Origin of the sequence: Streptomyces violaceoruber, from assembly GCF_033406955.1 — a bacterium.
Taxonomy (GTDB): domain Bacteria; phylum Actinomycetota; class Actinomycetes; order Streptomycetales; family Streptomycetaceae; genus Streptomyces; species Streptomyces violaceoruber.
In genome coordinates this window covers 7,559,760-7,675,102 of the sequence record NZ_CP137734.1, presented here as the reverse complement: position 1 = coordinate 7,675,102, position 115,343 = coordinate 7,559,760, and the positions used below count along the sequence as shown (strand labels likewise).

Annotated in this window: 100 protein-coding genes and 2 pseudogenes (1 of these 102 only partly in view); 49 read left to right on the top strand and 53 right to left on the bottom strand. The window is 70.9% G+C overall.

Annotation, left to right across the window (positions count from 1 at the left end):
* The first annotated feature begins 222 nt into the window (after positions 1–222).
* Both R2E43_RS34475 and R2E43_RS34470 read left to right on the top strand, forming a co-directional pair.
* The gene (locus R2E43_RS34475) at positions 223–1,242 is read left to right on the top strand and encodes an LLM class flavin-dependent oxidoreductase (RefSeq protein WP_030869131.1); all 1,020 of its coding nucleotides are present in this window, start codon (positions 223–225) and stop codon (positions 1,240–1,242) included.
* 42 nt (positions 1,243–1,284) lie between these two features.
* Positions 1,285–3,630: an ATP-binding cassette domain-containing protein gene (locus tag R2E43_RS34470; protein ID WP_030869127.1), complete on the top strand. Its 2,346-nt coding sequence runs from the start codon at positions 1,285–1,287 to the stop codon at positions 3,628–3,630.
* A 42-nt stretch (positions 3,631–3,672) separates the two neighbouring features.
* On the opposite strand, the gene R2E43_RS34465 is transcribed toward R2E43_RS34470, so the two are convergent.
* The 6 genes from R2E43_RS34465 to R2E43_RS34440 form a co-directional block, all read right to left on the bottom strand.
* Positions 3,673–4,668, bottom strand: coding sequence for a DUF2382 domain-containing protein (locus R2E43_RS34465; RefSeq protein WP_030869124.1), 996 nt, complete (start codon positions 4,666–4,668; stop codon positions 3,673–3,675).
* A gap of 72 nt (positions 4,669–4,740) precedes the next feature.
* On the bottom strand, positions 4,741–5,568 hold the full coding sequence (locus R2E43_RS34460; protein ID WP_189282783.1) for a lysophospholipid acyltransferase family protein: 828 nt from the start codon (positions 5,566–5,568) through the stop codon (positions 4,741–4,743).
* The gene (locus R2E43_RS34455; protein WP_003977938.1) at positions 5,568–6,338 is read right to left on the bottom strand and encodes a GNAT family N-acetyltransferase; all 771 of its coding nucleotides are present in this window, start codon (positions 6,336–6,338) and stop codon (positions 5,568–5,570) included. Before R2E43_RS34455 ends, R2E43_RS34460 begins: the two co-directional genes overlap by 1 nt.
* A 281-nt stretch (positions 6,339–6,619) precedes the next feature.
* Complete coding sequence (locus R2E43_RS34450) at positions 6,620–7,366, bottom strand: succinate dehydrogenase/fumarate reductase iron-sulfur subunit (protein ID WP_011027448.1); 747 nt, start codon at positions 7,364–7,366, stop codon at positions 6,620–6,622.
* Entirely contained in the window at positions 7,363–9,312 is a 1,950-nt protein-coding gene (locus R2E43_RS34445; protein WP_003977936.1) for a fumarate reductase/succinate dehydrogenase flavoprotein subunit, read from the bottom strand. Before R2E43_RS34445 ends, R2E43_RS34450 begins: the two co-directional genes overlap by 4 nt.
* Before the next feature lies 1 nt (position 9,313).
* Positions 9,314–9,985: a succinate dehydrogenase cytochrome b subunit gene (locus R2E43_RS34440; RefSeq protein ID WP_016325539.1), complete on the bottom strand. Its 672-nt coding sequence runs from the start codon at positions 9,983–9,985 to the stop codon at positions 9,314–9,316.
* Positions 9,986–10,116: 131 nt separating this feature from the next.
* Between R2E43_RS34440 and R2E43_RS34435 the strand changes: the two genes are divergently transcribed.
* Positions 10,117–11,001, top strand: coding sequence for a LysR family transcriptional regulator (locus R2E43_RS34435; protein ID WP_003977934.1), 885 nt, complete (start codon positions 10,117–10,119; stop codon positions 10,999–11,001).
* A 34-nt stretch (positions 11,002–11,035) separates the two neighbouring features.
* Here the strand turns inward: R2E43_RS34435 and R2E43_RS34430 are convergent, their stop codons facing one another.
* On the bottom strand, positions 11,036–11,935 hold the full coding sequence (locus R2E43_RS34430) for an NAD(P)H-binding protein (RefSeq protein ID WP_011027450.1): 900 nt from the start codon (positions 11,933–11,935) through the stop codon (positions 11,036–11,038).
* A 177-nt stretch (positions 11,936–12,112) separates the two neighbouring features.
* On the opposite strand from R2E43_RS34430, the gene R2E43_RS34425 reads away from it, so the two are divergent.
* On the top strand, positions 12,113–12,949 hold the full coding sequence (locus tag R2E43_RS34425; RefSeq protein WP_003977932.1) for a LysR family transcriptional regulator: 837 nt from the start codon (positions 12,113–12,115) through the stop codon (positions 12,947–12,949).
* A gap of 87 nt (positions 12,950–13,036) precedes the next feature.
* Here R2E43_RS34425 and rmdA read toward each other — a convergent pair whose 3' ends face one another.
* The 3 genes from rmdA to R2E43_RS34410 form a co-directional block, all read right to left on the bottom strand.
* Positions 13,037–15,181 carry a cyclic Di-GMP phosphodiesterase RmdA gene (gene rmdA / locus R2E43_RS34420; protein ID WP_332056940.1) on the bottom strand — a complete coding sequence of 715 codons (2,145 nt, stop codon included), beginning with the start codon at positions 15,179–15,181 and terminating at the stop codon, positions 13,037–13,039.
* Positions 15,178–15,990, bottom strand: coding sequence for an SAM-dependent methyltransferase (locus tag R2E43_RS34415; RefSeq protein WP_011027452.1), 813 nt, complete (start codon positions 15,988–15,990; stop codon positions 15,178–15,180). The genes rmdA and R2E43_RS34415 overlap by 4 nt, the downstream gene beginning before the upstream one ends.
* Before the next feature lie 225 nt (positions 15,991–16,215).
* Positions 16,216–17,169 carry an SCO0930 family lipoprotein gene (locus R2E43_RS34410; protein WP_011027453.1) on the bottom strand — a complete coding sequence of 318 codons (954 nt, stop codon included), beginning with the start codon at positions 17,167–17,169 and terminating at the stop codon, positions 16,216–16,218.
* A 766-nt stretch (positions 17,170–17,935) separates the two neighbouring features.
* Between R2E43_RS34410 and R2E43_RS34405 the strand changes: the two genes are divergently transcribed.
* From R2E43_RS34405 to R2E43_RS34395, 3 genes are all read left to right on the top strand, one after another.
* Positions 17,936–18,067 carry a hypothetical protein gene (locus R2E43_RS34405; protein ID WP_332056939.1) on the top strand — a complete coding sequence of 44 codons (132 nt, stop codon included), beginning with the start codon at positions 17,936–17,938 and terminating at the stop codon, positions 18,065–18,067.
* A gap of 15 nt (positions 18,068–18,082) precedes the next feature.
* On the top strand, positions 18,083–18,847 hold the full coding sequence (locus tag R2E43_RS34400) for a bestrophin-like domain (RefSeq protein ID WP_332056938.1): 765 nt from the start codon (positions 18,083–18,085) through the stop codon (positions 18,845–18,847).
* A gap of 211 nt (positions 18,848–19,058) precedes the next feature.
* Positions 19,059–19,577 carry a lipoprotein gene (locus R2E43_RS34395; RefSeq protein ID WP_003977927.1) on the top strand — a complete coding sequence of 173 codons (519 nt, stop codon included), beginning with the start codon at positions 19,059–19,061 and terminating at the stop codon, positions 19,575–19,577.
* Between the two features lie 82 nt (positions 19,578–19,659).
* On the opposite strand, the gene R2E43_RS34390 is transcribed toward R2E43_RS34395, so the two are convergent.
* Positions 19,660–20,154, bottom strand: a complete 495-nt coding sequence (locus tag R2E43_RS34390) for a hypothetical protein (RefSeq protein ID WP_016325544.1) — start codon at positions 20,152–20,154, stop codon at positions 19,660–19,662.
* A gap of 330 nt (positions 20,155–20,484) precedes the next feature.
* Here R2E43_RS34390 and R2E43_RS34385 point away from each other — a divergent pair, with 330 nt between their 5' ends.
* A complete protein-coding gene (locus R2E43_RS34385) occupies positions 20,485–21,150 on the top strand; it encodes a class F sortase (RefSeq protein ID WP_011027455.1) in 666 nt (221 codons plus the stop codon).
* A 31-nt stretch (positions 21,151–21,181) separates the two neighbouring features.
* Here R2E43_RS34385 and R2E43_RS34380 read toward each other — a convergent pair whose 3' ends face one another.
* A complete protein-coding gene (locus tag R2E43_RS34380) occupies positions 21,182–22,021 on the bottom strand; it encodes a polysaccharide deacetylase family protein (protein ID WP_332056937.1) in 840 nt (279 codons plus the stop codon).
* Between the two features lie 110 nt (positions 22,022–22,131).
* Here R2E43_RS34380 and R2E43_RS34375 point away from each other — a divergent pair, with 110 nt between their 5' ends.
* Positions 22,132–22,593, top strand: a complete 462-nt coding sequence (locus tag R2E43_RS34375) for a universal stress protein (RefSeq protein WP_003977923.1) — start codon at positions 22,132–22,134, stop codon at positions 22,591–22,593.
* A gap of 120 nt (positions 22,594–22,713) precedes the next feature.
* A complete protein-coding gene (locus R2E43_RS34370; protein ID WP_332056936.1) occupies positions 22,714–24,120 on the top strand; it encodes an amino acid permease in 1,407 nt (468 codons plus the stop codon).
* Here the strand turns inward: R2E43_RS34370 and R2E43_RS34365 are convergent.
* Positions 24,117–24,932, bottom strand: coding sequence for an alpha/beta fold hydrolase (locus tag R2E43_RS34365; protein ID WP_332056935.1), 816 nt, complete (start codon positions 24,930–24,932; stop codon positions 24,117–24,119). The genes R2E43_RS34370 and R2E43_RS34365 overlap by 4 nt on opposite strands.
* A gap of 57 nt (positions 24,933–24,989) precedes the next feature.
* Here R2E43_RS34365 and R2E43_RS34360 point away from each other — a divergent pair, with 57 nt between their 5' ends.
* Complete coding sequence (locus tag R2E43_RS34360; RefSeq protein ID WP_003977920.1) at positions 24,990–25,463, top strand: MarR family winged helix-turn-helix transcriptional regulator; 474 nt, start codon at positions 24,990–24,992, stop codon at positions 25,461–25,463.
* A gap of 1 nt (position 25,464) precedes the next feature.
* Here the strand turns inward: R2E43_RS34360 and R2E43_RS34355 are convergent, their stop codons facing one another.
* Positions 25,465–26,619, bottom strand: a complete 1,155-nt coding sequence (locus R2E43_RS34355; RefSeq protein WP_332056934.1) for a CapA family protein — start codon at positions 26,617–26,619, stop codon at positions 25,465–25,467.
* Positions 26,620–26,872: 253 nt separating this feature from the next.
* Here R2E43_RS34355 and R2E43_RS34350 point away from each other — a divergent pair, with 253 nt between their 5' ends.
* The 3 genes from R2E43_RS34350 (at position 26,873) to R2E43_RS34340 (ending at position 28,930) form a co-directional block, all read left to right on the top strand.
* The gene (locus tag R2E43_RS34350) at positions 26,873–27,427 is read left to right on the top strand and encodes a sigma-70 family RNA polymerase sigma factor (RefSeq protein WP_003977918.1); all 555 of its coding nucleotides are present in this window, start codon (positions 26,873–26,875) and stop codon (positions 27,425–27,427) included.
* A 141-nt stretch (positions 27,428–27,568) separates the two neighbouring features.
* Complete coding sequence (locus R2E43_RS34345; RefSeq protein WP_003977917.1) at positions 27,569–28,084, top strand: hypothetical protein; 516 nt, start codon at positions 27,569–27,571, stop codon at positions 28,082–28,084.
* Between the two features lie 195 nt (positions 28,085–28,279).
* Positions 28,280–28,930 carry a zf-HC2 domain-containing protein gene (locus R2E43_RS34340; RefSeq protein WP_332056933.1) on the top strand — a complete coding sequence of 217 codons (651 nt, stop codon included), beginning with the start codon at positions 28,280–28,282 and terminating at the stop codon, positions 28,928–28,930.
* A gap of 38 nt (positions 28,931–28,968) precedes the next feature.
* Here R2E43_RS34340 and R2E43_RS34335 read toward each other — a convergent pair whose 3' ends face one another.
* Positions 28,969–29,832 (bottom strand): Fpg/Nei family DNA glycosylase, encoded by an 864-nt coding sequence (locus R2E43_RS34335; RefSeq protein WP_332056932.1) that lies wholly within the window; start codon positions 29,830–29,832, stop codon positions 28,969–28,971.
* Positions 29,833–29,872: 40 nt separating this feature from the next.
* A complete protein-coding gene (locus R2E43_RS34330; RefSeq protein WP_332056931.1) occupies positions 29,873–31,963 on the bottom strand; it encodes a SpoIIE family protein phosphatase in 2,091 nt (696 codons plus the stop codon).
* A gap of 121 nt (positions 31,964–32,084) precedes the next feature.
* On the opposite strand from R2E43_RS34330, the gene R2E43_RS34325 reads away from it, so the two are divergent.
* The gene (locus tag R2E43_RS34325; RefSeq protein WP_332056930.1) at positions 32,085–33,497 is read left to right on the top strand and encodes a lipase maturation factor family protein; all 1,413 of its coding nucleotides are present in this window, start codon (positions 32,085–32,087) and stop codon (positions 33,495–33,497) included.
* 19 nt (positions 33,498–33,516) lie between these two features.
* Here the strand turns inward: R2E43_RS34325 and R2E43_RS34320 are convergent, their stop codons facing one another.
* From R2E43_RS34320 to R2E43_RS34300, 5 genes are all read right to left on the bottom strand, one after another.
* A complete protein-coding gene (locus tag R2E43_RS34320; protein ID WP_106518300.1) occupies positions 33,517–36,540 on the bottom strand; it encodes an alpha-mannosidase in 3,024 nt (1,007 codons plus the stop codon).
* Between the two features lie 141 nt (positions 36,541–36,681).
* Entirely contained in the window at positions 36,682–37,929 is a 1,248-nt protein-coding gene (locus R2E43_RS34315) for a glycoside hydrolase 5 family protein (RefSeq protein WP_332056929.1), read from the bottom strand.
* Positions 37,930–37,960: 31 nt separating this feature from the next.
* Complete coding sequence (locus R2E43_RS34310; protein WP_003977910.1) at positions 37,961–38,881, bottom strand: carbohydrate ABC transporter permease; 921 nt, start codon at positions 38,879–38,881, stop codon at positions 37,961–37,963.
* Positions 38,878–39,810: a carbohydrate ABC transporter permease gene (locus tag R2E43_RS34305; protein WP_329432996.1), complete on the bottom strand. Its 933-nt coding sequence runs from the start codon at positions 39,808–39,810 to the stop codon at positions 38,878–38,880. The genes R2E43_RS34310 and R2E43_RS34305 overlap by 4 nt, the downstream gene beginning before the upstream one ends.
* 6 nt (positions 39,811–39,816) lie before the next feature.
* Entirely contained in the window at positions 39,817–41,109 is a 1,293-nt protein-coding gene (locus tag R2E43_RS34300) for an ABC transporter substrate-binding protein (protein ID WP_003977908.1), read from the bottom strand.
* A 233-nt stretch (positions 41,110–41,342) separates the two neighbouring features.
* Between R2E43_RS34300 and R2E43_RS34295 the strand changes: the two genes are divergently transcribed.
* Both R2E43_RS34295 and R2E43_RS34290 read left to right on the top strand, forming a co-directional pair.
* Positions 41,343–42,392, top strand: coding sequence for a LacI family DNA-binding transcriptional regulator (locus tag R2E43_RS34295; RefSeq protein WP_191848841.1), 1,050 nt, complete (start codon positions 41,343–41,345; stop codon positions 42,390–42,392).
* Positions 42,393–42,452: 60 nt separating this feature from the next.
* Positions 42,453–42,664 (top strand): annotated as a pseudogene (locus R2E43_RS34290) (amidase); the annotation flags it as partial.
* Between the two features lie 8 nt (positions 42,665–42,672).
* On the opposite strand, the gene R2E43_RS34285 reads toward R2E43_RS34290, so the two are convergent.
* Complete coding sequence (locus tag R2E43_RS34285) at positions 42,673–43,155, bottom strand: GNAT family N-acetyltransferase (protein WP_121714146.1); 483 nt, start codon at positions 43,153–43,155, stop codon at positions 42,673–42,675.
* Positions 43,156–43,210: 55 nt separating this feature from the next.
* A complete protein-coding gene (locus tag R2E43_RS34280; RefSeq protein WP_011027467.1) occupies positions 43,211–43,387 on the bottom strand; it encodes a hypothetical protein in 177 nt (58 codons plus the stop codon).
* Positions 43,388–43,862: 475 nt separating this feature from the next.
* Between R2E43_RS34280 and R2E43_RS34275 the strand changes: the two genes are divergently transcribed.
* Entirely contained in the window at positions 43,863–44,318 is a 456-nt protein-coding gene (locus tag R2E43_RS34275) for a hypothetical protein (RefSeq protein WP_332056928.1), read from the top strand.
* Positions 44,319–44,402: 84 nt separating this feature from the next.
* Here the strand turns inward: R2E43_RS34275 and R2E43_RS34270 are convergent, their stop codons facing one another.
* The 14 genes from R2E43_RS34270 to R2E43_RS34205 all read right to left on the bottom strand — a co-directional run bounded on the left by R2E43_RS34270 (position 44,403) and on the right by R2E43_RS34205 (position 61,509).
* On the bottom strand, positions 44,403–45,905 hold the full coding sequence (locus tag R2E43_RS34270; RefSeq protein ID WP_003977903.1) for an SDR family NAD(P)-dependent oxidoreductase: 1,503 nt from the start codon (positions 45,903–45,905) through the stop codon (positions 44,403–44,405).
* A gap of 103 nt (positions 45,906–46,008) precedes the next feature.
* The gene (locus R2E43_RS34265; protein ID WP_332056927.1) at positions 46,009–47,349 is read right to left on the bottom strand and encodes a wax ester/triacylglycerol synthase family O-acyltransferase; all 1,341 of its coding nucleotides are present in this window, start codon (positions 47,347–47,349) and stop codon (positions 46,009–46,011) included.
* A gap of 187 nt (positions 47,350–47,536) precedes the next feature.
* The gene (locus R2E43_RS34260) at positions 47,537–49,855 is read right to left on the bottom strand and encodes a GH92 family glycosyl hydrolase (RefSeq protein ID WP_332056926.1); all 2,319 of its coding nucleotides are present in this window, start codon (positions 49,853–49,855) and stop codon (positions 47,537–47,539) included.
* A 58-nt stretch (positions 49,856–49,913) separates the two neighbouring features.
* On the bottom strand, positions 49,914–52,532 hold the full coding sequence (locus R2E43_RS34255) for a PA14 domain-containing protein (RefSeq protein ID WP_136208840.1): 2,619 nt from the start codon (positions 52,530–52,532) through the stop codon (positions 49,914–49,916).
* Between the two features lie 199 nt (positions 52,533–52,731).
* Complete coding sequence (glgC, locus tag R2E43_RS34250) at positions 52,732–53,952, bottom strand: glucose-1-phosphate adenylyltransferase (protein WP_003977899.1); 1,221 nt, start codon at positions 53,950–53,952, stop codon at positions 52,732–52,734.
* Between the two features lie 49 nt (positions 53,953–54,001).
* Positions 54,002–55,165, bottom strand: a complete 1,164-nt coding sequence (gene glgA, locus R2E43_RS34245) for a glycogen synthase (protein ID WP_332056925.1) — start codon at positions 55,163–55,165, stop codon at positions 54,002–54,004.
* A 37-nt stretch (positions 55,166–55,202) separates the two neighbouring features.
* Complete coding sequence (locus tag R2E43_RS34240; RefSeq protein ID WP_191848838.1) at positions 55,203–56,123, bottom strand: (2Fe-2S)-binding protein; 921 nt, start codon at positions 56,121–56,123, stop codon at positions 55,203–55,205.
* Between the two features lie 324 nt (positions 56,124–56,447).
* A complete protein-coding gene (locus tag R2E43_RS34235; RefSeq protein ID WP_332056924.1) occupies positions 56,448–56,903 on the bottom strand; it encodes a hypothetical protein in 456 nt (151 codons plus the stop codon).
* A gap of 40 nt (positions 56,904–56,943) precedes the next feature.
* Positions 56,944–57,603 carry an NADPH-dependent F420 reductase gene (locus R2E43_RS34230; protein ID WP_332057144.1) on the bottom strand — a complete coding sequence of 220 codons (660 nt, stop codon included), beginning with the start codon at positions 57,601–57,603 and terminating at the stop codon, positions 56,944–56,946.
* 105 nt (positions 57,604–57,708) lie between these two features.
* Positions 57,709–58,668: an SDR family oxidoreductase gene (locus R2E43_RS34225; RefSeq protein ID WP_332056923.1), complete on the bottom strand. Its 960-nt coding sequence runs from the start codon at positions 58,666–58,668 to the stop codon at positions 57,709–57,711.
* A gap of 67 nt (positions 58,669–58,735) precedes the next feature.
* A complete protein-coding gene (locus R2E43_RS34220; RefSeq protein WP_332056922.1) occupies positions 58,736–59,359 on the bottom strand; it encodes an NADPH-dependent F420 reductase in 624 nt (207 codons plus the stop codon).
* 100 nt (positions 59,360–59,459) lie between these two features.
* Complete coding sequence (locus R2E43_RS34215; RefSeq protein ID WP_408649131.1) at positions 59,460–59,933, bottom strand: LLM class flavin-dependent oxidoreductase; 474 nt, start codon at positions 59,931–59,933, stop codon at positions 59,460–59,462.
* 148 nt (positions 59,934–60,081) lie between these two features.
* The gene (locus tag R2E43_RS34210; protein ID WP_003977891.1) at positions 60,082–60,705 is read right to left on the bottom strand and encodes an NADPH-dependent F420 reductase; all 624 of its coding nucleotides are present in this window, start codon (positions 60,703–60,705) and stop codon (positions 60,082–60,084) included.
* 69 nt (positions 60,706–60,774) lie between these two features.
* The gene (locus tag R2E43_RS34205) at positions 60,775–61,509 is read right to left on the bottom strand and encodes an SDR family NAD(P)-dependent oxidoreductase (protein ID WP_003977890.1); all 735 of its coding nucleotides are present in this window, start codon (positions 61,507–61,509) and stop codon (positions 60,775–60,777) included.
* A 239-nt stretch (positions 61,510–61,748) separates the two neighbouring features.
* On the opposite strand from R2E43_RS34205, the gene R2E43_RS34200 reads away from it, so the two are divergent.
* Positions 61,749–62,660 (top strand): LysR family transcriptional regulator, encoded by a 912-nt coding sequence (locus R2E43_RS34200; RefSeq protein ID WP_011027480.1) that lies wholly within the window; start codon positions 61,749–61,751, stop codon positions 62,658–62,660.
* A gap of 543 nt (positions 62,661–63,203) precedes the next feature.
* Positions 63,204–64,496 carry a DMT family transporter gene (locus R2E43_RS34190; protein ID WP_332056920.1) on the top strand — a complete coding sequence of 431 codons (1,293 nt, stop codon included), beginning with the start codon at positions 63,204–63,206 and terminating at the stop codon, positions 64,494–64,496.
* On the opposite strand, the gene rpfD is transcribed toward R2E43_RS34190, so the two are convergent.
* Positions 64,486–65,805 (bottom strand): resuscitation-promoting factor protein RpfD, encoded by a 1,320-nt coding sequence (gene rpfD, locus R2E43_RS34185; protein WP_106518288.1) that lies wholly within the window; start codon positions 65,803–65,805, stop codon positions 64,486–64,488. The genes R2E43_RS34190 and rpfD overlap by 11 nt on opposite strands.
* A 316-nt stretch (positions 65,806–66,121) precedes the next feature.
* Between rpfD and gndA the strand changes: the two genes are divergently transcribed.
* The gene (gene gndA / locus R2E43_RS34180) at positions 66,122–67,561 is read left to right on the top strand and encodes an NADP-dependent phosphogluconate dehydrogenase (protein ID WP_003977885.1); all 1,440 of its coding nucleotides are present in this window, start codon (positions 66,122–66,124) and stop codon (positions 67,559–67,561) included.
* A 440-nt stretch (positions 67,562–68,001) separates the two neighbouring features.
* On the opposite strand, the gene R2E43_RS34175 is transcribed toward gndA, so the two are convergent.
* The 4 genes from R2E43_RS34175 to R2E43_RS34160 all read right to left on the bottom strand — a co-directional run bounded on the left by R2E43_RS34175 (position 68,002) and on the right by R2E43_RS34160 (position 70,618).
* Positions 68,002–68,688: an aspartate/glutamate racemase family protein gene (locus R2E43_RS34175; RefSeq protein WP_332056919.1), complete on the bottom strand. Its 687-nt coding sequence runs from the start codon at positions 68,686–68,688 to the stop codon at positions 68,002–68,004.
* A 35-nt stretch (positions 68,689–68,723) separates the two neighbouring features.
* Complete coding sequence (locus R2E43_RS34170; RefSeq protein WP_198652981.1) at positions 68,724–69,068, bottom strand: GNAT family N-acetyltransferase; 345 nt, start codon at positions 69,066–69,068, stop codon at positions 68,724–68,726.
* Between the two features lie 51 nt (positions 69,069–69,119).
* Entirely contained in the window at positions 69,120–69,539 is a 420-nt protein-coding gene (gene panD / locus R2E43_RS34165; protein ID WP_030869050.1) for an aspartate 1-decarboxylase, read from the bottom strand.
* Between the two features lie 692 nt (positions 69,540–70,231).
* Entirely contained in the window at positions 70,232–70,618 is a 387-nt protein-coding gene (locus tag R2E43_RS34160; RefSeq protein ID WP_003977879.1) for a nuclear transport factor 2 family protein, read from the bottom strand.
* A 98-nt stretch (positions 70,619–70,716) separates the two neighbouring features.
* Here R2E43_RS34160 and R2E43_RS34155 point away from each other — a divergent pair, with 98 nt between their 5' ends.
* Complete coding sequence (locus R2E43_RS34155) at positions 70,717–71,301, top strand: TetR/AcrR family transcriptional regulator (protein ID WP_003977878.1); 585 nt, start codon at positions 70,717–70,719, stop codon at positions 71,299–71,301.
* 113 nt (positions 71,302–71,414) lie between these two features.
* Here the strand turns inward: R2E43_RS34155 and R2E43_RS34150 are convergent, their stop codons facing one another.
* The 4 genes from R2E43_RS34150 to istA all read right to left on the bottom strand — a co-directional run bounded on the left by R2E43_RS34150 (position 71,415) and on the right by istA (position 76,001).
* On the bottom strand, positions 71,415–71,879 hold the full coding sequence (locus R2E43_RS34150; RefSeq protein ID WP_332056918.1) for a hypothetical protein: 465 nt from the start codon (positions 71,877–71,879) through the stop codon (positions 71,415–71,417).
* A 440-nt stretch (positions 71,880–72,319) separates the two neighbouring features.
* Entirely contained in the window at positions 72,320–72,703 is a 384-nt protein-coding gene (locus R2E43_RS34145) for a Rossmann-fold NAD(P)-binding domain-containing protein (protein ID WP_332056917.1), read from the bottom strand.
* Between the two features lie 1,241 nt (positions 72,704–73,944).
* Positions 73,945–74,751, bottom strand: coding sequence for an IS21-like element helper ATPase IstB (istB, locus tag R2E43_RS34140; protein WP_193460402.1), 807 nt, complete (start codon positions 74,749–74,751; stop codon positions 73,945–73,947).
* Positions 74,751–76,001, bottom strand: a complete 1,251-nt coding sequence (gene istA / locus R2E43_RS34135; RefSeq protein ID WP_210984991.1) for an IS21 family transposase — start codon at positions 75,999–76,001, stop codon at positions 74,751–74,753. Before istA ends, istB begins: the two co-directional genes overlap by 1 nt.
* Positions 76,002–76,281: 280 nt before the next feature.
* Between istA and R2E43_RS34130 the strand changes: the two genes are divergently transcribed.
* The 5 genes from R2E43_RS34130 (at position 76,282) to R2E43_RS34105 (ending at position 84,616) form a co-directional block, all read left to right on the top strand.
* On the top strand, positions 76,282–77,337 hold the full coding sequence (locus R2E43_RS34130; RefSeq protein ID WP_332056916.1) for a hypothetical protein: 1,056 nt from the start codon (positions 76,282–76,284) through the stop codon (positions 77,335–77,337).
* Positions 77,338–77,756: 419 nt separating this feature from the next.
* Positions 77,757–80,081 carry an ATP-dependent nuclease gene (locus R2E43_RS34125; protein ID WP_264335163.1) on the top strand — a complete coding sequence of 775 codons (2,325 nt, stop codon included), beginning with the start codon at positions 77,757–77,759 and terminating at the stop codon, positions 80,079–80,081.
* Positions 80,082–80,245: 164 nt separating this feature from the next.
* Positions 80,246–81,556: a UvrD-helicase domain-containing protein gene (locus R2E43_RS38930; protein WP_332845886.1), complete on the top strand. Its 1,311-nt coding sequence runs from the start codon at positions 80,246–80,248 to the stop codon at positions 81,554–81,556.
* A gap of 252 nt (positions 81,557–81,808) precedes the next feature.
* Positions 81,809–84,079, top strand: a complete 2,271-nt coding sequence (locus R2E43_RS34110) for a hypothetical protein (RefSeq protein WP_332056915.1) — start codon at positions 81,809–81,811, stop codon at positions 84,077–84,079.
* 282 nt (positions 84,080–84,361) lie between these two features.
* Positions 84,362–84,616, top strand: a complete 255-nt coding sequence (locus R2E43_RS34105) for a hypothetical protein (RefSeq protein ID WP_264335135.1) — start codon at positions 84,362–84,364, stop codon at positions 84,614–84,616.
* 21 nt (positions 84,617–84,637) lie between these two features.
* Here R2E43_RS34105 and R2E43_RS34100 read toward each other — a convergent pair whose 3' ends face one another.
* From R2E43_RS34100 to R2E43_RS34090, 3 genes are all read right to left on the bottom strand, one after another.
* Positions 84,638–85,732 (bottom strand): 3'-5' exonuclease, encoded by a 1,095-nt coding sequence (locus R2E43_RS34100; RefSeq protein ID WP_264335134.1) that lies wholly within the window; start codon positions 85,730–85,732, stop codon positions 84,638–84,640.
* Between the two features lie 410 nt (positions 85,733–86,142).
* Positions 86,143–87,339 (bottom strand): tyrosine-type recombinase/integrase, encoded by a 1,197-nt coding sequence (locus R2E43_RS34095; protein ID WP_114872959.1) that lies wholly within the window; start codon positions 87,337–87,339, stop codon positions 86,143–86,145.
* A gap of 134 nt (positions 87,340–87,473) precedes the next feature.
* A complete protein-coding gene (locus R2E43_RS34090; RefSeq protein ID WP_114872960.1) occupies positions 87,474–87,671 on the bottom strand; it encodes a helix-turn-helix domain-containing protein in 198 nt (65 codons plus the stop codon).
* Between the two features lie 387 nt (positions 87,672–88,058).
* Between R2E43_RS34090 and R2E43_RS34085 the strand changes: the two are divergent.
* A pseudogene (locus R2E43_RS34085) lies at positions 88,059–88,351 on the top strand (hypothetical protein); the annotation flags it as partial.
* Between the two features lie 115 nt (positions 88,352–88,466).
* Here the strand turns inward: R2E43_RS34085 and R2E43_RS34080 are convergent.
* A complete protein-coding gene (locus tag R2E43_RS34080; protein WP_264335133.1) occupies positions 88,467–89,372 on the bottom strand; it encodes a phosphotransferase in 906 nt (301 codons plus the stop codon).
* Positions 89,373–89,404: 32 nt separating this feature from the next.
* Positions 89,405–90,820, bottom strand: a complete 1,416-nt coding sequence (locus tag R2E43_RS34075; RefSeq protein ID WP_264335132.1) for an XRE family transcriptional regulator — start codon at positions 90,818–90,820, stop codon at positions 89,405–89,407.
* 318 nt (positions 90,821–91,138) lie between these two features.
* Here R2E43_RS34075 and R2E43_RS34070 point away from each other — a divergent pair, with 318 nt between their 5' ends.
* On the top strand, positions 91,139–91,645 hold the full coding sequence (locus tag R2E43_RS34070; protein ID WP_332056913.1) for an ATP-binding protein: 507 nt from the start codon (positions 91,139–91,141) through the stop codon (positions 91,643–91,645).
* A gap of 123 nt (positions 91,646–91,768) precedes the next feature.
* On the opposite strand, the gene R2E43_RS34065 is transcribed toward R2E43_RS34070, so the two are convergent.
* The gene (locus R2E43_RS34065) at positions 91,769–92,254 is read right to left on the bottom strand and encodes an SAM-dependent methyltransferase (protein WP_264335130.1); all 486 of its coding nucleotides are present in this window, start codon (positions 92,252–92,254) and stop codon (positions 91,769–91,771) included.
* A 75-nt stretch (positions 92,255–92,329) separates the two neighbouring features.
* Positions 92,330–93,715 (bottom strand): tetratricopeptide repeat protein, encoded by a 1,386-nt coding sequence (locus R2E43_RS34060; protein WP_264335129.1) that lies wholly within the window; start codon positions 93,713–93,715, stop codon positions 92,330–92,332.
* A gap of 189 nt (positions 93,716–93,904) precedes the next feature.
* On the opposite strand from R2E43_RS34060, the gene R2E43_RS34055 reads away from it, so the two are divergent.
* The 20 genes from R2E43_RS34055 to R2E43_RS33960 form a co-directional block, all read left to right on the top strand.
* Positions 93,905–94,399 (top strand): DUF6415 family natural product biosynthesis protein, encoded by a 495-nt coding sequence (locus tag R2E43_RS34055; protein ID WP_264335128.1) that lies wholly within the window; start codon positions 93,905–93,907, stop codon positions 94,397–94,399.
* A 221-nt stretch (positions 94,400–94,620) separates the two neighbouring features.
* A complete protein-coding gene (locus R2E43_RS34050; RefSeq protein ID WP_264335127.1) occupies positions 94,621–96,522 on the top strand; it encodes a glycoside hydrolase family 15 protein in 1,902 nt (633 codons plus the stop codon).
* A 27-nt stretch (positions 96,523–96,549) separates the two neighbouring features.
* Entirely contained in the window at positions 96,550–98,067 is a 1,518-nt protein-coding gene (locus R2E43_RS34045) for a sensor histidine kinase (protein WP_264335126.1), read from the top strand.
* Between the two features lie 66 nt (positions 98,068–98,133).
* A complete protein-coding gene (locus R2E43_RS34040) occupies positions 98,134–98,649 on the top strand; it encodes a roadblock/LC7 domain-containing protein (RefSeq protein ID WP_264335125.1) in 516 nt (171 codons plus the stop codon).
* Positions 98,646–99,053 (top strand): DUF742 domain-containing protein, encoded by a 408-nt coding sequence (locus R2E43_RS34035; protein ID WP_264335124.1) that lies wholly within the window; start codon positions 98,646–98,648, stop codon positions 99,051–99,053. The genes R2E43_RS34040 and R2E43_RS34035 overlap by 4 nt, the downstream gene beginning before the upstream one ends.
* Positions 99,054–99,105: 52 nt before the next feature.
* Positions 99,106–99,696, top strand: coding sequence for a GTP-binding protein (locus R2E43_RS34030; RefSeq protein WP_264335123.1), 591 nt, complete (start codon positions 99,106–99,108; stop codon positions 99,694–99,696).
* Entirely contained in the window at positions 99,696–100,337 is a 642-nt protein-coding gene (locus R2E43_RS34025; protein ID WP_264335122.1) for a GAF domain-containing protein, read from the top strand. The genes R2E43_RS34030 and R2E43_RS34025 overlap by 1 nt, the downstream gene beginning before the upstream one ends.
* 84 nt (positions 100,338–100,421) lie before the next feature.
* Positions 100,422–101,675, top strand: coding sequence for an acyl-CoA dehydrogenase family protein (locus R2E43_RS34020; RefSeq protein WP_332056912.1), 1,254 nt, complete (start codon positions 100,422–100,424; stop codon positions 101,673–101,675).
* Positions 101,676–101,812: 137 nt separating this feature from the next.
* The gene (locus R2E43_RS34015) at positions 101,813–102,286 is read left to right on the top strand and encodes a LuxR C-terminal-related transcriptional regulator (protein ID WP_264335120.1); all 474 of its coding nucleotides are present in this window, start codon (positions 101,813–101,815) and stop codon (positions 102,284–102,286) included.
* A gap of 173 nt (positions 102,287–102,459) precedes the next feature.
* Positions 102,460–102,933: a hypothetical protein gene (locus R2E43_RS34010; protein WP_264335119.1), complete on the top strand. Its 474-nt coding sequence runs from the start codon at positions 102,460–102,462 to the stop codon at positions 102,931–102,933.
* On the top strand, positions 102,930–103,505 hold the full coding sequence (locus R2E43_RS34005) for a DUF6624 domain-containing protein (protein WP_264335118.1): 576 nt from the start codon (positions 102,930–102,932) through the stop codon (positions 103,503–103,505). Before R2E43_RS34010 ends, R2E43_RS34005 begins: the two co-directional genes overlap by 4 nt.
* A gap of 74 nt (positions 103,506–103,579) precedes the next feature.
* Complete coding sequence (locus tag R2E43_RS34000; protein ID WP_264335117.1) at positions 103,580–104,047, top strand: DUF6082 family protein; 468 nt, start codon at positions 103,580–103,582, stop codon at positions 104,045–104,047.
* 127 nt (positions 104,048–104,174) lie between these two features.
* Entirely contained in the window at positions 104,175–104,360 is a 186-nt protein-coding gene (locus R2E43_RS33995; RefSeq protein WP_264335116.1) for an FxLD family lanthipeptide, read from the top strand.
* Between the two features lie 97 nt (positions 104,361–104,457).
* Positions 104,458–106,497, top strand: a complete 2,040-nt coding sequence (locus R2E43_RS33990; RefSeq protein ID WP_264335115.1) for a lantibiotic dehydratase family protein — start codon at positions 104,458–104,460, stop codon at positions 106,495–106,497.
* Complete coding sequence (locus R2E43_RS33985; RefSeq protein ID WP_264335114.1) at positions 106,494–107,564, top strand: lanthionine synthetase C family protein; 1,071 nt, start codon at positions 106,494–106,496, stop codon at positions 107,562–107,564. The genes R2E43_RS33990 and R2E43_RS33985 overlap by 4 nt, the downstream gene beginning before the upstream one ends.
* Positions 107,565–107,600: 36 nt before the next feature.
* On the top strand, positions 107,601–109,646 hold the full coding sequence (gene fxlM / locus R2E43_RS33980) for a methyltransferase, FxLD system (protein ID WP_332056911.1): 2,046 nt from the start codon (positions 107,601–107,603) through the stop codon (positions 109,644–109,646).
* A gap of 4 nt (positions 109,647–109,650) precedes the next feature.
* A complete protein-coding gene (locus tag R2E43_RS33975; RefSeq protein ID WP_332056910.1) occupies positions 109,651–110,763 on the top strand; it encodes a hypothetical protein in 1,113 nt (370 codons plus the stop codon).
* Between the two features lie 234 nt (positions 110,764–110,997).
* Positions 110,998–112,938 (top strand): ATP-binding cassette domain-containing protein, encoded by a 1,941-nt coding sequence (locus R2E43_RS33970; RefSeq protein WP_264335111.1) that lies wholly within the window; start codon positions 110,998–111,000, stop codon positions 112,936–112,938.
* A 94-nt stretch (positions 112,939–113,032) separates the two neighbouring features.
* Complete coding sequence (locus tag R2E43_RS33965; RefSeq protein WP_264335110.1) at positions 113,033–114,511, top strand: NUDIX domain-containing protein; 1,479 nt, start codon at positions 113,033–113,035, stop codon at positions 114,509–114,511.
* A 17-nt stretch (positions 114,512–114,528) separates the two neighbouring features.
* Positions 114,529–115,343, top strand: the 5' portion of a protein-coding gene (locus tag R2E43_RS33960; protein ID WP_332056909.1) for a M15 family metallopeptidase. The gene runs 421 nt beyond the window's last position; 815 of the gene's 1,236 nt are visible here — the first part of the coding sequence; the start codon lies at positions 114,529–114,531; its stop codon lies off the right edge, out of view.

Genomic DNA, 115,343 nt, shown 5'->3' with positions numbered 1-115,343 from the left:
TCAGGCCGGCCGCGGCCGACGGTGCCTTGTGGCCGGCCCGAGCCGGGTCTGGTGCGTGCAGCTGCAAGGCGGAGGAGGGCGACAGGGCGAAGCCCCGGCAACCGACGACAACGCCGCAGATGCGCGTGCCGGACCCCGCTACCCCCGGCAAGATCCAAACGACACCCCCTAGCCAGGGCGCGCCGCCGGGAATCTGTGCGGCGTGCGGGCGTTGAAGACGGTGTGACCTCTGCACTCGCCGACACCCGCTTCTCCGTCCTCGACCGCTCCCGCATCCGGGCGGGCCGCAGTGCCGGGGAGGCACTGCGGGACACCGTGCGGCTGGCCCGGGAGGCGGAGCGGCTCGGGTTCCACCGGTTCTGGGTGGCGGAGCACCACGGCGTGCCCGGAGTGGCCGGCTCGGCGCCGACCGTGCTCGCGGCCGCCGTGGCCGGGGCCACGAGCCGTATCCGCGTCGGCACCGGGGGCGTGATGCTGCCCAACCACCGGCCGCTGGTGGTCGCCGAGCAGTTCGGCGTGCTGGAGTCGCTCTTCCCCGGCCGGATCGACATGGGGCTCGGCCGCTCGGTGGGTTTCACCGACGGCGTCCGCAGGGCGCTGGGCCGGGAGAAGGACGACGCCGAGGACTTCGACGCGCAACTGGCCGAGCTGCTCGGCTGGTTCCGGGGCACCTCGCCCACCGGCGTGCACGCGCGCCCCGCGGAGGGGCTGACCGTACCGCCGTTCGTGCTGGCCATGGGCGAGGGCGCGGCCGTCGCCGCCCGGGCCGGCCTGCCCATGGTCATCGGGGACCTGCGGGACCGGGACCGGATGCGCCGCGGCATCGACCGCTACCGAGCCGCGTTCCGCCCCTCCGGGTGGAGCCCGGAGCCGTACGTCGTCGTCTCCGGCACCGTCGCGGTGGCCGCCACGCCCGAGGCGGCCCGGCGGCTCCTGGTCCCGGAGGCGTGGTCCATGGCCGAGGCCCGCACGCGGGGCTCCTTCCCGCCGCTGCCGACGGCCGAGGAGGTCGAGGCCCGGACCATGACCGGCAAGGAGCGCGACCTGTACGAGGCCGGTCTCGCCGGCCACGTCACCGGCACCGAGGAGCAGGTCGCCGACGAGCTGGAGACGCTCGTGAAGGAGACGGGCGCGCAGGAGGTGCTGGTCACCACCAGCACGTACGACCGTGCCGCGCTGCTCGACTCCTACCGGCGGCTCGCCCGTGTCACCGGTACGGGGCCGCTCGACGCCCCGGCGTAGAATCGCGGGGTTTGTCCCACCCACCGTACGGAGCCCCCCGCGATGCACAGCCCCCACGACCCGTACGTCCGCGTGCGCGACGCCCGCGAGCACAATCTCAAGTGCGTCGACGTGGACGTCCCCCGGGACGTGCTGGCGGTGTTCACGGGCGTCTCCGGATCGGGGAAGTCGTCGCTGGCCTTCGGGACGGTCTACGCGGAGGCGCAGCGGCGCTACTTCGAGTCGGTCGCGCCCTACGCCCGGCGGCTGATCCACCAGGTCGGCGCACCCAAGGTCGGCGGGATCACCGGGCTGCCACCCGCCGTCTCGCTCCAGCAGCGGCGGGCCACGCCGACGTCCCGCTCCTCGGTGGGGACGGTCACCAACCTCTCCAACTCCCTGCGGATGCTCTTCTCCCGCGCCGGCACGTACCCGCCGGGCGCCGAGCGGCTGGACTCCGACGCGTTCTCGCCGAACACGGCGGCGGGGGCCTGCCCGGAGTGTCACGGGCTCGGCCGGGTGCACCGCACCACCGAGGAGTTGCTGGTCCCGGATCCCTCGCTGTCGATCCGGGACGGTGCGATCGCCGCGTGGCCGGGCGCCTGGCAGGGCAAGAACCTGCGGGACGTCCTGGACGCGCTCGGGTACGACGTGGACCGGCCCTGGCGCGAGCTGCCCGCCGAAGCGCGGGAGTGGATCCTGTTCACCGACGAGCAGCCGGTGGTCACGGTCCACCCGGTGCGGGAGGCGGGCCGCATCCAGCGGCCGTACCAGGGCACGTACATGAGCGCCCGGCGCTACGTGCTGAAGACGTTCGCGGACTCGAAGAGCGCCACGCTGCGGGCGAAGGCGGAGCGCTTCCTGACCAGCGCGCCCTGTCCGGTGTGCGGCGGCGGCAGGCTGCGGGCCGAGGCGCTCGCGGTGACCGTCGGCGGCCGCACCGTCGCCGAGCTGGCCGCGCTGCCGCTCGCCGAGCTGCCCCGTCTGCTGCCGACCGAGGGCGAGGCGGCCAAGGTGCTGGCCGAGGACCTCATCTCCCGGATCGCGCCCGTCGTGGAGCTGGGGCTCGGTTATCTGAGCCTGGACCGGCCCACCCCCACCCTGTCGGCGGGCGAGTTGCAGCGGCTGCGGCTGGCGACCCAGCTGCGCTCCGGCCTGTTCGGCGTCGTGTACGTCCTCGACGAGCCCTCGGCGGGACTGCACCCGGCGGACACGGAGGCGCTCCTGACGGTGCTCGAACGGCTGAAGGCGGCCGGCAACTCGGTGTTCGTGGTGGAGCACCACCTCGGTGTGATGCGCGGCGCCGACTGGATCGTGGACGTCGGTCCGCTGGCCGGGGAGCACGGCGGGCGGGTGCTGTACAGCGGCCCGGTCGACGGACTGGCCCGCGTCGCGGAGTCCGCCACCGCCCGTCATCTCTTCGACCGCTCCCCCGCGCCCGTGCGCGAGGTACGCACCCCGCGGGGCGCGGTGACGGTCGGTCCGGTCACCCGGCACAACCTGCGCGGGGTGACCGTGCGGGTCCCCCTCGGGGTGCTCACCGCGGTGACGGGCGTGTCCGGCTCCGGCAAGTCGACGCTGGTCGGCGAGATCACCGAGGACCTGCCGGGGGTGGACCGGCTGGTCTCCGTCGACCAGCGCCCCATCGGCCGCACCCCGCGTTCCAACCTGGCCACCTACACCGGCCTGTTCGACGTCGTACGCAAGGTCTTCGCCGCCACCGACCGGGCGCGGGAGCGCGGTTTCGGCGTGGGCCGGTTCTCCTTCAACGTCCCGGGAGGTCGCTGCGAGACCTGCCAGGGCGAGGGTTTCGTCAGCGTCGAGCTGCTGTTCCTGCCGAGCACGTACGCGCCGTGCCCCGACTGCGGCGGAGCGCGCTACAACCCCGAGACGCTGGAAGTCGCGTACCGGGGGCGGAACATCGCCGAGGTGCTGGACCTGACGGTGGAGGGCGCGGCGCAGTTCTTCACGGACACTCCGGCGGTGGCCCGCAGCCTGGCCGCGCTGCTGGACGTCGGTCTCGGCTATCTGCGGCTCGGCCAGCCGGCGACGGAGCTGTCCGGCGGGGAGGCGCAGCGCATCAAGCTCGCGAGCGAGCTTCAGCGGGGGCGCCGCGGGCACACCCTGTACCTCCTCGACGAGCCGACCACCGGTCTGCACCCGGCCGATGTCGAGGTGCTGATGCGCCAGTTGCACGGTCTCGTCGACGCCGGGCACACGGTCGTCGTGGTCGAGCACGACATGAGTGTGGTCGCGGGCGCCGACCACGTGATCGACCTGGGTCCGGGCGGCGGCGACGCGGGCGGCCGGATCGTCGCCGAGGGGACGCCCGCCCGGGTGGCGGGCGCAGCCGGGAGTGCCACGGCGCCCTATCTGGCCCGGGCCCTGGACGGCGGGGAGCGCCGGTGAAGTCGCTTCACCGGCGCCCGGTCCCGCGACCGCGGGGAACGGTCACTTGCCGCCCCGCCGCTTGTCGTCCCGGGCATTCTTCGTCTCACCCTCGGTGAACGACTCGGTCTCGGCCTCGATGCGCTCCTTGCGCACCTGGCCGCGCACCGTCTCGTTCTCCGTGAGCTCCTCCGTGGTCATCCGGACGCGCTCCACCGGTACCGTCTCCGTCTCCACGACGGGACGTTCCGCGTGCAGCGTGACCTCGTGCTCGGCCTCGCTGATCTCCGGTCCGGCCAGGGCCTCGTCACGGTTGGCGTCCGTGATGGGCTCGCGCACCACCCGCACTTCCTCGTGGGTGACCGGGACGGTCTGCTGGACCTCTTCCGTGACCACGTACTTGCGGAGCCTGGCCCGGCCGGACTCGTGGCGTTCGACGCCGATGTGCATCTGCTCCTCGGAGCGGGTCATGGCCTCGTCGCCGCGCATGCCCTCGCGCCGCATGGCGCCCTCGTCGCCGCGCATGCCCTCACGCCGCATGGCGCCCTCGTCGCCGCGCATGCCCTCACGCCGCATGGCGTCCTCGCGTCCGGTCCTGCCGCCCGCCGTTCCGGCGGCACCCGCCGCACCGGCCGTACCGGCCAGTCCCGCGGCACCAGCCGTCCCGGCGGCTCCGGCGGTGCCCGGTCCCGCGGCGAATCGGTCGTCGTCGGTGCGCTCGGCCTCGGACAGCACGCTGTCCCAGTTGATGCCGTAGTAGTCGTAGAGCCGGTGCTCCTCGGTCTCCGACAGATGGCCGCCCGCGTCGACGTCGACAGAGGGCGCGCCCTTGACCTGGTCCTTGCCGTAGGGAACCTCGAGGTGGTCCTGCACCAGTGCGGCGTCCCGGATGGGCACGAAGGACTCGGTGGAGCCGAACATGCCCGTCTTGACGCTCACCCACTCGGGGCGCCCGGTCATGTCGTCGAAGAAGACATGCTTCGCGTCGCCGATCTTGTTGCCGTCACCGTCGTAGACCGGTTGGTCCAGGACGTTGGCGATCTCTTCACGGGTGATCATCTGCCATCACCCTCCTTTCGAGTGCCTGCCTTCCGGTTGTCCGCATCCAGCGGTATGGAAACGGCACAAACCTCACAAAGCACACATACTTTTCGAAGGTGCTTTCCCCTGGTCACCGTGGACCGCGTACTCGGTGGCCCGGGCCAGGGCACGGCGGTCACGGTGGCGGCCGGGCGGTACGACGGGCCGCACCTCCACCTCGGCGGTCAGTCCGCGCGCCGACGCCACCCGCCACAGGGAGGCGAGCAGCGTGTCCACGCCCACGAACGCGGGCGTCGTGCTCACCGCCCGCTCCCCGGCCCGGTAGCGGATGCGGACCGGCTGGACCGGCACCCCGGCGTCCAGGGCGGCCTGGAACACCGCCCGGCGGAAGGGTCCGTGGGCCCGTCCGCACCACGTGCTGCCCTCGGGGAAGGCGGCCACGGCGGCGCCCGCGCGCAGGGCCCGCGCGATCGCGTCGACCGTGTCCGGCAGGGCCCGCGGCCGGTCCCGTTCGATGAACAGCACCCCGGCGCGCGCCGTAGGACCGCCCGCCACCGGCCAGCGCCCGATCTCGCTCTTGGCCAGCATCCTCGCGGGACGTACGGCGGCCAGCAGCGGGATGTCGAGCCAGGAGACGTGGTTGGCGACGAGGAGCAGCCCGCCCCGGGGGACGGCTGCCCCCGTGACGCGGACCCGGACGCCCGCGGCCCGCACCACCCACCGGCACCAGCGCCGCACCAGGACCGCGGGCAGCCTGCGCCGCAGGCCGCAGGGGGCCAGCACGACGGCGATCCCGGCGAGGAGCAGCACGGCGACCGCGGTGAGGCGCAGCACGGCGCGCGGTACGGCCGCCGCCGCCCGGGTCCGGTCCACGCACGCGGCGGGCGTGCAGGGCGCGAGGGGCAGCCAGCCGCCCATCAGGCCGGTGCCAGCGAGAGGAAGTGCCGCAGGTAGCGCGGGTCGACCCGGTTCATCGGCAGCAGCACATACAGGTCCGCGACGCCGAAGTCCACGTCGTGCGCGGGCTCGCCGCAGACCCAGGCGCCCAGCCGGAGGTAGCCGCGCAGCAGCGCCGGCAGCTCGGTGCGGGCGGCGGGCGCCGCCGGGCGGGGGACCCACGGCAGCAGCGGCCGTACCCGGTACTCCTCGGGCGCCAGGTGCTTGGTCCGCACCCGGTCCCAGGCTCCGGCGGCGAGGGCGCCGCCGTCGGCGAGCGGGAGGGAGCAGCAACCCGCCAGCCAGGCGTGGCCGCGGTCGGTCATGTAGCGGGCTATGCCGGCCCAGACGAGTCCGATGACGGCGCCGTCGCGGTGGTCGGGGTGCACACAGGACCGGCCGACCTCGACCAGGGAGGACCGGATCGGGTCCAGTGCGGCGAGGTCGAACTCGCTCTCCGCGTACAGGCGTCCGGCGACCGCGGCGCGCTCCGGCGGCAGCAGCCGGTAGGTCCCGACGACCTGCCCGGTCGTCTCCTCGCGCACGAGCAGGTGGTCGCAGTACGCGTCGAAGGCGTCGACGTCGTGGCCGGGCTGCGGGCTCGCCAGCAGCGCGCCCATCTCCCCGGCGAACACGTCGTGCCGCAGCCGCTGGGCGGCCCGCACGTCGTCCTCGTCGCGGGCGAGGGCGACGGTGTAGCGGCGGGGAGCGGCGGGCTTCGGGGGACGGTCAGCGGTCAGTACGCCGGTCATGGGTGCTCTCCTGGTCGTGAGAACGGTGGTCGTGGGGACGGCTCCGCCCCAGTTCTTCCCACGCCGGCTGTACTGCACATGACGACCGCCGGGAGCGCGGATGTGCGCTTCCTGAATGCCGGGAGCGAAAGCGAGACGGGGCCGGGGGGAGCACCTCCCCCGACCCCGCCCGTCCGCACTGTGCCGGCGAACGTTCACTGAACGCGCCCTGAAGGGGCGCGGGAAACTGCGCGACCAACCACGACGGACCCGCGGCCACCCGCAACAGCACTCCTACGGCGCTACCGCTGCGCCTTGCGCGTGGCCCGCAGCCACTCCTTGTTCATGCTGGTGATGGACACCAGGGGGATGCCCTTCGGGCACGCCGTCGCGCACTCGCCGGTGAGCGTGCAGCCGCCGAAGCCCTCCGCGTCCATCTGCCCGACCATGTCCAGCACCCGCGTCTCCCGCTCGGGCGCGCCCTGCGGCAGGACGTTCAGGTGGTTCACCTTCGCGGACGTGAACAGCATCGCCGCCCCGTTCGGGCACGCGGCGACGCACGCGCCGCAGCCGATGCACTCCGCGTGCTCGAAGGCGAGGTCGGCGTCCGGCTTCGGCACCGGCGTGGCGTGCGCCTCCGGTGCGGCCCCGGTGGGCGCGGTGATGTAGCCGCCGGCCTGGATGATCCGGTCGAAGGCCGAGCGGTCGACGACGAGGTCCTTGACGACCGGGAAGGCGGAGGCCCGCCAGGGCTCGATGTCGATGGTGTCGCCGTCCTGGAAGGACCGCATGTGCAGTTGGCAGGTGGTGGTCCGCTCGGGGCCGTGGGCGTCGCCGTTGATGACCAGCGAGCAGGCGCCGCAGATGCCCTCGCGGCAGTCGTGGTCGAAGGCGACCGGGTCCTCGCCCTTGAGGATGAGCTCCTCGTTGAGGGTGTCGAGCATCTCCAGGAAGGACATGTCGCTGGAGATTCCGTCCACCTGGTACGTGGACATGGCGCCGTCGGCGTCGGCGTTCTTCTGCCGCCAGACGCGCAGGGTGAGCTTCATGCGTAGCTCCGCTGGGTGGGGTGGACGTACTCGAAGACCAGGTCTTCCTTGTGCAGGGTGGGGGCGTCGCCGGTGCCGGTGAACTCCCAGGCCGCGGCGTAGCCGAACTCCTCGTCCCTGCGGGCCGCCTCGCCGTCCGGGGTCTGGGACTCCTCGCGGAAGTGGCCGCCGCAGGACTCGGCGCGGTGCAGCGCGTCGAGGCACATCAGCTCGGCGAGTTCCAGGTAGTCGACGATGCGGTTGGCCTTCTCCAGCGACTGGTTGAACTCCTCGCCGGTGCCGGGGACCTTGATGCGCCGCCAGAACTCCTCGCGGATCTGCGGGATGCGCTCCAGGGCCTTGCGCAGGCCGGAGTCGGTGCGGGCCATGCCGCAGAACTCCCACATCAGCTCGCCCAGTTCCCGGTGGAAGGAGTCCGGGGTGCGGTCGCCGTCCACGGACAGCAGCAGGTTCAGCCGGTCCTCGGTCTCGGCCAGCACCTCCTGGACCACCGGGTGGTCGTCGTCGACGTCGTCCCCCAGCGGGTTGCGGGCGAGGTAGTCGTTGATGGTGGCCGGCAGTACGAAGTAGCCGTCGGCCAGGCCCTGCATCAGCGCGGAGGCGCCGAGCCGGTTGGCGCCGTGGTCGGAGAAGTTGGCCTCGCCGATCGCGAACAGGCCGGGGACGGTGGTCTGGAGGTCGTAGTCGACCCACAGTCCGCCCATCGTGTAGTGCACCGCCGGGTAGATCCGCATGGGCACCCGGTACGGGTCCTCGTCGGTGATCCGCTGGTACATGTCGAAGAGGTTGCCGTACTTGGCCTCGACCGCCTTGCGGCCCATGCGCTTGATCGCGTCGGCGAAGTCCAGGTACACGCCCTGGCCGCCGGGACCCACTCCCCTGCCCTCGTCGCAGACGTTCTTCGCGGCGCGGGAGGCGATGTCGCGCGGGACCAGGTTGCCGAAGGACGGGTAGATGCGCTCCAGGTAGTAGTCGCGCTCGTCCTCGGGGATCTTGTTCGCGGGCCGGTCGTCGCCCTTGGCCTTGGGCACCCAGATCCGGCCGTCGTTGCGCAGCGACTCGCTCATCAGCGTCAGCTTGGACTGGTGGTCGCCGGTGCGCGGAATGCAGGTCGGGTGGATCTGCGTGAAGCAGGGGTTGGCGAAGTAGGCACCGCGCCGGTGCGCCCGCCAGACGGCGGTCGCGTTGGAGTTCATGGCGTTGGTGGAGAGGTAGAAGACGTTGCCGTAGCCGCCGCTGGCCAGGACGACGGCGTCCGCGTAGTAGGTGTCGATCTTCCCGGTGACCAGGTCCCGGGCGACGATGCCGCGGGCCCGGCCGTCGACGACGATCAGGTCGAGCATCTCGGTGCGGGCGTGCATCTCGATGGTGCCGGCCGCGATCTGCCGGCTGAGCGCCTGGTAGGCGCCGAGCAGCAGCTGCTGCCCTGTCTGGCCGCGGGCGTAGAAGGTGCGGGAGACCTGCACGCCGCCGAAGGAGCGGGTGTCGAGCAGACCGCCGTACTCACGGGCGAACGGCACGCCCTGCGCCACGCACTGGTCGATGATCTCGACCGAGATCTGCGCCAGCCGGTGGACGTTGGACTCGCGGGAGCGGAAGTCGCCGCCCTTGACGGTGTCGTAGAACAGGCGGTGGATCGAGTCGCCGTCGTTGCGGTAGTTCTTCGCGGCGTTGATGCCGCCCTGCGCGGCGATGGAGTGGGCCCGGCGCGGGGAGTCCTGATAGCAGAACTGGACGACGTGGTAGCCCTGTTCGGCCAGGGTCGCGCCCGCGGAGCCGCCCGCGAGGCCGGTGCCGACGACGATGACGGTCTTGCCGCGCCGGTTGGCGGGGTTGACCAGCTTCGCCTCGAAACGGCGCGTGTCCCAGCGCTCGTTGACGGGTCCGGCGGGGGCCTTGGTGTCGGCGACCGGCTCCCCGGTCGTGTAGTCGGCGTAGGTTGTCATGTCAGCTCACCACTCCGGTCATGACGCCCACGGGTACGGCGATGAAGCCGATCGTGAGCAGCAGCGCGAGGACGTTCGCGGTCGTCTTCAGGGCCCGGTCGCGCGTCCGGCTGCCGGCGCCGAGGGTCTGGGCGGCGCTCCAGAAGCCGTGCTGGATGTGCAGGCCGAGGGCGAGCATCGCGACGATGTAGATGACGTTGCCGTACCAGGTGGAGAAGGTGTCCACGACGTTCTGGTAGGGCTTGCCCGTCTCGAAGCCGCCGGAGTGCACGGTGCCGGTGGTCAGGTCGAGGATGTGCCAGACGATGAACAGACCGAGGATGATCCCGCCCCAGCGCATGGTGCGCGTCGCGTAGCTGGAACGGGCCTTCTTGTGCACGTACTTGCTGGGCCGCGCCTTGATGTCGCGGCGGCTGAGCTGGTACGCGGAGACGGCGTGGGCGACGACGGCGACCACCAGCACGACGCGGATCAGCCAGAGCGTCCACTCGTAGTGCATGAACGGCTCGCCGACCGTGCGCAGCCAGTGGGCGTAGTGGTTGAACTCCTCGACCCCGAAGTAGATCTTCAGGTTCCCGATCATGTGGGCGACCAGGTAGAGCAGCATGACGAGACCGCTGACCGCCATCACTGTCTTCTTGCCGACGGTCGAGTCCCACACGGTGCGCGCCATGGACGGCCGTCGGTCCGTCCGCGTTGCCAGAGCCATGTCACAGGACGTTACGGGGACCATGCCTCATCGGTCCAAGACATGGAACGCCTGGATTCCATAGGGAATGCCTATCGACCACGTATGCTCGCGATATGCAGTTGCAACAGCTCCAGTACTTCGTGGCGGTCGCCGAGACCCGGCACTTCACCCGGGCCGCCGAGGTGGTCCACGTGGCGCAGCCCTCGCTGTCGCAGCAGATCAAGGCGCTGGAGCGGGAGCTGGGCGCCGACCTGTTCCTGCGGGCGCGCGGGAACATCACCCTCACCGACGCCGGGGAGGCGCTGCTGCCGCTGGCCCGGCGCATCCTGGCGGACGCGGACACCGCCCGGCACGAGGTGCTGGAGCTGGCCCAGCTGCGCCGCGGCCGGGTCCGGCTGGGCGCCACCCCGAGCCTGTGCACCGGCCTGCTCCCGGACGTGCTGCGCGCCTTCCACGACCGCTATCCCGGCATCCAGCTGCTGATCGAGGAGGGCGGCTCGCACGACCTGGTGCGGGAGCTGGCGCGCGGTGCGCTGGACCTCGCCCTGGTCGTGCTGCCGCTGCCCACCGCGTCACCGGCGCTGACCACGGTGGAGCTGCTGCGGGAGGACCTGGTGGTGGTGTCCTCCCCGGAGTCGCCCCGGCCGGGCGGCGGGCGCCGTGCCGTGCGCATCACCGACCTGGAGGGGGAGCGCCTGGTGATGTTCCGGCACGGCTACGACCTGCGGGAGCTGACCGTGGCCGCGTGCCGCTCGGCCGGGTTCGAACCGGACTTCGCCGTGGAGGGCGGGGAGATGGACGCGGTGCTGGGTTTCGTCAGGGCCGGGCTCGGCATGGCGGTCGTCCCGCGGATGGTGGCCGCCCGCTCCGGACGCGGACTGCGGGTGACCCCGCTGGCCCGGCCCGGCCTGTACCGGACGATCGCCCTGGCCCACCGCAGCGACGTGGCTCCGCCGCGGGCGGCGCGGGAGTTGCAGCGGATGCTGCTGGAGCGGTGAGGGACCGCCCCGGTTCAGTGGCCCGGAGCCGCCGTCAGGCGAGCGTGGCCGGCCTGAGGACCTCCTCGCACCAGCGGCCAAAGCTCGTGGACGCGGTGTCCGGGGTGCTGGGCTCGGCCGCGCCGTAGAAGCCCTGGGCGTCCATCGCCGAGGCCATGTCGGCCAGGCCCTGGGCCCCGCTCTCGCTCGCCCCGAACCGCAGGGCGGACGCCTTGTAGGCCTCCGGGGTGGTCTCCCGTACCCGTACCGGACGGCCCAGTACGTCGGCCAGCACCTCGGCCATGCCCTCCGGGGTGAGGTCGTCGGGGCCGACGAGCGGGACGTCGGCGCGGCCGGTCCAGGAGTCGTCGAGGAGCAGACGGGCGGCGGTGGCGGCGATGTCGGCGGTCGCGCAGGTCCGCAGGACGCGGTCGGCGGCGTACGCCATGCGGAACTCGCCGGTGTCGCGCAGCGCGGCCGCCTGCCCGAGCAGGTTCTCCATCAGGAAGGGCGGGCACAGCGCCCGGTAGTGGACGCCGGTGGCCGCGATCCGGTCGTCCATGGCGAGCGAGGCGGAGATCGGTCCGGCGTCCTTCGCCACGCCGCGTCCCAGGCTGGAGACGGCGACTACGCGTGCCACGTCCCGTCGCGCGATCACCTCGCACAGCGGCAGCGTGAAGTCCCGGAAGTGGCCCTCGACGCTGTCGGCGCCGGGCGCGGGCGGCACCAGCCAGAACACCTGGTCGGCACCCTCACAGGCCGCGCCCAGGACCTCGGGGTCGGCGTGCGAGCCCTGGAACACCTCGGCCCGCTCCCGGGTCCGGGCGGTGAGACGGCCGGGATCGCGGGCGATGACGCGCAGGGCGGGCCCGTCGTCCCGGGCGCCGAGGGCGTCCAGGACGTTGTCGAGGACCTGCCGGCCGATTCCGCCGGTCGGGGTGGTGATGACGATCACGAGCACAACTCCGGTTCAGGGAAGGAGAAGAGAGGATGCGCGCCGGGCGGGGAGCCTGTTGCCGTTCGCTCTCCGGCGCTCTCCCATCCTGTGCGCCGGGCGGCCGGAACTGAAGGACCGATCGGGTCCCGCTTGTTACCCTGAGGGCAATACCGGGCGCACTGGAGGAGGCGGGACATGGAGTCGCGTTCCCTGCGCTACTTCGTGGCGGTCGCCGAGGAGCTGAACTTCGCGCGGGCCGCCGAGCGGCTGGGCATCTCCCCGCCGCCGCTGTCCAGGGCGATCCGCCGGCTGGAGGCCGAGCTGGGTGTCACCCTGTTCGAGCGGACCACCCACAGGGTCGCCCGGACCCCGGCCGGGGACGTGCTGCTCGCCGAGGCGCGCGTCGCGCTGGACGCGCTGGAAGCGGCCGGGCGGCGGGCCCGGCGCGCGGCCGAGGGACCGAAGCTGGTGCTGGCCGTGAAGGCCGACGGGGACGCGGGGCTGCTGGAGCCGATCCTCGCCCGCTACGCGTCGGAACCCGATGCCGTGCCGGTCGCCGTCCGGCTGTGCGGGTGGCAGGAGCAGCCGCGGCTGCTGCGTGCCGGCGAGGCGGACGTCGCCCTGGTCCACGCGCCGTTCGACGGCACCGGCCTCGACACCGAGACACTGGCCGCCGAACCGCGCGTCGCCGTCCTCGCCGCGGACCACCCGCTCGCCGCCCGCGACCGGCTGGAGCTGGCCGACCTCGGCCTCGACGCGGGCAGCGTGGAGCGGCACATCGACGAGGCCCGGCGCGGCCACGACGACCTGGCCCAGGTGCTCACGGCGGTCTCCCTCGGCAAGGTCGTCACCCTGCTGCCCGCGTCGGTGACCGCCCGCTACCCGAGGCCGGGCGTCGTCTATCGCCCGGTCCCGGAGGCGCCGCCGGTCGTCCTGGCCCTCGCCTGGCCCGAACGGTCCCGCTCGACGGCGACCGCGGCCCTGGTCCGGGTGGCCGCGGAGGTCGCCGAAGCGGCCCGTAACGGTGCTTGAGCGGCGGGGCTTGAGCCGGGCGGCGGCCCGCACGACCCCGTCGTCCGAGCCGCCCGTCACAGGCCGTGAGCCGGGCGGTGGCCCCGCTCAGCCCGTCGCGTCCACCAGGGCCAGTTCGTGCAGCCGATCCGGCGGGCCCGGGCGGGCGTAGTACCAGCCCTGGGCCGTGTCGCAGCCCAGTATGCGCAGTTGCTCCGCCTGGGCGCCGGTCTCCACGCCCTCCACGGTGACCGCGAGGTCCAGGCTGTGGGCCAGGGCGACGATCCCTTCTACGATCTTCAGGTCGACGGGGTCGGCCGGGAACTGCTGCATGCTCTGCGTGAACGAGCGGTCCAGCTTGAGGACGCTCACCGGCAGCCGGCGCAGGTTGGCGAGGTTGGAGTAGCCGGTGCCGAAGTCGTCCAGGGCGATGTCGACGCCCATCTCGGCCAGCCGGCGCAGCGGCTTCAGCAGGTCGTCGTCGGCGCCGATCAGCGCCGACTCGGTCACCTCCAGGCACAGCGCGTCGGGCGCGACGCCGGTCCGCTCCAGGATCTCCACGGTGTCCTGGACCAGGCCGGGGTGGGTGAGCTGGCAGGGCGAGAGGTTGACGTTGATGCGCAGCGGGCCCGCGGCGCCGCTCTCGCCGTACCGCTCCCGCCAGACGCGGGCCTGCCGCACGGACTGCTCCAGGACCCAGCGGCCCAGCGGCACGATCAGCCCCGTGTGCTCGGCGAGCGGGATGAAGCGGTCGGGGCCGAGCACCCCGTGCTGCGGGTGCAACCAGCGCACCAGCGCCTCGGCGCCGCGCACACTGCCGTCGCCGAGGTGGACCAGCGGCTGGTACTCGATGAAGAACTCGCCGCGCTCCAGGGCGGCGGGCAGCGCGGTGGTCAGCCCGTGCCGGGTGATGACACGGGCGTCGGCCTCCGGGTCGGCCAGCTCGAAGCGGTTGCCGCCCGCCGACTTGGCCCGGTACATGGTGATGTCGGCGCTGCGCAGCACCTCGGCCGGGCTGCGCTCGCCCGCCGGGCCCTCGACGATGCCGATGCTGCCGCGCACGGTCAGTTCCCGGCCGTCGACGCTGACCGGGGCGAGCAGCGCGTTCATGATGCGTCCGGCCAGCTCGTCGACCTCGTGCCGGGTGTCCGGTCCGGTGGTGAGCGCCACGAACTCGTCGCCGCCCAGCCGGGCCACCATCTCGCCGGGCGCGGTGGCGCAGGCCTGGAGGCGGTCGGCGACCTCCACCAGCAGCCGGTCGCCGGCCGCGTGGCCGAGGCTGTCGTTGACGGTCTTGAAACCGTCGAGGTCGAGGTAGCACAGGCCGAAGCGTTGGCCCGGGCCCGCGTTCAGGGCCTTCTCCAGGCGTTCGAAGAAGAAGCTGCGGTTGGGCAGGCCGGTCAGCGCGTCGTGCGTGGCCTCGTAGCGCAGTCGCAGGTTGAGCAGCCGCCGTTCGGTGGTGTCCTCCATCAGCGCGAGCTGGTACTGCGGGGTGCCGTCGGCGTCGCGCAGCAGGGAGACGGTGAGGTTGGTCCACAGGACGGTGCCGTCGGGCCGGTAGAAGGCCTTCTCCACGTGGTAGTGCTCGCGCTCGCCGCGCACCAGCTCCTCGTAGAGCCGCCAGGTCTGCGGGGCGTCGTCGGGGTGCGTCCACTCGGTGGCCCGGCGCCCGCCCAGCGTGGGGTCGGCGATGCCGAACATGCGCATCAACGCCTCGTTGACCTGGAGGACGTTGCCGTCCAGGTCGGCGATGCCGATGCCTATGGCGGCGCCCTCGAAGACCGCGCGGAAGCGGGCCTCGCTGGCGTGCAGGGCCTCGGCCACCACTCCCTGCGCCTTCAGGGCGGCCTGCGCGATGGCCTCCTGCTCGGCGAGGGTACGGGCGCGCAGTGCCCCGGCGAACCCGGCCGCCATCGCGTGCTGGAGCCGCGCCGAACGAGCCCGCAGGTCCTCCGGGTCGCCGTCCCCGCCGCAGTAGAGCACCAGGTAGGCGTCGACGCAGTCCAGCGTCCGGGAGAGCGCGTCGGGGTCGGTGCAGTGCACGTCGACGAGGGCGGCGCCGACGGCCCTGGCCTCCTCCGCGTCGAAGGCGCGGGCGCGCAGCACGCCGCTCAGCCGGCGGGCCAGCGGCAGCAGTTCCGCCTCGAACTCGGGCCGGGTGGACGACGTCGAGGTCACCGGGAACACGGCCCGGCTCCAGATCGTCGCGAACCGCCGCAGTCTGTCCTCCGGCCCGTCCGGCTCGGCGCTCACGCCGTACGCCCCACTCCGGCGAACCCGGAGAACGCGTACGGGTCCTCTTCCTCCGGCTCCCCCTCCGGCCTCCAGCGCGGCATCGGAACCAGTCCGGGTTCCACCATGTCGTACCCCTTGAAGAACCGCGCGATGTCCTCGCGCGAACGCATGATCAGCGGATTGCGGATGTCCTTGTACACGTCCACCGCGCCCCCGGCCCGCTCGGCGGGCAGCGGGATGCCCTCGTACGAGGCGTGCGTGAGGACGAGCAGGCTGCCGGGCGCGAGCGCGTCGCTCAGCTCGGCCACCGCAGCGTACGGGTCGTCCTCGTCTTCCACGAAGTGCAGTATGGCAACCAGCAGCAGGGCGACCGGCCGATTCAGGTCGAGCAGCCGCTCCACCTGGGGACTGGCCAGGATCTCCCGCGGCTTGAGCAGGTCGCCGGCCACGACGTCCGCGTCGTCGTGGCCGGCCAGGACGGCCTCGCTGTGCGCGACCGCCACCGGGTCGTGGTCCACGTACACCACGCGGGCGCCGGGGCGGCTGCGTCCGGCCACCTCGTGGACGTTGCCGAAGGTCGGGATGCCGGAGCCGATGTCGAGGAACTGGTCGATGCCCTCGCCGGCCGCGAAGCGCACGGCCCGGCGCATGAACGCCCGGTTCGCCTGCATGATCTTGGGGAGCCCCGGCATGAACTCCATGGCCCTGCGGGCCGCTTCGCGGTCCACCTCGAAGTTGTGCGAACCGCCCAGGTAGAAGTCGTAGATCCGGGACACGCTGGGCACCGAGATGTCGATGCTGCGAGGGGCCCAGGCGGGACGCTCCATCTAGCTCTCCAAGGCATAGGCGATCCGGTGTTCGAGCTGAGGCTACTGATCGCCCGCCAAAGGGGCGAGCCCAAACGGAAATTGACCGTCCGTTCCCGGTCACTGCCCGGGGCACGTGCCGTGGGCGAAGGCATGCCAAAGCGCACGAACGGGACCGTCCCCTCCGCTGGGCACGGAGGGGACGGTCCACTGGCCGGACGCCGAAGGGCGGCGGGCGGGAGGTCGCTACTTCTTCGGCGCGCCGACCGGCTTTCCGTCGGGCTTGACGGCGTACCAGGTGCCGCCGACGCCCTGACCGTTGGTGTCCCCGGCCTTCTTGTCGCCGGCGAAGGTGTAGATGGGCCAGCAGTCGATCGTCTGCTGGGCGGCGCCGTCGGGCCGGGTGAAGCTCATCAGCCCCTTCTTCACGACGCCCTCGGTGTCGTTCGCCTCGACGGGCGCCACGACCGGCCACTTCGCCAGGCAGGCGCCGGTGCAGGCCGACACCGGCTTCGGCCAGGCCTCGTCCTTCATGAAGCGGTAGACGGTCATGCCGTTCTTGTCGACGACGATCTCGCCGAGCTTCGGGTCCTCGCGGGTGGACAGCCCGGCGGCCGGCTCGGCCTTGGCCTTCTTGCCGTCGGCGGCCAGCGCGTACCACTTCTTGCCGACGCCCTGGCCCTTGACGTCCCCGGCGGCGGTGTCCTTGGCGTAGCGGTACGCGGGCCAGCCGCCGATCGTGAGCTGCTTGGTGCCGTCGGGGCGGGTGACCTCGCCGAGCAGCTCCTTGTCGATGCCCTCGCCGGCGAGGGCGTCGTCCGCGGCGACCGGCGGCCACTTGGTGGCGCAGTCGTTCTCGCAGGTCGTCTTGGGCGGCTGGGCGGTGTCGGCGTCGAAGCGGTAAAGGGTGCGGCCCGCTCCGTCGGTCACCAGATCGCCGATCTCGGCGTTCGCCGAGACGGACAGCTTGCCCGCCGGCTCCGGCGCGTTCGCCGAGGCCTGTCCGGCACCGGCACCGGCGCCGGTGCCCACTCCGTCACCGGCGCCGGTGCCCAGGTCGCCGACGTCGCCGGGGGCGGCCGTGGCGCCCACGTTCTGGCTGCCGGTGGGGCCGCCGCCGTCCTGGCCGCACGCCGTCGTCAGCGCCAGCAGCGCCGCGGCGCCCGCCACGAGTGAGGCGCTCCGCCAGGAGGTCTTCATCGTCAATCCCCGATCGTCACGAAGGTGTTGGGGCGCCCTGCTGGGCCGCCGCACGACACTGGGTACGCACGGGGCAGCCCGTTGTGTTCAACCGGTCGCGGGTTTTCTTCCGGTCCGCCACCGGCGCGCGGCGCCTCGTACAGGTTTACGGGCCCCGGCGCGGGCCGGTCCGCCGTCGTCAAACCCCTGGTGAGGCCGTGTCCCTCCTTCGGGGCAATCACCGGGTACTCGGGCGTGGGACGGTGCGCCAGGCTTCATGATCTGCGTCGTGCATGGACCCGAACCGACCCGATCCGCCGCTGCCGGACGGGTGTTGGCCCTGGTGACGTTGACGTTCACCCTCGTCGGCATACCGGTCGGCGCGGCCCGGGCCGACGCGTGTGCGTACGCGTCGACCGGACCGGACGGCACCGACGCGGTGGCGGTCGCCGGGAGCGCCTCCTGGCCCACCTTTCCGCCCTGCCCCAAGCCGACACCGACACCGACGCCCCCACCGACGCCCCCACCGGACCCCGAACCGACGCCTCCCCCGCCCGAGCCCACTCCTCCGCCCGCCCCGAAGCCGCCCCCGCCGAAGCCACCGGCGCCGGAGCCCGAACCGCCGCCGCCTCCCGCCCCGCGGCCGGCGCCGCCGCGGCCCGCTCCTGAGCCGAGCCCGACGCCGACGCCCGCTCCCACCCCGCCGCCGGTCCGCCCCGCGGCGCCCGCCCCCGCACCCTCGGTCACGCCCACGCCCACGCCCACGCCCCGTCCGTCGCTCAGCCCGGTGCACTATCCGCGCCACCGCGCCGCCCGGGCGCCGCGGCGTTCCTCGCGCGGGACCACGTCACCGCTCGTCTTCGTCCTGCTCATCACGGTGCCCGCGGTGGTCGCCGTGGCCGCGCTCCGTGCGCGCTGATCCTGGAGGCCTCTCTTGCCGGAATGGCTTGTTCTCACCCTCGCGATGCTGGCCGCCTGCGTCGTGGTGGTCATCATCACCCTCCTACGGCACCGCACCGCGTCCGACGACGAGGACATCACCGAGACCCCGGACGTCATCGAGTACATGACGATGTGGATCGGCGTGGTGTACGCCATCGTCCTGGGCCTGGCCATCGCCGGCGTCTGGGAGGCACGCAGCGCAGCCGAGGCCGACGTGCAGACGGAGGCCGTGGCGCTGCACGAGGTCTCGGAACGTGCCCGGGTCTACCCGGCCGACGTCCGTGACCGCATCCGGGCGGATGTCAACGCCTATGTCGGACACGTCGTCACCACCGAGTGGAAGGCCATGGCCGACCACGGCGAGGTGACCGACCGCGGCACCGAGCTGCTCGACCGGGTACGCGCGGACGTCACCGACTACGAACCGAGGTCGGACTTCGAGGCGCAGGCCTACCAGCCCCTCGTGGACCAGGTGGCCCTCGCGGACCAGGCCCGCAACGCCCGTGCGCAGTCGACCGGGGCGACCATGCCGGGGGTGGTGTGGTTCGGGCTGATCGCCGGCGCCGTCATCACCATCGGGATGGTCTTCGCCCTGCAGATCCGGCGCACCACCCGCGAACTGGTCCTCGCGGGGCTGTTCTCCGCGCTGATCGCCTTCCTGCTCTTCCTGATCTGGGACTTCGACGCCCCCTTCAGCAGGGGCGTCGCGGCCTCGACCGACCCGTTCCTGAGCCTGTTCCCCGGCGCCGGGGACTGACCCGGCACCGACACGGCACCGACACGGCAGCGGGGACGGTGACGGCCGACACGCCGTCACCGTCCCCTGAGCGGCCCACACTCTTGCCCCATTCGCGCGACTGCGATCGCGGCGACGTGCACGGCTTCCTAGCGTTTCGGACATCGAGGTGCATTCCTGGCGCGAGCGGAACAGGTCCGCCGCCGCTCCTCGGGGATCCGGAGGATTCACCATGCGCGCGATACCCGTCGCCTCGGTCGCACTGCTGGGCGCCGCCGCCCTCTCCGCCTGCGTACCGGCCGGGGCCGTGGGCTCGAACACGTTCGGCTTCACCGTCAGCCCCGCCACCGTGGCACCCGGCGGCCAGGTCACGCTGGGGGTGGGCCGTACCGAGGCGGGCTGCCGGGGGCGGGTCACGGTGACCTCGCCGGTGTTCGACACGGTCACCATCCCCCGGCACGAGTCGTCCGCCACGGCGCGGGTCGACCGGGACGCCCGGCGCGGGGCGGTGTACCGGGTGACGTTCGCCTGCCGGGACAAGACCGGCACGGTGGACCTGACGATCGCGGGCGGCGGCTCGCACCACCCGACCGACGAGCCCTGGCGCGACAAGGGCGTGCACGCCGGGCAGGGCGGCAGCGTCGCGGGGTTCGACCTGAAGCAGATCGGGTTCGGCGCGGCGCTCATCGCGGGCGCGGTGGGCACCGCCTACCACCTCTCGCGCCGCCGCTCCGGCGAGGACCGGGCCTGAACCGTCCGCATCGCGCGCGGCACTTCGCCCCGGATCCCACCGGATCCGGGGCGAAGTGCCGCTGCCGTCCTGCGCCGTGCGTTCAGATCCTCCGCTCGGACCGTCGGCGCATCCAGAACAGTCCGCCGCCGGCCACGGCCGCGGCGACGAGCCCGCCGCCGATCGCGATGTCGGTCGGGGTCGCCCCGCTGGAGCTGCTGCCGCCGAGACCGCCTCGGACACCGCCGATGACGGTGAACGCGGCCGGCCGGGTCAGCCGGCGGCCCGAGCAGTTGACGGTGATGTCGTACGAGCCCGGCCTGGCGTCCTGCTTGATGGTGGCGGTGCCCTTGGACGTCTCGTTGGCTCCCCTGACCGGCGTCAGGTGGGTGGTCCGGAAGGCGTCCGAGGTCATGGTGCCGCCCTGGGGGCAGCCGTCGACCGTGACGGTCATCTGGCCGCCGCGGGCGATCACGCTGGGCAGCGCGACGATGTTGCTCGGCTGGTTGTGGTCGCCGCCCGCGGTGGCCGTGGGGGCGGCCAGTCCGAGGACAGCGACGGCGGCGCCGGCTGCCGCGAGGGCACGAGTGTTGCGCATGTGATCCTCCGCGGAAGACGCCCCGGGTCCCGTCCCCGGTCGATCGGCGAGAAAGCGCCTCCCAGAAAGACCCTCAGTTGCGCTGCCCGCAGCCGCATTTCGGGAATGGTCCGTCCTGGTGAGCGGCTTGCCGGACCGAAACCGCACGAGTGGATATCGCCGCAGGTCACGCCCCGTCAGAAAATCTTGCCGGTCGCCTCCCGGATGGCGCACGGAAGGACGCGCGCACCACCCGTTCGCCGCCGCCCCGTCGCCGGTCCCCCGCACGGCGCTTAGCGTGCTCGTATGCGCGGATGATCCGGCGACGGCCGGGTCGAGAGGGGATGGCGAATGTACGACTCCGAGTTGGCCGAAGAGGAGGAGCGGCGGCGGAAGCGCGCTCCCTGGGGCGTGATAGCGCTTGTTCTGCTGACCGGTCTCGCGCTCATCCGCAACGGCTCCGGGGAATTCGACGTGGGCCCCCCGCAGCCCGCGTCGGCCGCGGCGTCGGACACCCGCTCGGCGGTCGGCGACGGCGCCGCAGCCGGAGTGACCCCGCTGCCCTACTCGGTGCCCGACCAGGTCTCCATCCCCGCCATCCAGGTCGACGCGCCGGTCATGGGGGTCGGTCTCGACGCGGACGGCTGGGTCGACGCGCCGCCGCCCGAGGACCCGAACCTGGCCGGCTGGTTCACCGGCGCGGTCTCCCCGGGGGAGAAGGGCACCGCGGTCGTGGTCGGCCATGTCGACAACCAGCAGGGCCCCGCCGTCTTCTACGGACTCGGGGCCCTGAAAAAGGGAAACAAGGTGGAAGTGCACCGCCAGGACGGAAAGACGGCGGTTTTCGAGATCTACGGCATCGAAGTTTTCGAGAAGAACAATTTCCCCGGCGACCGGGTCTACGGCTCGAAAGGCAGTCCCGAATTGCGGGTCATCACCTGTGGCGGCGGTTTCACCAAGCAGAACGGCTACGACGGGAACGTGGTCGCCTTCGCCCGCCTGGTCGAGGTCCGCTGAGCGTGCCCCGGCCGGGCGGGCCCGGCGGCGGTCAGACCAGGCGCCGCCGGGGGACGGTGAGGTGGTAGCCGGAGTCGAGCAGTTCGGGCAGATAGCGCCGCAGGGCGCGGACACTCTGCGAACGGTCGCCCCCGGCGTCGTGCGAGAGCACCACGACACCGGGGGCCGCGCCTTCCGCGACCCGGTCGACGATGGTGCCGGTGCCCGGTGTCGTCCAGTCCAGGGTGTCCACGGTCCAGGCGAGCGGCTCCATGCCGAGTTCCGAGCCGAGCTGGAAGGCGGCCCGGTTCCACGCGCCGTACGGGGCCCGGAACCAGCGGGGCGCCTCCCCGTAGGCCTGCTCGACGACCTCGCTGGTGCGTTCCATCTCGGAGCGGATGCGCCGCCGGGTGAGTTTGGTCAGCAGCGGGTGGGACCAGGTGTGGTTGCCGACCACGTGTCCCTCGTCGGCCATCCGGCTCAGCAGGTCCCGGTTGTAGTCCGCCATCTCCCCGCACACGAAGAACGTCGCCCGCACCTCGTACTTCGCCAGGGTGTCCAGGATCTTCGGGGTGTACTCGGGGTGGGGTCCGTCGTCGAAGGTGAGCAGCATGGTGCGGCCCCGGCCCGTCATGCGCAGGATCGGCTCGCTGCGCACCGGGGGCCGGCCGGGCGCGGCCCGCGGTGCGCCGTATCCGGTCAGGGGCTGGAGCCGGTAGGCGGAGGGTTTGAGCGGGCTGCGCTGTACAGGGCCCGGGGCGGGTACGGGGGCGGGCGGCCGGGACGGTCCGTGTCCCAGGCCCGCCACGAGTGCGCCGCCGGCGCCGGCCGCGCCCAGGGCCGCGACGCCGGTGAGCAGGGTGCGGCGGGTGAGCAACTGGTCCTTCTTCATGACTCATCAGTCGCCCGGTCACGGCGCGCCGCACCTGAGCAACACCGGTGCGGCGGCATGAAACCACCCGCCCGGCTCAAGATCGCCGGAGTCTCCGATAGCCTCGCCGCGTGACGGAACAGCACTCCCATCAGTTCGAACGCGGCACCGACGGGCCGAAGGTCATCGTCGTCGGTGTGGACGGCTCCGACTCCTCGCTGCGGGCCGCGGCCTACGCCGGTGGGATGGCCCGGCGGCAGGGCGCCCTGCTCGCCGTGGTGTACGTGCAGCCGGTGCTGGCCGGTGGTGCGGCGCTCGGGGCGTCGGTGGCGGAGACGACCGACGAGATCGCCGAGGAGCTGGTGGCCCAGATCCGGGAGGCGACCGAGCGGGTGAAGGGGATATTCGACATCCGCTGGGAGTTCCACACGTTCCGCGGCGACCCGTACAGCGGTCTGCGGCAGACGGCCGACGAGCTGAAGGCGGACGCGGTGGTGGTCGGCGCCTCCGAGCAGGCCGGTCACCGGTTCGTCGGCTCGGTCGCGGTGCGGCTGGTGAAGGCGGGGCGCTGGCCGGTGACGGTGGTTCCATAGCACCGGTCGGGCCGGTGTGCGCGTCGTGGGACCTTTGTGCGTCGTGACTTCCGTCACGGACGTGTGTGCGTCATCATGATCCACCGTCAGCCGTTTGCCGTTCACGAAGAGGTGAGGCGCATGGCCCGGTTCCGCATGGGTGAGGGTGTTCTCCGCCGCAAACCCATCGAACACATCGAGGAGACGGAGAGCGGCGGGGGCCTGGTGCGCTCGCTGGGACTGTGGCAGCTGACCGCGATCGGCGTCGGCGGCATCATCGGGGCGGGGATCTTCACGCTGGCCGGCACGGTCGCCAACGGCACGGCCGGTCCGGCGGTCCTGATCTCCTTCCTCATCGCCGGTGTGGCGAGCGCCGCGGCCGCCCTGTCCTACGCCGAGTTCGCCGGGCTGATCCCGAAGGCGGGCTCCGCCTACACCTACGGCTACGCGGTCCTGGGCGAGCTGGTGGGCTGGTTCATCGGGTGGGACCTGCTCCTGGAGTACACGGCGATCGTGGCGGTGGTCGCGATCGGCATCTCGGGCTACTTCAGCTTCCTGGTCGGCGAGATGGGCGCCGACCTGCCGAACTGGATGCTGGGGGCGCCGGGCACCGGGAACGGACACAAGGTCGACCTGTTCGCTGCCGCGCTGTGCCTGCTGATCGCGTACCTGCTGACGCTGGGGATCAGGAACGCCGCCCGCTTCGAGATGGTCGTGGTGGTGCTGAAGGTGCTGGTGGTGCTGCTGGTGATCGGGGTCGGCGTCTTCCACATCAACAGCTCGAACTACCACCCGTTCTTCCCGTTCGGCGTCGGCGGGGCGTTCACCGGTGCGGCGACGGTGTTCTTCGCGGTCTTCGGCTACGACGCCATGTCGACGGCGGCCGAGGAGTCGAAGGACGCCCAGCGGCACATGCCGAAGGCGATCATCTACTCGCTGATCATCTCGATGGTGCTGTACGTGGCGGCCTGTCTGGTGCTGACGGGCATGCAGAACTACAAGGACATCGACCCGGAGAGCGGCTTCTCGACGGCGTTCAAGTCGGTGGGGCTCAGCTCGCTGGCCGACATCATCGCGGTGGGCGCCATCATCGGCATCCTCACGGTGATGTTCACCTTCATGCTGGGCGTGACCCGGGTGTGGTTCTCCATGTCGCGCGACGGGCTGCTGCCCAAGTGGTTCGCCAAGACGCACCCGACGCGGCACGTGCCGACGCGGGTCACCTGGATCGTCGGGGTCGCGTCCGCGGTGATCGCCGGGTTCCTGCCGATCGGCGAGGCGGCGGAGCTGACCAACATCGGCATTCTGCTGGCGTTCGTGGTGGTGTGCGCGGCGGTGATCGTGCTGCGCTACCGGCAGCCGGACCTGCCGCGCACCTTCCGTACCCCGTGGATGCCGTTCGTGCCGGCGCTGGGCATCGTCTTCTCGATCTGGCTGATCACGTTCCTGCAGTGGCAGACCTGGGTGCGGTTCGCCGTGTGGTTCGTGATCGGCCTGGTGATCTACTTCGCGTACTCGTACCGGAAGTCGGAGCTGGCGCGCCGTTAGAGGGTGCGCAGGAACCCGGCGACGATGTCCGTGAAGACCTCGGGCCGCTCCATGTTCGGGTAGTGCGCGACTCCTTCGACGAGAGCGGAACGGCCGTCCGGGACCGTACGGGCGAGCCGTTCCGCGTCCGCGATCAGGTCGGGCGCGTCCAGTGCGCCGTTCACGGCGAGGACCGGGACGTCGATCTTGGGGACGCGGGCCCAGGTGCCGGTCAGGGGCACGTGGTGGTTGACCTCGTCCGGCGTGTGCTTGGTGAGGGTGCCGAGCGCCATCTCGCGCACCCGGCGCAGCACGTCCGGGTCGACGTCGTCGAGGGTGCGGTGCTCCCCCGGCACGAAGCGCAGGAACGCCGTGAGCCAGCCCTCGACGTCGCCCGCGCCCAGGGCGCGCGCCTGGTCGGCCTGCACCTGGCGCACCCACGGGTCGGTGTACTCGAACTCGCTGGTGGACGCCCCGCAGGCGACCACCGCACGGACCAGCTCCGGGTACTCGATGACGGTGTCGGTGGCGATGGCCCCGCCCATGGACACGCCGACGAGTACCGCGGGGCCGGTGTCGAGGTGGCGCAGCAGCGCGGCGAGGTCGTCCGCCCAGCGGAACGGCCTGCTCGCGTTGGCCGAGGCGCCGTGTCCGCGCACGTCGGGGGCGATCACCCGGTACTCGCGGGCCAGGGCCGGGATCTGGGCGTCGAACACGCGGTGATCGGTGAACCCGGAGTGCAGCAGGACGACCGGGTCTCCCGCGCCGGTGTCGCGGTAGGCGAGGCCGCCGTCGGCGGACGTGAAGAAGCGGAGGTCCGAAGCAGCAGTCATGACAACCAAGGTGTCATGTGAGGTCGACTTTGGCAACCTGGGTGTCATGATGGCGGGGTGAACGACATCGACGCACCCCTCCCCCCGGACGCGCTCGCCCGGCGCCTCACCGAGGTGTACGACCTGGTCGGCCCCCTCTACCGGCGCGCGCAGCGCGGTGTCGAGCAGGGCCTGGACGGCGACGGCCTGTCCGTGGGCGTCCGCGCCGTGCTGACGATGCTGCGGCGCGGCGGGCCGATGACCGTGCCGCAGATGGGCCGGGCCCAGGCGATCAGCCGTCAGTTCGTCCAGCGGATGGTCAACGACGCCGCGGCCCAGGACCTGGTGGAGAGCATCCCGAACCCGGCGCACCGCCGGTCCTCTCTGATCCGGCTGACCGCCCGGGGCCGGGACACGATCGACGCGGTCCTCGACCGGGAACACCGACTGCTGCGCGAGGTCGGCTCGGACCTCACGGACGCCGACGTCACCACCTGCCTGCGGGTGCTCGACGCCATGCTGACGGCCCTGGACCACGTGGCGGACGCCTGACCTACCTCCCCATCACGAGCCCGTCCTCGGCGGCGCCCCGGCTGAGCACCACGTCGCGGATGCGGTCGCGCACGGCGCGCAGGTCGGCGCCCCCGTCGATCGCCCGGTTGAGGTTCACCACCCGGCCGGCGTCCACGTCGAACAGCTGCGGGACGAACTCGGCCTTCGTCACCTTCCAGCGTTCGCCGGCCCGGCCGGGCGGGGCGAAGGTGAAGCGGCCGATGGCCGACTGGTTGCCGCGCGGATCACGGACGCCCTCGTTGTTGACCATCTCGCCCGCGATCTGGTCCCCCATGCCGTACACCACCCAGGTGCCGTTGACCTTCTCGTAGGCCTGCGGGACGTGGGCGTGGGTGCCGAGCACGAGGTCGATGTCGGGGCGGTCGCCGGTGCGGGCCGCGGTCAGGCTCCGGGCGAGGGCCAACTGGTCCTGGTCGGGCTCGTCCTGCCATTCGGTGCCCCAGTGCATCGACACGACCACGACGTCGGCGCCGCCCTTCCGGGCGGCCCGCGCGTCCTCGACGATGCGCGCCTCGTCGATCAGACCGACCGCCCAGGGCTGGTCCGCGGGCAGCGGGTGGCCGTTGGTGTGGAGGGTGTAGGCGAGGTGGGCCACCTGGGCCCGGCCCGCGCGCAGCACCGTCGCCATGTCCGCCTCGGCCTTGGTGCGCGCCGTCCCGGCGTGCCGTACGCCCGCCCGGTCGAGGGCGTCCAGGGTGCGGCGGATGCCGTCGGCGCCGTCGTCGGCGCTGTGGTTGGAGGCCGTGGAACAGCCGTCGTAGCCGGTGGCGGCCAGCGCCTCGGCCACCTCGGGCGGGGACTTGAAGAGCGGGTAGCCGCTGTAGTCGCCGTTCGCGCCGTAGACGGTCTCCATGTGGCAGAGGGCGAGGTCGGCCCGCGCGACGACGGGCCGGGCACCGGCGAGCATGGGGCGGAAGTCGTAGCCGGTGCCGGCGGCGTCGTAGCGGGCCCGCTCGATGATCGAGTCGTGCGGGAGCACGTCTCCGGAGGCGACCAGGGTGAAGGCACCGGTGTCCGCGGCGGACGGGGCCGGGGCCGGCGGCTTCGGCGGTTCGTGGTCGCGGGCCTGGCAGGCCGCGCCCGCGGTGAGGAGGGCGGTCAGGGCCAGGGCCACCTGCCGGCTGCGTGTGATCATCCGTTCACTCCGCTGGGTCGCACACACCAATGAAAAGTCACATTTACTTACAAACAGGTAAAGAGGCTCGGTTCGCCACACGCGGCTCCGACACGCCCATTAGCCCGTCCGGCGTGCGCGAACGGGGTGCCCGGACCACACACCCACCGCACGCCGACCGTTCGTCGAACCGTTCGTCGACGCGATCGACCGTCCGCCGCACGCCCGTGCGTACGCCCTGTCCCCGCACGGTCCACTGCGGTGCCATACGGCCATGACGGCCGGAATCACCCTCACGGACACAGCGAACGGGACGACCGCCGAGCACGAGCTCGCCGCACTGCAACGCGAGCACGGCCGGCCGCTCTTCGCGCTGCTGCTGCGGCTCAGCGACGGCGACCGGCAACGCGCCGAGGACCTGGTGCAGGAGACCCTGGTCCGCGCCTGGCAGCATCCCGAGGCCCTGCGCGCCGACGACTTCGACTCCGTACGGCCGTGGCTGCTCACCGTGGCCCGGCGGCTGGCGATCGACGCGCGCCGCGCCCGCCAGGCCCGCCCCCCGGAGGTCGGCGACGCCGTGCTGGAGAACGCGCGCGTCTGCGCGGATCACGCCGAACGGGCCGCCGCCGCCCTCGATGTGCGGGAGGCTGTGAAGACACTCACTCCGGAGCACCGTGAAGTCCTGGTGCTGGTGTACTTCCAGGGGGCGAGTGTGGCGGAAGCCGCGGCCGCCCTCGGCATCCCACCCGGTACCGTGAAGTCCCGCGCGTACTACGCGCTGCGCGCCATGCGCAGGGTGCTACCGGGATACGCCGCCGACCTGCGGTGAAACCGACCCTTTGGTCAAGCCTCCGTAAAGCGCCTTGCCCAGGACCCCGGTTGAGCAGTCGGCTGTCCTCATCCGTGTTCCGGACGGGGGTCCATGACCCGGGTCGGGCGACGCGCACGCACCGGAGGAAGGCAGGAAGGGATGCTGCACAGAGGTCAAGAGAGCACGGACGGCACCGGTGGGGGCGAACTGAGCGTTCCCATGGCGTGGTTGTACGCCGAGTACATCGCCGACGAGCTGCTGCGGACCGGCGACCTGATGCCGCCGACGTCCTTCGAGTTCCGCGCCGGACGCGACGCGCTGGCACTCACCGTCTTCCTGTCCGACACGGAGAACGAACTGAGCGGCATCCGGGTCGTCACCCACCTGGAGACCTGGTTGTCCCTGACGGCCTACGACCAGCCCTGGCACGAGTGGGTGCACGGGCGGCTGGCCGAGGTCACGGCCGACGCCGTCGCGGCCGGACGCCACTCGCCGGACCTGGAGCTGGCCCGGGCGGCCTGGCGCTGGCTCCAGGACACCGAACTGCTCGCCCCGGACCTGAACGCGGTGCCCGGGGGTGCGCCGGTGACCGGAGAGGACGAGGGACCGAAGGTGTGGACACCCGCCTGGCAGCTCGGGCTGCCGCTGGGACACCTCGCCATCCACCTTTTCTAGCCTCCCCGGCCGGCCTCTTCCGGCCTCCCCGGCCGACCTCACGAACTTTCCCGCGGGACGGACCAATCCACGCCCCTGGCCGCTCCGAACACCTTGGTTGCGATTCCGGGGCGGCTTGAGTGATTCGGCTGTCGGGTGCGTACGGGTGGGAGCAAGGAGTAGCCCCACCCGCACCCAACGGTACGAGGATTCGGCATGAGGTCCCTGGAAAGGCATCGTGACGTCGGCGCCTACGCGCTCGGCGTGCTGGACGAAGCGGAAGCCTTCCGTTTCGAGGACCACCTCATGGAATGCCCCCGGTGCGCGGCCCAGGTGACCGAATTCGGTCCCGCCACCCGCCAGTTGATGCTGTTCCGGCAGGCGACACCCCGTATCGTCCACCCCCTGGCCAGGCCGGGACCCCGGCTGCTCGACCGGCTGCTGTCCGAGGTGACCACGCGCCGGCGGGCCGGCCGGCGGCGGGGGCTGTACGCCGTGGCCGCCGCCGTCGTGTGCGCCGTGGCCGGGCCCGGCGCCGTGCTGTACGCGAGCCAGGGCGACGCGGCGGCGCCGGTCACCGCGACCGACGCCCGGTCGGGGGTGTGGGCGCGGATCACCGCCGAGGACGAGACCTGGGGCACGGACGTGCGGCTCGAGGTCAGGGACGGGGGCGGCCCGCGCTCCTGCCGGCTCGTCGCCGTGGGGCGCGACGGGTCCGAACAGACGATCACCAGCTGGATGGTCCCCGGGCACGGCACCCGGCCGCACACCATGCGCGGCGGGGCCGCCCTGCATCCCGGCCAGATCGACCGCTACGAGGTGCGGACGGCGGACGGCGAGCACCTGGTGACGCTGCCGGCCGGATGACCGCCGCCCCGGGAACGGACGTCACCGGGTGGGCACCGCTACTTCAGCAGCCGGGACATCCTGCGGTCCGCGAGCGGTTTGCCGCCGGTCTGGCAGGTCGGGCAGTACTGGAGCGAGGAGTCGCTGAAGGAGACCTCGCGGATGGTGTCCCCGCACACCGGGCAGGGCTCTCCGGTGCGGCCGTGGACCCGCAGCCCGCTCTTCTTCTCGGCCTTCAGGCGTCCGGCGGCGATGCCCCGGGAGCGCTCCACGGCCTCGGTGAGCGTGTCGCGCAGCGCCGCGTACAGCCGGGCGGTCTCCTCGTCGGTGAGGGAGGCGGCCAGCTTGAACGGCGACATCTTCGCGGCGTGCAGGATCTCGTCGCTGTACGCGTTCCCCACGCCCGCGATCAGGCTCTGGTCGCGCAGGGCGCCCTTGAGCTGCCGCCGCTCCCCGTCGAGGAGGGCGGCGAAGCGTGCCTCGTCGAAGTCGGCGGCGAGCGGGTCGGGCCCGAGCCGGGCCAAGCCCGGCACCTGCCGCGGGTCGGCCACGACGTAGACCGCGAGCCGCTTCTGCGTGCCCGCCTCCGTCAGGTCGAAGCCGGCGCCGGTCTCCAGGGCGACCCGCAGCGCGAGCGGGCCCTTTCCGGGCTTGGGCAGGCCGCTGGGGAGGCTGTCCTTCCAGTGCAGCCAGCCGGCCCGGGCCAGGTGGGTCACCAGGTGCGGGCCGCCGGCGGTCTCCACGTCGAGGAACTTGCCGTGGCGGTGCACGGCCGCCACGCGGTGCCCCTCCAGCGCCGTGAGCGGGGGGTCGTACGTCTTCAGGACGCTGATCGCCACGGGCAGGACCCGGACGATCTCGCGGCCGGTGAGGTGTTCGGTCAGGAAGGCGCGGAGCGCCTCGACCTCGGGCAGTTCTGGCATACGTCCAGAGTGCCACCGGCCACCGGCGGCGCCAGCGGGTTCAACCCGCCCCGTGCGCCACCACGAACTCCGCCCAGACGACCTTGCCTCCGCCGCGCGCCTCCACGCCCCACGCGTCGGCGAGCGTGTCGACCAGGAGCAGCCCCCGTCCGGACACCCCGTCGTCCCCGGCCTCCCGGCGGCGCGGCAGGGCGCTGGAGGAGTCCTCGACCTCGACCCGCAGCCGCCGGTCGGTTCCGGTGAGCAGCCGCAGGGTGACGACGGCGGAGCCCTCGGTGTGCATGAGGGCGTTGGTCATCAGCTCGTCGGCGACCAGTTCGATCTCGTCGCTCTGCCCCTTGGCTCCCCAGGAGCGGACGGCGGCGCGGATCATGTGCCGGGCCTCGGTGAGGCCTTCCGGGTCGCCCGGGGAGACGTGCTGCTGGACCCGGCCGAAGGTCCGCGGGGCGCCCAGGCCGTGCCGGCGCAGCACCAGCAGCGCGACGTCGTCGTCGCCGCGCCGCTCGTCGACCACGTCGATCAGCCGGTCGGCCAGGTCCCGCACGTCCTGCGGCCCGGAGGTGATCAGCGCGGTGAGGACGTCCATGCCCTCGTCGAGGTCGGCGCCGGGCTGCTCGACCAGACCGTCGGTGCACAGCAGCAGGGTGTTGCCCGGGTCCAGCTCCAGGGTGGCGACCGGGTAGGCGAGGCGCCCGAACTCGGCGGACAGGCCGAGCGGCAGCCCGCCCTCGACGCGCACCAGGCGGCAGGTGCCGTCCCCGAAGCGCAGCAGCGGGTCGATGTGTCCGGCGCGGACCACCTGGACCACTCCGGTGCCCAGGTCGGCCTCCGCGTACAGGCAGGTCGCGAAGCGGTCGGTGTCCAGCTCGTGCAGGAAGACGGAGGCCCGCGCCATGACCGTGGCCGGCGGGTGGCCCTCGGCGGCGTAGGCGCGCAGCACGATGCGCAGCTGGCCCATGACGGCGGCGGCATGCGTGTCGTGGCCCTGGACGTCGCCGATCACGGCGCCGACGCGGCCGCCGGGCAGCGGGATCAGGTCGTACCAGTCGCCGCCGATGTCCCGGCCGAGCGCGCCGCCGATGGAGGCCGCGCGGTAGCGGACGGCGACGTCGCAGCCGGGCACGCTGGGGATGGTGCGCGGCAGCATGGCCTGCTGGAGGCCCTCGGCGAGGTCCATCTCCTGCTCGTAGAGCATGGCCCGCTGGAGGCTCTGCGCGATACCGCTGCCGAGCGCGACCAGGACGTTGCGGTCCTCCGGGGAGAAGCCGTGCCGGTCGCTGTAGAGCAGCCCGATGGCGCCGATGGGCCGGGCCTGGGCGATCAGCGGCAGGTAGGCGGCCGCGGTGATGTCGAGGTGGGTGATGTCCTTCCACAGCCCGGGGTAGCGCTCGGCGAACTCCTCCGGCGACTCGATGAAGCGGGGGCTGAGGGTCCGTACGGCCTCGCTCATCGGGTACGGCTCGTCGATCCGGGTGACCCGGGTCCCGGGGATGAAGCTGTTCTCGGGGCCGTCGGCGACCAGCCGGATGCGGCCGGCCTCGACCAGGCCCATCACCAGGCTGGTGGCGCCCAGCCGGGTGAGTCCGTGGGTGTCGCGCAGCACGTCGATGACGTCGTCCACGGTGCGGGCGTGCGCGAGGGCGGCCGTGGCGAGCTGGACGACGTTGGTGAGCCGCCGGCGGGCCTCGTCCAGCGCGGCCTGCTCGCGGCTGGCCGCGATGTCGGCCATCTCCTGGGTGGCGTCGCGGACGATGCCGATGATCCGGCGGGGGCGGCCGGTCTCGTCCCGGCGGATGTAGCCCTGGGTGTGGGTCCAGCGCAGGGTGCCGTCGCGGCGGCGCAGCCGGAAGTAGGTGCCGTAGTTCTCGCTGCCGTCCTTCATGGCCCGCGCGACGATCGTGTCCATCCGGCGGCTCTCCGCCGTGGGCACGCGCTGCGCCAGCGACTCGGGGCGCCCGTCGTACTCCTCCGGGCGCAGGTCGAACACCTCGTGGGCCTGGGCGTCCATGTGGAACAGTCCGGCGTCCAGGTCCCAGTCGAAGCTGCCCATGCGGTTGAGCGCCAGGATCGGGTCCGGGTGGGCGGGCCAGTCGTCCGGGAGTGACGGGGCGCTCGCTCCCCGATCAGACATGGACCCCACCTTGCCAGGATTTGTCGGAATCTTCGAGTCCTGGTCGCCGGACAGGGGAAAACGTCCCGGGGGCGGCGGCCGGGGCGGGGGTACACGGAGCGGGTACGAGAGGAGCCCGGCCGTGGAGTGGTTCACCGCACCCGACTACTGGCTGGCCCGGCTGGTCTTCCAGCGGGCGCTGGCCGTCGTGTACCTGGTCGCGTTCCTGACGGCCGCCCTGCAGTTCCGGGCACTGCTCGGCGAGCGCGGTCTGACACCGGTGCCCCGCTTCGTCGAGCGGGTGCCGTTCCGGCGGGCGCCGAGCCTGTTCCAGTGGCGCTACTCGGACCGGCTCTTCGCGGGCTGCGCCTGGACGGGCTGCGCGGTGTCGGCGGCGCTGGCGGCCGGGCTGGACGCGCTGCTGCCGCTGTGGGGGGCGATGCTGCTGTGGCTGGTGCCGTGGGCGCTGTACCTGTCGATCGTCAACGTCGGACAGACCTGGTACTCCTTCGGCTGGGAGTCGCTGCTGCTGGAGACCGGCTTCGTCGCCGTGTTCCTGGGCAACGAGGAGGTGGCGCCGCCGGTCGTGGTGCTGTTCCTGCTGCGCTGGCTGCTGTTCCGGGTGGAGTTCGGGGCGGGGCTGATCAAGATGCGCGGCGACGAGTGCTGGCGGAAGCTGACCTGCCTGGACCACCACCACGAGACCCAGCCGATGCCGGGCCCGCTGAGCTGGTTCTTCCACCACCTCCCTAAGTCCCTGCACCGCGTCGAGGTCGCCGCGAACCACGTCACGCAGCTCGTGGTGCCCTTCCTCCTGTTCGCCCCGCACCCCGTGTCGACGGCCGCCGCGGCGCTGATGATCGCCACCCAGCTGTGGCTGGTGCTCTCGGGCAACTTCTCCTGGCTCAACTGGGTCACCATCGTGCTGGCCCTGTCGGTGGTCCGCTTCCCGGCCGACGCCCCGTCCGTGGCCGCCGCGCCGCTCTGGTACGAGGTGGTGGTCCTGGCGGTGGCGGCGCTGCTGGTGTTCCTGAGCCACCGGCCGGTGCGCAACATGATCTCCCGCCGGCAGGTGATGAACCGCTCCTTCGACTCGCTCCACCTGGTCAACACCTACGGCGCCTTCGGTTCCGTCAGCCGGGTCCGCTACGAGGTGGTGATCGAGGGCACCGCCGACGAGGTCGCCAGGAAGGACGGCGACTGGCGGGAGTACGAGTTCAAGGGCAAACCCGGTGATCCGCGCCGCTGGCCGCGCCAGTTCGCGCCGTACCACCTGCGGCTGGACTGGCTGATGTGGTTCGCCGCGCTGTCGCCCTCGTACACCGGGTCGTGGTTCGGCACCTTCGTGGAACGGCTGCTGGAGAACGACCGCGCCACGCTGAAGCTGCTGCGCAGCTCCCCGTTCCCGCCGGACGCGCCGCCCCGCTTCGTGCGCGCCCGGCTGTTCCGCTACCGGTACACGACCTGGCGGGAGCTGCGGGAGACGGGCGCGTGCTGGGAGCGGACCTACGTGCGGGAGTACCTGCCGCCGACCCGGCTCACCGCTCCCCGGTGAGCCGGGCCCGTCGAGGACGCTAGGCGCGCTTCAGCCGCAGGGTCGTCAGCTGGAACGGGCGCAGGCTCACGGCGATCCGGTCGCCGTCCGGCCGGGGGGCTTCCGTGTCCGCGAGCGGGCGTTCGAGCAGGTCGGTCACCTGCACGTCCGCGACCGCGAACCCGGCCGTCAGCGTGGCCCGGGTCCGGCCGCCGTGGGCCTCGTGGAAGCGGACCACGACGTCGCCGCTGCCGTCGTCGGCGAGCTTGACGGCGGTGACGACGACCGCGTCCCGGTCGACCGTGACGAGTGGGGCGACCTCCGGGGCGCCGCCCGTGAGGTGCCGCTCGGGCAGGTTGATCCGCCAGCCCTCGCGCACGGCGTCGCCGATGCCCGCGCCGGGCACCAGCGCGTGCCGGAAGCGGTGCACGCCCTGGTCGGTCTCGGGGTCGGGGAAGCGCGGGGCGCGCAGCAGGGAGAGCCGGACCGTGGTGGTCGTACCCGCGTCGGCGTCGGTGCGGACGGTGCGGGTGACGTCGTGGCCGTACGTCGAGTCGTTGACGAGTGCGACGCCCCAGCCGGGCTCCTCCAGGTGCACGAAGCGGTGGTTGCAGGCCTCGAACTTGGCCGCCTCCCAGCTGGTGTTGGTGTGGGTGGGCCGGTGGAAGTGCCCAAACTGGGTCTCCGACGCGTACCGTTCGGCGTGCACGTCGAGCGGGAAGGCCAGCTTGAGGAACTTCTCCGTCTCGTGCCAGTCCACCTCGGTGTCCACCTCAAGACGCCGCTCCCCCGGCGCCAGGGTCAGCACCTGGGTGACGCGGGAGGAGCCGAAGGAGCGCACGATCCGCACCGAGGCGCCGTCGTCGCCGGGGACGACCTCGTCGGCGTCGGTGAGATCGGTGACCGTGTTGCGGTAGAACTCGTCGACGTCCCAGGCGTCCCACATGTTCGGGAAGTCGGGGTGGAGCTGGAGCAGGTTGCCCGCCCCGCCCGGCGCGATCGTCTCGCGGTCGGCGGCGAGGTCGTACGCCGACACCACCAGGCCCCGCTCGTCGATCTCGACCCGCAGCAGGCCGTTGTCCAGGACGTGGCCGCCGCCGGGGCGCGGGCTGAGGCCGGTGCGTCCGTCGGTCGCGGGGGACGCGGCGGCGCCCGCCGGGACCCCGGCCCGCGCGTGCGGGGCGGAGTTGAAGACCAGTGGGGTGTCGCCCTCGCCGGCCAGGGCGCGCTGGGCGGCGTCGATGATGCCGTTCAGCTCGGCGGCGACCCGGTCGTAGGTCGCGCGGGCCTCGCGGTGCACCCAGGCGATGGAGGAGCCGGGCAGGATGTCGTGGAACTGGTGCAGCAGGACCGTCTTCCAGATCCGGTCCAGGTCGTCGTACGGGTAGGGGAACCCGGCACGCACGGCCGCCGTCGCCGCCCACAGCTCCGCCTCGCGCAGCAGGTGTTCGCTGCGCCGGTTGCCCTGCTTGGTCTTGGCCTGGCTGGTGAGGGTGGCGCGGTGCAGTTCGAGGTACAGCTCGCCGACCCAGACCGGCGGGGCGGGGTTCTCGGCCTCGGCCTTCTCGAAGAAGGCGTGCGGGGTCTCCCACTCGACCGTCGCCGAGCCTTCGAGGTTCCGCAGCCGGGCCGCCTTGGCGACCATCTCGCGGGTGGTACCGCCGCCCCCGTCGCCCCAGCCGGTGGGGGCCAGGGAGTGCCGGGCCACGCCCTTGTCCTTGAAATTCGTCGCCGCGTGGGCGATCTCGCTGCCCTTCATGGAGCAGTTGTAGGTGTCGACGGGCGGGAAGTGGGTGAAGATCCGGGTGCCGTCGATGCCCTCCCAGCGGAAGGTGTGGTGCGGGAACTTGTTCGTCTGGGACCAGGAGATCTTCTGCGTCAGCAGGTACTTGGCGCCGGCCGCCTTGATGATCTGCGGGAGGCCCGCCGCGAAGCCGAAGGTGTCCGGCAGCCACGCCTCGTCGTTCTCGACGCCGAACTCGTCGAGGAAGAACCGCTTGCCGTGCACGAACTGCCGGGCCATCGCCTCCGAGCCGGGCATGTTGGTGTCCGACTCCACCCACATGCCGCCGGCCGGCACGAACCGGCCGTCGGCCACCGCCTTCTTGACCCGCGCCCACACCTCGGGCCGGTGGTCGCGCACCCACGCCCACTGCTGGGCCTGGGACATGGCGAAGACGAAGTCCGGCTCGTCCTCCAGGAGGGCGGTCATGTTGGAGGTGGTGCGGGCCACCTTGCGTACGGTCTCGCGCAGCGGCCACAGCCAGGCCGAGTCGATGTGCGCGTGCCCGACGGCGCTGATGCGGTGCGCGGAGGGGACGGCGGGAGCGGCCAGCACCTCGGTGAGGCGGGAACGGGCCTGCTCGGCGGTGCCGTTGACGTCCTGGAGGTCGATGGCGTCCAGCGCCTTGTCGACGGCGCGCAGGATCTCCCAGCGGCGCGGCGAGTCCACCGGCAGCTCGGCCATCAGCTCGCCGAGCACCTCCAGGTCGAGCACCAGGTTCCACACGGTCTCGTCGAGGACGGCGAGGTCCATGCGGGTGAGGGTGTACTGCGGTTCGCTGCCCGCGGTGTCCTTGTCGCCGAGCGGGGTCGGCACGAAGGGGTGGTAGTCGAGGATGACGGGGTTGGAGGCCGCCTCGACGTGCAGGCGCACCTGCTCGCCGCCCTCGACGGGGGCGCCGATCCGCACCCACTGGTTGCGCGGGTTGAGGCCCTTCACCGGGGTGCCGTCGGGGCGGTAGACCAAGCCCTCGCACTGGAAGCCGGGCATGTTCTCGTCGAAGCCGAGGTCGAGGATCGCCTCGACGGTCTTCCCGGCCCACTCCGTCGGCACGGTGCCGGTGACGCGGAACCAGCTGGTGCCCCAGGGCGCGCCCCAGCGGGCGCCGACCTCGATGGGCCGCGGTTCGGCCGCGAGCCCCTCCTCGACGGGGACGGGCTCGCCGGGCGCGTTCCACACCGCCACGTCCAGCGGTACGGACTCGGGGTAGAGGGCGGGGCGGACACGCTCGTCGAGGACGCGCTTGAGGCGGGCTTCGACCAGGCTGCGGTCGTCATGCATACGGGTGCTCCGGGGTCGGGGGCGGGTGATTGCCTGGGGGTTGGGCGGGCGGTGGCGGGGGCCGACGTCAGGTACAGCTCCCCACCGGGACGCGCTTCGAATCGTGCGGCGCCCTCGTTCCGCCGCGCGGGGCGAGGGTCGTCATGGGACGGGGACCTGGTCGGGGGTGACGACCCCGGTGATGCCGCGGACCGCGAGGTGTCCGGTGTCGGCGGCGCGGGTGTCGAGGACGGTGGTGGGACGGGCGCCGTCGGCGACCAGCCGGAAGAAGGCGTCGAAGACGGCACCGCCGGGGGCGCAGGCCGAGCGGGCGGCGGGGTCGGCCGGTACGGCGAGGGCCGTGGTGCGCGGGGCGGGGGCGGGACGGGCTCCGTCCCGGGCCGCGCGTGCCGCGCTCGCCAGCACCCGGGCCGTGTCCTTGGGACGCCGGTCGTTGGTGAGGAGCCCGAGCCCGTACTCCAGCTCCGGGAAGTCGGCCAGCGCCCGGGACACGTCGTGGGAGCACCACCAGGTGACGCCCCACAGGTCGGGGCAGTCCAGGGCGTTCTCGACGGTCGCCTCGGTGAACGCGGCGGCGTGCTCGGCGGGGACCAGGGGCGCCGGGGCGCCGACCTCCTGGAGCCACACCGGGCGGTGCGGGTCGTCGGCCCAGGCCTTGCTCAGCTCGATCAGGTAGGCGGCGTGGTGCTCGCTGGGCACGGAGGTGCGGCCGTGGCGCTGGGCGGTGCCGTTGAAGACCCAGGAGTGCACCGCCGTGACGGCGCCCTGCCGGGCGGCCTGGGCCGGGGTGAAGGGCTGGTCGTCCTGGTACCAGGTGGCGTCGTACTCGGCGTGCAGGTGCATGCGTCCCGGGGCGCCCTCCTCGCAGGCGGCCAGCATCCGCTCCAGCCAGGCGTCGATCTGGGCGCTGGTGGCGCGGTCCGGGTCGGGGTGGGGTCCGGCGGAGAACTGGTTGACCTCGTTGCCGAGGGTCATGCCGAGGAAGTTGGTCCGTCCGGCCAGGGCGGCGGCGAGGGTGCGCAGGTAGGCGGCCTGGCCCTCGACGACGTGGGGGTCGGTGAACAGGTTGCGCCGGTGCCAGGTGCGGGTCCAGGCCGGAACGTAGTCGAAGCTGCTCAGATGGCCCTGGAGGCCGTCCACGTTGACGTCGAGGCCGCGTTCACCGGCCGCGTCGACCAGTGCCACCAGGTGCTCCACCGCCCGCTCGCGGATCAGGGTGCGGTTGGGCTGGAAGTACGGCCACAGCGGGAAGACGCGGACGTGGTCCACGTCCAGCGCGGCGATGGAGTCCAGGTCGGCGCGTACGGAGTCGAGGTCGAAGTCGAGCCAGTGGTGGAACCACCCCACGCTCGGGGTGTAGTTGACGCCGAAGCGCACGGCAGAAGGCATGCGGTGTCCTTGAGAGGGGGAAGCGGGTGGTTCAGCCCTTGACGGCGCCCTCGCCGACGCCGCGGAAGAAGTACCGCTGGAGGCAGGCGAAGAGGACGATGAGCGGCGCCACGGCGATGATCGTGCCGGCGGCGACCAGGCGTTCGTCGTTGGCGAAGGTGCCGTGCAGGTAGTTCAGGCCGATGGTCAGGGTGAACCTGGACGGGTCGCTCAGCACGATCAGGGGCCACAGGAAGTCGTCCCAGGCGCCCATGAAGGCGAAGATCGCGACGACGGCCAGGGTGCCCTTCACCGCGGGCAGCGCGATCCGGAGGAACCGCTGCCAGACGTTGGCGCCGTCGACGAAGGCGGCCTCCTCGATCTCGTAGGGGAGGTTGAGGAAGGCGTTGCGCATCAGCAGCACGTTCAGGGCGCTGACGCAGCCCGGCAGCACCACGCCGACCAGGGTGTTGTTGAGACCCAGCTCCCGCATGGTGGTGAACTGGGCGATGATGATGCCCTCCACCGGCACGAGCATGGCGAGGATGAACACCAGGGTGGCGACGCGTCGGCCGCGGTAGCGCAGCCGGGCCAGGGCGTAGCCGGCGAGGGCGGCGCCGACGCAGTTGGTGACGACGTTGGCCGCGGCGACCTTCAGCGAGTTCAGGGCGTAGTCCCACACCGGGATGGTGTCGGCGACCCGCTCGTAGTTGTGCAGGGTGGGGTCGGAGGGCAGGAACTTGGGCGGGGAGCTGAAGATGTCCTCGGTGGGGCCCTTGAGCGAGGTCGACAGCTGCCACAGGAACGGCCCGATGGTCAGGGCGAGGACCCCGAGCAGCAGCAGGTAGCGCAGGGCCAGTTCCCAGCCGCGTACGCGGCGGCCGTGCTCGTCGGCGATGCGCGGTTCGCGCTTGCGTTCCCGGTCGGCGGCCCGGGTCCGCTCGGCGGGCCGGGTCTTCTCGGCGGTGCTCACGCGTCCTCCTTCCGGTCGGCGCGCAGGACGAGCAGCATCAGGACGACGGTGACGGCGAAGACGACGACGGAGATGGCGGAGGCGTAGCCGACCCGGCCGGTGAGGCCGGTGCCGGTGCGCTGGACCAGCATCACGAGGGTGGTGTCCTCGCCGGCCGGTCCGCCGCTGGGGCCCGCCATCAGGTACACCTCGGAGAAGACCTTGAAGGCGGCGACCGAGGAGAGCGCCGCGACCAGGACCATGGTGGAGCGGACCGCGGGCACCGTGACGGTGAGGAAGCGGCGGACCGCGCCCGCGCCGTCCACGGCGGCGGCCTCGTGCAGCTCGCGGGGCACGTTGGCGAGCGCCGCCAGGTAAATGATCATGTAGTAGCCGAGGCCCTTCCAGACCGTGACGCCCATCGCGCTGAGCAGGATCAGCCACTGGTCGCTGAGGAAGCCGACCGGACTGCCGCCGAGCGTCTCCAGCAGGGAGTTGACCAGGCCGCGCTCGTCGAGGAGCCAGACCCAGATCAGGCCGACGACGACGATCGAGGCGACGACCGGGGTGTAGAAGGCCGAGCGGAAGAAGGTGATGCCGGGGATGTTCTTCTGCACGAGCAGCGCGAGCAGCAGCGGCAGCAGGACCAGCGCGGGGACGACCCCGAGGACGTAGAGGGAGCTGTTGCGCAGTCCGATCCAGAACATGTCGTCGTGGAGCAGCTCGCGGAAGTTGGCGAGGCCCACGAACTCGCCCGGGACCAGCGTGCGGCGGTCGGTGAAGGAGTTGACGAGCGTGGAGACGAACGGGTACAGGATGAACGCGCCGGTGATCAGCAGACCGGGCGCGGCGAACAGCCAGGGGCTGGCGGGCAGCTGCCGTCGCACACGCCGGGCGCCGCCGCCCTTGCGGGCGTCCGGTGTGCCGGTGGTGAGGGTGGGACTCGCCATGATGTCTCAGCCCTGCTGCTGGAGGAGCCGGTCGCACGCCTTGACAGCGTTGTCGAGTGCTTCCTTCGGGCTCTGCTTGCCCTGGAGCGCCTTGGCGACCTCGTTGCGCAGCTCGGTCTTCATCTGCTCGCTGAACAGCACGGGCGTGTAGTTGACGGCCGTCTTCAGCGACTTGGCGGCGGCGACCCGGACACGGGTCTCGTCGGTGCCGTCCTCCTTGGTGAAGTACGGGTCGTCCAGCGAACCGGCGGTGCTCGGGAAGATGGCGACCTGCTTGGCGAACGACATCTGGTGCGCGGCGTCGGTGACGTAGTGCGCGAAGGCGACCGCCGCGGGCTTGCGCTGGCTCTGCGCGTTCACCATCAGGCCCATCACGTACATGTTGACGTGGCCGGTGCTGGTGATCTGGTCGGTGATGCCGATGTTCTCGTACAGGTTCGGCGCCTGCTTCTTGAAGTTGGCGAGGTCCAGCGCGCTGCCCGGGTTCATGGCGACGGCGCCGGTGAGGAACTTCTTCCCGGACGACTCGGGGGTGGCGGTCAGCGCCTGCGGGTCGAGGGCCTTGGCGTCGTACAGCTCCTTGTAGCGGGCGAGGAGCTGGACACCCTTGGCGTCGTTGAACGCGAAGGCGGTGCCCTCCTTGTTCATGAGCGGGACGCCGTAGCGGCCGAAGTCCTCGATGGTGGGCACGTTGGCGAGGGTGGCGACCTCGCCGTCGGTCTTGTCAGCGATCTTCAGGGCGGCGTCGAAGACCTCGTCGTACGTCCTCGGCGGCTGCTCGGGGTCGAGTCCGGCCTTCTCGAAGAGGGACTTGTTGTAGAAGAGGGGGCCGGTGTTGAGGTACCAGGGGAAGGCGTACGTGCCGTCCATGCCCGGTATCCGGTGGCTGGCCCAGGCGCCTTCCAGGTACTCCTTCTCGTACTGTCCGGCGGCCTTGTCCAGGTCGAGGGCGAGGCCCGCCTTGGCGAGCGGCGCGACGAGGTCCGGGGAGACGTTGACGACGTCCGGCAGGGTGCCGCCGGCGGCGTCGGCGCTGATCTTGTCGGCGTAGCCCTCGCCGGGCTGGTCCACCCACTTGACGTGGGTGTCGGGGTACTTCTTCTCGAAGTCGGCGATCAGACCCTCGAAGTAGTCCTTGAAGTTGGCCCGCAGGTTCCAGGTCTGGAAGGTGATGTCGCCCTCGACCTTGCCCGAGGCGTCGGTCGAGGAACCGCCGTCGCCCCCGGAACCGCAGGCGCTGAGCGGCAGGACGAGGGCGGCGACGGCGGCGACGGCGAATGTTCTGCGCGAGGTGGGCACGGTGACACGTCTCCCTGAAGGACGTCGGCGGTGGGATGCCAGCGACCATGCACGGCGATTCCGCGGAAAGTCAATGGATTCACGCCAACTAAAGCAGACGGCATAGCATTAGCCCAGGTCAGAGCGGTGTGGGGTGGCTCTTGCCAGGAACTACTAATGCGCTTTAGGATCTTCGCACTCAAGCGCTTTAGCTGAGACGGCTCTCACCGCTCGCACCGAGGAAAGGAGCGCGCATGCCCGCCAAGCGGCCCGCCGCGCGCCGGCCGACGATGAAGGACATCGCGCGCCGGGCCGGAGTCTCCGAGAGCGCGGTGTCGTTCGCGCTGAACGACCGGCCGGGGGTCTCCGAGATCACCCGGGACCGGGTGCGCCGGGTGGCCGAGCAGCTCGGCTGGCGGCCCAGTACGGCGGCCCGCGCGCTGTCCGGGGAGGGTGCGGCGACGGTCGGCTTCGTGCTGGCGCGGCCCGCGCACACCCTCGGCGTGGACTCCTTCTTCCTGCAACTGGTCTCGGGCATCCAGGAGGTGCTGGCGGAGCGGCACCTGGGGCTGTTGTTCCAGGTGGCGCAGGACGTCGCGGACGAGTGCGCGGTGTACCGGCGCTGGTGGGCCGAACACCGGGTGGACGGCGTCCTCGTGGTGGACCCGCGCACCGACGATCCGCGCCCGGACCTGCTCGACGAACTCGGCCTGCCCGCCGTGGTCATCGGCGGGGCCCCGGACGAGCGTCATCCGGGGCTGTCGACGGTGTGGGCGGACGACGCGGGTGCGATGGCCGCGCTGGTGGACGGGCTGTACGCGCTCGGGCACCGGCGGATCGTGCACATCGCCGGGCTGCCGGACCTCGCCCACACCGAACGCCGTATCCGCGCCCTGCGCGCGGAGGCCGGGCGGCGCGGTCTGGGCGAGGTCGAGTCGGTGACCACCGACTACTCGGACGCCGAGGGCGCGGCCGTCACCCGCCGTGTCCTGGAGGCGCCCACTCCCCCGACCGCCCTCATCTACGACAACGACGTGATGGCCGTCGCCGGGGTCGCCGCCGCGGCCGAACTCGGCTTCTCGGTGCCGGCGGACGTGTCCGTGGTGGCCTGGGAGGACTCGGCACTGTGCCGCATGGTCAAGCCGTGGCTGTCCGCGCTGTCCCGGGACAGCGTGGAGTTCGGCCGCACGGCGGCCACGGAGCTGACCGCCCTCCTCGACGGCGGTCCGGCCCGGACGGTGCGGGTGCCGGTGCCGCGGCTGATCGAGCGGGACAGCACAGGAACGGCCCGGCCGCAGGCCTGAGGGCCGGGCACGCGCTCTCGACGTGCGCGCTCCGTGACCGACCGGGCCGGCCGGAGCGCCTCCCCCGCGGCGGGGCCCTGGCACGAGCGGGGCCGGCTGCGCAACGTGGTGGCGGACTCGGCGTACTCGCCGTTCACTCCGCCGTGGAAGCCGACCGGCCGGCCCGCGATGTACAGCTGGTGGGGCGTCCGGGTGCGGAGGCGGCCCTGCTGGAGCCGGCGGAGCTGATCGAGGCGCTGCGGCGCTCACGGCGGGCGGCGCCGCCGGACTGAGCCGGGACCTACAGGGCGCGGTGCATGATGTGCAGGCCGACCCGCCCGTGCCGCGGGTGGTCGAAGGCGTCCGGGACCGTGCCGAGGATCGTGAAGCCCAGGGAGGTCCACAGCCGGACGGCCGGGTTGGTCTCGACGACGGCGTTGAAGACCATGGCCCGGTATCCGTCGGCCCTGGCGGCATCCAGGACGTACTCGGCGAGGACCCGGCCGGTGCCGCGTCCGGCCCGGTCGGGGTCGACCATGAAGCCGGCGTTGGCGATGCGGGCGGCGGGGCCGCCGTAGTTGGGGGTGAGGTAGGCGGAGGCGACGACGGCACCGGTGTCGTCCTCGGCGACGTAGACGCGTTTGGCGGGGCTCGTCCACAGGGCCCGGGCGTCCTCCTCGGAGGTGTCCGGGTCCCAGGCGTAGGTCTCACCGGCGGCGACGATGCGGTGCCAGAAGGGCCAGATGTGCGGCCAGTCATCGGCGGTGGCTTCCCTGATCAGCATGGGCGTGAGTCTGGCACGCCCATGCGTGCGTCGGCCTCGGTGGGTGGCGGGCGGGTCAGTCCACGCTCGGCAGGATGTGCGGCTCGGCGAGGTCCTCCTCGTAGCCCGCGAGGCGGATGGGAGCGGAGCGCGCCCACACGTCGAGGCTGCCGAGCTCGCCGGGCCGGCGGCCGGCCCGCCCGGTGCGTTCCTCTGTGCGTTGCTCTGGGGTCGTCGTCGTTTCCGGTGTCACCGCGCACTCCTTATGTGTCGGGTCACCCTCGGGGCCTGCCGACGCCAGTCTCCTGTCCGGCACCCGGCGCCCGCTCGAGTGTGGGTCGAAATGCAGTTCGGACGCGGTGGCGCCGGAAGCTCGTGCGGAAGCAGGCCGTTGTGAACCGGCTTGTCCCATGACGGACCTGGGTGTGGGTAGTGCCCTGTGCTGCCGTCCGTCCGGACCAGGTTAACCAAATGAGCGGGGGTGCGCTCTATGGGGCTCAAAAGATGGGAGAACCATTGCCCTTCGCTCCGCGCGCAGTTGACCCGAGTCTGCCCCGGTTTCCCCGCTTCCGCACGGTGCGCAACTCACCCGTTCGGCCTACATCGGCGTCCGCACCTTCGAATGTCGGCGGCACCGGGTCGGGCAGTTAAGTTGCCGTTGGCTGCGGCGCAAGCTCGCCATGGTCTGCTGCTCGTCGGCAACGGCTGTCTCGTGGGAGGACCGAGGCATGGAACTGCGCAGTGTCGAGGAGCTGATGGACCTGCTGTACGCCTGCCGGGGCGAACGGCCCGCCAACGGGGTCACCGACGGGCCCGTCGGCGGGCCCGGGGATCCGCACGGGCACGCGCTGCGCACGGCCGCGCTGCTGCGTCGGCGCCGCCCGGCGGACAAGGAGCTCCAGGTCGCGGGGCTGGTCTCGCCGGTGGGACGGCTGCTGTGGCCCGGCAGCCCGGCCGCCAGGACGGCCGCCACGGTAGGGCCGCTGCTCGGCGCCCGCGTCGCCCGCCTGGTGCGCCGCCAGGCCCACCCGGAGGCCTGGGACCACGACGACGACCTGGTCAGCCTGCGTCAGGCCGAGGAGGAGGCGCGCACCGCCGTCTTCGACGCCGGGGTCCTGGAGGACTGGCGCACGGTGCTGGAGCTGACGGCGGCACGGAACTCGCGGCTGGGAGCGGTCGACTGAGGCACCGTCCGGTGCGCACCGACCGCCCCGGCCACCCGGAGCACCCGGAGCGCCCGGCGCACCCGGAGTACCCGGAGCGCTCGGTCACCACTTGCCGGGCGCGTAGTCCTTGAGGAAGACGCCGTACAGGTCCTCGCCCGCCTCGCCGCGCACGATGGGGTCGTAGACGCGGGCGGCGCCGTCGATCAGGTCGAGCGGGGCGTGGAAGCCCTCGTCGGCCAGGCGCAGCTTGTCGTAGTGAGGACGCTCGTCGGTGATCCAGCCGGTGTCGACGGAGGTCATCAGGATCCGGTCGGTGTCGAACATCTCCTGGGCGCTGGTCCGGGTCACCATGTTCATGGCGGCCTTGGCCGCGTTGGTGTTCGGGTGACCGGCACCCTTGTAGCCGCGGGCGAACACGCCCTCCATCGCCGAGACGTTGACGACGTAGGCACGCCCGGCGGGCGCCTTGCGCGCGGCCTCGGCCATGGCCGCGCGCAGCGCGCTGATGAGGATGAACGGCGACGTGTAGTTGCACAGCTGGGTCTCCAGCAGTTCCACCGGGGAGATCTGCTCGATGGTCTGGACCCAGGTGTTGGAGTCGACGACGTCGGGCACCAGGCCGCCCGCGTCGATCGCGGTGCCCTCGCGGTGCCGGACCACGCTGGCGTTGCCGGCCACCAGGGCGAGGTCGGCCACCTGCTGCGCGTCGAGCCCCGAGGTGCCCAGCGGCAGCGCGGCCAGGCCGTCCACCGCACCGGAGTTGAAGGCCCCGATGACCTGGTGCGCGGGCAGTTCACCGGCGGGCAGCGGGGCGCTCTCGCCCTCGACCAGCGCGGCGTACGCGGAGGGCAGGCGGCGCACGGTCTGGGTGGCGTTGTTGATCAGGATGTCGAGCGGGCCCTGCTCCGTGATCCGCTCGGCGAGGGCCACGGTCTGGGCGGGGTCGCGCAGGTCGATGCCGACGACCTCCAGGCGGTGCAGCCAGTCCGCGGAGTCGTCCATCGCCTTGAAGCGGCGGATGGCGTCCTTGGGGAAACGGGTGGTGATCGTGGTGTGCGCGCCGTCGCGCAGCAGCCTGAGCGCGATGTACATGCCGATCTTGGCGCGGCCGCCGGTGAGCAGCGCGCGCTTGCCGGTGAGGTCGGCGCGGGCGTCGCGGCGGGCCCGGTTCTCGGCGGCGCAGTCCTGGCAGAGCTGGTGGTAGAAGTAGTCGACCTCGGTGTAGCGCTGCTTGCAGACGTAGCAGGAGCGGGGCCGCTGGAGTATCCCGGCGATGGCGCCCTGCTCGGTGCGCGAGGAGGGCAGCAGGCCCTCGGTCTCGTCGTCGATGCGCTCGGCGGACCCGGTGGCGGTGGCCTCGGTGACCGCCTTGTCGTGGGCGGTCTTGGCGGCGCGGCGCTCCTGGCGGCGGCGCTGCTTGACCGTGCGGTAGATGTGCGAGGTGGCCCGGCGGACCGCGATCGCGTCGGGGTGGTCGACGTCCAGCTCGTCGAGTTCCTTCAGTACGTCGAGGCAGAGCGCCAGCCGTTCGGGGTCGATACCGGGGCCGTACGCGGACGCCGCCACCTCGTCCGTGGTCGCCGCACCGTCCTGTGTCACCGTCATCGCCGCTGCCGTTCCCTGGTCACCGTCGCGGCGCTCCGGGAGGCGACCGCTGTCGAACAGCGGATTTTATTCAGCGCGCGGCGTGGATCCAAACCCGCCGGGGTCAGGGACGGCACGCCGTGAGCAACGTCTCCACCTCCTCGGCCACCGCCACGGCGAGCCGGTCGAGGTCCGGCACCGCCTTCGCGTCGGCGAGCAGGCCGTAGTGGACCCGTCCGCGGTACGTCGAGACGGCCACCGCCAGGGAGTGGCCGCGGGCCAGCGGGGCCAGTGGATAGACCTCGGTGAGCGGGTGCCCGCCCAGCCGCAGCCCGAGGCTGGGCAGGGGGACGCTGGTGACCAGGAGGTCGAACCAGAGCCGGGCGGCCCCGGAGACCAGTGGCCCGCCGAGCCGGTGGCCGAGCGCCGGGACGTGGTCGGCGAGCAGGGCGACGGCTCCGGCGCCGCGTCCGGGCCCGGCGTCCTTGTTGCGGTCCATGGCGGCGCGGACCGTGCCGAGGCGGGCGAGCGGGTCGGGGTCGCCGACCGGAAGCCTCATCAGGTACCCGGAGAGCCGGTTTCCCTGGGGGTGCGCGCTGCGCGGGCGGCGCCTGGAGACGGGGATCAGGGCCCGGGGCGCGACGCCCTCGCTGCCGTCGCCGCGTTCGTCCAGCCAGCGGCGCAGAGCGCCCGCTACGACCGCGATCAGTACGTCGTTGACGGTGCCGCCGGTGGTCTTGCGGACGTGGTGCACGTCGTCGAGGTCGACGGACACCCCCGCGGTCCGGCGGGTCCCGGAGGACGCGGCGGTGAGCGCGGGCGAGGAACGCACGTCGAGGGTGGACAACGCCGCGGCGGCACCGATGTCCAGGGCGCGCCCGGCGTCGGACAGGGCGCCGCGCAGCCGGTCGGGCAGGGCGCGCACGTCCGGCAGGAGTCCGCGCGGCGGCTGCTCGGGGCGGGGCCGGGGTGCCGGCAGGTCCATCGGGTCCAGGACACCCGCGGCCAGCGTCAGGGCGCGCAGACCGTCGGCCAGGGCGTGGTGGAACTTGAACAGCACGGCGAAGGACCCGCCGTCCGCGCCCGGCAGCACGTGCGCCTCCCACGGCGGCCGTCCGCGTTCCAGGGGGCGTTCCATCAGGCGCCCGGCCCGGGCGTGGTAGTCCCTGGCCGGGGCGTGCAGCCGCACGTGGTCGAGCGGGTCGAAGCGGGGGTCGGGCTCGCGGGTCGCGCCGCCGAACGCGAACGGCCGGCGCAGGGCCATCGGCGGCTGCCAGGTGTCCCGGATCCTCATCCGCAGTCCGGGCACCGCGGGGGCGCGGGCCGCGAGCAGGTCCGCCGCGAGCGCGCCCGCGGTGGGCGAGTCGGCCTCGAAGACGCCGAGCGCGCCCAGGTGCATGGGGTGCTCGGCGGACTCGATGTTCCAGAACGCCAGGTCGAGGGGAGCGAGCGGATCGGGAGTCAAGGGCTTGCCTCGCAAGGACGACGCATGGGCGGTGGATGGACAACGGGTGGACAAGCAGTCAATCGCTCTCCGACGATTACGGTCAAGTACGATCAAGCTACGCACAGTTAACAAGAGATTAAAGTCCCGCCCCTTTCGACAGGGGCGGGACTGCTGTGACTCATGGGGCGCCTGTGCTCGCGTCGGCTCAGGTCAGCGGCGGCGGCACCGCCTCTGCCCCGGTACCCCACCCGGACGGCTGCGGGCCGACCGTGAACGCGAGCGACCGCACGGAGCGCAGGGCGTCCGTCGTCAGCCAGGTGCGGGCGTAGGCCGAGCCGTCGGTGCGGGCCGACTGGACGTACCGGTCGGTGTCCGAGGTGCCGGGCGCGGTGATCGTCAGGGCGCCGCGCGGGTAGTAGCGGCGGTCGAGGGTGAGGTCGACGCGGTCGAAGACCGGGGTGGACAGGCCCCAGGTGTCGTAGCCGGGCTGGATCGGGAAGATCCCGATCGAGGACAGCACGTTCCAGGCGGACATGGTCCCGAGGTCGTCGTTTCCGGTCATGCCGGTCGGCGTGTCCGTGAACAGGGTGAGCGCCGCGTGCACCACGTCGGTCGTCTTCCAGGGCTGCCCGGTCGACAGGTAGGTGTACGGGGCGATCAGATCGGGCTCGTTCTGCGGGTTGTACTTGTCGGCGTTGTAGTAGTCGTACGGCCCGTTCACCCACACCTCGCGGGCGGTCTTCGCCGGGTCCGCGAGGAGCTGGTCGTAGGCGAAGAAGGAGTCGAGCCGCGCGTTCGCCGCGTCGGTCCCGCCGATGAGGTCGATCATGCCGGGCAGGTCCTGCGGCACCAGCCACTGGTACTGCCAGGACGTGCCCTCGTGGAAGCCCTCGCTCTGCGCCGGGTCGGCCGGTCCGGTGAAGGCGCCCCCGGCGTCGCGGGCGCGGAAGAAGCCGGTCGAGGGGTCGAAGACGTTGCGGTAGCTCTGGGCGCGCTCGGCGTACCGCTTCGCGTCCGCTTCGTGGCCGAGGTCGCGGGCCATGCGGGAGAGCATGGCGTCGGACAGGGCGTACTCCAGGGTCGCGGAGGCGCCGTGGTCGTAGTCGGAGTCGCCCGGCTTGGCGTGCGGGCGGCCCTTGACGTACGGCGCGAAGCCGTCGGCGAGGTATTCGCGGTTGGCCTCCCGGCCGACGGCCGGCGAGTCGGTGGGCGGGACGCCGTCGGCGTTCTTCCTCAGCGCCCGGTAGGCCTTCTCCTCCCAGCCGTGCAGCAGGCCCTGCTGGTAGGCGTTGGTGAGGAAGGGGGTCACCGGGTCGCCGGTCATGATGTTGGTCTCGACGGTGCCGTAGCCCCACTTGGGCAGCCAGCCGCTCTCCTCGTCGATCTTGATGACGGAGATCGCCATGTCCCGGGCCTCGCGGGGTGCGAGCAGGGCGAGGAGCTGGGACTGGGTGCGGTAGGTGTCCCACAGGGACCAGTTCTGGTAGTACGTGAAGCCCTTGGCGCGGTGGACCTCCTGGTCCCAGCCGGTGTAGCGGCCGTCGACGTCGCTGCCGACGTTCGGCGCCAGGAAGGACCGGTACAGGGACGAGTAGAAGGTGCGCCGCAGGGTGTCGTCGCCGCCCCGGACCCGGACGTCCTCCAGCCGCTTCTCCCAGGTGCGGTCGGCACCGCGGCGCACGGAGTCGAAGGAGTGCCCGCCCTCGGCGCGCAGGTTGAGCGCGGCGCCGCGCGCGTCCACGTAGGACAGCGCGGTGGTGGCCTCGACGGTGCGGTCCTTCGTGGTGTCGAAGCGGACGTAGGCGCCGTCGCCGCCGGTCTTCGCGCCCGCGGTCACGGTGCCGTCGTCCCAGGTGCCGTAGGAGGCGAAGGGGCGGTCGAAGCGGGTGATCGTGTAGACGGTGTACGGCTTGGTGTCCTGGCAGAAGCCACTGCCGGTGATCGCGGTGCGCACGGTGCGGCTGTCGAGCACCTCGACCTCGGTGCTGATGTTCTTGTGCAGTGACTGGCCGGCGTTCAGCAGGACGTTGGCCTTGCCGGTGGCCGGGAAGGTGTAGCGCTGCACCCCGGTGCGTTCGGTGGCGGTCAGCTCCGCCTCGACGCCGGAGTCGAGGCCGACGCGGTAGTAGCCGGGGCTCGCCTCCTCGTCGTCGTGGCTGAAGGAGGCGGCGTACTTCGCGTAGTCCGTCTCGGTGACGTCCCCGATGGTCGGCAGCACCGGCAGGTCGCCGCCGAGCCCGCAGCCGACGCCGGAGAGGTGGACCAGGGAGAAGCCGCGGATGCGGGTGTCGGAGTGGTCGTAGCCGGTGTTGTGGCCGGTGTCCGGCGAGAACTGCACCATGCCGAAGGGCACGGCGGCGCCGGGATAGGTGTTGCCCTCGTTCTCCGTTCCGATGAAGGGGTTCACGAGGTCGGTCAGGTTCTGGTCGGTCGTCGGGACGGCCTGCGCCGCCGGGGCGGTGAGCAGCGCGGACGCTGCCACCACCCCGGCCACGCACAGCCGCAGACGCCGGGTGCCTCTCATGTGCGGTGACCTCCGGAAGGTCTGCTGTGTCGTGCGGTCGTTCCTTGGGTGAGGGTGATCAGGCGGTGCAGCCCGCCGGGGTGGGCTGGGACGCGTCGTGGATGAGGGCCTCCTGGGCGGCCTTCACCCGTTCGACGTCCGGCTTGAGCACCTTGCGGTCGTACGTCGTCAGGCCGTTCAGCTCGCCTTCGACGTCCGAGATCTGGGTGTAGACGGCGCCGTTGCTGCCCCGGCAGACCAGGGCGCGCACCTCGTCGAGCTTGGTGAGGTAGTCGTCCGTGTACGTCTGCGGGTCGACGTCGACGTACGACTGCTGCACGGACCAGGCGTGTCCGGGCACCGCGAGGCCGAGACCGCCGTACTCGCCGGTGACCAGGGCGCGTTCGCCGTCCGGGGAGGGCGGCAGGGCGGGGCTCGGGTAGCCGTGCTCGTCCATGATGTCGCCGGCGCCGCCGTCGGCCCCGAGGTTCAGGCCCGACTGGTTGTTGACGAGCCGGGTCGGGTCCCAGGCCTTGGCCTGCGCGGCGACGCGGCCGATGTCGTACTGGCCCCAGCCCTCGTTGAAGGTGACCCACATGATGATCGACGGGTGGCTGACGTGTTCGTCGATCATCTCCTTCATCTCCCGCTCGTACTCGGCGCGGGCGGCGGTGGACGGGTTCTTCCCGGCGGTCATCGCGGGCATGTCCTGCCACACCATCAGGCCCAGCCTGTCGGCCCAGTAGAACCAGCGGTCGGGCTCGACCTTGATGTGCTTGCGCACCGAGTTGAAGCCGAGCTGCTTGTGCAGCCTGAGGTCGTACGCGAGGGCCTCGTCGGTGGGCGCGGTGTGCAGTCCGTCCGGCCAGAAGCCCTGGTCGAGGGTGGCCATCAGGAAGGTCGGTTTCCCGTTGAGCATGGTGCGCGGGACGCCGTCGACCTTCTCGACGGCGATGGAGCGCATCCCGAAGTAGCTCTCGACCCGGTCGTGTCCCACGGTGACCTTCAGGTCGTACAGGAACGGGTCGTCGGGCGACCACAGGCGCGGGTCGCGGATCTTCAGGGTCAGCGGCTCACCGGTGCGGCCGCTGACCGTGGCGACCTTGCGGTGCCCGGCGTACGCCGTGGCCCTGACGCGCACGCCGTCGCGCACGCCCTTCGGCTCGACGGTGAGGGTGCTCGCCGCCCCGTCGACGTGCGGGGTGAGCTTCAGGGAGTCCACGTGGTCCCGGGCGACCGGCTCCATCCAGACGGTCTGCCAGATGCCGGAACTGGGCGTGTACCAGATGCCGCTCGGATCCAGGCGCTGCTTGCCGAGCGGCGGGTTCTCGCCGTTCGCCGCGTCGGTCGGGTCGTAGACGCCGACGATCAGCTCCTGGGTGCGGCCGGGCTTGAGGGCGTCGGTGACGTCGGCGCTGAACTTGTCGTAACCGCCCTTGTGGTCGGCGACCTTGGTGCCGTTGACGTACACCTCGGACTGCCAGTCGACGGCGCCGAAGTTCAGCTTCAGCCGCTGGGCGGAGCCGATGTGCCAGTCGCGGGGCACGGTGAAGGTGCGGCGGTACCACATACGGTCCTCGTGCCGCTGGACGCCGGAGAGCTGGGACTCCACCGGGTACGGGACGAGGATGCGCTCCTTCAGGTTCTTGCCGACCGGCGGCTGCTCGCCCGCCTCGGCGGCGGCGAACTGCCAGCGGCCGTTGAGGTTCTGCCAGTCGTCGCGGGTCAGCTGCGGGCGCGGGTACTCCGGGAGGGCGTTGTCCGGCCCGACCTCGTCGGCCCAGTCGGTGCGCAGCTCGTAGGTGGACTCGTTGCCGCCGCTGCTCCAGAAGGCGTTGACAACGTTGCCTTCGGTGTCGGTGAGGCCGCCTTCGCCGTCGTAGCGGACGTCGGCGGTGCCGGGCGCGTCGCCGTCCTTGTTGCCGACGACGGGCTGGTCGAGGGTGACGAGCAGGGCACTCGGGTCGGCGGGGTCCGGCTTGGTCTCGCCGAGCGGCCACGTGGCGCCGCCGATCACCGCTTCGAGGTGGTCGGTGAGACCGGCCGGGGGTGCGGCCAGCGGGCTCGCGAAGTCGAGCTTGAGGGTGCGGCCGGTGGACTGGACGGTGGTCGCCGTCGCACCGTTGTAGTCGAAGCCGTCGGGCAGGCGGAACGCCGACTGCGGGATCGCCTCCTTGCTGCCGCCGGGCTCGGTCCAGCGCAGGTGGAGGTTGGAGCCGCCGTAGTGCTCGAAGTACTCCAGCTTGATGTCGTAGGACTGGCCGGCCGTCAGCTCGATGGGCTGGGCGGTCTGTTCGCGGTCCCAGTCGTCGACCCAGTGGTCGATGGCGAGCTGCCCGCCGACCCAGAGGCGGAAGCCGTTGTCGCCGATGATCGAGAAGGTGTGGGCGCCGGTCTCCTCCGGGACGAGCTTGCCGGTCCAGCGGACGCTCACGTCGTCCGACTGCCCGGTGGCGAAGGCGAGTCGCGGTTCGAGGCTGTTGAAGTCGACCTGCGGGTCGAATCCGGTGGCCTTGAGCTCGTGGAAGTCGAAGGCGCCGGGGGCGGACTGGGTGTAGTACTCGCCCTTCAGGCCGTGGATCTCCGCGGCGTCGTCGGTATCGGCCGCATTGGCGGCCGGCACGGCGGCGAGTCCCGCGACGCCGAGCGCGGCGGCCAGCAACAGGGCGAGTCTGTCTCTGAGTCGTTTGGTGCGCACTGACCCTCTCCTCGAGAACGGGTGGTGGCTGATGGCTCAGGACATCGATGTCATACATCGATGTAACGGCAGCGGTGCAGAGGCATGACAACACGGATTCCGCTTGGCGTCCAGGGACATGACAACGGCCCCGGGCTCAACGCGCGTATCACGGGTGTCGCACGCTCCCGGGGCCGCCGTCCGCGCGGTCGTCCGCGCCTCACGGCACCCGCTGTCCCTTGCCCAGCGCGATCACGCCGCCCTTGGAGACGGTGTACAACTCGCCGTCCCGCTGCGGGTTGACGCCGATCGTCGCGCCCGGCGGCACCTGCACGTTCTTGTCCAGCACCGCCCCGCGCACCACCGCACCCCGGCCGATGTGCACGTTGTCGTGCAGCACCGAGCCCTGCACGACCGCGCCGGGGTCGACCACCACCCCCGGGGAGAGCACGGACCGGGTGACCTGTCCGCGGATCAGGCAGCCGGCGCTGATGATCGACTCGCTGGCGATGCCCCCGGCGTTGAAGCGGGCCGGCGAGAGCTGGGTGGAGTGGGTGTAGACCGGCCAGTCCCGGTTGTAGAGGTTGAACGCGGGCCGCTCGGCGATCAGGTCCATGTGGGCGTCGTAGTAGGCGTCCAGCGTGCCCACGTCCCGCCAGTACCCCTGGTCGCGGGTGGTCTCCCCGGGGACGTGGTTGGCGCTGAAGTCGTACAGCGCGGCCTCGCCCCGGTCGGTGAGCTGGGGCAGGATCGAACCGCCCATGTCGTGCACGGAGTCCGGGTCCTCGGCGTCCCGGTGCAGGGCCTCGACGAGTGCCTTGGTGGTGAAGACGTAGTTGCCCATCGAGGCGAAGACGCACCCGGGGTCGTCGGCGAGGCCGGGAGGGTCGGCGGGCTTCTCCAGGAAGCCGGTGACGGTCTGCCCGTCCGAGCCCGGCGTGATCACGCCGAAGGACGGCGACTCGGCGCGCGGGACCCGTATCCCGGCGACGGTGACGCCCGCGCCGGAGTCGATGTGCTGGGCGAGCATCTGGCGCGGGTCCATCCGGTACACGTGGTCGGCGCCGAACACTGCCACGTACTCGGGCTGTTCGTCGTGCACCAGGTTCAGGGACTGCAGGATGGCGTCGGCGCTGCCGAGGAACCAGCGGGGGCCGAGGCGCTGCTGGGCGGGGACCGGAGTGACGTAGTTGCCGAGCAGGCTGGACATCCGCCAGGTGGTGGTGATGTGCCGGTCCAGGGAGTGCGACTTGTACTGGGTGAGCACGCAGATCCGCAGGATGTCGCCGTTGACCAGGTTGGACAGGACGAAGTCGACGAGCCGGTAGGTGCCGCCGAAGGTGACCGCGGGTTTGGCGCGGTCCGCGGTCAGGGGCATCAGGCGTTTGCCCTCTCCGCCCGCCAGCACGATGCCGAGCACCGAAGGACCTCCACGACGCATGGCCGCTCCCCTCACCCTCGTTCACCCCGGCTGCCCCGGGCGGGGCGGCCTAAGCCTGCTTGAGGATCTCCTCGTACAGCCGGACCGTGCGGCGCGCGACCGCGTCCCAGCCGAACTCCTCCACCGCGCGCGCCCGTCCGGCCTCGCCCATCCGGCGGGCGCCCGCCGGATCGCCGAGGACGGAGTCCAGGGCGCGCGCGAGGCCCGCTTCGAAGGCGTCGTCCGCACCGTCCTCCCTCGGGACGAGTACCCCCGTCACGCCGTCGGTCACGACCTCGGGGATGCCGCCCACCCGGGAGGCCACCACCGGGGTGCCGCAGGCCATCGCCTCCAGGTTGACGATGCCGAGGGGCTCGTAGACGGAGGGGCAGACGAAGACGGCGGCGTGCGTCAGGAGCTGGATCACTTCCGTGCGCGGCAGCATGCGCGGGATCCAGTGCACGCCCTCGCGGGCGCGGCTCAGCCCGGCGAAGAGGTCCCGGAACTCCTGGTCGATCTCGGGGGTGTCCGGGGCACCCGCGCACAGCACGACCTGCGCGGCGGGGTCGATGTCCCGGACCGCGCGCAGCAGCTGCGGCACGCCCTTCTGACGGGTGATGCGGCCGACGAACAGGACGTACGGGCGGGAGCGGTCCAGGCCGACGCTGTCCAGCACGTCGGTGCCGTGATCGGGCCGGTAGAGCCGGGTGTCGATGCCGTTGTGCACGACGTGGACCCGGGAGGCGTCGAGGTCCGGGTAGCAGCCGAGGATGTCCTCGCGCATGGCTCCGGAGACGGCGATCACCGCGTCGGCCGCCTCGAACGCGGTGCGCTCGGCCCAGCCGGACAGCGCGTAGCCCCCGCCGAGCTGCTCCGCCTTCCAGGGGCGCGGGGGCTCCAGGGAGTGGGCGGTCACCACGTGCGGGACGCCGTGCAGGAGCTTGGCGAGGTGGCCGCCGAGGTTGGCGTACCAGGTGTGGGAGTGCACCAGTTCGCGCCCTTCGAGGGCGGCGGTCATGGCGAGGTCCACGGAGAAGGTGCGCAGCGCGTCGTTGGCGCCGTCGAGCGCGGACCAGGGGCGGTGGCGCAGCACGCCGTCGGTGCGGCCCTCGCCCCAGCTGTGCACGTCCAGGTCGACGAGGCGGGCGAGCTCCCGGGCGAGGAACTCGACATGGACCCCCGCGCCGCCGTAGACGTCCGGCGGGAACTCTCGGCTCAGCAGTCCCACGCGCACCCGGAACCTCCCGTCTCGGCGGCTGGTTCCCTCATGGTCACCCAGAGCGGGCGCCTGGGGAAGACCGCGGAGGACGCGGAGGGGGCGGGGAGCCGCCGGGCTCCGGCGGGCGCGGGAGGCTGCCCGGCTCCGGCGGGCCCGGGAGGCTGCCCGGCTCCGGCGGGCGCGGGAGGCTGCCCGGCTCCGGCGGGCGCGGCGAACGGGTGGGCTCCGGCGGAGTCGGGAAGCAGCAGTCGCCGCAGACGCCCCCGCCCGGCACTCGGTAGTACAGGCAACAGCTGCGGCGCCGGAAGGACGTGCCGGTGAGGGTCCCGGTGCCGGCGAGCAGGGGGTGGGCCAGCAGGCCGGCGGTGAGCGACCGGGCGCGGGCAGCGGTGTCGGTACGGCCGTGTCGGCGGGCCCAGCGGTCCAGTTCCCGGCCGGCGCCGGCCAGGGCGGAGGCCGCGTTGCCGCGCAGCAGTCCCCTCGCGACGCCGTAGCGGGTGTGCACTGCCTCGGCGAGGGGAGCCAGGTGGGTGGTGAGGACGACGTCCGCGACGGTGCCGCCGTCCCCCGGCCGGGCCCGCACCTCGGTGAGCCACAGGTCGTCTGGGGCGGTGGCCTCGGGATCCCAGTGCAGCAGGCGGGGGTCGAGGTCCGGGACACGTCCGTACAGGACGGCGCAGGCCAGGGTCACCGACCACAGGCGGGCCGCGAGTCCCTGCTGGGCCACGGAGGCGGCGACCCGGGTCTCGGCGGCGCCGAGCGCGCCGGCGACCTTGCGGACCCGGTGGCCCAGCGGATCGGCGCGGTGACCCGGAACGTCGACGTCCGCCGTCGCGTTCACGTGTCCGGGCGCGTAGGCGTGTGCGAGGGGCGCGGCCGCGGCGGTCCGCCCCGACGGCAACGGACGCGAGGCGTGCACGACGAAGAAGCCGCCGAGCGGGCGGAGGGCGGAGAGGGCGGGGTCGAGGTCCACGGAGAGCAGTAGTATCAGTGCCCCCAAAAGTTCCAGGCCAGGCCGTCGGACGTGGCGGCGTCTGCCGACCTGGCATGCGACGTCGGGACACGGCGAGTGGGATGCCCTGTCCGTCGACGACGAGGTGGTGCTTGCCGCTCGGCCGGGCGGTCGCCCCTGGTTGGCCGCGCTTTCGGGCCCCGTCGGGCGGCCCGCACGAGCGAGGAGTCGATCACCGCCCGTTCCCAGTCCGGCTGGTTCTTCGACCGCGGCCCGTTCAGCAGCCCCGGACCGTCTTCGGCTTCGGCTTCGGCTTCGGCTTCGGCTTCGGCAGCAACGGCACGGTCAGTCGGCGAGCAGTCCGGACTGTCCGGACTCTTCGTGGGCGGCGAAGTGCCCGCCGCGAGGCATCGACGCGTACCGGGTGATGTTGTAGGTGCGTCCGGCCCAGGAACGCGGGGGCTGGGTGAGATCGCCGGGGAAGACGGCGACGGCGGTGGGTACTTCGACCCTTTCGACGCGCCGGGTCAGGGCCGGGCGTGGTGGCGAGAACGCGTAGCGGGGCAGCGAGGGGACGACGACCGTGAACGCGTCGGACGCGTCGCCGCCGTGCTTCGACGGCTCCGCGAGACGCCGGGCGAGGTCGATGAGCTTCAGGAAGGTGCTGGGCCGGCCGTGGGTCGGGACGATCGGCAGGGCGCCCGCCTCCCAGCCACCGACGGGCCACCTGGTGGGCCACCTGGTGGGCCACCTGGTGGGCCACCTGGTGGCGCGTAGCCGCGCGCGGGTCCGGCGCAGCATGATCGCGACTGGCCGTACTGCGGCCCGCGCCGAGTTGCGACTATCGCGTTGCGGTGGCCAGTGCCGCGCGGATGGCGCCCGGGCCGGTCGGCCGGCCCATCTCGTTCGAGGGCGGCCCGTACGGCGTTCCCCACACCGGTGTGCCCGTCGCCTGCCGCCAGCTGTCGGCCAGGAGCCCCGCGTCCACCACGCCGTACCCGATGGAATCGATGAACTCGGTGGCTGCCGCCTTCGCCGGCGCCAGGTCCCCGGCGATCGGCAGGTAGGAGCGGTCGGTCGCCCCCGCCGGGCGGGCGAGCGACAGCAGGTGCTTGAAGTAGATGTTGTTGAAAGCTTTCACGAGCATGGCGTCCGGGAGGTATCGCAGCAGCAGCTCGCTCGAGGTGAGCGACGTGCCGTCGAGCTCGGGGATGGGCCCGTCACGCTCGGGGCCGTAGTTGCACGTGTCGATGACCGTCTTCCCGGCGAGCGGTGCGGCGGGCAGGTCGGGGAAGGCCGTGACCGGCACCGTGACCACGACGATGTCACCAGCCGCCGCGGCCTCCTCGCTCGTCGCCGCCGACGCCCGCGGTCCCAGTTCCGCGACCGTGTCCGCGAGCGACCCGGGACCGCGCGAGTTGCTGAGCACGACCTGGTGTCCGGCCGCGACAGCGAGCCGCGCGATCGTGCCGCCGATGGACCCGCTTCCGATGAATCCCACAGTTGTCATGTTCTCGAACGTCCCTCCATAGGAGCCTTGTCCTCACGCTTGTCCTCACGACGAGCGGGACTCGTTGCATCGAGGTCCCTGCCCCTGGACGTGCCCTCAGATTGCGGGGACGTCGGTTGACGGGAAGTAGTGGCCGTTGTCCAGGTCGGCGAGGAGGCCGGGCCGGGCGGGTTCCCACCCGAGGGTCTTGCGGGTGATGAGGTTGGACGTCGGGTAGCTCCGCGTGACGATGTTGGTGAGGAACCCGAAGTGTCCCGGCAGCATCAGTTCGTCCAGCGGCACGCTCACTGCGGGCAGGCCCAGGCGGTTGCCGATGGCCTCGGTGATCTCGCGGACCGGGACACCCCCGTCCTCGACCGCGTGCCAGTAGCTGCCGGCCGGGCCCTTCTCCAGCGCCAGGCGGAACAGGGAAGCGGCGTCGCGGATGTGTACGGCGTTCCACAGGTTCGAGCCGTCCCCGGGGTACCCGGCGAAGCCTCTCTCCTTCGCCAGGGCGATCAGGGTGGGGAGGAAGCCGGCACGATCGGCCGTGCTGTGCGCGATGTTGGCGATCCGAACGACGGAAGAGCGGACTCCCCGCTCGGCGAGGCCGATGACCGTGGCCTCCACGACGTTACGGGCCCGGAGGGTGCCCTTGTGCTCATCGCCGACGGGGAGGGCAGGGTCCTCCTCGGTGGAGGGCCGGCCCAGATCCCGCGCGGTCCCGGGCGAGCCGATGCTCCCTGCCGCGACCAGCGGCTTTCCGGTTCCCGCAAGTGCCTCGCCGTAGGCGCGCACGATCGGGAGCTCGGCGGCGGCCGCGGCGTCGATCCCGCCGGACGGAAGCAGGTCCTGCCTGTGCGCGACGTGGATGACGCCGTCGGAGTCCGCGGCGGCCTCCTTGAGCCCGTCGAGGTCCTGGAGGTCGCCGCGGTGGACCTTCGCACCGAGCGCGGACAGGGTCGCCTCGGCCGCGTCCGACCGGGCCAGACCGGTGACCTCGTGCCCTGCGGCGACGAGTTCGGAAATGATGTGCGAACCGGAGTGGCCGGTCCCGCCGGCGACGAAGACGTGCACGTTGCTCCTCCTGGTGAGTGATGTGGCGTGAGTGGTACGGCGGAAGAAATGGTGGTGTGGGGTGCGCTCAGCCGGGAAAGTCGACGCCGAGGGCGACGTCGAAGGTGCCCGCGCCGTTGCGGGCCAGGCCCATCAGCAGCGGCCCGACCCCTTCCAGCCAGCGAGCCATCTCCAGGCCGCCGACATCGAGCGGGCGCAGCCCGAGGCTCTCGATGAACACCGACACGTTCGCCTTGGCGCCCGCGTCGTCTCCGGCGAACAACACGTCCAACCGTCGCTCCTGGATCAGGACGTGGCCGAAGACGGTGTTGAACGCCTTCACGACGTGCGCACTCGCCGGGGCCGCCTTGGCGATCTCCTGCGCACCGGATGTGCCGTCGGGGGTGACGAGCCCGGTGGCGTCGGCGTTGAAGGTGTTGGAGATGTCGATGATGACCTTGCCGGCCAGGGCGTCTCCGTACCGGGCGACGACGGGCACAGCGCTGGTGTACGGCACGGCGAGGACGACGATGTCGCCCGCGGGGACCGTGCCGAACGTCCCCGCCGTGGCACCGCCGCCGAGTTCGGCGGCCAGGCTCTTCGCCTTGGCCGGGTCGCGGCCGATGAGCTCGACGGAGTGGCCGCCCGAGACCGCGCGTGCGGCGATGGCGTGGGCCATGTCCCCGAGGCCGATGAAGCTGATGCTACTCATGGTGAGCGCTCTCTTTCTTGGGTGATCGTTTCTTGGGTGGTCGCGTCTTGGGTGATCGCTTCTTGAGTGATCGCTTCTTGTGTGATCGTTCCTCGGGTGGTCACAACCGGCCGGTGCGCTCGATCACCCGGGCGGCGAAGTCGAGCAGTTGGTCCGCGACCGAATCGACGGACGTGCCCGGCTCGAGGTTGATCCGCATGGCCGTCCTGAGCGCGTCGGGATCACGGCCGGCGTCTTCCGCCGCTCGACGCGCGGTCGACCACAGGCGGCTTGCGCCCTCGTCCTGACTGCATCGCGTCCTCGCCGGCCCGGTGGCATGGTGAAGAACTGTCGAGCGTCTTGCCGCGCCGCCGCCAGTCCGCGTCGCGGACGACGTCGTACTCCTGCTTCGTCCACCCCAGCCCACACCGGCGCCGAGGCGGCCGTCGCTGAGCACGTCGAGCGTGGTCGGCTGCCGGGCCAGCTGCGGCGGCTCGTAGTGGAACGTGCTGAGCGTGCTGGTGTTCAGGCGCACCCGGCCGGTCGCCGCCGCGGCGACGGTCAACAGCAGCACGGGGTCGAAGGGGCGGGCCATCTGAGGGGCCGACCAGGGGGATCATGACACCGAACTGCATTGCGACGAGCCTCCTCGGGCGGCACTTCTTCGCCACTGTCCCTTTCCGACATCTGCGAGTCGTGGTCCGTCAACCCGTCAGAGGGCACCCGCTCCGTCCGCTGGCTGCTCAGCCGTTGACTTCGTTGACGCCGAGGGCGAAGTTTCCGTGGCCAACTCCGTTGCCCGCGAGGCCTACCGTGAGCACGCCCGCGCCTTCCAGCCAGTGCGCCATCTTCAGGCCGCCGACATGCATCGGGCGCAGTCCGAGGCTCTCGATGAATGCCGCCACGTCTGCTTGGGCCCGCGGGTCGTCGCCGGCGAAGAAGACGTCGGGCCGGCCGTTCTCCAGGACGCCGCGGAAGATGGTGTTGAAGGCCTTGAAGACCTTGGCGTCGGCCGGGGCGACCTTGGCGACCTCCTGCGCGATCGACGTCGGCTCGCTGTGGGCCAGGCCGTCGAACGCGGCGTTGAAGGGGTTGCTGATGTCGACGATGGTCTTGCCCGCGAGTGCGTCTCCGTACGCGGCGACGGTGGAGACGACACCGGCGTACAACACGGCCGTGATGACGATGTCCCCGGCCGGGACAGCCCCCCACGTGCCTGTCGTGGTACCGCTGCCCAGGGCCTTGGCCAGGGCGTCGGCCTTGGACTGATCGCGTGCCATGATCTCGACGGTGTTGCCGCCCGCTATCGCGCGCGTGCCGATCGTGCGGGCCATGTTCCCCGCACCGATGAAGGTGATGCTGCTCATGACCTGTGCCTCCTTCTGTTCTTGAGGCGCCTGTCGCTGAGACGCCGCTACGACTCGTTCGTGTGTGGTTCAGATGGCGGTCGTGCCACCGTCGGCGACCAGTTCCAGGCCGTTGACGTAGCTGGAGTCGTCGGAGGCGAGGAACAGGGCGATGCTGGCGATCTCTTCGGGACGGCCCATCGTTCCGCGGGGAATGAGGGACTCGAACGAAGCCCTGGTCGCCTCGTCGAACAGCTCTTCCTGCTTGGCGGTGGCGACCTGTCCGGGGGTCAGGACGTTGACCCGGATCTTGCGGTCGCGCAGCTCGTTGAGCCACACGCGGGCCCATGCCTGTTGGACGGCTTTGCTGCCCGCGTAGAGGCTCCAGCCGGGGAAGGCCCCGAGTGAGGCGTTGGAACCGGTCATGAGGATCGAGCCGTGGTCGTTGATCAGCGGCAGGGCCTTCTGCACGGTGAACAGGGTGCCGCGGGCGTTGAGCGAGAAGGAGCGTTCGAACTGTTCCTCGGTGATCTCGCCGAGGACGCCGGGTTCGCCGAAACCGGCGCTGGCCCACAGCACGTCGATGGAGCCCTTCTCCTGCTTGACGGTGTCGTACAGGCGCTCCAGGTCGTCCAGATCGGACGCGTCACCCTGGACGGCGGTGACGTTGCGGCCGATCAGCTTGACGGCCTCGTCCAGGGCTTCCTGCCGCCGGGCCTGGATGAAGACGTACGCTCCTTCCGCGACGAACAGCTTGGCCCCGGCCAGTGCCAGGCCGGTGGATCCACCGGTGATCACCGCTACCTTGCCATCGAGCTTTCCCACGGCCACTCCTTTGAATTAATAGATTTCCGAATGAGTTAATAGATTTCCGAAACGGGAACGAAAAGGGCCCAACTCCTGATGCGCTCATCCTGGTTCGAACCCTGCGGTCACATGCCGATCCGGAATTCCTGTACCGAGTTCTCCCGGCTCAATTGACGATGTCACCGGCCTGATCGTGTGTCCAAGACCTGTTTCAACCGTGGTGATACCTTTGAGGCATTGCCGGACCGGGAGGCCCCATGGATCTGGACCTGCGCAAGCTGCGCTACTTCGTCGCCGTCGCCGACCGGTTGCACTTCGGCCGCGCCGCCGATGCGCTGCATATCGCGCAACCGGCGCTCAGCCGACAGATCCGAGCGCTGGAACAGGATCTCGGCGCCTCGCTGTTCACCAGGGACAGTCACGGCGTCACGCTGACCGACGCGGGCCGGCAGTTGCTGGACGACGCGGGTCCGCTGCTCGCCTCCGCGCACGCGGTCCGGCGCCGAGTCTCGGTGGCAGAACGCGGCGGCCGGCGGCTGGTGGTCGGCTTCCGGGCAGGTATCCCGGTCATCCCGGCGACGCGGGTGTTCGAGGCGCAGCATCCGGACGTGGTCGTGGACGTGCAGCGCATGGAATGGGACGACCAGGCCTCGATGCTGCTCGACGGCCGCGTCGACGTCGCCTATGTACGGCTGCCCCTCGCGGAGACGGGCCTGCGCCTGGCTCCGCTCTACACCGAGCCACTCATGGTGGCGCTGCCCGCCGGTCACCGGCTGGCCGGGAAGGACGAGGTCACCGAGGCCGACCTGGCCGGTGAGCCGCTGATCTGGCATGCCGACGCGAGCAGGCAGCCCACCCGGCGCCCGCACCCGGACTCCGGACTCCGGGTGCGCGGCGTGGAGGAGAAGCTCGAGCACGTCGCGGCCGGCCGCGGCATCTCGTTCGTGGGGCGTTCGGAGGCCGTGTTCTTCTCACGTCCGGACATCAGCTACGTGCCCGTCCCGGACCTGGCGCCCGACCAGGTGTGTGTCGCCATGGCGGCATCGCGCACCTCGCCACTGGCCGACAGTTTCTTCGCCGCGGCTCAGACGACGGCTGAGATCACGGCCGAATGCGGGAACTACGAAATGTGGCGGCTTGCGAGCGACGCCGCTTCAAAGCGCGATTGAGCAGCCGGGCCGACAACAGCCGGGCCCACCTCCCGTACCCGCGTTGGTAATGCCGGACCACGTCCTCGTCGAAGATGGCCGACCGCGGCTACGACCACGACACGTACCGCCGCGTGCTCTGGCAGCGAGCCGTCCGCCCCGACATCGCGCGACGGCACGAGCCCCACGGCACCGGGCCGGGCCTCTTCCGCTACGTCGTCGAGCGCACCATCGCCTGGCTCCACGGCCTCCGCCGCCCGCGCATCCGCCGGAACGACGCGACGACATCCACGAAGCCTCCCTCCGACTCGCCGTCTGCGCGATCACTCACCGCCACGTCCAACGGCGTTGCCGGGAACTCCAAGAGGCCGGGCCAGGGGTCGGGGACCCAAGTCGCCCACCCTGGGGAGGACGGCGGCGCCGTCGTACTCCATCGGTAGTAGGACCCAAAGAATGCTCAGGGACGACGACGGGAAGACCCTGAGACGGCATCGTGTTGTCCATGGATGACGACCCTTCGCCGCGCCGGGCCCAGCGCCCCCGCCTCACGCAGAGGAGCAGCCGATGAGCGCCCTCGCGTTGTCCGTGCTGCTGTCACTCGTGTCCGCCGTGGCCTACGCGGGCGGCGCGATCGTGCAGGAGCAGGTCGCGTCGTCGTCCCCAGATGCCCAGTACGCTCCCTTGCGCCGGCCCGCCTGGTGGGCGGCGGTCTCGCTCAACGGCCTGGGCGGTCTGCTGCACGTGGTCGCCCTCGCGCTCGGTCCGCTGAGTCTGGTGCAGCCGCTGGGAGCGCTCACCATCGTCTTCGCGCTGCCCATGGCGGCGCTCTTCGTGGGCCGCAGGGCCGGGGCGACGGCCTGGCGGGGCGCGCTGATGGCCACGGTGGGTCTCGCCGGTCTGCTGTCCCTGGTCGGTGCCTCCGACGCGCAGTCACTGGGCACGGCGCAGCGGGTCGGGGCGGCGCTGGTCACCGGTGGCGCGATCGTCGCGCTGATGATCGCCGGCCGGGCCGCGCACCGGCACCCGGCGGTCCGCAGCATCCTGCTGGCGACCGCGTCCGGCATAGCGTTCGGAATGTCCTCGGTCTTCACCAAGACGGTCGCGGTCGACTGGAACGGCGGGGTGTCGGCCGGTGATCTGCCGTCGCTGGCCGTGATCGGCGTACTCGCCACGGCCGGCATGGTGCTGTCACAGGCCTCCTACCGGGGCGCCGGTCTCGCCGCCCCACTGGCCACGCTGACGGTCGTGAACCCGGTGGTGGCCGCCGTCGTCGGCATCACGATGTTCGGCGAGACGTTCCGTTACGGCACGACCGGCACCGTGCTCGCCCTGAGCTGCGGTGTGGTGGCCGCCGGTGGACTGATCATGCTGACGACGGAGCGCATCGCGCGGGAGGGCGCCGGTACCGAGGAGTCCACGGCCCTGGCCGAGGAGACGGTGGCCCTTGTGGGGGCCGGGGCGGCAGCGCTCGGGACCTCGGCACCCGGGCCGGCGCAGGCACCGACGACGGCGCCCGCGGCCGAGCTGGTGGCCGCAGGGCCGGTCGAGGGCGTCCCCGTCCGGGAGCAGGTGGTACCGGCGAGTGCGGTGGTACCGGCGAGTGCGGTGGCACCGGCCAGTGCGGTGGCACCGACGAGTGCGGTGGCACCGGTACCGCAGGTGGCCCGGCTGTCCGACAAGGTCTTCGTGCCGTCACCGGTGGCACCGCCGGTCCCGGACGCCGCCCCCGCCGAGGAGGCGTACGAAGCCCGGACGCCGGAGGAGGCCGACGACACGACGCTCTTCTACGGCCCCTTCTACGGCGGCCCGTTCGTCCCGTCCGTGCTCGGCCCCCAACGGGTCCGGATCAGATCCTGACGCCGCCGGCCCGCAGGTACGCCACCGGGTCGACGTCCGAACCGAAGCCGGGCCCCGTCCGCACCTCGAAGTGCAGATGCGGGCCCGTGACATTGCCCGTGGAGCCGGAGCGGCCGAGGCGCTGACCGACGCCCACCGACTGTCCGCTCTTCACGGAGATCGCCGAGAGGTGCGCGTACTGGGAGTAGCGGCCGTCCCCGTGCCGGACCACCACCTGGTAGCCGTACGAACCGCCCCACCCCGCGCTGACCACCCGGCCGTCCGCGACCGACTTGACGGAGGTGCCGGTGGGGACGGGGAAGTCGACGCCGGTGTGGTAGCCCTTGGACCAGGAGGAGCCCGCCTGGTGGTAGGGCGTACCGGTGGCGGCGTCGACGGGGGCCACGACGGCTCGGTGGGCGGTGGCCTTGCCGGCCGCCTTGGCCTTGCCGCTGTCGGAGGACGACTCCTTCGGCGCCTTCCGCTGCTCCTGTTGCTTCTGCTCCTGCCGCTTCTGTTCTTTCGGCTCTTGCTTCGGTTCTTGCTTCTGCTCTTGCTTCTGCTCTTTCCGGTGCTGCTTCTGCTGCTTGTCCTGCTGTTTCTGCCGCTGCTTGTCCCGTTGGGGCTGCTGCTCGTCCTGCCGTCTTCCCGCCTCGGCTCCGGGCGCCCGGGTGGTCCCCTGCCCGCGCAGCGACAGGCGCTGTCCGGGCAGGATCAGGTCGGGGTCGGAACCGATCGCGCTGCGGTTGGCCTCGTACAGCCGCTGCCAGCCGCCGCGTACCTCATGGGTGTCGGCGATGCCGGAGAGGGTGTCGCCGGTGACCACCGTGTACATCCTGGCCTTGCCCGCCCGGGACTGCGGGGTGGTCTGCGGCTGGACGTCCTTCACCGAGTCCGACGTCTTCTGCGCCGGCGCCGCGGACCCGGCCGGCCGGATGTCGGGCGGGTCGCCGCCCCGGGTCAGTCCGGCCCGCTCCGAGCACACCGGCCAGGCGCCGGGCCCCTGCGTGTCCAGCACCTTCTCGGCGACGGCGATCTGCTGCTCCCTGGTGGCCAGGTCGGCCCGCGGGGCGTACCGCGTGCCGCCGAAGGCCTCCCAGGTGGACTGCGTGAACTGCAGCCCGCCGTAGTAGCCGTTGCCGGTGTTGATGTCCCAGTCGTCGGTGGACTCGCAGGCGGCGACCTTGTCCCAGGTCGCCGCGTCGGCCGCGTGGGCCGTGCCGGTGCCGACGAGGGGGAGGGCCAGTCCCGCGCCCCCCGCGGTGACGGTCAGTGAGGCGCGGTTGATCCTGTTCGGCTGATACCGGCGGTGCCGGCCGCGTACGGCCATGGAGGTCCCCCTCGACATTGCGTCAGGAGGGGCAAAAGTAAGCGCCGCGAACAGGCCATGACAAGACGGCAACCGGCCGGTTGGTCACCCCGAGTGGCCGGGAAGGAGCGGCCGTTGGCCGGATGCGAGGTCGTCCCGCTGAGGCACTCGGCCCCTTCCGCCCGTACTGGGGTTCCGGGGGAGAACGGGAAGCAGAAAGTGCGACGTGCGTCCCGGCACGTCAGCATGGTCGAGCGGCGAAACCGGCGATACTGGCGGGCACCGGCACCACCTACACAGGGCACCACGGACACCAAGGTCACTAGGAGCCAACCCAATGAGCACTACAGCGCAGATCGGCGTCACGGGTCTCGCGGTCATGGGCCGCAACCTCGCCCGCAACTTCGCCCGCAACGGCTACACGGTCGCGGTGCACAACCGGACCGCGTCGCGCACGCACGCGCTGGTGGAGGAGTTCGGGAGCGAGGGCGATTTCGTCGCGACCGAGACCGCCAAGGAGTTCGTGGCCGCGCTGGAGCGCCCGCGACGCCTGGTGATCATGGTGAAGGCCGGTGACCCGACCGACGCGGTGATCCGGGAGTTCGCCCCGCTCCTCGAGCCCGGGGACATGATCATCGACGGGGGCAACGCGCACTTCGCGGACACCCGGCGCCGGGAGCGCGAACTGCGCGAGCAGGGCATCCATTTCGTGGGCACCGGCATCTCGGGCGGCGAGGAGGGCGCGCTGCACGGGCCCAGCATCATGCCGGGCGGCTCGAAGGAGTCGTACGAGTCTCTGGGCCCGATGCTGGAGAAGATCTCGGCGAAGGCCGCGGACGAGGCGCCCTGTGTGACGCACGTCGGTCCCGACGGCGCAGGTCACTTCGTCAAGATGGTGCACAACGGCATCGAGTACGCCGACATGCAGTTGATCGGCGAGGCGTACCAGCTGCTGCGCGACGTCGCCGGGTACTCCCCCGCGCAGATCGCGGAGATCTTCCGCACCTGGAACACCGGCCGCCTGGACTCGTACCTGATCGAGATCACGGCGGAGGTGCTGTCGCACGTGGACGGGGCGACGGGCAAGCCGTTCGTGGACGTGGTGGTCGACCAGGCGGAGCAGAAGGGCACCGGCCGCTGGACGGTGCAGATCGCGCTGGACCTGGGCGTGCCGGTGTCGGGCATCGCGGAGGCCGTCTTCGCGCGCTCCCTGTCGGGGCACGCGGCGCTGCGCGACGCCTCGCGCGGCCTGGCCGGCCCGCAGGCGTCCCCGCTCGGCGAGTCGGAGGCGGCCGCCTTCGCCGACCGCGTCGAGCAGGCGCTGTACGCCTCGAAGATCGTGTCGTACACGCAGGGCTTCCACGAGATCGCCGCGGGCAGCGAGGAGTACGACTGGGACATCGATCTCGGCGCCGTCTCGGCGATCTGGCGCGGCGGCTGCATCATCCGGGCGGCCTTCCTGGACCGCATCCGGGCCGCCTACGACGCCCGGCCGGACCTGCCGAGCCTGCTGTCGGACGAGACGTTCGCCCAGGAGATCGCCGCCGCGCAGGACGACTGGCGCGAGGTCCTGGTCGCCGCGACCCGGCAGGGCGTGCCGACGCCGGGCTTCGCCGCCGCCCTCGCCTACTACGACGCCCTGCGCGCCGAGCGGCTCCCCGCCGCGCTGACCCAGGGGCAGCGGGACTTCTTCGGGGCGCACACGTACCGCAGGACGGACCGGGACGGCGCCTTCCACACGCTGTGGGGCGGTGACCGGTCCGAGGTCACCGCGTAGCCCCGTTCCCTGCGCCCTTCCCCGGCGTGCGGCGCCCCTCGCTCAGGTGAGGGGCGGCCCGGGCTCGGGGTTGGGCACGGGCTCGGGCCCCGGTGGGATCGGGGACGGCGCGGGCCCGGGAGGAGCGGGCGGCGGCTGCGGGCCGGGGCCGGGGGGCGGAGGGGTCGGCTGCGGGCCGGGGCCCGGCGGCTGGGGCGTGGGTTGCGGGCCGGGACCCGGCGGCGGCGGCGGAGGGGTCGGCTCCGGGCCGGGGGCCGGTGGTGAGGCCGGGTCCGGCTGCGGATGCGGGGGCTCCGGGTCCGGACCGGGAGAGGGTCCTGGAGTGGGCCCGGGCGGGACGGGATCCGGATACGGGTTCGTCATGGCGCTGTCCTCCGGCCAGTCGGTCGACGTCGGCTCTGTGGACTTGTCCCCCGCCTACCCGACGGCCGCCTCCCCACTCACCCGCCGGTAGGAACCCCGGCGTCCGGGTGGCCCAGCGTGCTCGGCCGGTCCCCGCGTGCCGCCGCCGCCCCGGCGGCCAGCCCGGGCTCGGGACTGGCCAGCACGGGAACGCGGGCCGTCGTCGACTTCCTGGCGGGTGCCATGGACGCCTGGGCCAGGACGATCACGTCGGCGCCGGTCACGGCGTCGGCCGCCTCGGCAACCCGGCGCAGGTAGCCCTCGCCGTCACCGGCCTCGAACCGCGACCAGGCGCCCTCCACCAGCAGGGTCCGCACCTCCACGGGCCGGTCCGCGCGGCGCGCCTCCTCCGCGATCAGTGCCGCCGTCGGCGCGAGCGTGCTCTCCAGGGCGGCGAGGACGAGGACACGCGGACCGGCGGCCACCGCGGCGGCGGCCATGGGCCGGTCGACGCGCAGTACCGGCACGCCGGCCTCGGCGGCTGCCGCCTCGGCGACGCCCCCGATGGTCGAGCAGGTGCACAGTACGGCGCGCGCCCCTTCCGCCACCGCCCGCCTCAGCACGGCGGCGACGGCGTCGGCCACCGCCTCGGGCCCTTCGCGCCGCGCCCGCTCCAGCAGCCCGGCGTCGACGTGATGCCGCAGTTCAAGGCCCGGATGGCCCGCGTCACGCAGCGCGTCGAAAACCGCAACGTGAACGGCCGAGGTGTGCAAGAGCGCCAGCACGCCGTCCCCTCCGCTTCTCTTCGCCTCGTCCGCGATCAGAACAGCCCGGGATGCGCCACGAGCCACTCCTTCGCCGCGCGCAGCAGCTCCGGGTCGGCGGCGGGCGCCTCGTCCGGATGCCGCTCGGCCCACTTCACGACGTACGGGCACAGCGGGGCGACGGTGACGCCCTCCCGTCGTGCGATCCCGTACAGCTCACGCGCCAGGGAACCGGCGATGCCCTGGCCCTCGTGGGCCGGTTCGACGATCGTGTGGACGGGGACGAGGGCCCTCGCGGGAGCCTCCAGGACGAAGTACTCGATGCGCCCGACGACCTCTCCGGCCGCGACCCCCTCCAGCCGTCCCGCCGCCCGGTCGTCACGGATCTCGATGTCACTCACGGCCACACGCTCCTCGTCCCCGCGGGGTCAGCAGGTCAGTACACCGGTACGTCAGGCCGACACGGCCTGCGGGCTGCGCTCCTGGTCCGAGCCCGGTACCGGCTCCGACGCGTCGGCGCCCAGGCCGACGATACGGTTGTCCCCGTCCACGTGCACGACCCGGGGCCGCAGCGACCGCGCCTCGGCATCGGTGACCTGGGCGTAGCTGATGAGGATCACCAGGTCACCGGGGTGCACGAGGTGGGCCGCGGCCCCGTTGATCCCGATCACCCCGGACCCGCGCTCCCCCTCGATGACGTACGTCTCCAGCCGGGCCCCGTTGGTGACGTCCACGATGTGCACGAGCTCACCGGGCAGCAGATCGGCAGCGTCCAGGAGATCGGCGTCGATGGTCACCGAGCCGACGTAGTGCAGGTCGGCCTGGGTGACGGTGGCGCGGTGGATCTTGGACTTGAACATGGTACGGAACATCGGGGTACTCCCAAAAGTAGGCTCCCTGCCTGCGTACGTGCAGGTCAAGGGCTGTATCGACAGCCTACAACGGGCCGCGTGTCCGGACAGCTGTTCCCCGGGCTCTTCAGAACTCACGCTGCCCCCTCACGGACCCACCGCGGCGTCGGCCCAAGCCTACGCAGCACTCCCCGAAGGACGTCCGTGATCACCGTCACGCCTGCCGCTCAACGGCCGCGCTCCTAGTACGCGGCGGGCCATCCGACCACGGCCGACCTCGACCGGCTCGTGGGGTACTACACGGAATTGCTCGGAGCAGCGCTCGCGTTCGAGCGCGCCGCGACCGGTTCCGACCCTCGGGTCGCAGCCGTCGACGTCGGCGGGGACGTCCACCTGATGATCGTCGAAACCGGGACCGTCCCCTCCACTGACCTCGATCCCCTCGGCAACGCGGGATGGGGCTTCGCGTGGGCACCCGCGCGCGGCTGTGCAGGGTCCGCGGTCGAATCCTGGATTCGGGGTGGCCGGTCGGACCGATCACGACACTTCCCACGCAGTGGACGATGACAGCCCGCGATCCCGATGGACGCCCCGTGGACGTCCGGGCGCATCGCCCACGCACCGCGCCATTGCCGCGAACCACTGACTGAAGACTGCCTGCCCCGGCTTGCGCGACGCGCCCCGACTCGGGTCCCCGCCCCGGCCGGGAGCCGTCAGACGAAGAAGGCGTTCATCCCGGGTACGTCGGAGAGATAGGTCTCGATACTCGCGATCTTTCCGTCGCGGAGCCGGCAGACGGTGGCCAAGTGTTCGTCCAGGACCACATCCTCCCGGCGGGCGGTGTTGTGCAGGGAGAGCGCCAGGTTCTCCCTGCTGACCAGGAGGTGCAGCAGCTTGAAGTCGAGGCCGTACGAGGCGATCCGCTGAGCGCGCTCCACCACCGCGTCGGCGCCGTCGGCCGTGCCGGAGATGGTGTTGTCGCCGGGCAGGGTCCAGGTGGCGTCGTCGTGCAGCAGGGCTCGGATGCCGCTCCAGTCGGCCGATACGAGGGCCTGATGGAAGGTGCGCCCGAGGGCGAGGGCGGCTTCGCTGCTGGACATGGTGTTCCCTTCGTAGCGTTAAAGCGATGACTTCCGCTTTAACGTGACTCTAGGCTCACCGGCGATTAACGCGCAACTCTTTGCTTTAGAGTGGAGGGGTGAACACTGACGCACCGACGAAGCGGCCCGGCGGCCGCAGCGCCCGCGTCCGTGCCGCCGTACACGGCGCCGCGGTCGCGCTGGTTGCCGAACGCGGCGCCGATCAGGTGACCCTCCCGGCCGTGGCCGAGCGCGCGGGGGTCAACTCCAGTACTATCTACCGGCGCTGGGGGACACTCGCCGCACTCCTGGCCGACATCGCCCAGCACCGCGGCGAATCAGGCGCGCCTCCGCTCGTCGGAGACCTGCGCACCGACCTGGAGAACCAGGCGGTTTGGACGCTGGCCGAACTCTCCCGGCCCGGCGGCATCGCGTTCTTCCGCGCCGAGGTCGCGCCGGACGTCGACGATCGGCACGAGGGACTGCGTGAGTGTCTGCGCAGGGTCGGAGAGCGCTTCCGCCCCGTACTCGACACGGCACGGGAGCGAGGCGACACACCCCCGCCCCCGTCGTTGGAGCAGGTGCTGGACCGAATCGTCGCGCCGCTCTACTTCCGGGTGGTCTTCTCGATTCCGGGCACGGACGAGGCGTACGTCCGCGAACTTGTCGGGGGGTTCGTCGGGGAACCCGGACCTGGGGCCTGACCTTGGGACGGCCCGTCCCGGGACGACCCGCCTCCTCGCTCTTCGACGGTCCCCCACCCGTCGGGCGCAGTCCTCTCTTCGAGGCCGACTTCCAGCAGCCCGCCTCGGTGCCGCTATGCGTACGAGTCGACGTTGATCGAGTAACCGGCACCGGTGCTGAGGTCGGGGCGGCTTCCATGGCCCTCTTCCGCGAGCAGTTCGGCGGTGAGGAAGACGATCCGCAGGTTCATGGTCTTCTTCACGAAGCTCAGGTCGTCGGGCGCGACGTCGGGCGCTGGGATCCATCCGTCCTGTCGCGCCGCCGTCCGGTAATACGCCGCCACGTCGGCCCGTGTGCCGGGGAAGGCGTATGTCCGCTCGGCGTACACCGTGGCGTCGCCGCTGTCGGACCAGCAACCGGCGTCGACCTCCTCGAAGCCCCGGGCTGCGGTGGCCTCGTCGGGCCGGGAGTCAAGGATGTGGAGCGCCACCAGCTCCTCGACCCGGGCGTCGGTCCCCTCGCAGTCCTGGGCGAGATCCATCAGCGTGCAGCCGGTGAGTGCCGAGGCCGCCAGCAAGGTCGCCAGGAGAAGGGACACCGGCCGGGTGCGAGCTGATCGTAAGGTCAAAGCGGGCTCCAGGGCGTGGTCCGGGGCAGCGGAGGAGCCGCTGTCGGACGAAGAAGTCTTTGGGCCTGCTCCGAGGGCCCACTGCCCGGTTTTACCAGAGGCCGCCACCCACGGCGTCGTGGTCCGCCAGGAATTGCCGCCGGGCGAAGGCCGACTGGCGGGCCGCTCCCGGTAACTCGTCTTCAGCCTGGATGCCCAGCACTTCACCTCCGCGTCGCGGGGGCGTAGTCACCGGCAGTCCCCATGTCGTGGCGAGCGCCGGGAACGGTGGGTGTGGCCGACAGCAGTCCGCCTGCCGCATCGGCGATGACCTGCCACTCCGGGCCGGGCTCGTCGGGCATGGCGGCGACCCGGCTGAGAGCTACCGTGGAGCTGCGCGCCGACCGGTGACCGGTCGGCGCGGAGCCGGTCTACCGGTTCGCGGCTTCGCTAGAGGTGATCCGGTTCGTGCGACCGACCGCGCGGCCCACCGCGTTGCGCACCGCGAGGCCCGGCCGGGTGCGGGGCACCATGAGCCCGGAGAGCAGACCGACGCGTCGCTGCCGCGGGCCTACCTCACGACGGAGCCGCGACTCGTAGGCGGCGAAGGCGCGGGCGTGATCACCGGGATGGGCGGCGAGCTCTTCTGCGAGAGCGTAGGCGCCCGCCATCGCCATGCTGGACCCGTCACCCAGCAGGGCCGTCGCCGCCGCCGCGTCCCCGAGCAGTACGACCCGTCCGCGGGACCACGAGGGCACCCGGACGGTGGACAGGGGGTCGAAGTACGGGGCCGGGTGGTCGAGGAAGGCTGCCACGAGTTCCGGTGCCCGCCACCGCACATCGGCGTCGGCGTCTGCGAATCCACCCGATGGGCACCCAGCCTGCAATGACAACACCACCACGGCAGAGGCAGGCCACAAACTCCATCGGTTACTGATGCCGCGTCAGTAGAGTCAGGGTCCGATCCAGTTCCAGAACAACCGGGCTCCACTTCCTGGCCGGCGGACGTGCTGCCGACGTCCCCCGACTGAGCTGGCCGGCCCTCACTCAGGGAAGGTGTCATCACCTCCCTTCAACCGCGAACCACCCGGCGCACGCGGCGGCAAGGGGAAGAGGGATCCCGTCCCGGCAGCCACCATATGCCTGAGTTCGACGCAGCGTAGTCAGCACCAAGTCAGCACGGGACAGGCTCTCCCCAAGGCATCTGGCCCCCTTCCCTGAGCAGGCATGGTGGCCGCGCGCATAGCCGACCCCCGAACTATGTTGTCCCGCCACATGTGCGCCTGACCTGCGGATTCCTACGGTGTGGCGACACACTAACGTCCCCGTCACACCCCAGGAAGTGGTGCCGATGTCGTCGCCCGCAACCGCTCCACCAGCCCCGAACAACCTCAAGCGCATCGTCGCCGCCAGCCTCATCGGCACCACTATCGAGTGGTACGACAACTCATTCGATCAGGGCTAGGAGCTGCGGTTTTCCGTGATTCCGGCCTTCGAAGTCAGCACGGAACCAGCACGGGGTTCATGGCATGCTGACTCGGTGCCGGCCGACCTGCGTCGCTGCTCGCTCCACGGCCCCCGACGGCCTCCGAAAACGATTACTCAGCGTTACCAACAGCCCGAGCCAGCAGGAATAAGCTGCCGCCCGATGAGGGACGACGCCACGCGAATCGCCCAAGCGGGCGAGGTGCACCTGACGACACGGTGGCTTCGTCCTCCTGACCTGCCTGACGGACCGACGATCATGTCCGCCTTGCTGAGGCAACGCGAGCGCCTATGCGCACTTGCGTGCGCCCATACCTGCGCACGTACGGTGCCGAGCCATGTCAGCATCTGCGGAAGAGGTACTCGGCCGGCTCAGCGTAAAGATCCCCGTCCGTATCAATTCGACCGCCGCTCTGGTCACGGACACGAACAAGGCAGCCGCGGCTATCGATCGACAATGCGCGCGGAAGCAGGACGAGAAAGAACCGAGTCCCCGTATGTCGGCGTCGCTTGAATAGTGAGCCGTTCCCGGCGGGTGAAAAGTGACCCCCACTGCGTCAGTTGATGTTGGTCATTCCCCGGAGTTGGCGGCGGGAACCCGTCCGAGGTCGCGTCCGCGCATGCGGTAGCTGTCGCCCTTCAGCGAGATGACCTCGGCATGGTGGACGAGTCGGTCGATCATCGCGGCGGCAACGGTGTCGTCGCCGAAGACCTCGCCCCAGCGTCCGAAGGGCTTGTTGCTGGTCACGATCACGGAGGCGCGTTCGTAGCGGCCCGAGATGAACTGGAAGAACAGGTTCGCGGCCTCGGGTTCGAAGGGGATGTAACCCACTTCGTCGACCACGATCAGCGGGATTCGTCCCAGCCGGGTCAACTCGTCGCTCAGACGCCCTGCCTGATGGGCTTCGGCGAGGCGGGTGACCCACTGGGCGGCGGTGCCGAAGGCGACTCGATGGCCGGCCTGGCAGGCCCGGATGCCGAGCCCGGTGGCGAGGTGGGTCTTGCCGGTGCCGGGCGGTCCCAGAAAGATCACGTTCTCCTTGCCGGCGACGAAGTCCAGCGTCCCCAGATGGGCGATGACCTCGCGTTTCACGGACCGCTGATGGTCGAAATCGAAGTCCTCCAGCGACTTGCGGGAGGGGAATCGAGCTGCGCGGATGCGTCCTTCGGCGCCGTGGGAGTCGCGGGCGGCGACCTCCCGCTGCAGGCATGCGGCCAGATACTCCTCGTGGCTCCAGCCCTCGTCGCGGGCCCGCTCGGCGAGCCGGGCTGCCGCATCGCGCAGGGCCGGGGCCTTCAGTGCCTTGGTCAGATAGATCAGTTCGGAGCCGACGTCGCGGCTGGTCCTGGCCTGGTTCGTGCCGTTCTTCGTGCTCATTACGCTGCCCCTTCGCCCGTGCTCAGCCCGCCGTCGATCACGCCGAAGATCCGGTCATAGGTCTCCAGCGACCGCTCCTCGACCTCCGCCATGTCCATCGGCGCCGGCTTCGGGCCGGTGGCCGCCTCGCGGGCGGCGGCGGCAGCGGCCGCGTGGTCCGGGTCGGTGATGGTCTGGTGGCGAGCCCAGCTGCGGGCATGGCGGGCGACCTCGACGCCGTCGCAGGTCACCAGCACCTGGTCCAGGTCGGCGGCGACCTCGACGCGGCGGCCGACGGCCAGCGGATGCACCGAGTAGTCACAGGTGTCCAGACGGACGTAGTGATCCCGAGGCAGCCGCAGGGATGCCTTCCACCAGCCCGGCGGGGCGACCGGCGGCAAGGCCAGCATCCGGGAGCGATCCGCTTCCAGCCGGTCCGCCGGGCGGGCCTGCAAGGTCCGGTGGATGCGCCGGTTCGCCCTGGTCAGCCAGTCGGCGAGCTGAATATTGAAGTCCGCCGGCGAGGTGAACACCCGCCCGGGCAGGAACGATGTCTCGAGATAGCCGTTGGCCCGCTCGACCAGGCCCTTGGCCTCCGGATCACGGGGCTTGCAGAGCAGGAATTTGACGCCCAGTAGCCCCGCGAACGCAGCGAAGTCGTCCGTCAGCCGGGGGCCTCCGGACCGCCAGGAACCGACGGCTCCCTCGTTGTCCCAGACCAGCACCCGCGGGACGGCGCCCAGCTCGGTCAGCAGCCGCCAGTGCCCGGCGATCAGGTCGGCCGCCGACCTGGAGGGCAGCATCCGGGCAGTGATCCACCGTGAGTAGCCCGCGACCATGACCAGCACCGGCGGCCGCCCGACCTGACCGAAGCCGAGCGGGATGTCGGCGGGCGGGAACCACAGGTCGCACTGGCCGATCTCGCCCGGCTCATAGACGGTCCGCGAGGCCGGATCCGCAGGCCGATAGACCGGCCGCAGGTCCCGGACCCGGTCCTTGAGGACGGTCAGACCGCGGTCCCATCCGATCCGCTCCGCGATCACCGTCGCCGGCATCTCCGGCCATTGCTCGAGCAGTTCACGAATCTGCGGCTCGACCGCATCCACGATCGAACCCTTCGGAGCCCGCTGATACTTCGGCGGCGCGTCGTCCGCGATCGCCCTGCGAACGGTGTTCCTGGCGATCCCCAGCTTCCTCGCGATCGCCCGTACCGGCATCTGCTCGGCCCGATGAAGCCGACGGATCTCCGCCCAGTCCTCCACGCTGATCACCACTCCTCCCGGTCTGACTCAACGAGCCAGACCCCTGAAGGGGGTCAACTTTCAAGCGTCGCCACTGGTCCACTTTTCAGCCGTCGCCGACACCCGTAAGCCTGAACTCGGACCGGTACGAGACGCCGACCGACAGGATCTCGTCTCCACCCCCTGGGACCTGCTGGGCGTCTTCGCGCGAGCCACCACCCTTGCCCGTCAAGGACGCGGCAGAGGGCTGGCCGAACACTGGCAAGGACTGAAGTACTGCCAGGCCGTGGCCGCCGGTCCCAGCAGCCACATGGCCCTCACCGACGAGGGCCAGAGCCCGGAACTCTCCTACAGGGCCATGCAGGCACGGGAACTGGGCCGAGCCTTCGGACTCGCCGTCGCTGAACGCACCGTCCGGAACCGCTTCCCGGGCCACATGGTCTCCACTCTGGATGCGGAAGCCATACTCCTGGCGGGCTTCGCGCGCTCCGGCCCGCGGCCGTCCCTGGGCGCCCGGCCACGACCCGACTTCTTCATCGAAGCCTGGCGCCCGGGCGAGCCGTCGCGTGTCTTCGTGGTGACGGTCAACGGCAACCATCAGAAGGCCACCAAGCGCACCGCCAAGGCCGACCGCTCAGCATTCAAGCAGCTGGCCAGGGGCAGCGAGCGCGCCGAGCACTTCCACCTCGCCGAGTGGAACACCACGCCGTGCCTCTTGATGTCCACCGAACTACTCGCGCTGGACGGCATCACCGTCAATGCTCTGCAGGCACCGGGCGAAGGACTGTTGCCCGCAAGGCCGGCCACAGGGCGACGGAATGCGGACGCAGTGCTGGCGGAGCGGAACCTCGCGTACGCCGGCGCGGTGAAGGTACCTGCCGACGGCCACAGAGAACGGATCCAGGACGGGTTCTTCATCCCTCGCAAGGAGCTCGGCTGGTACGGCCAGTTGCTCGCACGCACCGGAGCCGCAGGCCAACTGGCCTTCGCCGGAGCTGGCACCGAAATCGCCCAGTACCTGACCGACAAGCAGGGCCACAAACACTACCAGCAGCAGACCTTCGCCGGTTCGTCCAGCGTCCGGGACGCGCGGCACAAGATAGGTCCGACGGTTTACGTCGGAACCGATCAAGTGTTCCGACTCAACCGGATCCGCGTCGAGGCGTTCTCAGGAATAGCCGAGGAACTGTACGACCTGCTGGTCAAAGGACAGGTGGAGGGATACCGAAACCGGGCGTACGAGCTACGCGACACCTACCCGACCAGCACCACGTCCCCACTGTGGGGACCCGTCTCCTTCGGCGACGACGGCACCGTGATGGCTCTGCGGGTGCTGCCGACGCAGGACGCCGAAGAAAGCTCCTGAGGGAGGGAAGGGCTTCCACCTTGATCGTGGACACCGGTTGCCATACAACGATGGCCAGCGTAGTGGATCTCTGTTCGAAAGCGACCGGCGCAAGGTAGCCGATTGTGGAGTGCCCGTGCTGGTGGTTACCGAGCCCAGTGGCACCGACTCGGAGCAGACTGAGGTTCCCCCGTTGCTCGGGAGGGGCTGATCAGCTGGTCAGGGCAGGTTGGCGGGGCTTCAGGTTCGCTCGTTCGGTCGCTGCCTGTTCGGCGTAGTGCTGCTCTTCGAACTCGACGGGGCTGAGGCTCGAAGAATGCGAGGTTCGCCTCGGCCCGGGTGGCGAAGGTGCGGCCGCGCAGGCCCTCGGTCTTGATGAGCATCCAGAGGTTCTCCGCGAGGGCCTATCCCCCATGGCCGGTTCTGAACGGAAGTGCGGCATGTTCGTCGACATAGTGCACGATGATGATCAGCGATATGCGTTCAAACCTCGGGGGTGGCTGGTGCATCTGAGTCGTGTGTCGGTAAGCGGTCTGCGCGCGAGCGTCGAGGGCCCGCTGGTCTGTGAACTGCCGGGACGGTTCAGCGTGTTGATCGGAGCGAACGGCGCGGGAAAGACGACCCTCACCGACGCGCTCTACTTGGCCCATCCAAGCAGTCGCTTTCCGAGCCTGCCGCGTTTCGGCTCTGCCGCACTGGCTCCCGCGAACACGGACCGAACCATCGACGTCACGTACACGCTCAGCGACAGCCTCGGCTTGGAGGGAAGACTGGGCCGCCAACTGTACGACACGCGCCACCGCAGCCTCGGCGGAGTCGCAGAGCGCTGGAGCGTCTCCCTCAGCCGCAGGCTCGGGACCGTCGCCACGAAAGTCAACTCGGCGTTCGGCGCACAGCAGAACCTGGACCCGTATAAACTGATCTACTTGCCGGCGTGGCGACACCCTCTGGACGAGCTGGCCCGGCGTGAAGTAAGGATTCTGGTGGAATTGCTGCGGGCCCAGCAGCAGCGTCTGCATGGCAGTCGGAATCTGGTGGCTCTCAGGGCACGCGCCTCCCAACTGCTCGAAGATCTGGCCAAGAACAGTCTCATCGACGCCGTTGAAGAGCGGATCCGCGACCATCTGGCGACCCTGTCCGCCGGCGTGAATCAGCACTGGCCCTACATACGCGGTCAGGTTGTCGACGACGGCTACCTGGCCCGCGTCCTGGAGCTGATGCTTGCGGTCATCGAGGGCCGCTCGTCCGCACGGCCCTTGGAGGTCTCTGGGCTGGGCTATGTGAACCTGCTCCACATAGCGGTCACGTTGGCCGCGATACCCGATTCCTCAGATTCTCCTCCCGGTGGTGCGCAGGGCCAGGAGACGGCCGACCTTGAGCCGCCGAACGAGGAGGAGCAGGTACAGGAGATTCTCGACAACCTGGTCCAGGCGCAGGCGGAAGCCGAGTCCGTCGAGGACTCCTTCTTCCAGACGGCGCCGTTCCACGCAACCGTCGTGATCGAGGAGCCGGAGGCGCATCTCCATCCGCAGTTGCAGCACGGCCTTGTGCGATACCTCCGTAGAGCCGTCAGAGACCGGCCGGAGCTCCAGGTCATCCTCTCCAGCCATGCCTCGGACGTCATCACCTCCTGCGCTCCGGAGGAACTCGTGATCGTGCGTTGCGCTCCGCAGGGGAGGGTCTGCCGAGCCGTCGCTAAGGTCGTACCGCCCAAGGACCGGGCTGTGACGCTGCGCATGACCCGGCTCCATCTGGATGCGAGCCGGTCGGCTGCGCTTTTCGCGGAGCGCCTGGTGCTTGTCGAGGGGGTGACCGAAGTGGCTGTCGTGCGGGAATTCGGGCGGACTTGGGCCGGCGAGGACGCGGTCAAGCAAGCCTTCATCGATGCGCTCAGCATTGTTCCGGTGGGAACGAAGGTCGGCCAATGGCCTGCCCATCTGTTGGCCACACGAGGCGCTGAGCTGTGCACCAAGCTGGCGATCCTGCGGGACAGCGATCAGCCTTTCGAAGAGGAACCCCGCAAGCCAGCATGGATCGGTGAGCACGACCCCTCGGTCGTCGGCGCCTTCATCAGCCACCCGACCCTGGAACCGGCCATCACCGAGGGCAACGAGTTCCTCATCGTGCTGGCGATGGACGACATCGGCCTCGACTTCGAGGCGGACGAGATCACGCCCCAGAGCATCCACGCGTTCTTCCGTGGCAGGCGCCAGGGCACTCCTGCCGGACCGGGTGCCAGCAGGAAGGCCGAGTTCGCTCTGGCACTCGCCGATCGCCTCATGAAGTTCAACGAGGGCGAGCTGGACCCTGATGAGTGGTACGGCTCCGCGACCGTACCCAAGCATCTCCAGGAGCTCTTCGACTTCCTGTACCCATCCGATACGGCGGACCAGGCGGCCGCCGAGGACCAGACCGGCGGCGGCGCCGACGAGCCCGGCGACGTCTTTGCCGAGCCCCCGGCCTGGCTCATGGCGGATGCCGACCGGGACCCTGTTCCGTCTCCAGAGGACGTGGAAGACATCGACTGGCCCGATGACTTGGCCGACCTGGAAAGGTCACTCGATGCAGCCGAGTACGAGGCGAACATCCCCGTACCGGAGCCGGAACTGCTTCCATGGGACGCCCTGAGCACTGATCGCCCTAACGGCCGGCCCCAGCCGATGACTCCACCACGGCGTGCCTGGCCCCTTCCTCACCCCCAGCAGCCCAGTCGCTGGCCGACGGCCGCGCCACGCGTGGACGCCGATGACCATGAAGAGTCCTGACACGCTGTCCGACCGCATCCGCCTCACGCCCGAACAAGTTCTTGCCGTCGGCAACGCCCAGCGCTGTCTGTACATAGAAGCGGCCCCGGGCTCGGGCAAAACCACAGTTTCCGCCCAGCGCTTCGGACTCCACCGCTTCACACACAGCCGACCACCGAGCCGTCGTGGCCGTCTGTTTCACCCGCTCCGCCACCGAGGAGATACGCAACCGGGTTCTGCGGTACTGGGGGCCCTCGGCGCTCGCCTGGCCTCACCGCGTCGCCACCCTCGACGCTCTTCTGTGCGACGTACTCGCTCATCTCTTGCAGATCGGTGCCCTGCAATGGCCCGGAGGGCATCGGGAGTTGGAGGTGCTAGACACCTGGCGGAGCCGTCTGCCCACCGCTTCCAGGAAACTGAAGCCCGTTCTGGCCCTGAACGGCACACGGATCATCGCGGTCGCCGTTCAGCAGTCGAGAGCTGGTAGTCACCCTGCGCCAGACGATTTCCTCGCAGCCGTCGACAAAGGCCAGTGCACCCATGACAACGTGCGCGAGGTGCTCCAACTCGCGCTCCAGCAACCACGGACAAGGGCAGCCGTCGCCTCCTACCTGGGCTCCACAATCAGGTCTCTGATCATCGACGAGATCTATGACGCGAACGACTTGGACCTCAGGCTCATCCACCTCGCCGTTGACACCGGAATCGATCTCACTCTGGTCGGAGACCCGTGGCAGGCCCTTTACGGATTCCGTGGGGCTCGCCCCGAACAAGTCTCACAGCTCATCACGCATCACAGATTCGCCAGGAGGGACCTCCACACCTCGTTCCGGTGGTCCACCAGCACCCAGCAGACGCTGGCACAGCGACTCCGCCACGGCGAAAGCACCACACTTCCCATCGGCCGCGTTCAGGATGCCGACGTCGTCCTTGCTCGCCAGTGGAGAACACTCTGGAACACGGACACCCACGTGCTGCCCCTCGCAATCAAGCCGCTGACAGGACAGTTCCAAGGAGCCGCCTGCACACTACTTCTCAACGAAATGACCGAGCGCTCGCTCGGCATACAGGCTGTCTTCCTCAACGACGCCCTGATCACCTTGGGCATCACGAACCGCGATGTTCTGGAACAACTGCGCCCGCACCTCCACCACACTCTGGAAGCGCTGGCTGGCACTGACAGCGTGCGGAGCGTCTGGCGCGACTTCGTGAACGTGCTGATTACGGAACTACCCGTGAAGTCCTTGATCACGCACGGTCGAGTCCCACTCTCCGGCCTGCAGAGCCTCCGGGCGAGATCTCAGGTCAGGCACGACCGACTCGTCCCCGGCTTGACGTGCCACCAGGCCAAGGGACGGGAGTGGGACGCTGTCGGGGTCCGGCTGGAGGAGAGCGACGTGGCAGCGCTTCACACCGGCCTCGTCCTCCAGGTCGAAGAGCATCGTTCGCTATATGTCGCCCTGACCAGAGCACGGCACCTCACCGTCGCCCTCTGATCCATCCAGACCGCGGCCGTGCACGCTGCCTCACCTCGTCGGCGCACCGCATGCGGCCTGCGAGCACCAAACCCCACCCAACTGGCGCCAGGTGCTGAACTGCAACGCTACGTAATCAGCACCAAGGCTGAACCGTGCCTAGACGACAACATGGAACAGGCCCCACTCAGTGGCAGGCTCGGGCCCCACCGCCTCTATGTGATCCGCCCGTCTGAGTCATGGAAGTACATATGCCTTTGACATAATTCGCGCATGTCGAGCAGAGACACGATCCAGTACGCCCCCGACGTAGGTCTCCTCATGATCCCGGGCGACCCGGCGAAGGACTACTCCCCGGGGTTCGCGGTCTTCGACGACTCCGTCCCCGCCCTGCGCGCGTTCGTCCTGGACCAGCTACGGAGGGAGAACATCAGGCCGGCGGCGCCCAAGGCGAAGGACGGTGCCGTCATACCCGTACGCGTGGGTCTGGTCCCCCGGCCCGACAACGACTACGACACGCGTGCCGTGTCGGTCACCGCCCCGCCCTGCCACGTCGGGTCCGTCCTCGACCGGCACATGGGCTACCTCTACAGCAGCGCCCTGCACGTCACGAGCGAGAGCATCCGCGAGCTCACCGAGGAGACGGGGATACCCGTCGGCTGTCACGGATGGATAGAGCTCTACGACCTCGAGGACGACAGCCGCTTCTACGACGACGAGGACGACGAGGGCGGTGAGGCCGAGGACGACGCGGACTGGGAACCCAGCCGCCACGAGCTGGTGTCGTGGGCGGAGCAGAAGGCGTTCGGGTACGCGGTCGGTTCGATCCGGGTCCTGCTGCCCGAGCGTCAGACCGTGCGCGCCCTGGTGGACGACTACCTGGCCGCTCACCGGCGGGAGGCCGACCGGTGCGCGGAAAGGGGGCCGGCCCCGTCCGGTGTCGAGCGGGACCTGCGCCGGGCGCTCGCCGAACGTCTCGCCGTCCGGCTGCGCACCGGTCTGAGCCACCGCGCCGCTGGCGGGGCCTGGGGCCGGGAGACCGAGCGCGAGCGCGCGCGCCGCCGCCGGGACGCCGAGGCACAGCCGCTCCTGCACGCCTGGGAGACGTACCGAACCTCGCCACACGGTTTCCGTGACCTGCGCGCCGTCACCCGGTCCGTCTTCTACCACACTCGGATCCTCATCCTGGACGGATCAGGCGTGGAGGTGGGGCAGTACCACGAGCCGGACGGCCCGCTCACCCTGGTGGACGAGCGGGTGCGCGCCGAGGCGCTCGACGCGCTGCGTGCGCACGGGGTGGACGTGGACGCTCCCGAGGACCTGGCGTCCCTCGACGGCTTCCCGGACGCCGTGGTCGTCGCGGGCGGGGACAAGTGGTCGATCCGGCTCTCCAGGCCAGGTGTGCCCCGGAGCCGACTTCCCGAAGCCGGCTGGTTCGACCCGGACTCGGGCACGCTCACCGTGTACGCCGCGTCGCTCGCCGAGCCGTTGACGGTGCTGCTGCTCCGGCACGGCGTGCGTCCCCTGCTCGTAACCTGGGGTACACCGCACGAGGAGGTAGAACAGCACAACCTCCGTGCCGCGGTCGCGCCCGCCGAGATCAGCCCCGTCAGCAGCTACAGCCGGGTGACGGCCGCCGCGCAGCGGTTGATCCCGGAGCTCCACCGCCGGTGGCTCAATGCGAAGCCCGACGACGGGGAGGCGCTCGCCGCGCGGGCCGGCAGCCTGCTGCCGCCGCTCATCGACGACGCGGCGGAGAACTCGTACTACCGGCGAGCGCTGGAGGCGCTCTTCGGCGCGCCCGTGAACCTGGCCGAGCGCGGGCCGTGCCGGCTCTGCGGGCGCTCCGCTCAGTCGGCCCGCCCGGGGCTGTTCTACTGCCATGGCTGCTGTGCCCTGGCGAGGGGCGGGGTGCTGCGGGACACCGGAGTGGACGGGGCGTGGACGGAGGCGATCGTGTACGCGCTGCGCAGGCTGGCGAAGGCCGAGTTCTCCGGGCCGCCGTCCCTCACCCAGCTGGACCGCGTCGGAGTTCCCTTCGAGGATCACGCCCTGGTCGACGAGGTGCTGCTCTGCCGTTTCCTGCTGCCGCGCCCCGGCTCCGCGGTGCTGAGTGTGCGGCCGACGCGTCCGGCCCGTACCTGGACGGAGTGGCTGGCGCACGCGGGGCTCATCACGGACGGGGTGCGCACCTCGTTGGGTACGACGACCAGAGCCACGGACGGGCATCTGTGCCGCTCCCTGTTCGAGCGGCACGTGGACGACTTCCTCCACCACCGGGGCGTGGCGCACGAACCGGAGCCCGCCTATCCGCGGCACCCGGAGCTCAACACGACCGGCCTGCGGGCGGACTGGCGCCTGACAGACGGCACGTTCGTCGAGGCCCTGGGCCTCATGACGCAGGAGGCGTACGTGGCGAAGGTCGCCCGCAAGCGGGAACTGGCCCGCCACCACGGCCTGCGGCTCATCACCGTCACGGCCGAGGACCTCAACCGCCTCCCGGAGATCTTCGCGGACTGGCTCCCCAAGGGCTCGGCCGGCTGAGGCCGGAGAAAGCCGGTTCCTTCGACTTGGAAGAGCCCGAGGCAGCAACACCGACCCATGAACTCGACCATGGCAGGGACCATCATCGCTCACCGTATGTCGTCCTCACCAGGGCACTGCACATTGCCCTGGTCGTCTGACAGCCAGGTACGGCTACCTGATCTCGTTTCCGAGCCGGAGCCCACCTGCCAGTAATGCGAGACGAAGGAGAATGTGTCATGACTCACCGATCGCGCCCCCGCGTTGACCGGCGGGCCCGACTGGGAACAGCGGCAAGCCACCGTGAAGTCGGTACCGTTCAGCAGACGGCAGAAGGAAGCTCGCAAGCCGCTGCTGGCGCTGATGGAGGAGCTACGCGAAGCCGTCGAGAGAGGTGACTGGGCCTCCGCCCGCGCGGCCCGGTCGGCGGCCTGGGGCGAGGTAAACCGCCTCGCGGACCTCCTCACGACGGAGGAACGCAAGCATCTGTGGCGGTACAAGCGACGCATCGTCGCCGGTGAGGTCCGCGACCATGCTCGACGCGCCGGTCGCGGCTGAGACCGGCGCACTGTAACGAGGTCAGCTCAAGGCGAGCAGGTGTCGTAGTGTCAGCTCTTGGGCGTCACGCGCGGACCTGTTGAACGCCCGGCGCGCAATGGCCCTGCTCTCGTTACGGCACAGCGCAGCCAGCACGTCCCAGGTGGCCAAGCAGTCACCAAGGGCACTGTGCGAGGCGGTGTTCCCAGGGGAGTACAGGAGCGCCAGGTCGACCAGCTTGCTGCTTCCCCCACGGCGCTGAACGCTCTGGTGGATCCGCATGGGGTCCACGACCTTCAACGGCCGTCCTACTCGGTCTTCCAGAGTGGGCAGGCCGTGACGTCGGCACTCCGCGGCGAGGAATGGCAGGTCGAAGGTTCGATTGAACACGACCAGAGTGGCACCGTCGACGATGTGCTTGGCAACCGCTCCAGTCACCTCGTCGATGGCCTCCCGGGGATTGCGGCCGTGGTGGAGGGCTGTCACGTCGTCTATGGCGTGGATCCGATAGGAGTCCTTCACCGGTACGCCGGGATTGATGAGAACGCTGTCCCAGGCCAGCGCCCGCCGGTCCGCCAGCAGCCAGGCCGCCTCCACGATCCGGTCTTGGTGTTCGTTCAGGCCGGTCGTTTCCAGGTCGAGGACGATGATCCGTTCTCCAGGAAACCATCCGGTCGGGTAACGCGTGTCTGCGGCAGCCTCGTGAAGGATGTCGTCCACCACACGCCGGTCGGCGGCGCGACTCAACTGGCACAGGACGTGCGCGACCCCCGCTGGTGTGGTGTTGGCGGGCAGGCGGTAGAACTCCTGCTGATTGTCGACGGGGTTGCCGGGCGATGACAGGAACAGCGCCGAAGCGGCACCAGGTCCCTTCAACAGTCCAATGGTAAGGCCGTACCGGGTGGACATGTCCCCGGCTTCCAACCCGATCAGAATCCGCTCTCCAGGTGACGTCGCCTCGTCTGGGCTCAGGAACTCCGCCCAGACGAGAGCATCGCGAGTCATCTCCCGCAGTCGCAGGTCCTCGTACTCGCCGCCTTCCGGGTAGGGCTTCGTACACATCCCGCTCCACCCGTCAGGGAGGGCTTCCACCAGAGCTTGGAGAAACGGTTCGGGGGACCACGGGTCGAAGTACATGCGCCTACCCTGAGTAGCCGACCATACGGACGGGAAACTGGATGACGGAGAAGATCGTAGAAGGCACCTCACGCCGCTGCGGACGCGGCCAGGCAAAACTCGTCATCTGCACGACCGTACCGTCGCACACATCCGGCATAACCTAGACATATCACCCTACGAAATCGCCAAGTCTCAGGGGTTTTGAGATCCGCAACCAGACCCATCCGCTGTGGCCGCGTTTCCACACAACACCTGGTACACCGCCACATAGCCAGCTTCATGAGGACCGTGTTTCGCAGACACACCAAGGCGAAGACGGGTGCAGGTGAACAGACGTCAGTCCAACGATCCTCAACGGCACCAAGCCGAACGGGTGATGCCTGCAGCCGGACGTCCGGCTGCAGGCATCACCCGTTGACGAATTCGTCTCAGGCCGCCTCGACCACCGCCTCGAACTCCAGGGGCAGATCGAGCTCGGTCTGCATCGTGAAGACGGCGTCCATCAGAGATCTCAGGCGCTCGGGAGCGTCAGGCATCACATGCGCGTAGGTCTGATGGGTGATTCGCGGGTCCCGATGCCCCAGCCACTCAGCCATGTCCGTCACCGGTACTCCCTTCGAGAGGCCGGCGGAGGCGAAGAAGTGGCGGAGCCAGTGCGTGGTGATCCTCCTCTTGATGCCCGCTGCCCTCTTGGCGTTGCGCCACAGCCGGTCCACCAGGGAGTACATGAGGATGTTGGTACGCCCGATGTTGGAGAAGAGGTAGTCCCCCTCCAGGCGGTTCGGCCCCTCCTCCACACGAAAGGTGCCGTACATCCGGACGTGCTCCTGCACTTTCGCGGCAATGGTGGGCGGCACTGGAACCGCTCGACCCTCATCCAGATCACGCCACTTGAGGTGCCGGACACAGTGAGCGCGCCCTCTCCCCTTCGTGATGGCCTTCTGGACTGCGGTCTTGGGCTCCTCGTTCTCGCCGTCCTGCGTGACCTGACGGTCGACGTACAACGTTCCGCTTTCGAGGTCGAACTGCTGCAGCGTCACAGCGCACGCCTCACCGATGCGCAGGCCACACCCCGCCATGAGCCACACGAGCAACTTGTAGGGGCCGGGTAGGTGCCGTTCGATCGCCTCGATCTCCGCCAGGGTCGGCAGGCGGATCGTCTTCTTGACCCTCCGCTTCACCCGCTGACGACCGGTGCGGACGTGCTGGCACGGATTCTTGGTTATGTACTCATTCGCGACGGCGAAGCTGAAGACGCCGGCAAGCGTCTCGTAGCGATTGATCGCCGTGCTCTCTTCATAACCACGTTCTTCCACCATCCACTTCAGCCATGCATTGAGATGCTTCGGTTTGACTGCACCGACGGCAGTGGACCCGAAGTAGGGCTCCACGTGGAGACGAAGGCTCGTCTCGTACTGGTACCGCGTTCCGTTCACCCGACTCCCAGAGTCGATGAATTCGCGGTACACGGCTACGAGGGGAACCAGTAGGCCGGTGGGAGCTATGTAGGTACCGAGGTCTTTTTCCCGCTCGACCTTGGCCGCGAAGGAGTCGGCGTCCCCCTTCTTCTCGAACGACCTCTCCCGCTGCCGTCCACCTCGGCCGCCGGGCTCCCGATATCGCACGGTCCAAGGATGACCGCAGCGAGTCGTGGTGCAGGGGTAGTTACGACTCTTTTCGTCTTCCTTGCATTTCTGGAATACTCGAGCCAAATTATCGCACCGTCTGCTCGGCCGACGAAAACATCAGTCCTCTTGAGCTACCCATATTTCCTTTCCAGGTAGGCGACCACGTCGCGTTCGCGAAACCTCAGAAGGCGTCCGACCTTCTGCGGCCGCAGCCCCCAAACTCGATACTTGTTCTTAATGGTCAACTCGCTGACTTTCAACCAGTCAGCGACTTCAGCCGGCGTCAGAAGTCGGTAGCTTCCACCCTGCGCCAAGATCACACCTACCATCTCATTAGCAGCCATCAACCGAATAACCGTTCCCCTCATACCCATTGCGCCGCTATCGAGTAAACAGCAGGTGCCGCTCTTTTCCTCCTCGCGACTTACGGCACTGTCCCCGCCTCTCTATAGATTCGACGCCAAGCGCAGCCGAGGGCCAACACCTCCATGGTCGTCACGATCACCGGTTTGGCTAACCGGCGATCGTGGTCTATGTTGCGCCGACGTACCACTGGAGGGGCCCTTCATCAGGCAACCCAGTGGCCCGCTTATCGGCTCCGTGCTTCCGAGGTGTTGTAGGTTGACATAGCCCTAGAAGAAGGGCCAGCCTTTCGGAGCTTTCCTCGTCTGCCATGAGCGAATGCCAGCGCGGGACATCTTGATGGCCCGCATAGGCTGCCCGAATTGCAGGGAGGGGCCGAGGCCCCGTGCGGCGACCTTGGCCAACCCGCTGACGACACCGCGGACGAACCCAGCCACGCGCTCACCGCCTACCTCAGGCAGACGTGGCAAAGCCACCGTGGGTCATCGCCGCCGCAGAGCGACAACTGCGTGAATACGCCGACACCCCGCCCGGCCGTCTTCGCATGCGTCTCGGCGAGTTCTACGCCGTACCCGACATGGGGCTGCCCGAGTCGGATATGCAGCAGTGGCTGTACCACCTCATCGGCTACCTCAAGCGGAGTATCAGGGCCGCTCACGAGAACAATTCGCACTTCTTACTGTTATCACCGACAGTCGACCTCTTGGTCGCGATCGAGGACCGGGCAGCAAGGAGGCCGCGCCGCAGTTCAGGCAGCCCCGTCAGAGGATGTGCCACCGGAACGCCCGATCGCCTTTCCGTAGTGCTTCCACCCGCCTTTGCACCTCAGCAAGGCTCGCTGGAGCATGGTGAATCTTTCGGGCGTTGGTCGTGATCATGCGTAGTTCACGCAGTCCAGCGAGTACCGGGTAGCCCGGCCAAGCGGTGACGTCCCAGCCATAGGCGTCGGCAAAGCGGCGGTAATGGTGCTGGCCAAAGCCGAAGCGGCGGCAGTGCACCTCGATCGTGACCAGGTCCCATTCGGGCTGGCCGTAGGCGACCGTATCCCAGTCGCACAGGACCACCCCGCCGTCCGGGGCGTGGAGGGCGTTCCGGTGCTGGGGGTCGCCTTGGATCAGCCCTCGGGCCAGGGGGAAACGAATGTCTCGGAGCTCGGCTGCGAGGCGATCCGTCTGCGCTTCCATGAATCGGATGGCGTCAGGCGGCAGGCATGTTATGGCGGACAGTGAGCGTCGAATGGCCCCGATGTTGTCGTGCTCGGGGAAGCAAAGCGGTGGCAGGGGCAAGTTGTGGAGCTCACGGAGGGGCTGCGCCAGTTGCTGGGCCTCTACGGGCTGCTCGGGCTGGGGCAGGTAGGTCCAGAAGGTGACCGCGTGGCCGTCGACGAGGACGGGCTGGTCGACGGGGTGGAGCGGAACGGTGGGGAAGCCGGCGGCCATGAGCCGCCTGACGAACTCGACCTTGCGGGTCACGTCTTCGACCCGGGAGCCCTTGCGGGCGATCTTCGCGACGACTTGATCCTTCTCCAGCAGGACAACCGCGTTGGTGTGGCCGCGGAGGAGGCGGGAACCGCGGCTGTCGAGGCCAGCGGCAGCGCACGCCCGTTCCAGGATCCGGTGCATCTCGGCCTCGTCGTACCCGCCGGGGGCCGGCGCCATCTCTCTCATGCGTTCCAGGCTCGCGGACACATGGCCGAGTGTCACATCTGGCCGGGAGGAAGTGCGAGAATTTCGCGCAGTTCCCGCGCCACACGGCTGCCTCGAACTCGCGGCGGCAGGACTTCCACGACCTCCCGCGCCCGCTCCTCGACGATAGGGGTCCGATGCGCCGGATCTGTCCGCAGGAACGTGGCGGCCGCCAGTTGGCATGCTTCCTCGGTGCTGTGTTCGTGGGCGAGGCAGAGGGCTGCCTCGAAGTGAAGGAGGGCCGGGTCGATGCCGGTCTTTTCCGGGTACAGAGCGAGCGCGCTCTCCTGGACGCGTCGGGCTTCGACGGTCCGCCGGAGTGCGGTGAGGGTGCCGCTCATATAGAGGAGAAAGCGCCGCTCAGGGAAAGCGAAGGCATCGTTGCCCGTGTCCGCTCTGGCATGGCTTCGCTCGAAGATCTCGGTGGCCTGCCGAAGGGCGGCTTCCGCTCCCTCCGCGTGGCCAAGCTTCGCCAAGGCCCGTGCCTCGGCGGCCGAAGCGAAGGCGGCGGTGGGCGTGGGCCGGTTGCGGCAGAGGATCCGTGCCTCTCTGGACAGGGCAACCGCGGCCTCGATCGGGCCGTAGTGGTAGGGGAGCATGGCGGCCTGTGCGCGGACGCGGGCGCGCAGCTCGGTGTTGCCGCTGTCGTCGGCCGCGTTGCGGGCGGTGGCGTACCAGGATTGCGCCCGGCGGAGGTGCCCGAGTTTCATCAAGGCGTCGGCGATCAGCGTGGCGATCACCGCTGTGAGTTCGGAGAGCCGGACCTGTACAGCGGCCGGCTGACGGTGGGCGGCCAGGTCCTCGACCTCGGACAGGTGGCCCAGCAGAATCTCGATCATCGACGCGGGCGGCGTGTAGACGTACTGTTCGCGCGCCCACAGCAACTGCTCGTCGAGCAGGTCCAGCTGCGTGGGCGTCACCGTGCCCGCCCCAAGGGTGCGGTCGACCGACCGCCGGGCGGCATCGATCTGCTGCTCGAAGGAGAGGGGAACCGTATCCGCCGCGCGTCGTGGGGCGACCGCGGGGGTGAGTGCCTGCTGGGGTCTCCGTGCCGGCGCCCTCTCCTCAGCCGGAGGCTCGTCCGGCGAGAAAGGCTGGCTGCTTCCGCGCAGTCCCAGGTCCTGAGCCGTGCTCGCGTAGAACTCGCACAACAACTCCACGGTGACCGGGCGGGGCTGCCGGCCCTTTTCCCAGTGCCCCAGTTGATCACCGTCCGCCCGGGGTGCTGCTTCATACCGTGCTCCGAGAGTGTTGAGGCCGTCGGCGGCCTCCTGCAGGGTCATCCCCCGCGCCAGGCGATGCGCGCGGAGCAGCGTCACACCGCAGTGGGCGTGGATCCGATGGGCGGTTTCCTGAACCGGCTCTCCACGGTCGGCGGCGGCCTCGCGTAACCGCTGTGCACAGGACGGACGGTGCGGCTTGCGGTCCAAGGCCCCCTCCTCCAACTCGCCCTGCTCCTACTCCTGGCAGCGTATCGGTGAGGCACTCCCCCATCCGCGGGATCAGTGACTGATTCGACGGCCTGGCGACCGGATCAGTCACCTGCAAGCAAGAAGTGACTGATCGGCGAAGGGTGACTGTTGTTCGTCGATACCGGTGGGGCGAACCTTGCTGCTCCCAGAAGCCCGACGAACCGCTCGCCGACCGGTGGCGTGGAACGCCCGGTCGCCGGGCCTGCGTTCGCGCGTCTCCCGCCGCACCTTGCGGCGAGAAGGCGCGGCGTTCGTCACCCACAGGGAGGTGGATCGATGACGTCCTCGGCGTACCACACGGTCCTGGCTGAGCTGGCCGATGGTCAGGGAATCGAGCGTGCGGCAATCGAGGTCGAGAGCACGCCGGCGTCGGTTCGCGACGCGCGGTTCTTCGTCCGGCAGCAGCTCTTCGGCTGGCGCTTCCCCGAGGCGGGGGACTTCACCGACGGGGTGGTACTGGCTGTCAGCGAGCTGGTCACCAACGCGGTGCTGCACGGCCGGACCCGGCCGACGGACGACAGCGAGCACGTCGGTATCGCGCTGGCCCTCCAGCCGGGCAGAGCGCTGGGTGTTCTGGTCACTGACAACTCCAACGAGGCGCCCGTGGCGGCCGTTCGGCCTGTCCCGCATGCCACTTGTGGCCGCGGTCTGAAGCTCGTCGACGCGGTGGCCGACTACTGGACGGCAGCGCCGCGAGAAAACGCCCAAGGGGTCACCGGTAAGGGCGTGTGGGCCGTCTTCCGTTGCCCGGAGTCCGCTGGGCTCCTCTCCCAATTGGCGTGACAACCCATGTCGTCGAGAAACCTCCGAACCTGCCGACTTCCTGTGAATCCGGGAGTCTTCATGCCGTGCGTACTCGACGAGCCGAGTGGCCGCCTGAAGGGTGCCCCGCTGCTCTCCACACGCCTACGGGCGCTCGCTGGCGTCGCTCCAGTAGGTCGGGGCGAGCATCTCACCGGGCCAGGCCGGCTGGCGGATCGGGCCTCGCGGGCCCATCTGCTGGAAGTACGGGGCGAGGTCCAGAACGGGGGTGCCCTCGACCGCGTCGAGGTCGGTGACGTGAAGGTCTCGGCCGTCGACGTCGAGCAGGTGCGGGAAGCTGATCGCGAGCTGGTTGGGGCGGCGGTGGTTGCGGTGCACGAAGGTACCGGTCGCCGGCCATCGGGCGTCGCCGCGCGGGCTGCGGGCGTGCAACCGCACGTCTTCGGGGCGCGCCCGGTGGAAGCGCCAAACCACGGTGAGGTGCGAAAACTCCTCGATGCCCTGGAGGGTCTCCAGCGGGTACTCGTCGTTGAGCCGGATGATCGAGCGGACGCCGCCCTGGTAGTCGTCCAAGACCTGGGTGTGACCTCCGACGACCGTGGCGATCGAGCTGACCTCGTAGCTGGGCACCGTTCTTCCCTCTCCATCCCTCTGACTACCGGCACGGCCGGACGCCTCGCAGCAGGACGCCGACGTGATCGGGTGTCAGCTTATGGCTCGCAGCGTCTCCCGGGCGCGGCGGTCGAGCTCCGCGATGTGACGGCCGCCGCGGCCGCGCACGGGAGACAGGTCACTCCGCATGCGGACGATGACGTCCCGGGCCCGTCCGGACTGCACTCCGGTCATGGCGTCCAGAGCGCGGCTCCAGGTCGCGCACGCCTCGTCGACGTGGCCCTGCTGCACCTGTACGGCACCGAGGTAGCCGAGGGTCACGCTGTGGGTCCGGGCGTACTGCTGGCGGCGGGTGGCGACGCTGCGCTTGAAGTGGATCTCCGCGTCGAGCGGCTGGCCCAGATCGCGCAGGGCACAGGCCGTCTCGTGGGCAAGGGATGCTTCCTGGAAGAAGCCCACGCGGCCCGGCGCCTCGTTGTTGTCGGCTCGAGCGAGGTCCCGCTCTGCGCGGCTGATGGCCGCGAGGGTTGCGGGGCGGTCACCGTCGGCCGCCAGGGCTCGTGCGTGGACGATCGCGAGCAGGGCTTTCTCCCGGGGGCTCGCCTGGCCGTAGCGGTCGCGGGACATGGAGGCGTCAGCCAGAGCGAGTGCCCTACGCGGATGTCCGAGGTCCACAGCTTGGTGGGCGAGGGCGCGCAGGATGTGGCCGCCGAGCGGTCCGTCGCCGGCTTCGGCCGCGATGCGGGCGGCGAGGGTGAGGTAGCGCTGGGCGGTGCGGTGTTCGGAGGCGTCGAAGGCCATCCAGCCGGTGAGGTAGGTCATCTCCGCCACAGCCGAGTACGTCTCACGGCGGAGCTGTTCCGTGCGGAACCTGCTGCCGAGCAGAGGCACCGCTTCGTCGCGAAGGTGGCCGGCCAGGGCCGAGCGACCGGAGGCTCCGCCGCGCTGCTGGTCGCGCGCGGAGTAGAAAGTCGTCAGGCCCCGGACATCGTCGATGTCGGCCTGGGTCACCGGTCGCGGGCAGACCGCCGGCCGCTTCGCCGCCGCGGCGGGGGCGGCTGCCCACCACGAGGCGGTGGGCAAGGCGAGGCCGGCGGCCGAGTATGCGGCGGTCGCCAGCAGCTTACGTCGGTGCATATCGAGGTCGTCGCTTCCCAGCTCGGCCAGCACGGTCAGAGGGTCGACGCTCCAGTCGGAACCGCTGTCGGTTTGGCCTGTGGCTTTACCTTCCAGCCCGAGGTCGGCCAGGGTGAGGTGGCGGCCGAGTCTACGGGACAGCGTCTCGCGCAGGATATGAGGTGCCTGGCCGCTCGGTTGTGTGCCCTGCACCCACATGGCGATGTGCGAGCGGGAGATCGCCTCCAGCTCACGCACCCCGCTCTCCGCGGCTACCCGGGCGACCGCTGCGGCTACTTGTGGCTGGGACCAGCCAGCTTCACGCAGAAGTGCAACGAGGGCTTCGTTTCGCGCACGGGCCATGGGTTGTCCCTCGGTTCCGAAATGATCTTTGACGTCTTTGACGGCCCCGGGAGTCGCGCAGGCATACCCCTCGGCGGCGATTCACGGTTCGCTCAACGTAGCCACCAGATCACTCACTTTGCACGACAACCGACGCCGCCGCACGGTGAACCTCAGTCAACTTGGCTTGATGCAAACAGGAGTTGTGACATGCGTCTTTCGCTGGCTCCACGGCAGGCGGACGGTCAGCGCGTCGCGCCCAGCAGGAAGGTTCGCGTCACCGACGAGCCGGTCCGGGCGACCGATCAAGCGGTGGCCACGGCGGAGACGGTGGCGCTCGTGCTGGACGAGGAATCACCGCTGCCGGAGACCGCTGCTGACGTGGAAGACCTCGCAAGGCGTCTGCGGGGTCACATCAACCGACTCGGCGTCATGGTGCCGAAGGAGACACCGGTTCTGCGCCACGCCCAGCAACTCGGCTCGGCGGGGGCCCCCGACGGCTATGTGCCCAGCAGGGTGTACCTGGTCCAACTCGCCAAGGCGACCCAGGAGCTCGCCGCAACAGTGGAGACCTGCGGCAGCGGCCGTGCGAAGCAGCAGCAAGGACGGCGTCGGTGGACGCCTCGAATCAACATCCTGCGTGGCGCGGTCTTCGCCCTTGCACTCGCCTGCCTCGTCCTAGCTGCCTCCGTACCGCGGGCATGACCGTGACCGGAGCGGTTCTGATTGCCCTGATCCTCGGTCCTACAGCGTGGCTGGTTCTCCGCGGTGACCGCGCCATCAGTCCCCGCAAGTCGGCGAGGAGACCTCACCTGCGCAGATCGAGTCACCGCCTCGGCAATGCCCCGCCTCACCGACAGTTCACCGGCCGCCCCTGACGGCTCTGAAGCCCACCCCGTTCGCGGGGCTCAACGGAGATCTACACGATGAAACGCCTTCCGCGCATCGAGCAGTACGGCCTGATCGGCGACACGCAGACCAGCGCCCACGTCTGCGATGACGGTTCGATCGACTGGCTGTGCCTGCCCCGCTTCGACTCGCCAGCTGTCTTCGCCGGGCTCCTGGGTACGCAGGAGCACGGCTCCTGGCAGATCGCACCGGCCTCGTCCGCAGGCCGGAGCGGCTCAGAGAAGGTCGCTGAGCGCCAGTACCGCGGTGATTCGCTCGTCCTCGAATCGGTGTGGCGCACCCCGGCGGGTTCGGTCCGTGTCCTGGACTTCATGCCGCCGCGCGACGGCACCCCGCAGGTGGTCCGGATCGTCGAGGGCCTGACCGGCGAGGTGGAGATGGTCTCGGCCATGCGTCCTCGGCCGGGATACGGCAGCGTCAGCCCGTGGATTCACGAGGTCGGTGGGCGCATGGTCGCGGAGGCCGGCGCGGACGCTCTATGGCTCGACACCTGCGTTCCGCAGGTGGAGAAGGACGGCGTGGTCGTCGGCGCCTTCGTCATCGGGGCCGGGCAGAGCGTGGCGTTCGTGCTCAGCTGGGGCCCGTCCCACGCCGCCGCGCCCGACGTTCTTGATCCGGAGACCGTGCTCGCTGAGACGCTCGCCTTCTGGCAGGACTGGACACAGGCGTGCACCTACGACGGGCCCTACCGCGAGGCCGTGGTCCGTTCCTTGATCACGTTGAAGGCGATGACGTACGGGGCGAGCGGCGGGATCGTCGCGGCACCGACCACGTCGCTGCCCGAGGAGATCGGAGGCGACCGGAACTGGGACTACCGCTTCACCTGGCTGCGCGACGCCGCCACGACGCTTGCCGCGCTGTTGGGAACCGGATACCGGCAGGAGGCACAGGCATGGCGGCGATGGCTCCTGCGGGCCGTGGCCGGGGACCCGGAGAACCTGCAGATCATGTACGGGATCACCGGGGAGCGTGACCTGCGGGAGCGGGAGCTTCCCTGGCTTCCCGGGTACGAGGGATCGGCTCCGGTACGGGTCGGGAACGGGGCTGCGGACCAGCTGCAGCTGGACGTGTACGGCGAGGTCATCGACACCCTGTACCTCGCGCACCAGAGCGGAGTCGCCCACTGCGCCGACACCGCGGTCCTGCACCAGCGACTCATCGAGCACCTGGTCCAACGCTGGCGGGAGCCCGACGAGGGCATCTGGGAGATCCGCGGCGCACGCCGACACTTCGTCCATTCCAAGGTGATGGTCTGGGTGGCGGTCGACCGCACCATCCGCCTGACCGAAGCCGGCGCCCTCAACATCGACGTGACCCCGCTGGTCGAGCTGCGAGCGGCGATCCACCGGGAGGTCTGTGACAAGGGCTTCGACCCGGTACGCAACACCTTCACCCAATCCTACGGCTCGCAGGAACTGGACGCCGCCACCCTGCTCATCCCCCGCACCGGCTTCCTGTCGCCCGATGACCCGCGCGTCATCGGCACCGTGGATGCGGTCCGTCGTGAACTCTCCACGGACGACGGGCTCGTGTACCGGTACCCGACCTGCGGTGAGGACGTCGGGGTGGACGGCTTGACCGGCGACGAGGGCGCCTTCTTCCTGTGCAACTTCTGGCTCATCGACGGCCTCGCCCTGACCGGCCGCCTTGACGAGGCGCGCGCCCTGTTCGAACGCCTCCTGGCTCTGCGCAACGACCTCGGGCTCCTGGCGGAGGAGTACGACCCCGTCCAGCAGCGACAGCTCGGCAACTTCCCGCAGGCGTTCAGCCACATGGGCCTGATCCAAAGCGCCCTGCTCCTTCAGCAGATGGCGACGCAGTCCTCCCCCCGCCACGCCGCGCTCGCGCTTCCCGCACCCCGCTCAACCTCCCGCAGCACGCGCCAGTCCACCGCCGACCTGACGCCGCAGCACGCCTAGCCACCCCACCCCCTGACGAGGATTCCCATGCCTGACAGCGCCTTCCCGGCACGGCCGGCCGCTACCGGCCACCGCAGACGGCGGCCCCCGGTCGACGCGACCACGCTGCACCTCGCCCGTCGCGCCGTGGCACTGCCCCTGGCACTCCTAGCCGCGCTGCTGCTCGCCGCCTTCGCTCTCCGGTCGGGGTCCGTCGTAGGCCCCGGCTGGGTCCTGGCCGGCCTGGTCTGCGGACTAGCGGGGGTCGTCGCGGTGGCGGCACACGGAACACGCACCGTCGCCAGCGCCGTGCAGTCGGCAGTGGCGGAGTCCCAGGCAGCAGCGCTGACAGCGGTCACAGGGGCAGCGGCAGCCGTTGAGAAGTCGGTGCAGTGGTCGGCGGACGAGCTGTGCCGCGGAAAACGTCCAGCCTTGCCGGACCCGCACACCGCGCAGTCGTCCACCCCGAACGCCGGGATCGACAACGCGCTGAGTGCCCTCCAGGCGCAAGCCATCATGTCGCTGATCCGCGTGCACGACGAGTCCCAGTCCGTGGTCCTCCTGGAAGTGCTTCGCCGCCTGGCCATGCGCGAGCACGCCCTGGTCAGCAAGGCACTCCAGGCACTGAGCCAGTTGGAGATGCTGACCGACGACCCGGAGCTGCTGGCCAAGATCTTCGAGATCGATCACCTCGTGACGCGGATGCGCCGCCAGGTCGAGAGCACGGCGGTCCTGGGCGGACAGTCCCTGCGCAGCGTGCGCCGGCCCGTTCCCGTCACAACGGCCCTGCGTGGCGCTGTCTCCGAGGTCGTGCAGTATCCGCGGGTGGCCGTCGCGGCCGGATCCGTGGGCGCCGAGCTGGGGTTGCCCGGCCATGTGGGGCCGGACCTGACGCACCTGCTGGCCGAGCTGATCGAGAACGCCTGCGAGTGCTCCGATCCAGAGACGCGGGTGATGGTGCGCGCACAGCGGGTGCCACACGGGCTGGCCATCGAGGTCGAGGACCGCGCCATCCCCATGCACCCGCAGACACGGGCACAGATGAACCACCTGCTCAAAGCCCCGGACGAGGTCGACGTCAGCGGCCAAGTCCGGGCCGGGCAGCTCGGCCTGCTGGTCGCCGCGAAGATCGCCCAGTCACACGGGATGACCGTCCTCCTGCAGGAGAATACGACGGGAGGCACCACCGCCCTGGTCGTCATACCGGCACGGCTCCTGGTAGCAATTCCATCGGTCGAGGATGCGGGCCCGCCGCCGCCCGAGGAAGCTCGCGGCTCCGGGCGGCAGCCGCAGCAGGTGGCCGCGACTCCCGCCGTCCCGGAGGCAGCACAGGCCGCACGCCGTGGCGTCGCTGAGTCACCGACCGCGGAGGCAAGTCAGTCGACTGACGCGCCCGCTCTGCCGACACGCACACGCCGGACGGGATCTTTCCGTCCACCACAGGAGCGTGAGCAAGCCCCCGTGTCCGCGGCGACGCCCGGGCTCGCAGCCGCCTTCCGCAACGGCCTCCAGGCCGGCGGCAGCGCCAGTCCTTCTCCCGCCTCGACAGAACACCCCACCCCCTGACCCGTCCTTCCGCGTTCCCGGTGGCCGGTACACCCACTGGCCCTTCCCCCTTCTGGAGCGATCCTCATGAGCACCCACCCCGCGATGAACAACGTGACCGACGGCAACGCTGCATCTGCGACGACGCCAAGCGGACAGCGGGACAGCATGGTCTGGCTGCTGCGTCAGTACGCCTCCGAGACGCAGGGCGTCACGCACGCCGTCCTGCTCTCGCGCGACGGACTGCGGCTGCTGGACAGCGACGTCGACAAGGACTGGGCGGACGAACTGTCGGCCGCCTTCAGCGGCGTTGCCTCCCTCGCGGCGAACATCACCGGCCCGAGCCACAAGAAGAGGCCGGCCCGGCAGGTCATCATCGAGCGAGACGACTGCCTGTTCTTCGTACAGAGCGCCGGGTGCAGCGCGGCCTTCGACAACCACCCCGGTAACGAACGCGGTGAGGTGGACACGATCCTCGCCGTCATCGCCACCAGGGACGCCGACGTGGGCACCGTCGGCTTCGAGATGGGCCGGCTCGTTGCGAAGTTCGCCCCGTACATGGTGATCCCCGTCCGCGTCGGCACGGGCGGAGAGGTCCGGTGACCACGTACGGCCGCGCGGCCGAGGAGTCGGCGTTCGTGCGGACGTACACCGTGGTGCGCGGGCGTACCAGGCCGCGGCACCTGCTCGCTCTGGAAACCGTGCTGGAGGCCGGGCAGGGAAGGCCAGGCCCGGCGCAGGCCGAGGAGTGCGAGGAAATCCTCGCCCTGTGCCGGGAGCGCCGACGGTCGGTGGTCGAGCTGGCGGGACGCCTTGGCCGGCCCGTCAGCGCCGTCAAAGTGCTCGTCTCAGACCTCCTGGACGCCGACGCCCTCGTCGTCCCCCTGCCCCAGTCCTATGCCGATACCGGCGCAGGATCCGGTCCGTCTACCCAACTGCTGGCAGCCGTTACCGCCGGCCTGAAGAGGAAGTGGCCTGATGCCGTCGCCTATCCCCAGGCCGGATGACCCGACCGCCGTGCCGCGGAGTTCGCCGTACCCGCGGGCCGGTGCGCCGACCGTGCTGAAGATCGTGATCGCCGGCGGTTTCGGCGCGGGAAAGACCACCGCCGTGGGCGCCGTCAGCGAGATCACGCCGCTGAGCACGGAGGAGTACCTCACCGAGGCGAGCGCGGACGTCGACAGCCTGGCGGGCATCGAGGCGAAGCAGACCACCACGGTCGCCTTTGACTTCGGCCGCCTGAGCCTGCCCGACGCGCCGATGCCTCTGGAGCTGTTCCTGTTCGGCACGCCGGGCCAGGACCGGTTCGTCGACCTCTGGTACGACCTCTCCCGCGGCGCCGTCGGCGCGGTCGTCCTGGTCGACACCCGCCGCTTGGAGAGCAGCTTCACCCCCGTCAGCTTCTTCGAGGACATCGGCCTGCCCTTCGTCGTCGCCGTCAATCAGTTCGACGGGGCGCACCGCTACCACCCCGAGCAGGTCCGCACCGCTCTCGAACTCCCCGCTGCCGTACCGGTGGTCACCTGCGACGCCCGCGACACGAATCACGTCGCCGGCGTTCTGCTGGCCCTCGTCGACCACGCCGTGAACAGCGCCGCCACCACCAATCGCACTGGTCACGCCCCCTCTACGCCCCTCCAGGACGCCTGATGTCACAGCACCCCAGCACCCCCTACCGCACGCCGCAGACCACCCCGCCCGCAGGGTCCTTGCCGCGGCGCGACATGCGGGACACCAACCGCGGCCCGTTCACCCCGCCCGGCACCGCCCTCACCAGCCAGCGGCCTCAGCAAACGCTGGAACTGGCGCAGCGTTACGAGCTGCTCAACCGCTTGGGCGTGCCCCCCGTGGCCAACGAGGACTTCGACGAGCTGGCCCGCGACATGGCTGAGCAGGCCGGGTTCCTGTACGGCTTCGTCAACCTGGGCTTGGAGAAGCAGACCTTCGTCGGGCTGCACCAGCCGCCCGCGGACAGCGGGTACGTCATCGTCGGCCGCACCATGAGCCGCGACCACGGCTGGTGCCCGGAGGTCATGACCCGCAAGAAGGCCCTCCCGCTACACGATGTACACGCCAGCCCGCGCTTCAGCGGCAACGCAGTGGTCGACGCCGTCGGGATCCGCTCCTACTTCGGCGCACCGCTGATCCACGAAAGCGGCACCGTGCTGGGCACGGTGTGCGTCATCGACCCCGAGAAGCGGCCTCTGCGCGAGGCCCGACGGATCAGGGACATCACCATCAACACCGGCGCGCAGGTGATGGACCACATGTCCCGGGCCCTCGTCCGCTAAGCCCGTTCCACACCCCCCACCCGGGAGCCGTAGGCGATCCCCGGCCGCTCCGCGTTGCGACCTTCATCCAGGGAGAGGGAGACCATGTCCGCCACACCCACCACGCCTCCACCGGCGCTGCGTCCCTACCTCACCGCCCGCCACGATCTGCTGTGGGAGGAGGCGGACGCCTTCGCGGCCGAGCACGTCGCGCCGCGCGCCGCGCGGATGGAGGCCGCTCCGGGCAGGGTGGAGCGCAAGGTAGCCGAGCTGATGGCCGCCCGGGGCTGGTTCGCCGTCACCGTGCCGGACGCCTTCGGCGGGCTGGGCGCCGGACACGTGGCCAAGACCGTCTTGGTTCACCGCATCGCGCGGGTCTCGGCGGCTGCCGCGGCCATCCTGCAGGCCACCCTCATCCCCGTCGGTGCCCTGCTGCACTTCGCCACCTACGAGCAGAAGGGCCGTTGGCTGCCCCGGGTCGCGGACGGTTCCCTGCTGCTGTCGATCGCCGTGACCGAACCGCTCGCCGGCGGGCACATCGGCGGCATCGAGACCACCGCCGAACGCGTCGGCACCGAGTGGGTGATCACCGGCAGCAAGATCCACATCGGCAACTGCCACATCGCGGGGGCCCACCTCGTCGTCGCCCGCACCGCCGCGCCCGGCGTGAGCACCTCGCAGGCGCTGACCGCGTTCATGGTCGAAGCCGACCGCCCCGGACTTTCCGTCTCCGACCACCGTGCCGGGCTCGGTCTGCATGGCTTCTCCGCCGGCCGCCTCGACCTCGATCACGTCCGCGTCCCCGAGGACTACGTGGTCGGGGAGATCGGCCAGGGACTGGCCGTGGCCCAGAGCAGCAGCATCCTCTACGGCCGCCCCAACCTGGCCGCCGTCAGCCTCGGCATCCACGAAGCCGTCGTGGACACCACCACCGCCCGGCTCAAGACCCGCCCCCGCTACCAGGGCGCCCTGTCCGACCTGCCCGTCCTGCGGGACCGCGTCGGCGACATGGAGGCCCGCCTGCGCGCCGCCCGGATACTCGCCTACCAGGCCGTGCACCTCCTCGACCAGGGCCTGCCCTGCGACGCCGACCTGATCAACTCGAAATACCTCGGCCACCAGTGGGCCATGCAGTCCGCCCAGGACGCCATGGAACTGCACGGCGCCAACGCCCTCGATGGCGAGTACATCCTCCAGCGCCTGTGGCGCGACATCCAGCACACCTACCCACCGGCCGGAACCGGCGAAGTCCAGCGCATACGCCTGGCCGACGCCGCCTTCGCAAAGGACCACATCCAGTGGTCCGAGCGCCTCGCCGCCGAAGCCGCCTGGGCACGACCCGACCCGACCGCCGCATGAGCCCCCGTGCGCGGCACCCCGTGACTCCCCATCGCCGCGCACGGGCCCGTGCCGCCGGCCCCCGTCCCCCGCGGGGACCGGCGGCACCCCTCCCCGTGACCATCCACTCAGCCGAGAGAGACACCGTGACCCCGCCCGTGACGACCAGCGCACCGATCACGCCCCTGACGCCGACCCTGCAGCGCGTCGCCCAGCACCTCGCCAACGGCCTCACGGCCAAGGAGATTGCGGCAGAGACCAGCCTGTCGGCCGTGACCGTCCGCCAGTACATGCGCGACATCCGTGAGAGCCTGCACTGCCCGCCCCGCTGCAAGCCCCCGGTGATCGTGCACCGCCTGTTCGCCACCCGGCAGGTGGCCTCGCCCACGGCGGACAGGCCGGCACCGACGCTCAGCCGGGATCAACTGCTGCTGCTCCGGGCCGTCGCCGAGCACAGCGACCCCCGCGATATCGCCGTCGCCGCCAAGCTCGCCCCCGCCGACCAGCGCGCCGCACTCGACCAACTCCTCGCCGACACAGGCGCGCGGGACACCACCCACCTGGTGATCCTTGCCCACAGCTGGAAGCTGCTGCCCGCCGACCCGGCAGCGCGGAGCGGAGCGAGCCAGTGAGAAGGCCCCCCACTCCCCTGGCCAACGAAGAGCCTCCGGCTGCTACCTCGGTCGCGTCACAGTACCCGGGCGCCGTATACGCGGTGCGCACGTTACGTACGGACGCTGAGCGCGCGGAAGCCGCTGCTCTCGTGCAGGACCGGCAGCGCTGGCTCACCCTTCGCGGTCTTCCCGTGCCCGCTCAAGTCGACGTTCCGGCCCTGTTCCGCGACCGGCAGACGAGGTCGGCCGGTCTGTTTGAGGACGGAAAGCTGCTCGCCTGCATGGTCCCCGCGCGCGACCCCGGCCTCAGCTGGGGCGAAGGCCCCTGCCTCCGCCTAGGCCACGTCCACACCCTGCCCGACCAGCCCGACGACATCACCCGACTGATCACCCTGTGGGCCTCCGACCTCGCCGCCCGGCAGAGCCTCCCACTCGTACGGGCCGAAATCCTGGCCCGTCACGCCCTCCAAGCCGAGCCCATCGCCGCCCTGCTGCGCCGGCTCACGGACATGGGCTGGGACGTGCGGGGTTCCGGCCCGGGACGGGAGGGGGACCGCGTCGCCCGCCTCGAACTGGCCGCCGAGCACCGCCCCAGGCTCAGCACATTGATCAGCTGCCAGACCCATGCACCTCATCTGGCCGCGGACGATCGGAGCAGCGCGTGACAACCGACGAACCGCAGCGACCCGACCTTGCCCGCGAGCTGATCGCCCGCGCAACGGAATCGGCCGTGCGCCGAGCCAAGCGCGTGCGCGACGAGCTCGACGCAGTCCAACTCGGGCAGGGCCGGCACACCGACCACGCCAACACCAAGTTCCTGCGCCGCGTCCTGGGCGAATACGAGTGGCCCGGCCACCGCCTCGTCGGCCCTGCTGCTGCCCGCGCCGCCTGGAGCATCGCCCTGCACAGCGACCACGATCTCACCCTCCAGCGCGCCGCCACCATCCTGCTCGGGCGTGCGGTCCAGGCCGGCGACGCGCTCGTCGAGCACTGGGCGCACCTTCACGACCGCGCCCTCATTACCGGCGGGTGCGCCCAGGAGTACGGCACCCAGCTCCTGCTGACCGCCAATGGGATCGAGCTGTGCCCGCTGCGCGCGCCTGCGTCCGTCGACGCACGCAGGGCCACTGTGGGTCTGCCGCCGCTAGCCGTCGCGCTCAAGGCGGTGCGGCGCCGCTACGCGCCGGACAGCTCCGCCGACGAAGCCCCGGCCGTCGTCCTCGCGGGGGCCGCGTGAACAGGCGGAGCTCCAAGTTTTCCCTCAGTCGGCCCACTGGCCGCATCTCCGATCTGCGAAAGGTCCGTTGACCGATGAAGCTCACCACCGCCGTCCTCGCTGCCGGTGCTGCCGTGTCCCTCACCACCGCCGTGGTCGGAGCCACCCGGCTCAGGCAGAACGCGCGGCACCAGGCCGAGCGCAACGAGGCGTTCCTCACCCGCAACCAGCTCGACTGGCTGGCCCAGATGTCCACCAACCCCGACCTCGCCAAGCTCTGGGCTCCCGAGGACATGGACGTCGAGGAATACATGCAGCTGCTCGCCGCCAACCGGCTCATCTGCATTCTCAGCGTCCGCGACCGCCTCGGCTTCGTCCGCACCGGACACCTTCCGTGGCACGCCGCGAAGCTGATGGAGAACGACGTCTGCCGACGCTATTGGCAGCGGTTCGGCGGCCTCCGCGCCGAGGAGGCCGAGGGCGATGAGCAGGGCGAGCACTTCACCCGGGTGCTGGACCAGGCCGCCAAGCAGCACCCGCGGGCACAGGCCGCTGCGACCTGACGGCACCACACCGACTCCCAGGCGAGCGACCGCTCAGGCGGCTTCGCCGCTGGTCGCCGTCTGGTAGCAGACCCCGGGGTCCGACCGGACCTCGGCATCCCGCACCACTCACTCCTAGGAGGCATGCATGACCGCCATCCAGGCCGAAAGGCCGACCGGTCCGGCGAAAACGGACCTCGTGAAGGCCGACGACGACCCGTTCAAGCTCGACATCACCTTCATCGAGGGCACGCCGGCGACCGAGACGGTCCTGATGTGCAGCACGGGCGACACCTGCGGCAGCTCCTGCCCCAGCGCCTGCACCACCTCGTAAGCCGGATCACCCCGGCAACGCGGGCCGGACGGGGCTCTCCCCGTCCGGCCCGCCACGCCCAACCCGCCCGCCACACCGGAAGATGAGGACAGCCCTGATGACACGGCACCGGCCCAGCCTGTACGAGGCCACGGGGCAGACCATGCTGCGCGCCGCGGCCCACACGTCCGAGCCCGCCATGCCGCCCTGGCCTACATCTACGGCGCCTGCGGAGGAGTGGCGCGAGTGGCTGAGCACGGTGTGGTCCGATGCCGACTTCCGCCAGACCGTGTCGCAGGCAAGCCCTATCCTCGCCCAGCAGGTGCAAGCCATCATCGACGGCCGTACACCGAAGGTGCGCCGGATGCGCCGGGCGGCGCTGGCCACCGCCCGCTACGCGATCCGCTACGCCCACCGCTCCACGCCTTACGGCCTGTTCGCCGGCGTCGCCCCGCTCGCCTTCGACCAGGCCACGGCCGTCCGCATCGGCGACGAGCACCAGGCCGTGACCCGTCCCGAGCCGGCCTTACTCGACGAGATGCTCAGCACCTGGGAGAGCGACGCCGGACGCATGGCCGACACAGAGGTCTGTGTCAACACCCTGATCCAGCGGCGCGACCGGCACATCCACGTCCCCTCGGAGGGAGACGCCGCCTTCCGTCTCTCCCTGAGCCCCGCACTGCGTCTCGTGCTCGACCTGGCCCGATCGCCCATCGCGTATCGCCAGTTGTCAGAGAAGCTGGCCGCGGAGTTTCCCGCCGTGGACGGCACCGCGCGTGATCGGCTGCTCGGTGAACTGCTGCGGGTGCGGCTGCTGCGCTCCTCGCTGCGCGCGCCCGCCACCGTCGCCGATCCCACCGACGTCTTACCGCCTGCGGCGCGCGCTCAGGCAGCCGGCCTGCGGGCCGCGTGCGACCTGCGGCTGGACGTCGACGTGCGGCTGTCCGAGCAGGTGCTGACCGAGGCGGAGACCGCAGCGACCGTCCTGGCCCGCCTGGTCACCCATCCGAACGGGACACCGACCTGGCGGCGGTGGATCGAGCAGTTCTCCGAGCGCTACGGCGAGAACACCGCGGTGCCGGTGGAGGTGGCCACGGACCCCGACCGGGGCGTGGGCTTCCCGGTCGGGTTCGTCACGGCGAGTGAACCACCCAGGCCGATGTCCCGGCGCGACCGCCTGCTGCTGGAGCTGGCCGGCACCGCCGCCGCCGAAGGCAGCCGCACCGTCGCGGTGACCGGGGCGCTGATCGAGGAACTGGAGGCAGCGGCCGGCGGCAAGCCTCGGGACGCGGCGCCCCACCTCGAACTGGCCGCACAGGTCCACGCCGCCTCCGGCCCTGCCCTGGACCGGGGTGACTTCCGGTTGCGCGTTCTGACCGTCTCCCGCTCGGCCGGATCGATGACCGGCCGGTTCTGGCACCTGTTCCCCGGCACCGAGACGGCGTACGCGTCCCTGCCGACCGTCGATCCGGAGGCGGAACTCGTGCAGCTCTCCTTCCATGCCGGGCGGGTGGCGGCCGATCTGCTCACCCGCGCGCCCCAGGCCCTGCTCCGGATCGTGAGCATCGGCGAATTTCGCCGCCCCGCCCCGCACGTCCTCTTCCCCCGCGACCTTGCGGTCACCGTCGCCGACGGCCGCCCCCAGCTGGTGGAATCCGCGACGGGCAAGACGCTGGAGTTGCTGGCCCCCACCGCCATCAACTTCCTGTGGAACAACTACACCCCGCCGATGGCCCGCTTCCTCGGCGAATTCAGCCGGGCCGCCTCCCCGCAGGTGACCTGGTTCGACTGGGGTGCCGCCTGGACCCTGCCTTTCACCCCCGCGCTCACCTACCGGCGCACCATCCTCACCACCGCCCGCTGGAAGATCCGCAGCCGCACGCTGCCCGACCGCACCGCGCCCCTCCAGCAGTGGGCGGACCAACTCCACGCCTGGCGTGCCCGGTTCCGGGTGCCGGAGCGGGTCCTGCTCGCCGAGGACGACCAGCAGTTGCCCCTCGACCTCGCCCGCGACATCGACCTGGACCTTCTGCGCGCGCACCTGGACGCCAGCCCCTTCGGCATCGCCACCCTGTACGACGCGCCCCCGCCGGACGCCGACGGGTGGATCGGCGGCCGGGCCCACAGCATCGTCGTCCCCCTGGCCAGGCGCTCATGACCACGACGACCGTGCCTCGCACGCAGGACCTCTCCGAGGGCGCCCTGGGGATGGCCCTGCTCGACATCGAGCGCCGCGACCTGTCCACCGCACGCCGCCACCTCACCCAGGCCACCGCACGCGGGGTCAGCACCGGCAGCAACGCCAGCCTCTTCCACGGCGCACCCGCCCTGGAGTTCGTCCTGGCCCGCGCCCACGGAGCCGACGACAACGTCCGCGCGGCCGTCGACCGCGTCGTGGACGCCCGGCTCGCCGCCGCCCACCGCCGCCAGGCGGCCGGCGCGCTGCCCCACCTCGCCGAATGGGACCTCATCCGCGGCCTGACCGGACTCGCCGCCCTCCTGCTCTCCCGACAACCGCCCGCGCCCCGGCTGCCCGACGTGCTCACCTGCCTCGTCGCGCTCGCCCAGCCCGCCCATGGTGACGGCCGGCCAGTGCCCGGGTGGTGGTCGCCGATCGGCCCCGTCGGGGAGGAGATGGCCGGCGGGCACGGCAATAACGGCATGGCTCACGGCATCGCCGGGCCCCTTGCCCTGCTCTCTCTCGCACTGCGCGACGGCATCAGCGTCCCTGGTCAGGAGGAAGCCGTCGACACCTTCGCGACCTGGCTCGACCGGCACGGCGCCCACTACTGGTCCACCGCAGCCCACCTGGACGCCGACCAGCCGCCCGCGCCTGAGCCGACCCGCCAGTCCTGGTGCTACGGCCAGCCCGGCATCGCCCGCGCCCAACAGCTCGCTGCGCTCGCCCTCGGCGACCCCGCCCGTCGCCGGGCGGCCGAGGACACCATCGAGACCACCCTGACCGACCCGCTGCACCTCGCCCGCATCACCGACTCCACGCTCTGCCACGGCTGGGCTGGGTTGCTGACGCTCACCCGCGCGGTCGCCGCCGACAGCCCCGCACCTGACCGCTTCAGCCCGATCATCCAGGACCTGCACCGACGGCTGGCCACCAGTTGGGAGCGCCTGCCCAAGCTCGGCTTCATGGAAGGTCGCGCCGGAGCCCAACTCGCCCTGCAGGCCCCCGATGCCGTCGGCTGGAGCCGCGCCCTCCTGCTCACCTGATCCCCGAACCTGCCGACGTGCAAGGAGTTGCCTCCCATGGCCTTCGTCGACGAGAACCTGCCGATCCCCCCGGCCACGTCCTGGTGGCACGCATCCGTGGCCTTCGCCGATCCGCGGGTGGACGCTGCTCGGGCCCTGGCGTCCGCGCTGGCCAAACGCCGCTTTCACTTCCTGCGCAAGGACGCCGGCGTGCGCCTGCGCACCGAACAGCCCGCCACCGGCCTGCTGGACCAGCTCGTCGCCGACCGCGTCATCACCGGGTGGACGGGCGGGATCTACGAGCCGGAGACATATGCCTTCGGCGGCCTGGAGGGTATGGCGGTCGCGCACGAGGTGTTCTGCGCCGACAGCCCGGCCGCGCTCGCCGAGACCGGCGTCCCCGGCGCCCGCGAGCGCAGCGTGCTGCTGCTGTCAGCCATGATCCGCGCGACCGGGCTGGACCCGTTCGAAGCCGGAGACGTCTACGCCCAATGGGCTGCCCTGCGGCCTCCCGTCACCCCGCCCCAAGGCCCCGCGCTGGAGCAGGCCGTCTCCGCCATGCGGCGGCTGATGAATGCGGATGCCGCTCTGCGCCCCGACGCGGAAGCCGGCTGGGTCGAGCGCGTCGCCGCGTTCGAGGACGCCGGCCGTCGGCTGCGCCGGCTCGCCGCCGACGGCCGCCTGATACGCGGAATCCGGGGCGTCCTCGCCCATCACGCGATTTTCGCGTTCAACCGTGCGGGCGTGCCTGCCGACGCGCAGGCCGCCACCGCGTGGCTCGGCCGTCACGTCGCCTTCTCCACTCAAGAAGGAGCCGACGTGTCTACCCGCAAGTCCGCCTCCGCGGACCCTAGCCTCCCCCGAATGGAGACCACCGTGACACCCGCCACCGACCCCCACCAGCTGCGCGAAGCCCTCGCCCAGCGGCTCGTCGACAGCGGCCACCTGCACAGCAAGGCCGCCATCGACGCCTTCCGCACCACCGACCGGCACGCCTTCCTGCCCGGCGTCGACCTGGAGAGCGCGTATAAGGAGGACGCGGTCTCGATCAAGCACGACGAGCACGGGGAGATGATCTCCTGCATCTCCGCGCCGTCCATCGTCGCCACCCAGCTCGAACAGCTCGGCGCCCAGCCCGGCCACAAGGTCCTGGAAGCCGGAGCCGCCACCGGCTACAACGCAGCCCTGCTCGGCAAAATCGTCTCCCCCGGCGGGCAGGTGTGGACCCTCGACGTCGACCAGGACCTCGTCGCCGGCGCGAGCCGCCACCTCGCCGAGGCCGGCGTCGACAACGCCACCGCGGTGATGGCCGACGGCGCAGCCGGGCTGCCCGAGCACGCTCCCTTCGACCGGATCATCTTCACCGTCGGCGCGGGCGACGTCCCCGTGAAGATCCTCGACCAGCTCGCCCCCGGCGGGCGCCTGGTCCTGCCGATGCGCATCCGCGGGAGCATCTCCCGCTCCTTCGCCTTCGAACGCGACGGAGAGACGTGGAAGACCGTCTCCTGCGAGATGGCCACCTTCATCCCGCTGCGCAAGGGCGTCTGCGACGACGTGTACACGCTGGTGCCGATGGCCGGCGAGGGCAACGTGCGCCTGGAGACGTTCAGCGAGCAGGACGTCGACCGCGACGCCCTGCGCACCGTCCTGGACCAGCAGCAGACCAAGATTTACACCGGGGTGAAGTTCCGCCAGGGCTCCGCCTGGGAGTGGCTGTACCTGTACCTGGCCTGCGTGCTCCCCAACGGACTGTCCCGCCTGCCGGGCCAGCGCCCCGGATTCACCCCGCACTTCGGGTGGGGCTCCATGGCCGCCCTCGACGCCGGGTCGCTCGCGTACCTGACCATCCGCGAAGGCGAGGACGACAAGGGCCGGTACTGGGAGGTCGGCGTGATCGGCCACGGCGAGGGCGGCGCCGACCTCGCCGAGCGCGTGGTGAGCGAGATCCGCGCCTGGGACGCGACCGGCGGCAACGACGCCCCCGAGCCGGGCTTCCGGATGGCCGTCGCCGACTCGCGCGAACGGCTGACGACCAACGACCCGCGCTTCGTCGTCGACAAGCCATACAGCCGACTGGTCGTCGACTGGGCGCGCAAGGGCTGAGCCGATGATCCCCGCGATAGCCAGCCGCATCCCCCTGGTCCGCCGCACCAAGGCGCCCGCGCTCCCCCTGGAGGAGCGCATCAACCACCTCACCGGGCTGACCGTCGCGCCCGCAGGTGCGGGCCACCACGACCTGGTGGCCCGCGCCTGCGGGGTCCTCAACTACGCGGCTCTCATCGCCTCCGACGTCGGCCTGCTCGACCTGGCCGAGGATCTGTGCTGGCGCCAGCACCAGGTCTTCGCCAACGCCGGACGCCTCAGCGGACGGGTCGCCGTCATGTCACTGATGCCACTGGTCAACCTCGCCCGGCTGCAGACCCGCGCCGGCCACGGCGAACTCGCCTACAGCTTGTTGCACTGCCTCAACGACGCAGCCCGACACCGCAACAAGACCGACATCGACGGCCGCACCGTCGACCTCTCGACCCTGACCGGCACAGACGAGGACCACCGCACGGTATGCCAGGAGCTGTACGTCACGCTGCTCGTGGATGGGGCCCGCGCCCTCGCCCAGATCGGGCGGTGGACCGAGGCCGCCGACGCCATGGCCCGGCACCGCGGCATCGGCAACCGCCTCCTCGATGGTCGCCAGATCAAGATCATGGCCCTGATGGAGCAGGGGCTGGACCAGCAGGCCCGCGACTTGATCGACACCACTCAGCCCACCGAGCCCTGGGAAAAAGCCGTCGCGCTCCTCCTGCACGCGCACTGCTGGCCCGCCGAGGCCCCCGTCCCCGGAGACGATCTCGACCGCACAGTGGAGGAAGCCGTCCAGCTCCTTGCCCATCCCGATCCGCCGACCGCCGTCTTCCAGGCCCGAACGGGCCTGTCGGCCCTGGAAGTGGACCGCGCCGGCCGCCATCATGCCCGGATACTCGACTCCCTCGTCAGCGTCGCCCGACTCGACGCCTACGCCGCACGAGAGACTCTGCACCACCCCGTCGCCGCGTCAGCCCTGGCCGAGCAGGCGACCGGAGCGCTGACCGCGGTGATCGCCGCGGCCGGACTGGGAGCCGGCGCTCTGTCCGCCCACGACCACGAGGCCCTGACGGCCGCGGTCGGCCACGCCGAGAGGGAGCTGGAAAAGCTGCTGCAGGCCGATTCCCATACCGGTTAGGAGGGGGTGACCTTCTCTGCCGAGGCGTACTGCCCACGTGGTGTGGCGGTGTCGGCGTTTCGGCCATTTCCTGCCCGCAGCCGCTCCAAGCCAGACCAGGGACAGGACGCCTGCAGGTTCCACGGACGCAGGGAATCACGGGCTTTCCAGCACGACCGAATGACGTGTGTTCGATATCGCAACCGCGTCGTTAGACCTCACGACCTTGCCGCAGCGACCGTCCCAGGGGGAACGATGACCTCGGCCATTACACAGGACCAGCCGCCACAACCACCCAAGGGGACCGCGCCGGACGGCGAACATCAGGACGCCGGTGTTCGAGCAGAGGAATACCTCTACCGCGACGAGTCGAGGCTCCGGGCCGGGTCCCTGTTGACCTCCCGCACCATGGCGCGGCGCCTGCCCTCGCTGGTGCGGCGCTCGGTGCGGATGGCCTGGCGCGTGGACCGCGGCGCGACCGTCGGCCTGTTGATGTGCCAGATCGGGACGGGTGTCCTCGCGGCCCTCGGCCTCCTGGCCGTCACGGGCACGATCACCGCGCTGGTCTCCTCGGGCGACATCACCGAGCGGCTGTGGGACGCCGCCCCGCAGCTCGCCGTGATCGCCGCCGCCGCCGGCCTGCGCGCGCTGATGGGCATCGCCGTCGTCTGGCTCACCGGGCGTCTGCGTCCGGTGCTCGGCCGGGCGGCGGAGCTGACGATGATCGAGGCCGCGCTCGGCGCGGAACTGGCCGCCAACAACAAGCCCGGCTACAACGACGCCTACGACATCGCCGACCGCGGCGCCCAGGTCACTCCCGACCTCGTCGAAGAAGCGCAGGACGTGCTGGCGGCCACCGCCACGCTGGCGGCCGGCGCCACCGTCCTGACCGTCCTGCATCCCCTGCTCCTCCCCCTGCTCTTCCTCGCGTGCCTGCCGCAGGCCGCCGCGTACGTGCGCTCCGCACGGGTGCTCTACCTCGCCGGGCTGGAGACCTCCGGGCGGCGCCGGATGCTGAGCAAACTCCGCTGGCACATGGCCTATCAGGAGTCCAGTGAGGAGATGCGTGCCTGCCTCGCCGGCCCCTTCCTGATCGGGCGGTACCGGCGGCTGGCCGCCTCGGTCAACGCCGCCGAGCGCAAGGCCGCGAACACCGGTGCGTGGATGGGGCTGGCCGGAGCCGTGGCCGGCGGGATCGCCTCGGCCGCGGTGTGGGCGGCGCTGTTGTGGCTCCTGGCCTCCGGGCGGATGAGCCTGGCGGCCGGCGGCGGCGCCGTCTTCGCCCTTCAGACCGCCACCGGCTCAGTGCGCGGCATCATCAACGGCGGGGCCCGCCTGGTACGCACCGGCTGGTACGTGCAGGACTGGCAGAACTTCCTCGACAACGCTCACGGCCAGGCCATGACCGACTCACGCGGGACCGCGTCGCTCCCCGCGGCCCCGGAGCGCTTCGAGGTCCGTGACGTCACCTACCGCTATGACGGCGCCCCCAAGGACAGCCTGAGCAACGTCTCCCTCCATGTGAAGCGTGGCGAGATCGTGGCGCTGGTCGGTGAGAACGGCTCCGGGAAGACGACCCTCTCACGTCTGCTGTGCGGGTTGCTGCTGCCCACCGAGGGCGACGTGGCCTGGGACCACGCCTCCACTGCGGACCTGGACCCGTGGGGGGCGTGGGAGCACGTCGCGCTGGTGCCGCAGAAGTTCACCTACCTGCCGCTGACGATGCGCGACAACATCACCTTCAGGCAGGGCGACACCAGCGACGCCGCCCTGCTCGCCGCGTGCGAGGCGTCCGGCGCCGCGGAGATGCTTCCCCATCTCCGCTCGGGCCTCAACACCCTCCTGACCAGCGAGTGGTTCGGAGGACAGCAGCTCTCCGGCGGGCAGTGGCAGCGCCTGGTCCTCACCCGCGCGTTCCATCGGCGGGCAGCGCTGCTGGTGATGGACGAACCCACGGCCGCCCTCGACGCCCGCGCCGAGCACCGGATCTTCGCCGGCCTACGCGAACTGGCCAAGGACCGCGCCATCCTGCTGATCACGCACCGCCTCACCAACGTGGCCGTCGCCGACCGGATCGTAGTCCTGGACCAAGGGCAGATCGTCCAGGAGGGCACCTACGCCCAGCTCACACAGCAGCCAGGGCTGTTCCGGTCCCTGTGGGAGCTGCAGCGCCGGATGAGCGGCGACGCCCCCTGATCGCCGGGCCGGGCCGGGCCACCGGTCCGCCGGACAGAGACACCAGCCCGTTCCCGATGCTCCCTCCGCCCCACGTCCCTGCGAGGTAGTCCCCATGTCGTTGTCGCACCACCACATCCGCACCACCGTCGATACCTACCTCGCCCGTCACCCTCACGAGCGCGAGCAGCTCAGCGTCCTCCTGGATGCCCTCGACCGGCCTGGCGAGGACATCGCCAGCCGCTCGACCTTCACCGGGCACGTCACCTGCGGCGCGATCGTCGTCGACCAGCTCGGCCGCATCCTGCACGTGCTGCACCTGGCTAGCGGGAAGGTCCTCGTCCCCGGCGGACACACTGAGCCCACCGACGACTCCCTGGCAGCGGCGGCCATCCGCGAACTGCACGAGGAGACCGGGATCCCGGCTCGGGCCGTCACGCCGTGGCCGGGCTACGAGACCGTGCCGCTGGACATCGACATCCACGACATCGACGCCCATCCGGGCAAGGGCGAGCCCGCACACCAGCACTTCGACCTCCGGTTCCTCTTCCGCCTGCGGACGACCGAGGTGTCGGTCGTGCTGCAGGAAGAGGAGGTCGGCGGCATCGAGTGGCGTCCCGTGGACCGGGTAACTTCCCCGACACTGCGCGAGAAGCTGCTCAAACTGCCGCTCCAGGTCGAACCCGAGACGGCCAACGCCTCCGCCCTGATCTACAACGACCGCGGCGAGTACCTGCTCCATCTCCGCGACTACTTCCCCGGACAGATCTGGGAGCCGGGCATGTGGTCCCTGCTCGGGGGCGGCCGAGAGCCCCAGGACGCCACCCTGGAACACACCGTGCGGCGCGAACTGGCCGAGGAAGCCGGCCTCGAGATCGCCAGCCTGTCCCCGTTCGGCACCGAGTACGCCTCCCACGACGACGGCACGACCGTACCCATCGCCATCTACGCCGGCCGCTGGAACGGCGACCCGCGCGAACTCCACCTGACCGAAGGAGTAATGCTCGCCTGGTTCGCCCCCGACGACCTCCACCGCCTGCGCATCGCGGACACGACCAGCGACCTCGTACGGCGCCACGCCGCCGGCCACCCGCCGATGCGGAGCGGACCCGAGGCCGAGCCCGAGGAACAGCGTCTGGCGCCACCGCACGGCACGGTCCCCAACATCATCGGCGTCCACCTCTACCTGGAACGCCCGGACGGGACGGTGCTGCTCGGGCTGCGCCACCCCGACTCCGCGTTCGCGCCGTCCACCTGGCACGTCCTGGCCGGCCACTGCGAGCAGGAGAACGCCATCGACTGCCTGATCAGGGAGGCGAGGGAGGAAGCCGGGTTGCACATCGAGCGCCAGGACGTCGAACTCGTCCACGTCGTCCACCACATCGGTCAGCCCAGGAACCCGCCCCGCATGGGCCTGTTCTTCCGCGCCCGTACCTGGAGCGGCGAGCCGGTGCTGCGCGAGCCGGACAAGTGCACCCAGTGGAAATTCTGGGATCCCGCCGCCCTTCCCGACGACCTCGTCCCCTACACCCGACTGGCCATCGAGAAGATCCAGAACGACGAGCTGTACAGCGAGACGGGCTGGCCCGCATGACCAGCGCAGCCAGTCGCGTGCCCACTGCGACAGCGACCGGGCGTCCAGACACCCGCCTCGTAGTAATCCGCGGCAACTCGGCGTCCGGCAAGTCGAGCGTGGCCCATGGCCTGCGAGATCACTACGGCCGCGGTATCGCGATCGTGGGCCAGGACGTGATCCGCCGGAACGTACTCAGGGAACACGACACCGCGCGAGGCGCCAACATCGCCCTGCTGAGCACGATCGCCCGCACAGCCCTCGACGCCGGCTTCCACGTCGTCCTCGAAGGGATCCTGTACGCCGACCGCTACGGCCACATGATCACGTCTCTGGTACGGGACCACCGCGGCGTGTCCAGGTGCTACTACCTGGACGTCCCGCTGGAAGCGACGCTGATACGGCACGCCTCAAAGGCTGATGCCGCCTACCTGGCGCACGTCACCGACGCCCACCTCACCTCCTGGTACCGCGAGCTGGACCTGCTGCCCGGCGGTCTGGAAACCGTGATCCCGGCCGACAGCACGCTGCAGGACACCATCGCCCGGATCGTACGCGAGACCGATCTGACCGCTGCCGCCCCCGCCTCGCCACCTCAGCGCAATCCGTCACAGGAAGACTCGATGATTCCTCCGGTGCTGATCTCCGATCCGCAGGTCGCGGCGATCCCCGTGCGCGAATGCGGAGAGCCACTCGTCGACGTACGCGACCACAACGTCCGTGTCGACCCCCGCAAGCAAGACCCTCTAGGTGCGTTCGCCCACGTCCGTGACGGCGTCCTGGCCCGGTTGAAGCACGCCCGCTCGCTCCTGCCCGCCGGCACCGACCTTCTATTCATCGAGGGCTACCGGCC

Bases quoted from the DNA above. Each gene is read 5' to 3' on its own strand.
- R2E43_RS34470 (WP_030869127.1), top strand. From the start codon at position 1,285: ATGCACAGCCCCCACGACCCGTACGTCCGCGTGCGCGACGCCCGCGAG.
- R2E43_RS34465 (WP_030869124.1), bottom strand. From the start codon at position 4,668: ATGATCACCCGTGAAGAGATCGCCAACGTCCTGGACCAACCGGTCTAC.
- R2E43_RS34460 (WP_189282783.1), bottom strand. From the start codon at position 5,568: ATGGGCGGCTGGCTGCCCCTCGCGCCCTGCACGCCCGCCGCGTGCGTG.
- R2E43_RS34455 (WP_003977938.1), bottom strand. From the start codon at position 6,338: ATGACCGGCGTACTGACCGCTGACCGTCCCCCGAAGCCCGCCGCTCCC.
- R2E43_RS34450 (WP_011027448.1), bottom strand. From the start codon at position 7,366: ATGAAGCTCACCCTGCGCGTCTGGCGGCAGAAGAACGCCGACGCCGAC.
- R2E43_RS34445 (WP_003977936.1), bottom strand. From the start codon at position 9,312: ATGACAACCTACGCCGACTACACGACCGGGGAGCCGGTCGCCGACACC.
- R2E43_RS34440 (WP_016325539.1), bottom strand. From the start codon at position 9,985: ATGGCGCGCACCGTGTGGGACTCGACCGTCGGCAAGAAGACAGTGATG.
- R2E43_RS34435 (WP_003977934.1), top strand. From the start codon at position 10,117: ATGCAGTTGCAACAGCTCCAGTACTTCGTGGCGGTCGCCGAGACCCGG.
- R2E43_RS34425 (WP_003977932.1), top strand. From the start codon at position 12,113: ATGGAGTCGCGTTCCCTGCGCTACTTCGTGGCGGTCGCCGAGGAGCTG.
- R2E43_RS34415 (WP_011027452.1), bottom strand. From the start codon at position 15,990: ATGGAGCGTCCCGCCTGGGCCCCTCGCAGCATCGACATCTCGGTGCCC.
- R2E43_RS34410 (WP_011027453.1), bottom strand. From the start codon at position 17,169: ATGAAGACCTCCTGGCGGAGCGCCTCACTCGTGGCGGGCGCCGCGGCG.
- R2E43_RS34395 (WP_003977927.1), top strand. From the start codon at position 19,059: ATGCGCGCGATACCCGTCGCCTCGGTCGCACTGCTGGGCGCCGCCGCC.
- R2E43_RS34390 (WP_016325544.1), bottom strand. From the start codon at position 20,154: ATGCGCAACACTCGTGCCCTCGCGGCAGCCGGCGCCGCCGTCGCTGTC.
- R2E43_RS34385 (WP_011027455.1), top strand. From the start codon at position 20,485: ATGTACGACTCCGAGTTGGCCGAAGAGGAGGAGCGGCGGCGGAAGCGC.
- R2E43_RS34380 (WP_332056937.1), bottom strand. From the start codon at position 22,021: ATGAAGAAGGACCAGTTGCTCACCCGCCGCACCCTGCTCACCGGCGTC.
- R2E43_RS34370 (WP_332056936.1), top strand. From the start codon at position 22,714: ATGGCCCGGTTCCGCATGGGTGAGGGTGTTCTCCGCCGCAAACCCATC.
- R2E43_RS34365 (WP_332056935.1), bottom strand. From the start codon at position 24,932: ATGACTGCTGCTTCGGACCTCCGCTTCTTCACGTCCGCCGACGGCGGC.
- R2E43_RS34355 (WP_332056934.1), bottom strand. From the start codon at position 26,619: ATGATCACACGCAGCCGGCAGGTGGCCCTGGCCCTGACCGCCCTCCTC.
- R2E43_RS34350 (WP_003977918.1), top strand. From the start codon at position 26,873: ATGACGGCCGGAATCACCCTCACGGACACAGCGAACGGGACGACCGCC.
- R2E43_RS34345 (WP_003977917.1), top strand. From the start codon at position 27,569: ATGCTGCACAGAGGTCAAGAGAGCACGGACGGCACCGGTGGGGGCGAA.
- R2E43_RS34340 (WP_332056933.1), top strand. From the start codon at position 28,280: ATGAGGTCCCTGGAAAGGCATCGTGACGTCGGCGCCTACGCGCTCGGC.
- R2E43_RS34335 (WP_332056932.1), bottom strand. From the start codon at position 29,832: ATGCCAGAACTGCCCGAGGTCGAGGCGCTCCGCGCCTTCCTGACCGAA.
- R2E43_RS34330 (WP_332056931.1), bottom strand. From the start codon at position 31,963: ATGTCTGATCGGGGAGCGAGCGCCCCGTCACTCCCGGACGACTGGCCC.
- R2E43_RS34320 (WP_106518300.1), bottom strand. From the start codon at position 36,540: ATGCATGACGACCGCAGCCTGGTCGAAGCCCGCCTCAAGCGCGTCCTC.
- R2E43_RS34315 (WP_332056929.1), bottom strand. From the start codon at position 37,929: ATGCCTTCTGCCGTGCGCTTCGGCGTCAACTACACCCCGAGCGTGGGG.
- R2E43_RS34305 (WP_329432996.1), bottom strand. From the start codon at position 39,810: ATGGCGAGTCCCACCCTCACCACCGGCACACCGGACGCCCGCAAGGGC.
- R2E43_RS34295 (WP_191848841.1), top strand. From the start codon at position 41,343: ATGCCCGCCAAGCGGCCCGCCGCGCGCCGGCCGACGATGAAGGACATC.
- R2E43_RS34285 (WP_121714146.1), bottom strand. From the start codon at position 43,155: ATGCTGATCAGGGAAGCCACCGCCGATGACTGGCCGCACATCTGGCCC.
- R2E43_RS34275 (WP_332056928.1), top strand. From the start codon at position 43,863: ATGGAACTGCGCAGTGTCGAGGAGCTGATGGACCTGCTGTACGCCTGC.
- R2E43_RS34270 (WP_003977903.1), bottom strand. From the start codon at position 45,905: ATGACGGTGACACAGGACGGTGCGGCGACCACGGACGAGGTGGCGGCG.
- R2E43_RS34260 (WP_332056926.1), bottom strand. From the start codon at position 49,855: ATGAGAGGCACCCGGCGTCTGCGGCTGTGCGTGGCCGGGGTGGTGGCA.
- glgC (WP_003977899.1), bottom strand. From the start codon at position 53,952: ATGCGTCGTGGAGGTCCTTCGGTGCTCGGCATCGTGCTGGCGGGCGGA.
- R2E43_RS34235 (WP_332056924.1), bottom strand. From the start codon at position 56,903: ATGCTGCGCCGGACCCGCGCGCGGCTACGCGCCACCAGGTGGCCCACC.
- R2E43_RS34220 (WP_332056922.1), bottom strand. From the start codon at position 59,359: ATGAGTAGCATCAGCTTCATCGGCCTCGGGGACATGGCCCACGCCATC.
- R2E43_RS34215 (WP_408649131.1), bottom strand. From the start codon at position 59,933: ATGGCCCGCCCCTTCGACCCCGTGCTGCTGTTGACCGTCGCCGCGGCG.
- R2E43_RS34210 (WP_003977891.1), bottom strand. From the start codon at position 60,705: ATGAGCAGCATCACCTTCATCGGTGCGGGGAACATGGCCCGCACGATC.
- R2E43_RS34200 (WP_011027480.1), top strand. From the start codon at position 61,749: ATGGATCTGGACCTGCGCAAGCTGCGCTACTTCGTCGCCGTCGCCGAC.
- R2E43_RS34190 (WP_332056920.1), top strand. From the start codon at position 63,204: ATGAGCGCCCTCGCGTTGTCCGTGCTGCTGTCACTCGTGTCCGCCGTG.
- rpfD (WP_106518288.1), bottom strand. From the start codon at position 65,805: ATGGCCGTACGCGGCCGGCACCGCCGGTATCAGCCGAACAGGATCAAC.
- gndA (WP_003977885.1), top strand. From the start codon at position 66,122: ATGAGCACTACAGCGCAGATCGGCGTCACGGGTCTCGCGGTCATGGGC.
- panD (WP_030869050.1), bottom strand. From the start codon at position 69,539: ATGTTCCGTACCATGTTCAAGTCCAAGATCCACCGCGCCACCGTCACC.
- R2E43_RS34160 (WP_003977879.1), bottom strand. From the start codon at position 70,618: ATGTCCAGCAGCGAAGCCGCCCTCGCCCTCGGGCGCACCTTCCATCAG.
- istB (WP_193460402.1), bottom strand. From the start codon at position 74,751: ATGAGCACGAAGAACGGCACGAACCAGGCCAGGACCAGCCGCGACGTC.
- R2E43_RS34130 (WP_332056916.1), top strand. From the start codon at position 76,282: ATGGCCCTCACCGACGAGGGCCAGAGCCCGGAACTCTCCTACAGGGCC.
- R2E43_RS34125 (WP_264335163.1), top strand. From the start codon at position 77,757: ATGTTCGTCGACATAGTGCACGATGATGATCAGCGATATGCGTTCAAA.
- R2E43_RS34110 (WP_332056915.1), top strand. From the start codon at position 81,809: ATGTCGAGCAGAGACACGATCCAGTACGCCCCCGACGTAGGTCTCCTC.
- R2E43_RS34100 (WP_264335134.1), bottom strand. From the start codon at position 85,732: ATGTACTTCGACCCGTGGTCCCCCGAACCGTTTCTCCAAGCTCTGGTG.
- R2E43_RS34090 (WP_114872960.1), bottom strand. From the start codon at position 87,671: ATGGTAGGTGTGATCTTGGCGCAGGGTGGAAGCTACCGACTTCTGACG.
- R2E43_RS34080 (WP_264335133.1), bottom strand. From the start codon at position 89,372: ATGAGAGAGATGGCGCCGGCCCCCGGCGGGTACGACGAGGCCGAGATG.
- R2E43_RS34070 (WP_332056913.1), top strand. From the start codon at position 91,139: ATGACGTCCTCGGCGTACCACACGGTCCTGGCTGAGCTGGCCGATGGT.
- R2E43_RS34060 (WP_264335129.1), bottom strand. From the start codon at position 93,715: ATGGCCCGTGCGCGAAACGAAGCCCTCGTTGCACTTCTGCGTGAAGCT.
- R2E43_RS34055 (WP_264335128.1), top strand. From the start codon at position 93,905: ATGCGTCTTTCGCTGGCTCCACGGCAGGCGGACGGTCAGCGCGTCGCG.
- R2E43_RS34050 (WP_264335127.1), top strand. From the start codon at position 94,621: ATGAAACGCCTTCCGCGCATCGAGCAGTACGGCCTGATCGGCGACACG.
- R2E43_RS34045 (WP_264335126.1), top strand. From the start codon at position 96,550: ATGCCTGACAGCGCCTTCCCGGCACGGCCGGCCGCTACCGGCCACCGC.
- R2E43_RS34040 (WP_264335125.1), top strand. From the start codon at position 98,134: ATGAGCACCCACCCCGCGATGAACAACGTGACCGACGGCAACGCTGCA.
- R2E43_RS34025 (WP_264335122.1), top strand. From the start codon at position 99,696: ATGTCACAGCACCCCAGCACCCCCTACCGCACGCCGCAGACCACCCCG.
- R2E43_RS34020 (WP_332056912.1), top strand. From the start codon at position 100,422: ATGTCCGCCACACCCACCACGCCTCCACCGGCGCTGCGTCCCTACCTC.
- R2E43_RS34000 (WP_264335117.1), top strand. From the start codon at position 103,580: ATGAAGCTCACCACCGCCGTCCTCGCTGCCGGTGCTGCCGTGTCCCTC.
- R2E43_RS33995 (WP_264335116.1), top strand. From the start codon at position 104,175: ATGACCGCCATCCAGGCCGAAAGGCCGACCGGTCCGGCGAAAACGGAC.
- R2E43_RS33990 (WP_264335115.1), top strand. From the start codon at position 104,458: ATGACACGGCACCGGCCCAGCCTGTACGAGGCCACGGGGCAGACCATG.
- R2E43_RS33985 (WP_264335114.1), top strand. From the start codon at position 106,494: ATGACCACGACGACCGTGCCTCGCACGCAGGACCTCTCCGAGGGCGCC.
- fxlM (WP_332056911.1), top strand. From the start codon at position 107,601: ATGGCCTTCGTCGACGAGAACCTGCCGATCCCCCCGGCCACGTCCTGG.
- R2E43_RS33975 (WP_332056910.1), top strand. From the start codon at position 109,651: ATGATCCCCGCGATAGCCAGCCGCATCCCCCTGGTCCGCCGCACCAAG.
- R2E43_RS33970 (WP_264335111.1), top strand. From the start codon at position 110,998: ATGACCTCGGCCATTACACAGGACCAGCCGCCACAACCACCCAAGGGG.
- R2E43_RS33965 (WP_264335110.1), top strand. From the start codon at position 113,033: ATGTCGTTGTCGCACCACCACATCCGCACCACCGTCGATACCTACCTC.